The sequence below is a fragment of the Microbacterium sp. CBA3102 genome (assembly GCF_007954505.1).
Taxonomy (GTDB): domain Bacteria; phylum Actinomycetota; class Actinomycetes; order Actinomycetales; family Microbacteriaceae; genus Microbacterium; species Microbacterium aurugineum.
This window is the reverse complement of sequence record NZ_CP042412.1, coordinates 3632509-3747851: the sequence shown is the minus strand read 5'-3', so window position 1 is coordinate 3747851 and position 115343 is coordinate 3632509. Positions and strand designations below refer to the sequence as shown.

99 protein-coding genes, 1 tRNA gene and 1 pseudogene (1 of these 101 running past the window's edge) are annotated in these 115343 nt (G+C 68.7%); 57 read left to right on the top strand and 44 right to left on the bottom strand.

Annotated features, from left to right (window positions below):
* Nucleotides 1-273, bottom strand: partial view of a helix-turn-helix domain-containing protein gene (locus tag FGL91_RS18005; RefSeq protein WP_227991725.1) — the 5' portion only. 102 nt of this gene lie to the left of the window's left edge; 273 of the gene's 375 nt are visible here — the first part of the coding sequence; its start codon is at nucleotides 271-273; its stop codon lies beyond the left edge, outside the window.
* Nucleotides 274-403: 130 nt separating this feature from the next.
* On the opposite strand from FGL91_RS18005, the gene FGL91_RS18000 reads away from it, so the two are divergent.
* The 3 genes from FGL91_RS18000 to FGL91_RS17990 all read left to right on the top strand — a co-directional run bounded on the left by FGL91_RS18000 (nucleotide 404) and on the right by FGL91_RS17990 (nucleotide 2017).
* Complete coding sequence (locus FGL91_RS18000) at nucleotides 404-598, top strand: helix-turn-helix domain-containing protein (protein WP_227991723.1); 195 nt, start codon at nucleotides 404-406, stop codon at nucleotides 596-598.
* 29 nt (nucleotides 599-627) lie between these two features.
* A complete protein-coding gene (locus tag FGL91_RS17995) occupies nucleotides 628-1557 on the top strand; it encodes an aldo/keto reductase (RefSeq protein WP_153244538.1) in 930 nt (309 codons plus the stop codon).
* Between the two features lie 70 nt (nucleotides 1558-1627).
* The gene (locus FGL91_RS17990; protein ID WP_047519098.1) at nucleotides 1628-2017 is read left to right on the top strand and encodes a PLDc N-terminal domain-containing protein; all 390 of its coding nucleotides are present in this window, start codon (nucleotides 1628-1630) and stop codon (nucleotides 2015-2017) included.
* Here FGL91_RS17990 and FGL91_RS17985 read toward each other — a convergent pair.
* Genes FGL91_RS17985 through FGL91_RS17975 form a run of 3 tightly spaced genes read right to left on the bottom strand, consistent with a single transcriptional unit; the run spans nucleotide 2014 to nucleotide 4299 of the window.
* Complete coding sequence (locus FGL91_RS17985; RefSeq protein ID WP_153244537.1) at nucleotides 2014-2997, bottom strand: epimerase; 984 nt, start codon at nucleotides 2995-2997, stop codon at nucleotides 2014-2016. The genes FGL91_RS17990 and FGL91_RS17985 overlap by 4 nt on opposite strands.
* Entirely contained in the window at nucleotides 2994-3629 is a 636-nt protein-coding gene (locus tag FGL91_RS17980; protein WP_153244536.1) for a DUF4166 domain-containing protein, read from the bottom strand. Before FGL91_RS17980 ends, FGL91_RS17985 begins: the two co-directional genes overlap by 4 nt.
* Nucleotides 3630-3681: 52 nt before the next feature.
* Nucleotides 3682-4299, bottom strand: coding sequence for a TetR/AcrR family transcriptional regulator (locus FGL91_RS17975; protein ID WP_131491540.1), 618 nt, complete (start codon nucleotides 4297-4299; stop codon nucleotides 3682-3684).
* A gap of 105 nt (nucleotides 4300-4404) precedes the next feature.
* Between FGL91_RS17975 and FGL91_RS17970 the strand changes: the two genes are divergently transcribed.
* Nucleotides 4405-5211: a sugar phosphate isomerase/epimerase family protein gene (locus tag FGL91_RS17970; protein WP_153244535.1), complete on the top strand. Its 807-nt coding sequence runs from the start codon at nucleotides 4405-4407 to the stop codon at nucleotides 5209-5211.
* Nucleotides 5211-6341, top strand: a complete 1131-nt coding sequence (locus FGL91_RS17965) for a Gfo/Idh/MocA family protein (protein ID WP_153244534.1) — start codon at nucleotides 5211-5213, stop codon at nucleotides 6339-6341. Before FGL91_RS17970 ends, FGL91_RS17965 begins: the two co-directional genes overlap by 1 nt.
* Before the next feature lie 31 nt (nucleotides 6342-6372).
* Here the strand turns inward: FGL91_RS17965 and FGL91_RS17960 are convergent, their stop codons facing one another.
* Nucleotides 6373-7569: an ROK family transcriptional regulator gene (locus FGL91_RS17960; protein WP_153244533.1), complete on the bottom strand. Its 1197-nt coding sequence runs from the start codon at nucleotides 7567-7569 to the stop codon at nucleotides 6373-6375.
* Between the two features lie 114 nt (nucleotides 7570-7683).
* Here FGL91_RS17960 and FGL91_RS17955 point away from each other — a divergent pair, with 114 nt between their 5' ends.
* From FGL91_RS17955 to FGL91_RS17925, 7 genes and pseudogenes are all read left to right on the top strand, one after another.
* Nucleotides 7684-8793: a Gfo/Idh/MocA family protein gene (locus FGL91_RS17955; protein WP_153244532.1), complete on the top strand. Its 1110-nt coding sequence runs from the start codon at nucleotides 7684-7686 to the stop codon at nucleotides 8791-8793.
* The gene (locus FGL91_RS17950) at nucleotides 8790-10313 is read left to right on the top strand and encodes a sugar ABC transporter ATP-binding protein (RefSeq protein ID WP_153244531.1); all 1524 of its coding nucleotides are present in this window, start codon (nucleotides 8790-8792) and stop codon (nucleotides 10311-10313) included. The genes FGL91_RS17955 and FGL91_RS17950 overlap by 4 nt, the downstream gene beginning before the upstream one ends.
* Entirely contained in the window at nucleotides 10310-11404 is a 1095-nt protein-coding gene (locus FGL91_RS17945) for an ABC transporter permease (protein WP_131491546.1), read from the top strand. Before FGL91_RS17950 ends, FGL91_RS17945 begins: the two co-directional genes overlap by 4 nt.
* The gene (locus FGL91_RS17940) at nucleotides 11401-12438 is read left to right on the top strand and encodes an ABC transporter permease (protein WP_153244530.1); all 1038 of its coding nucleotides are present in this window, start codon (nucleotides 11401-11403) and stop codon (nucleotides 12436-12438) included. Before FGL91_RS17945 ends, FGL91_RS17940 begins: the two co-directional genes overlap by 4 nt.
* Before the next feature lie 14 nt (nucleotides 12439-12452).
* A complete protein-coding gene (locus tag FGL91_RS17935) occupies nucleotides 12453-13649 on the top strand; it encodes a substrate-binding domain-containing protein (RefSeq protein WP_416202654.1) in 1197 nt (398 codons plus the stop codon).
* An 81-nt stretch (nucleotides 13650-13730) separates the two neighbouring features.
* The gene (locus FGL91_RS17930) at nucleotides 13731-14582 is read left to right on the top strand and encodes a sugar phosphate isomerase/epimerase family protein (protein WP_153244528.1); all 852 of its coding nucleotides are present in this window, start codon (nucleotides 13731-13733) and stop codon (nucleotides 14580-14582) included.
* Between the two features lie 43 nt (nucleotides 14583-14625).
* Nucleotides 14626-15632: pseudogene (locus FGL91_RS17925) on the top strand (sugar phosphate isomerase/epimerase family protein).
* A gap of 25 nt (nucleotides 15633-15657) precedes the next feature.
* Here FGL91_RS17925 and FGL91_RS17920 read toward each other — a convergent pair.
* The 3 genes from FGL91_RS17920 to FGL91_RS17910 all read right to left on the bottom strand — a co-directional run bounded on the left by FGL91_RS17920 (nucleotide 15658) and on the right by FGL91_RS17910 (nucleotide 18645).
* Entirely contained in the window at nucleotides 15658-16635 is a 978-nt protein-coding gene (locus tag FGL91_RS17920) for an NYN domain-containing protein (RefSeq protein ID WP_153244527.1), read from the bottom strand.
* 2 nt (nucleotides 16636-16637) lie between these two features.
* Nucleotides 16638-17624 (bottom strand): Gfo/Idh/MocA family protein, encoded by a 987-nt coding sequence (locus tag FGL91_RS17915; RefSeq protein WP_131491552.1) that lies wholly within the window; start codon nucleotides 17622-17624, stop codon nucleotides 16638-16640.
* A 76-nt stretch (nucleotides 17625-17700) separates the two neighbouring features.
* Nucleotides 17701-18645 carry a quinone oxidoreductase family protein gene (locus FGL91_RS17910; protein ID WP_153244526.1) on the bottom strand — a complete coding sequence of 315 codons (945 nt, stop codon included), beginning with the start codon at nucleotides 18643-18645 and terminating at the stop codon, nucleotides 17701-17703.
* A 175-nt stretch (nucleotides 18646-18820) separates the two neighbouring features.
* Between FGL91_RS17910 and FGL91_RS17905 the strand changes: the two genes are divergently transcribed.
* A complete protein-coding gene (locus tag FGL91_RS17905; RefSeq protein ID WP_194239269.1) occupies nucleotides 18821-26746 on the top strand; it encodes a beta strand repeat-containing protein in 7926 nt (2641 codons plus the stop codon).
* Here the strand turns inward: FGL91_RS17905 and hrpA are convergent.
* On the bottom strand, nucleotides 26721-30638 hold the full coding sequence (hrpA, locus tag FGL91_RS17900) for an ATP-dependent RNA helicase HrpA (RefSeq protein WP_153244524.1): 3918 nt from the start codon (nucleotides 30636-30638) through the stop codon (nucleotides 26721-26723). The two genes, FGL91_RS17905 and hrpA, sit on opposite strands and share 26 nt — an antisense overlap.
* A gap of 43 nt (nucleotides 30639-30681) precedes the next feature.
* On the opposite strand from hrpA, the gene FGL91_RS17895 reads away from it, so the two are divergent.
* The 4 genes from FGL91_RS17895 (at nucleotide 30682) to FGL91_RS17880 (ending at nucleotide 35192) form a co-directional block, all read left to right on the top strand.
* On the top strand, nucleotides 30682-31854 hold the full coding sequence (locus FGL91_RS17895) for a heparan-alpha-glucosaminide N-acetyltransferase domain-containing protein (RefSeq protein WP_227991721.1): 1173 nt from the start codon (nucleotides 30682-30684) through the stop codon (nucleotides 31852-31854).
* A 9-nt stretch (nucleotides 31855-31863) separates the two neighbouring features.
* On the top strand, nucleotides 31864-32700 hold the full coding sequence (locus tag FGL91_RS17890) for an aldo/keto reductase (protein ID WP_131491557.1): 837 nt from the start codon (nucleotides 31864-31866) through the stop codon (nucleotides 32698-32700).
* 86 nt (nucleotides 32701-32786) lie between these two features.
* On the top strand, nucleotides 32787-33356 hold the full coding sequence (gene msuE / locus FGL91_RS17885) for an FMN reductase (RefSeq protein ID WP_131491558.1): 570 nt from the start codon (nucleotides 32787-32789) through the stop codon (nucleotides 33354-33356).
* Between the two features lie 33 nt (nucleotides 33357-33389).
* The gene (locus FGL91_RS17880; RefSeq protein ID WP_131491559.1) at nucleotides 33390-35192 is read left to right on the top strand and encodes a thioredoxin domain-containing protein; all 1803 of its coding nucleotides are present in this window, start codon (nucleotides 33390-33392) and stop codon (nucleotides 35190-35192) included.
* A 3-nt stretch (nucleotides 35193-35195) separates the two neighbouring features.
* Here the strand turns inward: FGL91_RS17880 and FGL91_RS17875 are convergent, their stop codons facing one another.
* Nucleotides 35196-35414 carry a hypothetical protein gene (locus tag FGL91_RS17875; RefSeq protein WP_131491560.1) on the bottom strand — a complete coding sequence of 73 codons (219 nt, stop codon included), beginning with the start codon at nucleotides 35412-35414 and terminating at the stop codon, nucleotides 35196-35198.
* A gap of 47 nt (nucleotides 35415-35461) precedes the next feature.
* On the bottom strand, nucleotides 35462-37015 hold the full coding sequence (locus FGL91_RS17870) for a dolichyl-phosphate-mannose--protein mannosyltransferase (protein WP_153244523.1): 1554 nt from the start codon (nucleotides 37013-37015) through the stop codon (nucleotides 35462-35464).
* 62 nt (nucleotides 37016-37077) lie between these two features.
* Here FGL91_RS17870 and rsmI point away from each other — a divergent pair, with 62 nt between their 5' ends.
* The 4 genes from rsmI to FGL91_RS17850 all read left to right on the top strand — a co-directional run bounded on the left by rsmI (nucleotide 37078) and on the right by FGL91_RS17850 (nucleotide 42051).
* Nucleotides 37078-37908 (top strand): 16S rRNA (cytidine(1402)-2'-O)-methyltransferase, encoded by an 831-nt coding sequence (gene rsmI / locus FGL91_RS17865; RefSeq protein WP_153244522.1) that lies wholly within the window; start codon nucleotides 37078-37080, stop codon nucleotides 37906-37908.
* Nucleotides 37909-37977: 69 nt separating this feature from the next.
* Entirely contained in the window at nucleotides 37978-39519 is a 1542-nt protein-coding gene (locus FGL91_RS17860) for a molybdopterin-dependent oxidoreductase (RefSeq protein ID WP_153244521.1), read from the top strand.
* Between the two features lie 64 nt (nucleotides 39520-39583).
* Nucleotides 39584-41161, top strand: a complete 1578-nt coding sequence (gene metG, locus FGL91_RS17855) for a methionine--tRNA ligase (RefSeq protein ID WP_153244520.1) — start codon at nucleotides 39584-39586, stop codon at nucleotides 41159-41161.
* A 14-nt stretch (nucleotides 41162-41175) separates the two neighbouring features.
* Nucleotides 41176-42051 (top strand): TatD family hydrolase, encoded by an 876-nt coding sequence (locus FGL91_RS17850; protein ID WP_153244519.1) that lies wholly within the window; start codon nucleotides 41176-41178, stop codon nucleotides 42049-42051.
* Nucleotides 42052-42187: 136 nt separating this feature from the next.
* Here FGL91_RS17850 and FGL91_RS17845 read toward each other — a convergent pair whose 3' ends face one another.
* Nucleotides 42188-43447, bottom strand: coding sequence for an MFS transporter (locus tag FGL91_RS17845; RefSeq protein WP_194239268.1), 1260 nt, complete (start codon nucleotides 43445-43447; stop codon nucleotides 42188-42190).
* A gap of 54 nt (nucleotides 43448-43501) precedes the next feature.
* On the opposite strand from FGL91_RS17845, the gene rsmA reads away from it, so the two are divergent.
* The 7 genes from rsmA to FGL91_RS17810 all read left to right on the top strand — a co-directional run bounded on the left by rsmA (nucleotide 43502) and on the right by FGL91_RS17810 (nucleotide 51855).
* Nucleotides 43502-44392 (top strand): 16S rRNA (adenine(1518)-N(6)/adenine(1519)-N(6))-dimethyltransferase RsmA, encoded by an 891-nt coding sequence (gene rsmA, locus FGL91_RS17840; RefSeq protein ID WP_153244518.1) that lies wholly within the window; start codon nucleotides 43502-43504, stop codon nucleotides 44390-44392.
* Nucleotides 44389-45456 carry an L-glyceraldehyde 3-phosphate reductase gene (gene mgrA / locus FGL91_RS17835; RefSeq protein ID WP_153244517.1) on the top strand — a complete coding sequence of 356 codons (1068 nt, stop codon included), beginning with the start codon at nucleotides 44389-44391 and terminating at the stop codon, nucleotides 45454-45456. The genes rsmA and mgrA overlap by 4 nt, the downstream gene beginning before the upstream one ends.
* Before the next feature lie 7 nt (nucleotides 45457-45463).
* On the top strand, nucleotides 45464-46396 hold the full coding sequence (locus FGL91_RS17830) for a 4-(cytidine 5'-diphospho)-2-C-methyl-D-erythritol kinase (RefSeq protein WP_131491566.1): 933 nt from the start codon (nucleotides 45464-45466) through the stop codon (nucleotides 46394-46396).
* A 118-nt stretch (nucleotides 46397-46514) separates the two neighbouring features.
* Complete coding sequence (locus tag FGL91_RS17825) at nucleotides 46515-47528, top strand: LacI family DNA-binding transcriptional regulator (RefSeq protein ID WP_047519167.1); 1014 nt, start codon at nucleotides 46515-46517, stop codon at nucleotides 47526-47528.
* A 157-nt stretch (nucleotides 47529-47685) separates the two neighbouring features.
* A complete protein-coding gene (mmsA, locus tag FGL91_RS17820; protein WP_407665276.1) occupies nucleotides 47686-49311 on the top strand; it encodes a multiple monosaccharide ABC transporter ATP-binding protein in 1626 nt (541 codons plus the stop codon).
* Entirely contained in the window at nucleotides 49308-50678 is a 1371-nt protein-coding gene (gene mmsB / locus FGL91_RS17815; RefSeq protein ID WP_047519171.1) for a multiple monosaccharide ABC transporter permease, read from the top strand. The genes mmsA and mmsB overlap by 4 nt, the downstream gene beginning before the upstream one ends.
* Nucleotides 50679-50739: 61 nt before the next feature.
* A complete protein-coding gene (locus FGL91_RS17810) occupies nucleotides 50740-51855 on the top strand; it encodes a sugar-binding protein (protein WP_131491567.1) in 1116 nt (371 codons plus the stop codon).
* Nucleotides 51856-51950: 95 nt separating this feature from the next.
* On the opposite strand, the gene FGL91_RS17805 is transcribed toward FGL91_RS17810, so the two are convergent.
* Nucleotides 51951-53264 (bottom strand): HNH endonuclease signature motif containing protein, encoded by a 1314-nt coding sequence (locus FGL91_RS17805; protein WP_153244516.1) that lies wholly within the window; start codon nucleotides 53262-53264, stop codon nucleotides 51951-51953.
* Between the two features lie 102 nt (nucleotides 53265-53366).
* Complete coding sequence (locus tag FGL91_RS17800; RefSeq protein WP_153244515.1) at nucleotides 53367-54215, bottom strand: spermidine synthase; 849 nt, start codon at nucleotides 54213-54215, stop codon at nucleotides 53367-53369.
* Between the two features lie 70 nt (nucleotides 54216-54285).
* On the opposite strand from FGL91_RS17800, the gene FGL91_RS17795 reads away from it, so the two are divergent.
* The 5 genes from FGL91_RS17795 (at nucleotide 54286) to FGL91_RS17775 (ending at nucleotide 60640) form a co-directional block, all read left to right on the top strand.
* On the top strand, nucleotides 54286-56109 hold the full coding sequence (locus FGL91_RS17795; RefSeq protein ID WP_153244514.1) for an ABC-F family ATP-binding cassette domain-containing protein: 1824 nt from the start codon (nucleotides 54286-54288) through the stop codon (nucleotides 56107-56109).
* A 40-nt stretch (nucleotides 56110-56149) separates the two neighbouring features.
* Nucleotides 56150-57901 (top strand): Na+/H+ antiporter, encoded by a 1752-nt coding sequence (locus FGL91_RS17790; protein ID WP_153244513.1) that lies wholly within the window; start codon nucleotides 56150-56152, stop codon nucleotides 57899-57901.
* A gap of 104 nt (nucleotides 57902-58005) precedes the next feature.
* On the top strand, nucleotides 58006-58917 hold the full coding sequence (locus FGL91_RS17785; protein ID WP_131491572.1) for a MetQ/NlpA family ABC transporter substrate-binding protein: 912 nt from the start codon (nucleotides 58006-58008) through the stop codon (nucleotides 58915-58917).
* A 20-nt stretch (nucleotides 58918-58937) separates the two neighbouring features.
* On the top strand, nucleotides 58938-59981 hold the full coding sequence (locus FGL91_RS17780; protein WP_153244512.1) for a methionine ABC transporter ATP-binding protein: 1044 nt from the start codon (nucleotides 58938-58940) through the stop codon (nucleotides 59979-59981).
* Nucleotides 59981-60640, top strand: a complete 660-nt coding sequence (locus tag FGL91_RS17775) for a methionine ABC transporter permease (RefSeq protein ID WP_153244511.1) — start codon at nucleotides 59981-59983, stop codon at nucleotides 60638-60640. The genes FGL91_RS17780 and FGL91_RS17775 overlap by 1 nt, the downstream gene beginning before the upstream one ends.
* On the opposite strand, the gene FGL91_RS17770 is transcribed toward FGL91_RS17775, so the two are convergent.
* From FGL91_RS17770 to FGL91_RS17760, 3 genes are all read right to left on the bottom strand, one after another.
* Nucleotides 60627-61475 carry a pseudouridine synthase gene (locus FGL91_RS17770; RefSeq protein WP_153244787.1) on the bottom strand — a complete coding sequence of 283 codons (849 nt, stop codon included), beginning with the start codon at nucleotides 61473-61475 and terminating at the stop codon, nucleotides 60627-60629. The two genes, FGL91_RS17775 and FGL91_RS17770, sit on opposite strands and share 14 nt — an antisense overlap.
* Nucleotides 61476-61583: 108 nt before the next feature.
* Complete coding sequence (locus FGL91_RS17765) at nucleotides 61584-62078, bottom strand: MarR family winged helix-turn-helix transcriptional regulator (protein WP_047519203.1); 495 nt, start codon at nucleotides 62076-62078, stop codon at nucleotides 61584-61586.
* Between the two features lie 7 nt (nucleotides 62079-62085).
* Nucleotides 62086-62583: a GNAT family N-acetyltransferase gene (locus FGL91_RS17760; RefSeq protein ID WP_153244510.1), complete on the bottom strand. Its 498-nt coding sequence runs from the start codon at nucleotides 62581-62583 to the stop codon at nucleotides 62086-62088.
* 109 nt (nucleotides 62584-62692) lie between these two features.
* Here FGL91_RS17760 and FGL91_RS17755 point away from each other — a divergent pair.
* The 7 genes from FGL91_RS17755 (at nucleotide 62693) to FGL91_RS17725 (ending at nucleotide 69342) form a co-directional block, all read left to right on the top strand.
* Nucleotides 62693-62764, top strand: a tRNA-Gln gene (locus FGL91_RS17755).
* A gap of 1 nt (nucleotide 62765) precedes the next feature.
* Entirely contained in the window at nucleotides 62766-64196 is a 1431-nt protein-coding gene (gene glmU, locus FGL91_RS17750; protein ID WP_153244509.1) for a bifunctional UDP-N-acetylglucosamine diphosphorylase/glucosamine-1-phosphate N-acetyltransferase GlmU, read from the top strand.
* A 6-nt stretch (nucleotides 64197-64202) separates the two neighbouring features.
* Entirely contained in the window at nucleotides 64203-65237 is a 1035-nt protein-coding gene (locus FGL91_RS17745; protein ID WP_047519209.1) for a ribose-phosphate diphosphokinase, read from the top strand.
* A 96-nt stretch (nucleotides 65238-65333) separates the two neighbouring features.
* Nucleotides 65334-65804, top strand: coding sequence for a hypothetical protein (locus FGL91_RS17740; protein WP_047519211.1), 471 nt, complete (start codon nucleotides 65334-65336; stop codon nucleotides 65802-65804).
* Between the two features lie 13 nt (nucleotides 65805-65817).
* Complete coding sequence (locus FGL91_RS17735) at nucleotides 65818-66699, top strand: FAD:protein FMN transferase (RefSeq protein WP_153244508.1); 882 nt, start codon at nucleotides 65818-65820, stop codon at nucleotides 66697-66699.
* 15 nt (nucleotides 66700-66714) lie between these two features.
* Entirely contained in the window at nucleotides 66715-68289 is a 1575-nt protein-coding gene (locus tag FGL91_RS17730) for an FAD-dependent oxidoreductase (protein ID WP_153244507.1), read from the top strand.
* Nucleotides 68290-68508: 219 nt separating this feature from the next.
* On the top strand, nucleotides 68509-69342 hold the full coding sequence (locus tag FGL91_RS17725; protein ID WP_153244506.1) for a DUF559 domain-containing protein: 834 nt from the start codon (nucleotides 68509-68511) through the stop codon (nucleotides 69340-69342).
* Nucleotides 69343-69486: 144 nt separating this feature from the next.
* Here the strand turns inward: FGL91_RS17725 and FGL91_RS17720 are convergent, their stop codons facing one another.
* Together FGL91_RS17720 and FGL91_RS17715 are read right to left on the bottom strand one after the other, a co-directional pair.
* Nucleotides 69487-70977 carry a sensor histidine kinase gene (locus FGL91_RS17720; RefSeq protein WP_153244505.1) on the bottom strand — a complete coding sequence of 497 codons (1491 nt, stop codon included), beginning with the start codon at nucleotides 70975-70977 and terminating at the stop codon, nucleotides 69487-69489.
* Nucleotides 70978-71003: 26 nt separating this feature from the next.
* Nucleotides 71004-71732, bottom strand: a complete 729-nt coding sequence (locus FGL91_RS17715) for a response regulator transcription factor (protein ID WP_047523621.1) — start codon at nucleotides 71730-71732, stop codon at nucleotides 71004-71006.
* Nucleotides 71733-71834: 102 nt separating this feature from the next.
* Here FGL91_RS17715 and FGL91_RS17710 point away from each other — a divergent pair, with 102 nt between their 5' ends.
* Nucleotides 71835-73085, top strand: coding sequence for an FAD-binding oxidoreductase (locus FGL91_RS17710; protein ID WP_131492709.1), 1251 nt, complete (start codon nucleotides 71835-71837; stop codon nucleotides 73083-73085).
* Between the two features lie 50 nt (nucleotides 73086-73135).
* Here the strand turns inward: FGL91_RS17710 and gndA are convergent, their stop codons facing one another.
* Nucleotides 73136-74590: an NADP-dependent phosphogluconate dehydrogenase gene (gene gndA, locus FGL91_RS17705; RefSeq protein WP_131492707.1), complete on the bottom strand. Its 1455-nt coding sequence runs from the start codon at nucleotides 74588-74590 to the stop codon at nucleotides 73136-73138.
* Nucleotides 74591-74756: 166 nt separating this feature from the next.
* On the opposite strand from gndA, the gene FGL91_RS17700 reads away from it, so the two are divergent.
* Both FGL91_RS17700 and FGL91_RS17695 read left to right on the top strand, forming a co-directional pair.
* Nucleotides 74757-75815 carry a D-2-hydroxyacid dehydrogenase gene (locus tag FGL91_RS17700; RefSeq protein WP_153244504.1) on the top strand — a complete coding sequence of 353 codons (1059 nt, stop codon included), beginning with the start codon at nucleotides 74757-74759 and terminating at the stop codon, nucleotides 75813-75815.
* A complete protein-coding gene (locus FGL91_RS17695) occupies nucleotides 75812-76342 on the top strand; it encodes a gluconokinase (RefSeq protein ID WP_153244503.1) in 531 nt (176 codons plus the stop codon). The genes FGL91_RS17700 and FGL91_RS17695 overlap by 4 nt, the downstream gene beginning before the upstream one ends.
* On the opposite strand, the gene FGL91_RS19290 is transcribed toward FGL91_RS17695, so the two are convergent.
* Nucleotides 76327-76452 carry a hypothetical protein gene (locus FGL91_RS19290; protein WP_256534750.1) on the bottom strand — a complete coding sequence of 42 codons (126 nt, stop codon included), beginning with the start codon at nucleotides 76450-76452 and terminating at the stop codon, nucleotides 76327-76329. The two genes, FGL91_RS17695 and FGL91_RS19290, sit on opposite strands and share 16 nt — an antisense overlap.
* Before the next feature lie 221 nt (nucleotides 76453-76673).
* Between FGL91_RS19290 and FGL91_RS17690 the strand changes: the two genes are divergently transcribed.
* Nucleotides 76674-77282: a 50S ribosomal protein L25/general stress protein Ctc gene (locus tag FGL91_RS17690; RefSeq protein ID WP_131492701.1), complete on the top strand. Its 609-nt coding sequence runs from the start codon at nucleotides 76674-76676 to the stop codon at nucleotides 77280-77282.
* Nucleotides 77283-77381: 99 nt separating this feature from the next.
* A complete protein-coding gene (pth, locus tag FGL91_RS17685) occupies nucleotides 77382-77963 on the top strand; it encodes an aminoacyl-tRNA hydrolase (RefSeq protein WP_131492699.1) in 582 nt (193 codons plus the stop codon).
* Between the two features lie 27 nt (nucleotides 77964-77990).
* On the opposite strand, the gene FGL91_RS17680 is transcribed toward pth, so the two are convergent.
* Nucleotides 77991-78575: a hypothetical protein gene (locus FGL91_RS17680; protein ID WP_205802336.1), complete on the bottom strand. Its 585-nt coding sequence runs from the start codon at nucleotides 78573-78575 to the stop codon at nucleotides 77991-77993.
* A gap of 20 nt (nucleotides 78576-78595) precedes the next feature.
* Nucleotides 78596-79600 carry a tryptophan--tRNA ligase gene (gene trpS / locus FGL91_RS17675; RefSeq protein WP_081997047.1) on the bottom strand — a complete coding sequence of 335 codons (1005 nt, stop codon included), beginning with the start codon at nucleotides 79598-79600 and terminating at the stop codon, nucleotides 78596-78598.
* 45 nt (nucleotides 79601-79645) lie between these two features.
* Between trpS and FGL91_RS17670 the strand changes: the two genes are divergently transcribed.
* Nucleotides 79646-80347, top strand: a complete 702-nt coding sequence (locus FGL91_RS17670; RefSeq protein WP_153244502.1) for a DUF4166 domain-containing protein — start codon at nucleotides 79646-79648, stop codon at nucleotides 80345-80347.
* Here FGL91_RS17670 and FGL91_RS17665 read toward each other — a convergent pair.
* The 6 genes from FGL91_RS17665 to sdhC form a co-directional block, all read right to left on the bottom strand.
* Complete coding sequence (locus FGL91_RS17665; protein ID WP_131492696.1) at nucleotides 80341-81180, bottom strand: exodeoxyribonuclease III; 840 nt, start codon at nucleotides 81178-81180, stop codon at nucleotides 80341-80343. The genes FGL91_RS17670 and FGL91_RS17665 overlap by 7 nt on opposite strands.
* Nucleotides 81181-81189: 9 nt before the next feature.
* Nucleotides 81190-82404 (bottom strand): YihY/virulence factor BrkB family protein, encoded by a 1215-nt coding sequence (locus FGL91_RS17660; RefSeq protein ID WP_131492694.1) that lies wholly within the window; start codon nucleotides 82402-82404, stop codon nucleotides 81190-81192.
* A 106-nt stretch (nucleotides 82405-82510) separates the two neighbouring features.
* Complete coding sequence (locus FGL91_RS17655) at nucleotides 82511-83278, bottom strand: succinate dehydrogenase iron-sulfur subunit (RefSeq protein WP_047523608.1); 768 nt, start codon at nucleotides 83276-83278, stop codon at nucleotides 82511-82513.
* Between the two features lie 2 nt (nucleotides 83279-83280).
* A complete protein-coding gene (gene sdhA / locus FGL91_RS17650) occupies nucleotides 83281-85107 on the bottom strand; it encodes a succinate dehydrogenase flavoprotein subunit (RefSeq protein ID WP_047523607.1) in 1827 nt (608 codons plus the stop codon).
* An 18-nt stretch (nucleotides 85108-85125) separates the two neighbouring features.
* Nucleotides 85126-85572 carry a succinate dehydrogenase hydrophobic membrane anchor subunit gene (locus FGL91_RS17645; protein WP_047523606.1) on the bottom strand — a complete coding sequence of 149 codons (447 nt, stop codon included), beginning with the start codon at nucleotides 85570-85572 and terminating at the stop codon, nucleotides 85126-85128.
* Nucleotides 85572-86006 (bottom strand): succinate dehydrogenase, cytochrome b556 subunit, encoded by a 435-nt coding sequence (gene sdhC, locus FGL91_RS17640; protein WP_072591539.1) that lies wholly within the window; start codon nucleotides 86004-86006, stop codon nucleotides 85572-85574. Before sdhC ends, FGL91_RS17645 begins: the two co-directional genes overlap by 1 nt.
* A gap of 180 nt (nucleotides 86007-86186) precedes the next feature.
* On the opposite strand from sdhC, the gene FGL91_RS17635 reads away from it, so the two are divergent.
* The 9 genes from FGL91_RS17635 to FGL91_RS17595 all read left to right on the top strand — a co-directional run bounded on the left by FGL91_RS17635 (nucleotide 86187) and on the right by FGL91_RS17595 (nucleotide 96797).
* Nucleotides 86187-87302: a mannose-1-phosphate guanylyltransferase gene (locus tag FGL91_RS17635; protein ID WP_131492692.1), complete on the top strand. Its 1116-nt coding sequence runs from the start codon at nucleotides 86187-86189 to the stop codon at nucleotides 87300-87302.
* Nucleotides 87303-87462: 160 nt separating this feature from the next.
* Nucleotides 87463-88575 (top strand): BMP family lipoprotein, encoded by a 1113-nt coding sequence (locus tag FGL91_RS17630; RefSeq protein ID WP_047523604.1) that lies wholly within the window; start codon nucleotides 87463-87465, stop codon nucleotides 88573-88575.
* 107 nt (nucleotides 88576-88682) lie between these two features.
* A complete protein-coding gene (locus FGL91_RS17625) occupies nucleotides 88683-90197 on the top strand; it encodes an ABC transporter ATP-binding protein (RefSeq protein ID WP_047523603.1) in 1515 nt (504 codons plus the stop codon).
* On the top strand, nucleotides 90194-91513 hold the full coding sequence (locus FGL91_RS17620) for an ABC transporter permease (RefSeq protein ID WP_047523602.1): 1320 nt from the start codon (nucleotides 90194-90196) through the stop codon (nucleotides 91511-91513). The genes FGL91_RS17625 and FGL91_RS17620 overlap by 4 nt, the downstream gene beginning before the upstream one ends.
* Nucleotides 91510-92796 (top strand): ABC transporter permease, encoded by a 1287-nt coding sequence (locus FGL91_RS17615; protein ID WP_047523600.1) that lies wholly within the window; start codon nucleotides 91510-91512, stop codon nucleotides 92794-92796. The genes FGL91_RS17620 and FGL91_RS17615 overlap by 4 nt, the downstream gene beginning before the upstream one ends.
* 28 nt (nucleotides 92797-92824) lie before the next feature.
* Complete coding sequence (locus FGL91_RS17610; RefSeq protein WP_047523598.1) at nucleotides 92825-93223, top strand: cytidine deaminase; 399 nt, start codon at nucleotides 92825-92827, stop codon at nucleotides 93221-93223.
* On the top strand, nucleotides 93220-94515 hold the full coding sequence (locus FGL91_RS17605) for a thymidine phosphorylase (RefSeq protein WP_047523596.1): 1296 nt from the start codon (nucleotides 93220-93222) through the stop codon (nucleotides 94513-94515). Before FGL91_RS17610 ends, FGL91_RS17605 begins: the two co-directional genes overlap by 4 nt.
* A 51-nt stretch (nucleotides 94516-94566) precedes the next feature.
* Nucleotides 94567-95682, top strand: a complete 1116-nt coding sequence (locus FGL91_RS17600) for an adenosine deaminase (RefSeq protein WP_131492691.1) — start codon at nucleotides 94567-94569, stop codon at nucleotides 95680-95682.
* 98 nt (nucleotides 95683-95780) lie between these two features.
* On the top strand, nucleotides 95781-96797 hold the full coding sequence (locus FGL91_RS17595) for a polysaccharide deacetylase family protein (protein WP_227991719.1): 1017 nt from the start codon (nucleotides 95781-95783) through the stop codon (nucleotides 96795-96797).
* Between the two features lie 3 nt (nucleotides 96798-96800).
* Here FGL91_RS17595 and FGL91_RS17590 read toward each other — a convergent pair whose 3' ends face one another.
* From FGL91_RS17590 to FGL91_RS17545, 10 genes are all read right to left on the bottom strand, one after another.
* Entirely contained in the window at nucleotides 96801-97547 is a 747-nt protein-coding gene (locus FGL91_RS17590) for an alpha/beta hydrolase (RefSeq protein ID WP_153244501.1), read from the bottom strand.
* A 9-nt stretch (nucleotides 97548-97556) separates the two neighbouring features.
* Nucleotides 97557-98522 carry an SDR family oxidoreductase gene (locus FGL91_RS17585; RefSeq protein ID WP_153244500.1) on the bottom strand — a complete coding sequence of 322 codons (966 nt, stop codon included), beginning with the start codon at nucleotides 98520-98522 and terminating at the stop codon, nucleotides 97557-97559.
* Entirely contained in the window at nucleotides 98522-99472 is a 951-nt protein-coding gene (locus FGL91_RS17580) for a bile acid:sodium symporter family protein (RefSeq protein ID WP_153244499.1), read from the bottom strand. Before FGL91_RS17580 ends, FGL91_RS17585 begins: the two co-directional genes overlap by 1 nt.
* The gene (locus FGL91_RS17575; RefSeq protein WP_047523589.1) at nucleotides 99469-100761 is read right to left on the bottom strand and encodes a flavin-containing monooxygenase; all 1293 of its coding nucleotides are present in this window, start codon (nucleotides 100759-100761) and stop codon (nucleotides 99469-99471) included. Before FGL91_RS17575 ends, FGL91_RS17580 begins: the two co-directional genes overlap by 4 nt.
* 85 nt (nucleotides 100762-100846) lie before the next feature.
* A complete protein-coding gene (locus FGL91_RS17570) occupies nucleotides 100847-102004 on the bottom strand; it encodes a mannitol-1-phosphate 5-dehydrogenase (protein ID WP_153244498.1) in 1158 nt (385 codons plus the stop codon).
* Nucleotides 102001-102435 (bottom strand): PTS sugar transporter subunit IIA, encoded by a 435-nt coding sequence (locus tag FGL91_RS17565; RefSeq protein ID WP_153244497.1) that lies wholly within the window; start codon nucleotides 102433-102435, stop codon nucleotides 102001-102003. The genes FGL91_RS17570 and FGL91_RS17565 overlap by 4 nt, the downstream gene beginning before the upstream one ends.
* Nucleotides 102432-104060: a PTS mannitol transporter subunit IICB gene (locus tag FGL91_RS17560; protein WP_153244496.1), complete on the bottom strand. Its 1629-nt coding sequence runs from the start codon at nucleotides 104058-104060 to the stop codon at nucleotides 102432-102434. The genes FGL91_RS17565 and FGL91_RS17560 overlap by 4 nt, the downstream gene beginning before the upstream one ends.
* Nucleotides 104057-105742: a phosphoenolpyruvate--protein phosphotransferase gene (ptsP, locus tag FGL91_RS17555; RefSeq protein WP_153244495.1), complete on the bottom strand. Its 1686-nt coding sequence runs from the start codon at nucleotides 105740-105742 to the stop codon at nucleotides 104057-104059. Before ptsP ends, FGL91_RS17560 begins: the two co-directional genes overlap by 4 nt.
* The gene (locus FGL91_RS17550; protein ID WP_153244494.1) at nucleotides 105739-106020 is read right to left on the bottom strand and encodes an HPr family phosphocarrier protein; all 282 of its coding nucleotides are present in this window, start codon (nucleotides 106018-106020) and stop codon (nucleotides 105739-105741) included. The genes ptsP and FGL91_RS17550 overlap by 4 nt, the downstream gene beginning before the upstream one ends.
* Complete coding sequence (locus FGL91_RS17545; RefSeq protein ID WP_047523580.1) at nucleotides 106017-106334, bottom strand: PTS sugar transporter subunit IIB; 318 nt, start codon at nucleotides 106332-106334, stop codon at nucleotides 106017-106019. Before FGL91_RS17545 ends, FGL91_RS17550 begins: the two co-directional genes overlap by 4 nt.
* 165 nt (nucleotides 106335-106499) lie before the next feature.
* Here FGL91_RS17545 and FGL91_RS17540 point away from each other — a divergent pair, with 165 nt between their 5' ends.
* Nucleotides 106500-108422 carry a BglG family transcription antiterminator gene (locus tag FGL91_RS17540; RefSeq protein WP_153244493.1) on the top strand — a complete coding sequence of 641 codons (1923 nt, stop codon included), beginning with the start codon at nucleotides 106500-106502 and terminating at the stop codon, nucleotides 108420-108422.
* Nucleotides 108423-108428: 6 nt separating this feature from the next.
* On the opposite strand, the gene FGL91_RS17535 is transcribed toward FGL91_RS17540, so the two are convergent.
* Genes FGL91_RS17535 through FGL91_RS17525 form a run of 3 tightly spaced genes read right to left on the bottom strand, consistent with a single transcriptional unit; the run spans nucleotide 108429 to nucleotide 111194 of the window.
* Nucleotides 108429-108692 carry an HPr family phosphocarrier protein gene (locus FGL91_RS17535; RefSeq protein ID WP_131492678.1) on the bottom strand — a complete coding sequence of 88 codons (264 nt, stop codon included), beginning with the start codon at nucleotides 108690-108692 and terminating at the stop codon, nucleotides 108429-108431.
* A 1-nt stretch (nucleotide 108693) separates the two neighbouring features.
* Complete coding sequence (locus FGL91_RS17530) at nucleotides 108694-110364, bottom strand: phospho-sugar mutase (protein WP_131492676.1); 1671 nt, start codon at nucleotides 110362-110364, stop codon at nucleotides 108694-108696.
* A complete protein-coding gene (locus FGL91_RS17525) occupies nucleotides 110361-111194 on the bottom strand; it encodes a purine-nucleoside phosphorylase (protein ID WP_131492674.1) in 834 nt (277 codons plus the stop codon). Before FGL91_RS17525 ends, FGL91_RS17530 begins: the two co-directional genes overlap by 4 nt.
* Before the next feature lie 48 nt (nucleotides 111195-111242).
* Between FGL91_RS17525 and FGL91_RS17520 the strand changes: the two genes are divergently transcribed.
* Nucleotides 111243-112691, top strand: coding sequence for an NAD(P)H-quinone dehydrogenase (locus FGL91_RS17520; RefSeq protein ID WP_047523575.1), 1449 nt, complete (start codon nucleotides 111243-111245; stop codon nucleotides 112689-112691).
* A gap of 158 nt (nucleotides 112692-112849) precedes the next feature.
* Here the strand turns inward: FGL91_RS17520 and FGL91_RS17515 are convergent, their stop codons facing one another.
* Nucleotides 112850-114616 (bottom strand): acetyl/propionyl/methylcrotonyl-CoA carboxylase subunit alpha, encoded by a 1767-nt coding sequence (locus FGL91_RS17515; RefSeq protein ID WP_153244492.1) that lies wholly within the window; start codon nucleotides 114614-114616, stop codon nucleotides 112850-112852.
* Between the two features lie 78 nt (nucleotides 114617-114694).
* On the bottom strand, nucleotides 114695-115333 hold the full coding sequence (locus FGL91_RS17510; protein WP_153244785.1) for a Maf family protein: 639 nt from the start codon (nucleotides 115331-115333) through the stop codon (nucleotides 114695-114697).
* Nucleotides 115334-115343 lie beyond the last annotated feature (10 nt).

Sequence of the window (115343 nt, the reverse complement as noted above, 5' to 3'; positions counted from 1 at the left end):
GAGCGGCGTGATGCGGGCGGTGGGTTCGCCGTCCGCGCGGAGTCGCTCCTCCGCACGGGCGAGCAGCACGTGCGGATCGACACCGAGCGTGGCGCAGACGGAGTAGACCACCGGAACGGGGATCGCGCGCTTGCCGGTGACGTAGTTGTCGAGGGCGCTGCGTGCGATCCCGATCCCGCGAGCCATCGCGGCGATGCTGCTCCGGGAGGCGGCGATCTCCGCGCGCATCTGGCGGCCCACGGCTTCGTTGAACTCCTCAGCAGCTGTCTTCACCCGGCTCACGATAGCAGCGCTCCGAAGCCAGAATGCTGCCATTCTGGTTCACTCGGCGGCGGTGAGTGTCCGTGCGGAGCGGTAGCGTAGGCGTATGGGGACAGATCTGCGTCATTTGTTGGCATACGAAGTGGAAGGAGCGCGTCTGCACGCCGGTGTGGCCTTCGCAGACCTCGCACACCGCTCGGGGATCGGCACGAGCAGGTTGGCGAATCTCCTCGACGCGAAGGTGGACTTCACCGTGGTCGATCTGGCGGCCATCGCCGAGGTGCTGGAGGTGACGGTGACCGCGCTTCTGCCGGCGTCGGCCGCCGACGATGGGTGAAGTCGGTCGTGCGGAGTAGCGTGGTCCGCATGAAGACCGTGCCTTTCGGATCCACCACCGCTCCCGCCGTCATCGCCGGCATGATGCGCATCCACGACAAAGACGATGCGCACGTCCGGACGCTGTACGCGGCGGCGCGAGACGCGGGCATCGACTTCTTCGATCACGCGGACATCTACGGCGGGAGCATGCACCACTGCGAGGCGCGCTTCGCAGACGCGTTGAAGCTGAGCGCATCCGAGCGCGACGAGATCGTGCTGCAGACCAAGTGCGGCATCGTGCCGGCGCAGGGCATGTTCGACTTCTCCTACGAGCACATCGTGGGTCAGGTCGAGGGGTCGCTGGCGGCGCTGCGCACCGATCGTCTCGACGTGCTGCTGCTCCACCGCCCCGACATCCTGGTCGAACCCGACGAGGTCGCTCGCGCGTTCGACGACCTCGAAGCCGCGGGCAAGGTGAAGGCGTTCGGCGTCTCGAACCACACGCCGCGGCAGATCGACCTTCTCCGCACGGCAGTCCGGCAACCGCTGGTCGCGAACCAGTTGCAGCTGTCGCTCACCCATGCGCCCCTGCTCGCGCAACCGGTGGCGGCGAACATGGCCGGCCACGAGCAGAGCGTCGTCCGCGACGGCGGAGGTCTCGTGGAGTACTGCCGGATCAACGGCATCACGATCCAGGCGTGGTCGCCGTTCCAGGACGGATTCTCGCACGGTGTCTTCCTCGGCAACCCCGAGTACCCCGAGCTGAACGCCGTGATCGATCGTCTCGCGGCAGCGCACGGCGTGACGCCGATCGCGATCGCGACCGCGTGGATCACCCGGCATCCGGCCGGGATGCAGGTCGTGCTCGGGACCACGACGCCGCAGCGGGTGCAGGAGGCGGCGGCCGGTGCCGATGTCGTGCTCACGCGACCCGAGTGGTACGAACTGTTCCGCGCGGCCGGGCACCTGCTGCCGTAGCCGTTCGAGGCAGGGGATCCGGGCGGTAGCCGGCGAGGCGAGACGGCCCGGCGTCGTCTACCCTGAGTTCATGCCGTTCCTGTTCTCGCTCCTCGTCATCGCCCTGATGATCGGTGCGCTGATCGACATCATCACCCGCGATAACTCTCAGGTGAAGCACCTGCCGAAGATGGTGTGGATCATCATCGTCATCCTGCTGCCGCTCATCGGAAGCGCACTGTGGTTCGCGATCGGCCGCGAGTACGGCGATGCGGGCATTCCGATCCCGCGGATGCGGCGAGCAGAAAGGTCCTCGCCGCAGACCGATGTGCGACCGGCCCCGCCGGTGGATCGGCGGACGACGGAGGAGCAGATCGCCGATCTCGACCGTGAGATCGAGGAATGGCGTCTTCGGCAAGAGATCGAGAAGCGCCGACGCGACGGCGAAGCCCCGTCAGGATCCGTCGGCTCGACCTCCTAGGCGGCGTGCGGGAGGTCGAACGATTCGCGGATCGCTTCCTCCAGCTGCGGGTGACGGAACTCGAACCCGGCGGCGGTGAGCTTCTCGGGGAGCACCCATCGGCTCTTCAGGACCAGCTCGGTCTCGGTCCGGATGCCGATGGCGCCGAGCTCCAGCATCCAGCGGGGCATCGGCGGACCGATCCGAGCGCCCAGCACGCGGCGCACGGTCGCCATGAACTCGACGTTGTCGACGGGATGCGGAGCGGCCGCGTTGACCGGTCCCTCCAGTGCCGGCGTCCGCTCGAGGAAGTCGATGATGCGGGCGACGTCTTCGATGTGCACCCAGCTGAAGCGCTGACGACCTCGGCGGGCCCCGGGGAAATGCCCGGTTCCTGCCGCGCGGCGAGCGGCGCTCACCGGCCAGCGCCCGTCGTACTGCGGACCGCCGAGGCCGAGGCGTGTCAGCGTCTTCAACGGCTCGAGCACGCCGCCGTGGCCGAGGACGATCGTGCTTCGCAGAGCGACCCGACGTGTGGCCGGAAGCTCTTCGGCGAACAGCGCCTGTTCCCACGCCTTCGCGACCTCGACGGAGAAGCCGGTGCCGATCTCGCCCGCGGACTCGGTCATCGGGCGGTCCTCGGCGTGCCGGTAGATCGTGGCGGTCGAGGAGTTCACCCACAGCAGGGGAGGCGTCGTGGCCCGCGCGATCGCGGTGCGCAAAGAGGCCGTGGTGTCGAGTCGTGAACGGAAGATCTCCGCGCGGTTCTCGGGGGTGTAGCGGCAGTTGACGCTCTTGCCGGCGAGGCCGATCACCAGGGTCGCGCCGTCGACCGCGCGATCGATCTCGACCTGGTCGCCCCACCGGATGTCTGCTCCCGAGCGCGAGATCGTCACCACCTCGCGACCCGCAGCGCGGAGGCGCGGAGCCAGATAGGTCCCCATGAACCCCGTGGACCCGCCGATGACGACCCGTCCCGCGCCGATGTCGTCTGTGCTCATGCGTTCTGCTCCTTCGTGGTGGCCGGCTCGACGCGATAGTGGAAGTGGCCCCGGTACTCGTACACGCGGCCGATCAGGGGAACGTGGACGGTGAGGCTCACACGCTGGCGGTCGAGGGCGTCGTCGAAGCGCTCGGTCAGTCGGACGGTCGGCGAGATCAGGCGCGGGATGCGAAGCCGGAGCCGTCCGAGACGCACCCCGACCGCGGTGCTGGTGAGCCGGAGGGCGCCGTCCTTCGTCTCGACGTCGAAGCATGCGGCGATGAGGCCCGGTTCTCCGAGTTCGTCGACCACGCGTCCGCGCTGCGTGAGGGCCACGGCATCGCGCATCACCCACGTTCCTCGGGCGAAACGGAAGGTGCGTTCCCCGATGGCGCGTGAGGCGACCGTGCGGTTCTCGATGTGGAAAGGCACATCGTGCTCCCACCCGGAAGCGACCACGCCGCGGTGTTCGAGGGGGCGCAGCAGGGGCCAGAGCCAGCGACGGGGAGTGCCGACCCGCTGGAACACGCCCTCGCCGATGCCGACCGCGCCGTCGGGGATCGCGGCGAAGTAGGAGCGCAGGCGGGGGTGCAGCTCGTCGATCCGTTCACCGAGCGCCCGGGCGTACGGGGACTGCGGCACGAACGTCACCCCTCGAGCCTAACTCGATGGTCGGCGGGTCCCGTCCGACGGCTCCGGGCGTTCAGTCTGTCGGACGCAGCAGGCGGTCGAGGAGCGCGAGCGCTTCGTGCTGTGGGGCGGACTCGTCCAGCAACCACTGCGTCTGCAGGCCGTCGGACGCGGCGACGACGAGTGCGGCGACGGCGTCCGCGTCGACATCCGCGCGAATCCGCCCTTCCGCCTGCTGCTGTCGGACGGTCTCAGCGAGCCGTGTGCGGAGCCGCGCGAAACGCCCCGTGGCGAACGTGCGAGCAGCGGGGTGTCCTTCTTCGAGCGCCGAGGCGACGAGCGTCGAGTACAGCTGCACGAGTCCCGGGATGGCGCGGTTGATGCGCGCCGACTCGATCATCATCTCGACCGGTGTCGCGTCTTCCGGCGGGGAGCCGGCTTGCCGACCCGGCGCGTTGCTCTCTTCGTAGACGGCGACGAGGAGCTCCTCCAGCGACCCGAAATAGTGCGTGAGGGCGGCGTGCGTGACCCCGACTTCACGGGCTATGGCGCGCAGGCTCGTGCGGTCGGCGCCGCGTTCGGCGAAGACCTCGATGGCGCGATCGAGAATCTCCTGTCGTCGAGCGATCCCCTTGGCGTAGGCGCCGCGAGGGCGGGGAGGCGCAGAGCGCTCGGGCGTATCGGCGGCCATGAGAGGAGTCTAGCGAACCAAAACTTCCGAGTGGAGGTATTTGGTGATAGCGTGCCTGCCAGGGGTTGCGACCCCTCCGTCGCCGAAAACCGAAGGAGCACGACGATGACGATCCAGACCTCCCTCCAGCTGTTCACCATCAAGGACGAGCTGGAGGCCGACCTCGACGGTTCGCTCACGGCCGTCGCCGCTCGCGGCTTCACCGCCGTCGAGCCGTACGACTTCGTCCGGCGTGCCGAGCCCCTCGCCGCGGCGCTCTCGGCCGCGGGCCTGACCGCGCCGTCGGGGCACGCGTTCCTCGCCTCGGAGTCGTTCGTGAATCCGGATGGCAGCGGCACCACGGTGCCGGTCCCGACTCCCGCCGAGGTCTTCGAGGCTGCGAAGGTGCTCGGCATGGGCACGGTCATCGATCCCTACACCGAGCCCGCGCGCTGGGAGTCGGTCGAGCAGATCGAGGAGACCGCACGGCTGCTGAACGCGGCCGCCGAGATCGGTGCAGGTGTCGGCGTCCGCGTCGGATACCACAACCACGCTCACGAGCTGGAGGCGGTCTTCGACGGCGTCACCGGGCTCGAGGTCCTCGCCGGACTCCTCGATGAGCGCGTGGTCCTCGAAGTCGACCTCTACTGGGTTGCGCGCGGTGGCGTCGACCCGGTCGCGCTGCTCGAGCGTCTGGGGGACCGGGTGATCGCGGTGCATGCGAAGGACGGCACCCTCGACCCGGCGCTCGCCGGTGCGTACCCTCCCGCCGACCAGGTGGCTGCGGGGGACGGCGCCGTGCCGCTGGTCGAGGCCATCGCTGCGGCCCCGGCGCTTGAGCTCGCCATCGTCGAGTTCGACCACTACGAGGGGGAACTCTTCGACGCGATCGAGCGCAGCCGGGTCTACCTCGATGAGAAGGTCGCCGGCTGATGGCGGGCCCCGTGGGTGTCGGCATCATCGGTGCCGGCAACATCAGCGATCAGTACCTGTCGAACCTCACCATGTTCCCGGACGTCCGCGTCCTCGCGGTCGCGGATCTCCTCGAGGAGCGGGCGAAGGCGCAGGCCGAGAAGTACGGGGTCCCGCGCTTCGGTGGGGTCGACGTGGTGCTCGACGACCCCGACATCGACATCGTGGTCAATCTCACGATCCCCGCGTCGCACGTCGAGGTCTCCGAGGCGATCATCGCCGCGGGCAAGCACGTCTGGACCGAGAAGCCGATCGGGGTCAGTCGGGAGGAGTCCCGTCGGCTGCTCGAGAGGGCGCAGGCCGCGGGCCTTCGCGTCGGCGTGGCTCCGGACACCGTGCTCGGCCCGGGGGTGCAGACGGCGAAACGGGCGATCGCGCGCGGTGACATCGGGCGGCCGTTGTTCGGTCAGACCACGTTCCAGTGGCAGGGGCCGGAGATCTTCCACCCGAATCCGGCGTTCCTCTATGCCAAGGGCGGCGGGCCCCTGCTCGACATGGGGCCGTACTACGTCTCGACGCTCGTGCATGTCTTCGGCTCGGTGGCCGCGGTCGCGGCTCTCGGGTTGCAGGGATCGCCGACGCGTCGCGTTCAGGTCGGCGAGCTCGCCGGTCAGGAGTTCCCGGTCGAGATCCCCTCGACGCTCAGCGTCCTGATGGACTTCGAGCAGGGCGGTCAGGCGCAGAGCCTGTACAGCACCGATTCGCCGCTGCTGCGGCAGGGGATCGTCGAGATCACCGGCACCGAGGGCACGATCGTGATCCCCGATCCCAATACGTTCGGTGGCGCGATCACGATCACCCGACCGCTCACCCGCCTGTTCGTCCCCCCGGAGCCGGTCCAGCAAGAGGTCATCGACGTCGCGCAGGAAGGCGTGCTCTCCGGGCGCGGCCTCGGGCTGCTCGACATGGCGCGTTCAATCGCCGCTGGTCGCCCGCACGTCGCCACGGGGGAGTTCGGCTACCACGTGCTGGACACGCTCCTGTCGATCGAGGAGGCCGCGGCATCGCGCAGCTTCGTTTCCGTGGAGAGCTCAGCCGGTCAGGTCGGTGCGCTCGCCGCGGACTTCGATCCGTTCGAAGCCACGCTCTGACGGGCACCGCCCGTGGCGGCGACGGTGCGAGTCACCGCGCCTTCGCCGCCACGTAGCGGTCGACGCTCGCCGGCGAGAGGACGTCCCGAGCGACCATGATCGCGGCGCCCAACACAGCCGCGCGATCACCCGCCTGCGATTGCACGATGGCCAGATGCTGGGTCGCGAGGGGGATCGACCGACGATAGACGATCTCTCGGACGCCGGCGAGGAGATGCTCTCCAGCGCGTGCGATGCTGCCACCCAGCACGATGATCGACGGGTTCAGGAGGTTGACGACGGTGGCGAGGACTTCGCCCACATGACGGCCGGCCTGACGCGTCGCCTCGATCGCTGAGGTGTTCCCCGATCGCACGAGGGCGACGACATCCGCGGGGCTGTGGGCATCGAGTCCTTCCGCACGGAGGGCGATCGCCAGGGCGGACCCGCTGGCGAGGGCCTCGAGATCGCGGTCGTCATCCGGCTCGCGGGTCGATCCGGCACCGCTCGGGACCTGGACGTGCCCCATGTCGCCCGCGGAGCCCTGCGCGCCGCGCTGCAGCTGACCACCCGCGATGATGCCGGCGCCGATACCGGTGGACACCTTCACGAAGATCAGATCGTCGACCTGTGGCCAGCTCGTCGCCTGCTCGCCGAGAGCGAGGATGTTCACATCGTTGTCGACCAGCACCGGCACGTCGAAAGTCCGCTGCACGTAGGCCGGAACGTCGAATCGGTCCCATCCGGGCATGATCGGCGGATTGGTCGGTCGACCGGTGGAGTGCTCCACCGGTCCGGGCACCCCGATGCCGACGCCGACCAGGGGGAGTCCCTCGTCGCTCGTGGCCCTGAGGAGCTCGCCGCCATCGGTGAGAATGGTGTCGAGCAACCTCTCGGGCCCGTCGCCGATGTCGATCGTGCGCGTGCGGGAGTCGAGGATGACCCCGGCCAGATCTGCCACGGCCACCGTGGCGTGCGTCGCGCCGAGGTCCACGGCCAGGACGAGACCGGCACGGGGGTTGAATGCGACTCGGGCGGGCGGGCGTCCTCCGGTCGATGCCGCCTCGCCGGCGGGACGCAGGAGCCCGGCAGCGAGGAGCGCATCCACGCGCAGGGCGACCGTGGAGCGGGCGAGTCCGGTGAGCGCGGCGAGTTCGGCTTTGGTTCTGGCATGGCCGTCCCGAAGGATCTGGAAGATCTCGCCCGCACCGGAGGAGATCGCCGGAGCCGGCCTCAGAACGTCAACCATGGCGTCAGTAAACCACAGCACTTCGGCCTTTCGACGATCGGCTTCTGATGTGGGGTTCACGACTTTTGCCGATGAGGTAGCAAAAGTTGGAAGCTCTGTGTCAGAATCGGCGACATGACAACGGATGTCACTGACACCGGTCTCGGGACGATCCGAACCGGGATCCTCGGCGGAGGGTTCATGGCCCGCGTGCATCGCACCGCGGCCCGCGACGCCGGAGGAGAACTGCGCGCGGTCGCCACCCGATCCGCGGCCGGAGGGCGCGATGCGGCGAACGCCCTCGGCGCGGAGAGGGCGGAGAGCGATGCGGCCGGCGTGCTCGAGGCCACAGACATCGACGTCGTCCACATCTGCACCCCGAACGCCACACATGCCGACCTCGCGCTCCGGGCACTCCGCGCTGGGAAGCACGTCGTGTGCGAGAAGCCGCTCGCCACGACCGCGCAGGACGCCAGGATTCTCGCCGAGACCGCCCAGGCTCGGGGTCGAGTGGCCGCTGTGCCCTTCATCTACCGCTACCACCCGATGGTGCGCGAGGCGAGAGCGCGGATCGCCCGCGGTGACGCCGGTGACCTGCTCACCCTCGACTGCTCGTATCTTCAAGACTGGATGCTCCTGCCGAGCGACGACGACTGGCGGGTGCGCTCCGAGTCCGGGGGTGCGTCCCGAGCCTTCGCAGACATCGGCTCGCACCTGTGTGATCTCGTCGAGTTCGTGGCCGGCGAGCGAATCCGCACGCTGAGCGCCCGCACCCGACGCGTGTTCTCCGAGCGATCGGGGCAGACGGTCGACACCGAGGACATCGTCGCCCTTCTCGTCGAGACCGAGTCCGGTGCCCTGGGCACGCTCCTCATCTCGCAGATGGCGGCGGGCCGCAAGAACGCCCTCACCCTCGAACTCCACGGCTCGCAGCAGACCCTCCGCTTCGAGCAGGAAAGACCCGAGGAGCTCTGGATCGGCATGCGTGAGGAATCCCGGTCGCTGTTGCGCGACCCCGCGTCATCCGTCGCCGACTCGGCGCGACTCCAGCGGGTCCCCGCCGGCCATGCGATGGGCTATCAGGACGCCTTCAACGGTTTCGTCGCCGACGTCTATGCGGCCATCGCCGGTGCACAGCCCGATGGACTCCCCACATTCGCTGACGGATTCCGGTCGGCGGTGCTGACGGAAGCGGTGCTCGACTCGGCGGCGCAGGGCGGACGATGGGTGGAGGTGACGGCATGATCGCGACCACGACCGACCCCGTGCTGCGGGTGGAGGGTATCCGCAAGTCGTTCTACGGCGTCGAAGTGCTCAGCGGTATCGACTTCGATGTGCGGCCCGGAGAGGTACACGGCCTCGTCGGTGAGAACGGCGCGGGGAAGTCGACCCTCATGAAGATCATCGCGGGGGTGCAGCCGGCCGACGGGGGGACGATCTCGTATCGCGGAGAAGAGGTGCACCACGCACACCCCCGACAGGCGATGGATGCCGGCATCGTGACGGTCTTCCAGGAGTTCACGCTCCTGCCCGAGCGCACCGTCGCGCAGAACGTCTACCTCGGGCGTGAGCCCCGCCGCGGCGGCTTCGTCGACCAGCGGGAGATGCACACGCGGACCGAGGCCTTGCTGACCGACCTGGGCGTCTCGTTCATCGAGCCGACCGCGCGCGTCGGTTCCCTCACCGTCGCCGAACAGCAGATCGTCGAGATCGTCAAGGCGCTCTCCTTCGACGCCCGGGTCATCTCGATGGATGAACCGACCGCCGCGCTGAGCGACCGCGAAGTCGAGCTGTTGTACGCGATCATCCGCCGGCTCACCTCTCGCGGGGTCGCCGTGATCTACGTGTCGCACCGGCTCAAGGAGATCTTCGATCTCTGCGACCGCATCACGATCCTCAAGGACGGTGCTCTCGTCTCGACCGACGACACCGCGGCGCTCACGACCGATGAACTGGTCCGGCGCATGGTCGGGAGGTCGATCCAGTCGTACTTCCCCGATGCGCTCGAGGGAACGGTCGTGGGCCGGCCACGGCTCGAGTTGGACGGCTGCGGCAACGCCTACGTCGACGGGGTGTCGCTCACGCTGCGTGCCGGGGAGATCGTCGGCATCGCCGGTCTCCAGGGATCCGGTCGCACCGAACTCGTGGAAGGGATCTTCGGCATCCAGGCGTTCACCCGGGGCTCGATGCGGATCGACGGGGAACCTGCACGCATCACCGGTGCGCGGGCTGCGGTCCGCGCCGGACTCGCCCTCGTGTCCGAGGATCGCAAGGCGCAGGGGCTCGCGCTCGGCCAATCGGTCCTCGACAACGCCCTTCTGGTCGTGCGCAGCGTCTTCGCGGGCCGGACGACGGCATCCCGTCGCGAGGTGCCCGGTGTCCTCACCTCGCTCGAAGTCAGTTCTCGGGGCGTCGATCAGGAAGTGCGCTTCCTGTCGGGCGGCAACCAGCAGAAGGTCGTGCTGGCGAAGTGGCTGCTCACCCAACCGCAGATCGTCCTCTTCGACGAACCGACCCGCGGCATCGATGTGGGGGCGAAATACGCCGTGTACCAGCTCATGCGCGAACTCGCAGCGCAGGGGAAGGCCGTGCTGATGGTGTCGAGCGAACTGCCGGAGGTCATCGGGATGAGCGATCGGATCCTCGTGATGCACGACGGCGAGCTCGTCGCCGAACTCCCTGCGGGCTCTGCGGAGCACGAGATCCTCGGGGCGGCGACGGGTGCGAGTGATTCCGACAGCGCAGGGGACGGGGGTACGCGATGAAGCGTCTCCGGGTCGACTCGACCGTCATCGTCCTCGCCATCCTCCTGCTCGTGCTCATCGTCGGTGCGATCCTCGTCGCGACGGTGGGGCGAAACTTCTTCAGTCCCGGCAACATCCGGGACATCCTGACCGGGATGAGCGTCCTCGGGCTCGTGGCCATCGGGCAGACGCTGGTCGTGATCGGTGCATCGCTCGATCTCTCCGTCACCTACGTGATCAGCCTGTCGAGCCTGCTGGCGGCCACGACGATGAACGGCAACCCGGGGAACATCCCTCTCGCTGTGGTCGTCACGCTCCTCGTGTGCGCCGGCATCGGGCTCGCGAACGGTCTCATCGTCACCGTCCTCAAGGTGAACGGCTTCATCGCCACTCTCGGCGTCGGTCTCATCCTGCAGGGCATCCTGAACACGAACTTCGAGGGCTCGGCAGGCGACGTCCCGTGGGCCTTCCAGCTCATCGGCGCCACCGGACTCGGCCCGATCCCGGTTTCGACGCTCATCATGATCGCGTTGGCCGTGGTGGTGTGGATCCTGCTCAATCGCACCCGCACCGGCGCCCACCTCTTCGCCGTCGGCGGCGACCCCGAGATCGCCCGACTTTCGGGAGTCCGCACGCGGATGCCGCTCATCTGGGCCCACGTCCTGTGCTCGGTCTTCGCGGGGCTCGCGGGTCTGCTCCTCGCCAGCCGGCTCGGCGTCGGCAGCCCCACGGTGGGCCAGCAGGGTGGCTACGCGCTCCTCTCGATCGCGGCGGTCGTCCTCGGCGGCACGCTCCTGCTCGGCGGGCGCGGCTCGGTCTGGGGCACGATCGGCGGCGTCGCGATCCTGGCAGTCGTCGACAACGTGATGAGCGTGATGCAGGTCAATCCGTTCTTCAAGGATGTCGTCCGCGGCATCGTGATCGTGGCCGCCGTCGCCGTGTACAGCCGTCGTTCGATCATCCGACGGCGCCCGCGATTCGGCGCCGGTGGTACACGGACCGGCGGTGATGACGCCGCGAAGGCTGCGGACGCGGAGATGGCCGCGGCCGCATCGCAGCTCGTCGAGACCACTCCCGATGCCGGCTCCGCGTCGCAAGGAGGGCGCGCATGAACACGCTGCGCACACTCGTCAGCCCTCGTGGGGCGGTGTTCCTGCTGCTGGCGATCCTGCTCGTGGCGGTCACGGTCCTCAACCCGAGCTTCGCCGAACCGGGGCAGTTCATGCGGTTCCTCCAGCGGGTCGCACCGATCGCCATCGTCGCGATCGGCCAGTACTTCGTGATCATCGCCGGCGAGTTCGATCTGTCGCAGGGATCGCTCATCACGGCACAGGTCATCATCGCCGGGAATCTGGTCGGGCAGGACGACGCCCGCACGATTCCGGTGCTGCTGCTCATGATCGTGTTCGCCGTGGCCGTCGGGATCGTCAACGGGCTGATCACCACCCGGCTCAAGGTGCCTTCGTTCATCGTCACCCTCGGAATGATGCTCGCCCTCCTCGGCGGGGTCATGTGGTGGACGGGAGGCGCGGCCACGGGCAATCCCGCCGACAGCTTCCGGGAGATCGGTCGTGGCGGGATCCGCGACGTGCCGTTCCTCGATTTCATCCCGTGGGCGGTGCTGCTGCTGATCGTCTGGTTGGCGCTGGGCATCTGGATCACGAAGCGTCCGCTGGGAAAGACGCTCATCGCCGTCGGCGACAACGCGGTCGCGGTCGACTACGCCGGAGCGCGTCGGGCCTGGGCGACGACGCGTGCCTTCATCATCTCGTCGCTGTCGGCATCGCTGTCGGCGGTACTCCTCGTCGGCTACGCCGGTGTGCACCCGTCGGTCGGTCGCGGCTACGAATTCACGGCGATCACGGCGGTCGTGCTCGGCGGAGTGGTCCTCGGCGGCGGTCGCGGCTGGATCGTCGGTGCCGTCGCCGGAGCTTTCGCCCTCGAGGCCCTGTTCATGCTGCTCAACATCGCAGGGGTCCCGTCCACGCTCCGAGACGCTGTCCAGGGCGTCATCATCATCGCCGCCGTCGCCTACTCCGCCGTCGCGTTCCGTGCCCGCCGGCGACGAAGTCCGCAGTCTTCCGATGTCCCTCCCGCAGACCCCCTTTCCACCAGCACCATCCACACAGAAACCAGAGGAGATTAGCAATGCGACGATCAATGAAGATCGCCACCGCAGGGGTGGCTCTCTTCGGCCTCATCGCGCTCGCCGGGTGCACGACCGACCCGTCCGTGGCGCCGGCCGACTCGGAGAACCCTGATGCGGCAGCGGAGACGACGGAGTGGTTCGATCAGGAGCTCTTCGACAAGCAGGACGAGGAGCGCGGCGTCGATCCGCAGGGACCCGCCGACGAACCCTATCTGCAGTACATCAACGCCGAGATGGTCGACACCTCCGAGTTCGCCGCCGAGGGGGCCAAGAAGGCCTGCTTCGCCAACGCGTCGATCTCGAACCCGTGGCGCCAGACCGGCTGGATCACGATGAACGAACAGCTGAAGGCGCTGCAGGCCGACGGAGCGATCAGCGAGATGGAGACGCGCGACGCGCAGGACTCCGATGACACGCAGATCGCCGACATCGACTACTTCATCTCCGAGGGCAACTGCGACGTGTTCCTGATCTCGCCCAACAGCACGGCGGCCATGACCCCGGCCGTGGAGCGGGCGTGTGAGACGGGCAAGCCGGTCGTGGTCTTCGACCGCGGCGTCAACACCGACTGCCCTGTCACCTTCATCCACCCGATCGGCGGCTTCGCCTGGGGTATCGACACCGCCGAGTTCCTGATCGATAACCTCGAAGAGGGCGACAAGGTCGTGGCACTGCGCATCCTCCCGGGTGTGGACGTGCTCGAGCACCGCTGGGCTGGTGCGAAGAAGCTCTTCGACGAGGCGGGGATCGAGGCCGTGGACCACTTCACGGGCGCGGACCCGGCCGAGATCAAGAGCATCATCAGTGACGAGCTGGCCAAGGGAGACGTCGACGGCATCTGGATGGACGCCGGTGACGGAGCGGTCGCGGCCATCGAGGCGTTCGAAGATGCCGGTGCGGACTACCCCGTCATGACGGGTGAGGACGAGATGAGCTTCCTGCGCAAGTGGAAGGACACGGGTCTCACGGGCTTGGCCCCGGTGTACTCGAACTTCCAGTGGCGTACCCCGCTCCTCGCCGCGCAGATGATCTTCGCCGGCGAAGAGGTCCCGAAGGAGTGGGTGCTCCCGCAGAAGCCGATCACGGCGCCCGAGCTCGACGACTACCTCGAAGCCAACGAGGGCATGCCCGACGGCCACTACGCCAAGTTCGGCGGGGAGAACCTTCCCGGCTACCCCACCGTCTGGCAGGAACGGCAGATCCCGTAACCGATGTGCTCTCCCGCCCTTCCGCTCCGCACCCGCGGAATGGGAGGGTGGGAGAGCACGGTCATGAGCAAGAGGACAACGATGCCCCGCACGATCGCCGTCAACACCTGGGTGTGGACGTCTCCGCTGACGGATGCGACTCTCGAACCACTCGCCCGCAAAGCCGCGAACCTCGGCTATGACGCTCTGGAGCTGCCGCTCGAGAACGTCGGCGATTGGGACCCTGAGCGGACTCGCGATGTGCTCGACGCGGGGGGACTCGGTGCGATCGTGGTCGGCGCAATGGGGCCCGGTCGCTCGCTGGTCGCCCGCGTCGGCGATGTCGGGGCCACTCAGGACTATCTTCGTGCGTGTATCGCGGCGGCGACGACGGTCGGCGCCGACGTGGTGGCCGGACCGTTCTACGCGCCGACCGGAGTCGCCTGGCGGATGGACGCCGATGAGCGCCGCGCGGTGGTCGCCGAGGTGCGCGAGAACCTCGCGGTGGTCGCTGACGAGGCATCCGACAGGGGAGTGACGCTGGCCGTCGAACCTCTGAACCGCTACGAGACGAGTGTGCTCAACACGGTCGAGCAGAGCCTCGACGCGCTCAGCCCGCTCCTCGGCGCCGGTGTCGGTCTCGCGCTCGACACCTACCATCTCCACATCGAGGAGAAGCAGCCGGCCGATGCGATCCGCGCTGCGGGGTCGGCGATCGCGCACGTGCAGGTCTGCGGCACCGACCGCGGCGCCGTCGGTGACGACCACGCCGACTGGCCGGGCATTCTTCAGGCGCTCGACGACGCCGACTATCGAGGTCCGCTCGGACTGGAGAGCTTCACCGGCGAGAACGCCACGATCGCGGTCGCCGCCTCCGTCTGGCGCCCACTCGCCCCGAGCCAGGACGAACTCGCGTCCCGCAGTATCGCCGCGCTCCGAGCCTTCGGAGCCTGACCACCGACACGCGACACGCCCGCAACGATACGAAGGAGTATCCATGACGAGCCACCCGGTCACCCTGTTCACCGGCCAATGGGCTGATCTGCCCTTCGAGGAGGTCGTGCGTCTCGCGGCGGGTGGGGCTACGACGGTCTCGAGGTCGCCGCCTCCGGGGACCACCTCGATCTGCGCCGAGCCGACGAGGACGACGCCTACCTGGCCTCGCGCAAGGAGATCCTCGATCGCCACGGACTCGAGGTCTTCGCGATCTCGAATCATCTCGCCGGACAGGCGGTGTGCGATGCGCCGATCGACTTCCGTCACCAGGCGATCCTGCGCGATCACGTGTGGGGCGACGGTGATGCGGAGGGGGTGCGGCAACGCGCGGCCGAGGACATGAAGCGCGCGGCCCGGGTCGCACGCAAGCTCGGCGTCGATACGGTGGTCGGGTTCACCGGCTCATCGATCTGGCCCTACGTGGCGATGTTCCCGCCGGTGCCGGCCTCCGTGATCGAGAGCGGATTCGAGGATTTCGCGCAACGGTGGAATCCGATCCTCGACGTCTTCGACGGTGAGGGCGTGCGGTTCGCGCACGAGGTGCACCCCGGGGAGATCGCCTACGACTACTGGTCGAGTGTGCGTGCTCTCGAGGCGATCGATCACCGTGAGGCGTTCGGATTCAACTGGGATCCGTCGCACATGATGTGGCAGAACATCGATCCGGTCGGGTTCATCGTCGACTTCGCGGACCGCATCTACCACGTGGACTGCAAGGACACCCGGATGAGACCGCACAACGGTCGGGCCGGGGTGCTCGGCTCGCATCTCCCGTGGGGAGACCCGCGACGGGGATGGGACTTCGTCTCCACCGGGCACGGGGATGTGCCCTGGGAGGACGCCTTCCGCGCCCTCGACGCCATCGGTTACGGCGGTCCGATCTCGATCGAGTGGGAGGACGCCGGGATGGATCGTCTGCACGGAGCGGCCGAAGCGCTCGGCTTCGTGCGCTCCCTGCTGTGGCCGCCTCCTGCGGCGTCTTTCGACGCGGCGTTTCGCAACCAGTGACGAACCCGGCGGAGCCCGCGCGCTGTCAGACGGCGGGCTCGCGGAGGCGGACCAGACGCTCGTGTCCGGTCTCCTCCAGCTCGGCGATGTCGTCGCGCGACTTCAGGAAGTCGGAGAACGACCGGTAGCCGAGCGCCTTCTCGCTGAACGACGGGTCCATGCGGCGCATATGCGTCTTCACTGCGGAGCTGTGCAGCCATTCGTCGGCGTCCGCCTTGTCGTGACCGAGTCGGAGGGCGCGCTCGAGCAGTTGCGTCGCCTCGCCCTGCTCATCGATCTTCGTCGGAGCAGGGGCCGCCGCCTTGGACTTGGCTCGGCGCGGGGTCTTGGCCTTGGCCGTATCGGTGCTCGCCTCGGCGGTGTCGGCGGCATCGGCGGTGGCCTCGACCACGGCTTCTGCCTTCGCCGCGACAGGCGGGGGAGTGGTCTTGACGGGGCGCACGACTCCGGGCAGCGAGTCGTAGGACTCGAACTCGTCGCAGGCCGCCGCGAGCGACTTCGCGGTCGAGCCAGACACGCCGACCCCGATCACGTAGCGACCGAGCCGCTTGCAGCGCTGCGCGAGCGGCACGTAGTCGCTGTCACCCGCCACGATCACGACGTGCGTGAGGTCGGGCAGCCGGAACATGTCTTCGACCGCATCGACGGCGAGCCGGATGTCGGCGCCGTTCTTGGCGTAGGCGGCGGCAGGGAAGAGCTGTACGAGGTCGACCGCGCGGGCCACGAGCTGAGAGCGGTATTCGGCGTTCACCGGCGACGACCAGTCGGCGTATGCCCGCGTCAACACCAGGGTGCCGAAAGACGCGGCGTAGTCGATGATCGCCCCGACCTCGATCATCGCGCGGCCGAGACGGTCGGCGACCTCCGGATCGTTCGGGTTCTCGGTGATGCGCTGCCGGTCCTTGCCGTAGGCGTTGCGCCCGTGCACGCGGTCGTACCAGGAGATGACGATGTTGTCGAAGTCGAGATAGACGGCGACGCGGGCATCGGTGGTCTCGGCCATGATCAGGCCTCCTCACGGGGGTAGCGGACGCCGATCTGCGCACGGATCTCGTCGAGCGCGCCCATGATCGCGACGCTCTCGGCGATCGGTAGGATGTCGCCTTCGAGGATCCCGTCGCGCACCAGTCGCTCGGCGGCATGAGCCTGATACTGCATGCCGCGGCCCGTGACCGAGGAGACGTACTCTTCCTGCACGGTGCCGTCCGGGAGGATCACGCGGAACGTGGTAGGGCTGTACCAGACCGTGTCGATGTCGATGCGGGCCGCGGTGCCGAGGATGCTCGCGACGTTGGGGCCCGCCGCCCGGGACGACGAGAGGCTGGTGGAGACCGCGCCGCCCTCATGTGTCATCACGGTCGCGACCTCGGAATCGGCGCCGGTGTCGATGAGCCTGCCCACGGCGCGGATGCTGGTCGGAGCGCCGAGGATGTCCCAGATGAAGGAGATCGGATAGATGCCGAGATCGAGCAGGGCACCGCCGCCGAGCTCGAGGGCGTTGAGCCGGTGCGCCGGGTCGGTGGGCAGCAGCTGGGTGTGATCCGCGCTGACCGCGCGGATGTCGCCCAGGGCGCCCTCGGCGATGAGCTCGCGGATGCGCACCATGTGCGGCAGATAGCGCGTCCACATGGCCTCCATGACGAGCAGTCCCCGCTCGGCCGCGAGCGCCTGCAGATCCTCGGCCTCGGCGCGGTTCAGGGTGAACGCCTTCTCGACCAGCACGTGCTTGCCGGCCTCGAGTGCGAGCCGGGCGTTCTCGTGGTGCATCGGGTGCGGCGTCGAGACGTAGATGATGTCGACGTCGGGGTCGGCGACGAGAGCGTCGTACGAGGGGTGGGCGTGGGGGATGTCGAAGCGCGAGGCGAAGGCGTCAGCCGACTCCTGCGAGCGGGATCCGACGGCCACGAGGTCGAGCCCCGCGGTTCGCAGATCGGACGCGAATGCGCCGGCGATACCGCCGGTCGCGAGGATTCCCCACCGAAGACCTGTCATGGTCTCAGCGTACGGGGTGCCGCGGACGCGACGCCGCATTCTTCACCGGCATGCGCCCCGATCGACAGAGGCCCGCCTACGGCACCAGGATGATCTTTCCGGAGGCGGCGCCGGACTCCAGGAGCTCATGGGCCCGCACCGCCTCGGCAAGCGGCAACTGTTGTCCGAGCTCGGCCGTGAAGTCCCCGGTCTCCAGGAGCGCGATCGTCTGAGGCAGCGCTTCGGCGCGCCATGCGAGCTCCTGGTCGGTGAGCGGCACCGGTGAGCCCCCGGAGAAGGCGCGGATGCCGAACGACGCGGCATCCGGTCCTCGAACGATCGTCGCGATACGGTCGCGGTCGGACACCAGCGCGAGGGACGTCTCGATCGCCTCGTCGGTGCCGGCACAGTCGAGCACCACCGTGACGGCGGAGGGAGCGGCGTCGCGGATCCGGTCGATCAGCCCGTCGCCGTATGCCACGGGGAGGGCGCCGAGTTCGCGCAGCTGGTCGTGGCGGGCAGGGCTTCCGGTTGCGATCACGGTCGCGCCCCAGGCGACGGCGAACTGCACGGCGGCCTGCCCGACCGCCCCTGAGCCTCCGTGCACGAGAAGCACGTCGCCGTCGACGACATCGAGAGAGCGAAGGGCCTGGTAGGCGGTTCCTGCCGGAATGCCGATCGCGGCGCCCTCGGCCATCGTGACCGCGTCCGGAAGAGGTGCGAGGTGCTCCGCGGGGACGGCGAGCGCGGAGGCGTACGTGCCGTGCCCGTCTCGGATCGCCACCCGGTCGCCGACCCGGAGATCGTCGACGCCCTCGCCGAGCACCTCGATCACCCCGGCGCCGTCGAAGCCGACCGGACGCGGCTCGGTGATCGGCGGAGAGGGCCGCTTGCCGCCGCGGAGCTTCGCGTCGATCGGATTCACACCCGCCGCCTCGATCCGCACGACGACCTCACCGCGGGCCGCGACCGGGTCGGGGATCTCGATCAGGTGCAGGACGTCCGGGGAGCCGATTTCGGTGTACACGATCGCGCGAGCCATGTCCCCAGGCTATGCCCGTTTCCAAGTTCCCGGCGTGCGCCAAAGATGGGCTTGTGCCCGGTCGATGCCCTGGGCATCCTGACATTACGGGGGTTGGGCCGGGAGGCTCACGATGGCTCACAGACACAGCGCAGGTAGGCCAGAATCTCAACGACGGAGATTCCGCCTGCGAGCGATGGTGGTCGTCGGTGCGCTTCTGACGGTGATCGTCGCCGCAGTCGTGGGCCCCACGCAACCCGCCGTCGCCGCTGACAGAGTCTTCCTCATCGACTCGCTCAGCCATCAGGGCGACGACCTGAGCCCGGGCGACGGGGTGTGTCTGACCTCCACCGGAGTGTGCACGCTCCGCGCGGCGCTGCAGGAGTCCAACGCCAGCGCCGTCGACGACACCATCGTGATCGCACCGGCAGAAGACGTCGATGCCTCCACACCCGGTGTGCAGCCCAGCGGCACGATCGTGGTCTCGGGATCCGGCGCGGCAAACTGGATGCACGTCGGAGCATTGTCGCCCTTCGGAGACGGCGGAGCGGCGTTCCTGGCGACCCGAAGCGTGGTCATCGACTTCCAGAGCCGGTTGGGAGTGGCGTCGCTCAATGACGGCAACGGCGTGGCCGCGTTCTACCTCAACGGTCCCGGTGTGACCGTGCGCAACTTCGAGAACGTCCGCTCCAATGAGACCGCCTTCGTGTTCGGCCCCAGCGGTGACGATGTCACCGTGGAGAACGGCAGCTGCGTCGATTCCGGCAGCATCGCCCTCGAACGGTGCTTCTGGTTCGCCGGCGGCTCGGATCGAGTGACCCTGCGCAACGTGGAGGTCGGCTCCCCGTGGGGTGGCGGTGGAGGAGCGATCGGCATCGCGAACGGTGCGACCCTCAACGATCTGACCCTCGACGCGATGCGGTTCATCAACCCCGACACGGATGCCTATGACGCTGTGGTCGTCCAAGGCGCGGCTGCGCTCACCCGTCTGACGATCACGGGGTCGATCTTCGACGGATTCCAACCCGGTCGTTTCCCGCTCGATCTGCGGGGGGCGACCCTCACCGAGGCTCGGATCGTCGGCAATCGGTTCATCAACATCAACAACACCTCCGGATACACGTCGGTCTGGATCAACCGGGCAGGCAGCGACAACCTGATCTCCCGCAACTCCTTCGAGCACACGCCCGGAAGGACGACCGGATTCGGCGTCTTCTTCAGCGATATGGGGCGCACCGCGTTGCAACCGAGCGGGTGGACGGTCGACTCGAACTCCTTCGACGGTCGGGTGCAGAACTCCGTGTACGTGGGCCCGGGGTCGGGGATCCTCACCGTGCAGCGCAACACCTTCGGTCCGGCATCGTTCGGAGGGGGGACGGCGACGAACGAGACGAATTCGATCGCGCTCGTCCACAACGCGTCGCTGACGGCCAATCAAGGGATCACGACCTGGTTCCCCACCTCCGTGAGTTATGACACGCTGCAGTGCACTCTCGATGTCGTCGTCGCGCCGCCGACCGTGGGCTCGATCCCGCTCGTTCCGGTCGACCTCGACCTCTACTACACGGCCGCCACGCAGGCGGAGGTCTACCTCGGTCGAGCAGAAGCCGTGTCGACGCCGACGACCGTGACCGTTCCCTACACACTCGGCCCCGGCAACATCCGGATCCAGACGATAGCGGCCACCGGGGCGAGCTCGCAGTACTCGCGCATCGTGGCTCAGACCGAGCCGGATGGCTGCGGGCCGCGCGTCACCGTCGACCAGGCGGCCAGTCAAGCCGACCCCACCTCCGAACGTGACATCCGCTTCTCGGTCCAGTTCTCGGAGCCGATCGCCGGTGCGCTCGAAGCCGGCGCGATCGACGTGTCGAACTCGACGGCGCCGGGTGCCCGCGTGGTCGATGTCGTCGCGATCACATCGACGACGTTCGAAGTCGTCGTGCGCGCCGATGCCTCCGGGTCGGTGGAAGCAGGCTTGGCGGCGGGCGCCGTGGTCGATCTCGACGGCAACCCGTCCGTCGCTTCCACGTCCACCGACAACGTCGTCACGTATGTGTCTCCCCTCTCGCTCGCACCGACCTCGCTCACGGTGACCGAGGGGGAGGCGGGCGAAGACTATGTCGTCACCACGAGCCTCGCCGCCACCGCCCCGATCACCATCGACCAGGTGATCGCCGATCCGTCGTGGGTGTCCGTCACACCGACGCCGCTGGTCATCGGCACCACCGCGGTTTCGGGGTCGGTGACGATCGAGGCCGTCGATGACTTGCTGGTCAACGGCGATCGACCGACCTCGATCGAACATGCCGTCAGTTCCCCCGACCCCAACTTCGACGGCCTGCTCCTCGACCCGGTCGCGGTGACAGTGCTCGATGATGACGAACCGAGCGCGACCGAGTCGCTGTTGGAGACGACCGCAGGATCACGCATCGCCGATGGAACCGACGAGCACTCGGCCATCGTCACCGTCCGCAACGCCGCGGGTGAAGACCTCGCCGGCATCCTCGTCACCTTCCAGGTCTCCGACGACGCCGACCTCGGCGCGACCTCGTGTGTGACCGATGGAGCGGGCATGTGCTCGGTTCCTGTGACCTCGGTGGTCTCCGGCTTCTTCTCGGTTCAAGCATTCATCGGTGGCGCGATCGAGATCGTCGGGCCTCCGGCGACAGTCGAATTCGTCGCCGGACCGGTCTCCCTGACCACCTCGACGATCGTGTCCTCTGTTCTCTCCTTGCCGGCCGACGGCGAATCCGGCGCGGTCGTCACCGTGACGTTGCGCGATGCGCTCGGCAACCTCGTATCGACGGGCGGGGCGGTCGATATCCTCACCGACGCAGGCCAGATCGTCGGGGTGACCGACAACGGTGACGGAACCTGGACCGGGACGCTCGTGGCGCCCACGACGACGGGCATCGCGACGATCGGCTTCACCTACGAGGGCCAGCCAGGAGAGCAGACGGTGGCGGTCAACTTCACCGCCGGTGAACCGTCCGCATCGACGACGACGATAGCCGTGGACCCGGACTCTCTGGTGGCAGATGGTGTCTCGTCGTCCACCGTCACCGTCACGGTGGTCGATGGCTACGGCAATCTTGTCGGCGTCGGCGGAGCGGACATCAGCATCGCGATCGACACCGGCTCAGTCTCGACCGCGACCGACAACGGTGACGGCACGTACACGGCGACCTTCGTCGCTCCGACCACGGCAGGCGCGGCCACGCTGCGACCTGTCATCGACAGCACGATCGGCACGAATTCCGCACAGATCCAGCTCGTGCCTGGCGCGGCATCGGTGTCGGAATCCACCATCAGCGCCTCGCCGTCGGCAGTCACGGCCGACGGCGTGAGCCAATCGGCGATCACCGTGACGCTGATCGACGCCAACGGCAACCCCCTCGGCGTCGGGGGCGCTGACGTCGAGATCACCAGTGACCTCGGTAGCCTTTCCACGCCCGTGGACTACGGCGACGGCACGTACACCGCGATACTCACCGCGCCTCCCTCACCGGGCATCGCGACACTGGGCTTCGTCGTCGACGGTGCGACGGGCGACAACACCACGCAGGTGCAGTTCCTCGCGGGCGCACCCGATGCGGTGACCTCCGGCATCGTCGCCGATCCGACGGTGATCGTCGCCGACGGTGTCTCGACGGCGACGGTCACCGTCTCTGTGCGCGACGCGCAGGGCACGCTTCTGGTCGAAGGCGGTGCGGACGTCGACATCTTCACGGACGCCGGTGCAGTCACCACCACGACCGACAACGGCGACGGGACCTACGCGGCCATACTCACCGCGTCGACCACCGCCTCGGTGGCAACACTGGGCTTCCGCGTGGGCGGAGTGCTGAGTCCGAACACGACGACAGTAGAGTTCGTCGCAGGCGAGGCGGACCCGGGCAACGCTGTCATCGTGGCAGCCCCCACGACGGTGACGGCTGACGGCGTTTCGGCATCGACCGTGGAAGTGACCCTCTTCGACTCGTTCGGCAACGCGGTCGTCCCGTCCCCAGGGCAGGCGGAGTTCTCGATCACGGTGGGGACGATCACTGCCCCGACCATCTCTGCCGGCGCGGTCGTCGCCTACGCCACGTCGACGGTCAGCGGTACCGCCGAGGTGTCCTTCACGGTCGACGGGGTTCCCGCATCGGCGACGGCGGAGATCGAGTTCGTCGCCGGCAGCGCCAGTCCAGACGACTCGACGATCACGGCTGTCCCGGACACGGTTGTCGCCGACGGTGTCGCCGCCGCGGAGGTGACCGTGTCGGTCCGCGATGAGTTCGACAATCCAGTGACCACGGGCGTCGTCGTCACCCTCGAGACCACGTCGGGCTCGCTCTCGGTGCCGGTCGATCAGGGCGACGGCACCTGGACGGCGCAGGTGACCTCCGCCGTCGCCGGTGAGGCGGGCGTGTCCTTCCGGGTGGATGGGGTGCTCTCCACGCAGACGGCGTCGGTGGAGTTCGTGGCGGGTGCCCCGGATCTGGATTCGTCGACGATCGAGGCTGACCCGGTGTCGATCGAGGCGGATGGTGTGTCGAGTTCGGCTGTGACGGTGCGGCTGGTCGATGGGCAGGGGAATCCGTTGGCGGTCGGCGGTGCTGTCGTCGAGATTCTGAGTGATGTCGGTTCGGTGTCGGCGACGGTGGACAACGGTGAGGGGACGTATGGGGCGACTTTGACGTCGGACACGACGGCGGGGACGGCGACGGTGTCGTTCACGATCGATGGTGCGGCTGCTGCTGCGACGGTTGAGGTGGACTTCACGCCGGGTGCTGCTGATCTGACGCAGTCGTTGATCGACGCTGCTCCTACCGAGCTTGTTGCGGATGGTGTGTCGTCGTCGCAGGTCACGGTGACGTTGGTCGATGCCAACGGCAATCCGCTGGGCGTCGGCGGGGACGATGTGGAGATCGTGACCGACGCGGGGATGGTTTCCGGGACGGTCGACAACGGGGACGGCACGTATACGGCGACGTTGCAGGCACCGACGGCGGTGGGGGCGGCCACGGTGGGCTTCACTATCGGCGGGGTGGCTGCGGTGGCGACGGTCGAGGTCGCGTTCGTCGCCGGTGATGCGTCGGCGGACACGTCCACGATCGAGGCGGATCCGACGTCGATCACTGCGGATGGTGTGTCGACGTCGACGGTCACGGTGACGCTGAGGGATGCCGAGGGCAACCCGCTGACGTCGGGTGGTGTCGCGGTGACGATGGATACGACTGCCGGTTCGCTCAGTGCTCCCGTGGACAACGCGGATGGCACGTATACGTCGACGTTGACGTCGTCGACGGCGGCGGGGCAGGCGACTGTGACTTTCGCGATCGGCGGCGCGGTGGGCACTGATGATGCGGTGGTGACGTTCGTGGCCGGGGTGGCGGATCCGGCGACCTCGTCGATCGCGGCAGCTCCGGGTGTCATCGTCGCCGACGGCGTCTCGACGGCGCAGATCACGGTGACGCTTCGTGATGCGCAGTCGAACCCGGTCACCGATGCCGGCGACATCGTGGAGATCCTCTCCGACATCGGCACCGTCGGGGCGGTGACGGACAATGCCGACGGCACCTATACGGCGGCGTTGACGTCGACCACGCAGGCGGCGACCGCGGTGGTGAGCTTCACGGTCGATGGCGTCGATGGTGTCGCGACGACGGTGGTGCAGTTCGTGGCGGGGCAGGCGGATGCCTCCACTTCGCAGATCGACGCGCAACCGGCGGTCCTCACCGCGGATGGTGGGTCGGAGTCGATCGTCACGGTCACGCTGTATGACGCGTTCGACAACGTCCTGAACGTCTCGGGAGGGGCGGTGGTGATCGAGACGACCGCGGGAACGGTGAGTGTGACCTCCGACAACGGCGACGGGACCTATGACGCCGTGCTGACCTCGGACACGATGACCGGCACGGCCATCCTGACCTTCACCCTCGAAGGAGTCGCCGGGACGCAGACGGCGTCGGTGGAGTTCGTGGCGGGTGCTCCTGATCCCGGCACGTCCACGATCGAGGCCGACCCCGGATTCCTCGAAGCCGACGGCGTCAGCACGTCGACAATCACCGTGCGTCTGCTCGATGCTTCGGGCAACCCCGTAGGGGGAGGCGGGGACGACGTGGAGATGGCGACGACCGCGGGCAGCATCACGACCGCGGTGGACAACGGCGACGGTACCTACACCTCGATCCTCACCGCGCCCACGAGTACGGAGCCCCCGTCGGCGTCGGTGACCTTCACCGTGGATGGAGCGCCCGCGACGCGCTCGGTGGTCGTGGCGTTCGTGGCGGGGGTGCCGGATGCGGGATCGTCGACGATCTCCGTGTCCGAGGACTCGATCGTCGCGGATGGGGTGTCGACGTCGACGGTGAGCGTGGTGGTGCGGGATGCACTCGGCAACCCCGTTCCGGGACTCGGGGATGTCGTGGGGATCAGCTCGTCTGCGGGAGTGGTCGGGTCCGTCGCTGATGAGGGCGACGGGACGTATCGTGCGGTGTTGACGTCGTCGACCACGGCGGGCACCGCGACCGTGTCGTTCACCGTCGAGGATGTGCCGGGCACGGACACCGCCACAGTGGCGTTCGTGGCAGGTTCACCGGATGCGAACTCCTCGACGATTTCCGTGTCCGAGGACTCGATCGTCGCGGATGGGGTGTCGACGTCGACGGTGACCGTGGTGGTGCGGGACGCATTCGGCAACCCCGTTCCAGGGCTCGGGGATGTCGTGGGTATCAGCTCGTCCGCGGGAACGATCGGGTCGGTGTCGGATGAGGGCGATGGCACGTATCGTGCGGTGTTGACGTCGTCGACATCGGCGGGCAGCGCGACGATCACATTCACCGTCGACGGTGTGGCCGGTACGGACACGGCGACCGTGGCATTCGTGGCGGGTCCGCCGGATGCGGGGTCATCGACGATCTCCGCATCGCCTCCGCAGTTCGAAGCGGGAGCAGGCAGCTCGACGATCACCGTTCATCTCGCGGATCGCTACGGCAATCCCACGGTTGAGTCTGTCGGAGTGTCGATGATGACGACTCTCGGAAGCCTCTCCACGCCCGTCGACAACGGCGACGGTACTCACACAGCCACTCTCACGTCGGATGAGCCGGGAACGGCGATCGTCTCCTTTGCGATCAGCGGCGTGTCCGGGACCGATGTCGCGGAGGTGGAAGTGCTCGACACCACGCCTCCCGATCCGGTGGTCATCGACACCCCCGTCGACGGTTCGACGGTGGGAGCGCGTCCGGCGATAGAGGGTGACGGAGAGCCGGGTGCGACCGTGACGGTGGCTGCCAACGGTACCGACACCTGCACGACCATCGTCGGTACGGACGGACGGTGGCAGTGCTTCCCCGCGACGCCATTCGAGTCCGGCTCCGTGACACTGGTCGCCGTGCAGACGGACGCGGGAGGGAACACCTCTCCGGACTCCGACCCCGTCACCGTGACGGTCGTGGCTTCGCCGCCGCCCGCGCCGGTGCTCGACCCCACGAACGGAAGCCGTGTTTCCGGCACCTCTCTCCCCGGTCTCACCGTGACGGTGCGGGACAGTGGCGGGACCGTGATCTGTGTCAGCACCGTGGGCGCGGACTCCCGATTCGAGTGCGTACCGGACGAACCGCTCGCGCTGGGCGCGCTCGTGTCGGCGACCGCCGCCGATGAGTTCGGGAACGTCTCCGACGCGACGCTCGTTCGCGTGGGCGGCGCTCGCGTCTCTCTCGCCTTCGACTCGCGCATCGCCGGCGAAATACAAGGAGTCGTGGGGCTGGGGTTCCTCCCCGGGGAGAGCATCATCGCGACTCTGGAATCGACGCCGATCGAGCTCGGTCGTTTCACCGCTTCGGTCGGCGGGGACATCGCGTTCGAGTTCACGGTGCCGCTGGACCTCGAACCGGGAACTCACAGCGTCATCCTCGAGGGCGAGGACAGCGGTGCCGTGCGTGCGACGTTCGAGGTACGGCCACCGGCAGCGGGCGGTGGCGGCACACTTCCCACGACGGGCGGCACCGCGGTCCAGCCGTTGCTTCCGCTGGGAGTCGTCCTGTTGCTCGTCGGCCTGCTGCTGGTGGCGGGAAGAGGACCTGCGGGACCCGACCGGTTCTCGCCGCGGGTCAGCGACCCGAGAGCGCCTTCATGATGCGCTGCGGCGACACCGGCTGGGCGGTACCCAGGCGCTGCGCGAACACACTCACGCGGTACTCCTCCAGCAGCCAGCGCACCTCGACGAGCGAAGGCGTCGCGTCGCGGCGGAGGGGAATCGTGCCCCCGGCGTCCTCGAACGCGTTCGCCATGCGCTCGTACTCGGTCATGCGGGCGCGGTCCTTGCCCGGCTCGCTGGCGAGGGTCTTCAGGCGGTCGAGCATCCCCTCCAGGTAGCGGGGGAACTGTGCGAGACGGTCGACACCGGCGGCGGAGACGAAGCCGGCATGCAGAAGGCCGCTCAGCTGGGTGCGGATGTCGTTGAGCGGTCCGAGCAGCGCGAGCGAATTCTGGGACTTGATGCCGCGTTCGACGTCGCGGGATCGGGTGAGGATGCGTGCGACCAGCGAGACGCACGCGAAGAGATCATCGACGAGCGTGGCCGAGACCGCGTCGCGCACCGTCGCGAAGTCCGCCTCGTTGCGCACGATCCCTTCCGGCACGACACGCTCGATGGCCTTGCGGGCGACGGCCGCCCGGCAGTCCTCGATGAGAGCGGCGGCGGACGGGTACGGCGAGGCGGCGAGTGCCAGCTTCTCCTGACTCGTGAGGTGCTCCTGCACATACGAGGAGGGGGAGGGCACACCGAGCAGCACCAGGCGCAGCACGCCGTCGCGGGTGGAGGCGGCAGCGGCCTCCGGGGTCGACTCGACCCGCACCGACACGCTCTTGCCCTGGTCCACGATGGCGGGATAGCCGCGCACGACACCGCCGGCGACCCGGGTGTCGAGCACCTCGGGCAGGTCTCCGAAGGTCCACCCCGTGAGGCCGGTCTGCTCGACCGGAGCCGCGGCGACGCGTTCGGGCCCGCGACCTCCACCGGAGCTCCCGGATCGGGGAGGGGCGGCGATCGAGCGGGCGACGCTGCTGCGCGCACGGTCGGAGAGTCGCGTCTGCAGCGCCCGCAGATCGCGGCCGGAGCCGACGATCCTGCCGCGCTCGTCCACGGCGCGGAAGTTCATGCGCAGGTGCGGAGGGACCCGCTCGTCGTCGAAGTCGGTCGCGGACACGAGCTGGTTCGCGAGCGGCTGGATCCGTCGGGCGAGCGCTTCCTTGAGCGTGCGCGGAGGGAGTCCGCCGTGCGACTCCGGGCCTTCCTCGATGAGCTCGGCGCCGAACTTCTCGGCCCAGTCGGCGGCGGGGACGACATGGCGCCGGATCGCCTTGGGGAGCGCGCGCAGCAGCCCCGTCACGAGTTCGGCGCGCAGCCCCGGAACCTGCCAGTCGAAACCGCGGTCCTCGATCTGCGCGAGCAGCGGCAGCGGCACGACCACGCTGACGCCGTCGTCGTCGGCGCCGGGCTCGAACCGGTACGCGAGACCGAGCACCTGGTCGCCCTGCGTCCACCGCGTCGGGAACTCGCGCTGATCCGCGCGTTCCTCGTCGTCGATCAGGTCGCTCTCGCGCATCACGAGCAGCTTCGGCGTGGTGGCCATGGCTTCGCGCCACCGGCTCTCGAAGGAGCGCACATCGAACACCTCGGCGGGGATGCGTTCGTCGTAGAACCGGAACACGGCCTCGTCGCCGGCGAGGATGTCGCGACGGCGCTCACGCTCCTCGAGCTTCTCGAGGCGTTTGCGCAGTTCGGCGTTGCTGCGCCAGAACGCACTCACCCGCTTGTCGATGCGCGCCGGATCCCACTCGCCCTCGACGAGCGCATGCCGTACGAAGAGTTCGCGCGACGCCGCCCGGTCGATGCGCGCGAACTGCACGCGCCGTCGCGGGATGATCTCGAGCCCGAACAGCGTCACCTTCTCGAAGGCGACCGCGGCCCCGGCATCCTTCGACCAGTGGGGCTCGGTGACCTGCCGCTTGGCGAGGTCGCCCGCCAGGGGTTCGGCCCAGGCCGGGTCGATCGCGGCGACCGTGCGGGCGAACGTGCGCGAGGTCTCGACGATCTCGGCGGCGATCACCGCGCGAGGACTCTTCTTGCGCAGCCCTGACCCGGGGAAGATCGAGAAGCGGATGCCGCGGGCGCCCCGATACTCCGCGATGCGGCGGCCTTTCGGCTCCTTCGCGGGGGAGTGCGACTTGCCGGCGGGTGCCGTGCGTTCGTCCAGGATGCCGATCTGCGAGAGCAGGCCGGACAGCAGGGCGCGATGGATGGCGTCGGGGTCGCTCGTCCCGGTCTCGTCGCGCGGGCGGTCGGGGGTCTTCACGAGGGTGCGGAGTTGACGGTGCACGTCGAACCACTCCCGCACCCGCACGTAGTTGAGGTGCTCGGAGCGGCAGAGTCGGCGGAACGCACTCGAGCCGAGCTCGCGCTGCTGCTCGCGCAGGTGATTCCAGAGGTTCAGCAAGGTCAGGAAGTCGCTCGTCGGGTCGACGAAGCGTGCGTGCTGCCGGTCGGCCTCCTCGCGGCGCTCCTCCGGCCGCTCGCGCACGTCCTGGATCGTCATTCCCGAGACGATCGCGAGCACGTCGCGAGTGACCGAGCCGCCCGATCCCGTGCGTCCCGCCTCGATGAGCATCCGTGCGAACCGCGGGTCGATCGGCATGCGCGAGATCTCACGCCCCGTGCGCGTGAGGTGCGGGGAGCCGTCACGGCGGGAGGGCTCGACCGCGCCGAGCTCGGTGAGCAGGTCGAATGCCGCCTTCACGCCGCGGGAGTCGGGCGGGGTCAGGAACGGGAAGGCGCTGATGTCGCCGAAGCCGAGCGAGAGCATCTGCAGGATGACCGATGCGAGTGACGTCCGCAGGATCTCGGGCTCGGTGAATTCCGGCCTCCGGTCGAAGTCCTCCTCCGAGTAGAGGCGGATCGCGATGCCGTCGCTGGTGCGGCCCGCGCGGCCCGAGCGCTGGTTCGCCGAGGCCTGCGAGATCGCCTCGATCGGCAGGCGCTGCACCTTGGATCGGTTGCTGTAGCGCGAGATCCGGGCGGTACCGGTGTCGATCACGTACTTGATGCCGGGAACGGTGAGACTCGTCTCGGCGACGTTGGTCGCGAGGATCACCCGGCGGCGCACGCCAGGCACCCGACTGCGCTCGAACACCCGGTGCTGATCTGCGGCGGAGAGGCGTCCGAACAGCGGAAGCACCTCGGTAGGGGCACGGTCGTTCGCGTAGGCGCCGCGCACAGCGTCGGCCGCGTCGCGGATCTCGGCTTCGCCGGGCAGGAACACCAGCACATCGCCCGGCGCCTCCCGGTCGAGCTCGCGCAGCGCGGAGACGATCGCCGAGACCTCGTCCTCCGGGTCGCCGGCCTGATCGTCCTCTTCGGGGTCCTCCGACGGTCCGCGGTAGCGGATCTCCACGGGATAGGTGCGCCCGGACACCTCGATGATCGGAGCCGGGGTGCCGTCGGCCGCCGCGAAGTGCTTCGCGAAGCTCTCCGGATCGATCGTCGCCGAGGTGATGACGACCTTGAGGTCGGGGCGCTCGGGCAGGATGCGTGAGAGGTAGCCGAGGAGGAAATCGACGTTGAGGGAGCGCTCGTGCGCCTCGTCGATGATGATCGTGTCGTAGCGCGTGAGCAGTCGGTCGCGGTGGATCTCGTTGAGGAGGATGCCGTCGGTCATCAGCGCGATGCGGGTGGCATCGGAGACCTTGTCGGTGAAACGCACCTTGTAGCCGACCAGGGTGCCGAGCTCGACCTGGAGCTCTTCGGCGACACGCTCTGCGATGGTGCGGGCCGCGAGGCGGCGTGGCTGCGTGTGGGCGATGCGCTCCCGCCCGAGTTCGAGGGCGATCTTCGGCAGCTGTGTCGTCTTGCCGGATCCGGTGGCCCCCGCGACGATCACGACCTGGTGGTCGCGGATGGCGTCGGCGATCTCGGCCCTGGCTGCGCTGACGGGCAGCTCCGGCGGATAGGAGATCACAGGGGAGGACATAGCCCTCCATCGTATGACGGGTTCGGCCCCCTACGATCAACGGGTGATCAACGCACTGCCTCCCGTCCGGTGGTTCCGCGAATTCGGGCGACCTCCGCGCATCCTCGGCCTCGATGTCGCCCGGGCCCTGGCCATCCTCGGCATGGTCGGAGCGCACATCGGCGAGACCGAGTCGTTCGACTGGTTCGAACCGTCGACGTGGACCTCTCTGGTGAACGGGCGTTCGTCGATCCTGTTCGCGGTGCTCGCCGGAGTCTCGATCGCGCTGATGACCGGGCGCAGCACGCTGCCTGAGCGCGAGCGCATCCCCGGCCTCCGACTGAATCTCATCGGCCGTGGTGCGGTGATCTTCGTGATCGGCCTGGCGCTCGAGATGCTGAACACCCCGATCGCGATCATCCTCACCCTTTACGGGCTCCTGTACGTCGCGGTGATCCCGTTCCTGCGCTGGCGGCCCTGGCAGTTGCTGCTCGCCGCCGCCGTGCTCGCGCTGCTCGGGCCCGCGCTGCTCGCGTTCCTGAACGCGGTGATGCTGCACCCCTTCGGGTCGGGCATCGGCTTCGTCCTGTACGGCACCTATCCGATCACGGTCTGGCTGGCGCTCGTCCTCGGCGGTATGGCCCTGGGGCGGATGCACGTGGAGCAGGTGCGCACCGCCGTGGTCGCGCTCGGCGTCGGTTTCGTATTGGCGGTCGCCGGGTACGGCCTCGGTGCCCTCGGACAGGCCGCGGGGATCACCGGCGCCGTCAGCGGGAGCTCGTCGTTCAGCGGGAGCTCGTCGTTCGAGGGGAGCTCGTCCGGGTGGGCGGAGTACCCGCAGGCGCTCGCCGAAGCGGATCCCGGGGGAGCGGTGCTCCTGGCCGTCTTCTCGGTCGATCCGCACAGCGGGGGAACGGCCGAGGTACTCGGCTCCGGGGGCTTCGCACTCGTCGTGATCGCGCTGTGTCTGCTGGCGAGTCGACCCTTGCGGGGGGTGCTGCTGCCGTTGGGAGCACTCGGATCCATGCCGTTGACGGCATACAGCGCGCATGTGCTCTCGATCGTCCTGGTGAGCGGACCCGGTGGGTTCTTCTCGAGCAACGATTTCTGGGCGGCGACCACGCTGGGGCTGCTGGTGCTCACGACGCTCTGGTCGATGTTCTTCGGGCGCGGTCCGCTGGAACGCCTGGTCGGGCGCGGCGCCGCGGCGATGGCGGCTGTCCCACACCGGTCCTAGGCTGGGGCGATGAGCATTCCTGCACTCGAACTGAACGACGGCAACTCCATCCCGCAACTCGGCTACGGCGTCTTCAAGGTGCCGCCGGCAGACACCGAGCGTGCGGTGAGCGAGGCGCTCGAAATCGGCTACCGCCACATCGACACCGCGGCGATCTACGGCAATGAAGAGGGCGTGGGCGCCGCCATCGCCTCCTCGGGCATCGCACGCGACGACCTGTTCATCACGACCAAGCTCTGGAACGACCGCCACCACGACGAGGAGCCGCGCGCGGCCATCGCCGAGAGTCTCGAGAAGCTCGGTCTGGAGAAGGTCGATCTGTACCTCGTGCACTGGCCCACGCCGGCCAAGGACGACTATGTGCACGCGTTCGCGAAGCTGGTCGAGCTGCGCGACGCAGGCCTCACCCGCAGCATCGGCGTCTCGAACTTCCTCGTGCCCCACCTGGAGCGCACGGTGAAGGAGACGGGCGTGGTTCCCGCAGTGAACCAGATCGAGCTGCACCCGGCCTACCAGCAGCGCGACGTGGTCGCCTGGGCCGACGCGAACGGCGTGCGCATCGAGGCATGGGGTCCGCTCGGGCAGGGCAAGTACGACTTGTTCGGGACGCCCGCGGTCGCGGATGCCGCCGCGGCGCACGGTGTCACCCCGGCACAGGCCGTGCTGCGCTGGCACCTGCAGAAGGGCATCATCGTGTTCCCGAAGTCGGTGCGCGCCGAGCGTCTGCGCGAGAACCTCGATGTGTTCGGCTTCGAACTGACCGACGCCGAGGTCGCGGCGATCGACGCCCTCGACCCGCTCGACGGCTCGGGCCGCGTGGGGTCGCACCCGGACGAGGTCAACTGACCCCGTGATACCGGGGCTCTCGGGCCCAGATGACGCCCCGTGTCGCCGTGCGCGACAGGGGGCGTCGTCGTGAGTACCGTCGAGGCATGACAGCTCCGTTCCGCGTCGTCGCCGTGTCGGGATCCCTGCACGAGCCCAGCAAGACCACCGCCCTGGTCCGCGCGATCACGGCCGCCGTTGCCGAGCGCGCCGACGTCGAGGCGCAGCTCATCGAGCTGACGCAGATCGGTCCCGGGCTGGCGGGTGCGCTGCACCGTGACCAGCTGGCGCCGGAGGTCGAAGCGCAGTTGCAGGCGATCGAATCCGCCGACCTGCTCATCGTGGGCAGCCCCGTCTACCGAGCCTCGTTCACCGGGCTCTTCAAGCACCTGTTCGACTTCGTCGGTCAATACGACCTCGTGGGAAAGCCCGTGCTGCTCGCCGCGACCGGCGGCGGGGAGAAGCACGCCCTGATCATCGAGCACCAGCTGCGGCCGTTGTTCGCGTTCTTCCAGGCGCTCACCCTTCCGCTCGGGGTGTACGCGAGCAACACGGACTTCGACGGCTACGAGATCGCTTCCGACGTGCTGCGCGCCCGCATCGCGCTGGCCGCGGATCGTGCCCTGCCTCTGGTCGGCTACGCGGCCTCCCGTCCGGTGGAGCTGCTGGTCGGCTGAGCGCGTCACCGTCGCGCGGCGTAGCGTGAAGGCATGACCAACCGGCTCGCCGACACCCTCAGTCCGTACCTCCGTGCGCATGCCGACAACCCCGTCGACTGGTATCCGTGGGGCGAGGAAGCGTTCGCGGAGGCGAGGCGACGCGATGTGCCGCTGTTGATCTCGATCGGCTACTCGACCTGTCACTGGTGTCACGTGATGGCACGCGAATCGTTCGCGGACCCGGAGACCGCCGCGCGGATCAACGAGGGCTTCGTCGCGGTCAAGGTCGATCGCGAGGAGCATCCGCAGGTCGACGGTGCCTACATGGCCGCGGCTTCGGCGTTCACCCAGAACCTCGGTTGGCCGCTCACGGTCTTCGCCACCCCGCGCGGGCGCACCTTCTTCGCCGGCACCTACTGGCCGCCGGAGGCTCGGCCGCCGATGCCGGCGTTCCGTGACGTCCTCGCCGCGGTCGGGGAGGCGTGGACGCTACGGCGGGTGCAGGCAGAGGAGTCGGCGGATGCCGTGACCGATGCGCTCACCCGTGCGGCGGAGGCCACGCCGTCCGAACTCCCGGACGTGGTCGCGATCGCGACGGCTGCGGAGTCGATCGCCCAGCGGGAAGATCAGCAGTTCGGTGGCTTCGGCGGCGCCCCGAAGTTCCCCGTCGCCACCACCTTGCGATTCCTGCAGCATCCGCTCGTGCGGGAGGGTGCTCCGGAGGCGGGGGCGTCAGCGGGGCGCGCGCTCGCCGCGATGACCCGATCGGACCTGCGCGATGCCGACGGCGGGTTCTTCCGCTACGCCACCCAGCGCGACTGGACGGTGCCGCACTACGAGCGGATGCTGACCGACAACGCGCAGATGCTCGACGTCGCGCGCGACGCGGGGGAGGAGGACCTCGTCCGCGGGATCGTGTCATTCCTGACCGGGGTCCTGCAGCGAGACGGCGGCGGGTTCGGTGCCGCCCAGGATTCGGAGTCGTGGGTCGAGGGCGCTCGCAGCGAGGGCGGGTACTACCGGCGTGCGCTGCCCGAACGTGCGGGCCTTGCGCCGCCCGCTGTCGACGGCAAGGTGATCACCGGGTGGAACGGCCTCGCGATCGGTGCGCTCGCCCGGGCCGGGGCGACCTTCGGAGAGCGGAGCTGGATCGATGCCGCCGCGTCCGCCGCCGACGAGGTGCTGCGGGTCAACCGCGATGCCGACGGCGCTCTCGTGCGCGCGTCCTTCGAGGGGCGGGCCTCTGCCGCGGTCGCGACCGCGGCAGATCGTGGCCTTCTCGCCGACGGTCTGTTCGCTCTGGCCCTGGCCACCGGCGAGGCGACCTGGGCGGTGGCGGCCCGCGGGATCCTCGACGACGCACTGGAGGGCACAGCGGGTGAGGATCCGTTGCTGTCGGCCCAAGGGATCGCGACCTCGCCCGACCAGACCGACGGCGACCTGCCCTCGGATGCCGCGGCCGTCGCCGGCGCCGCACTGACTGCCTGGTGGCTGGGAGCGGGGGACCGGTATCGCGCCGCTGCCGTGTCGACGGTGAGCATGCTGGCCGCGCGGGCGCTGGAGCAGCCCTTCGCCCACGGCACCCTGCTGCGGGTGGCTGCGGGCCTCGCGATCCCGCCGCGCCAACTCGTCGTGGTCACCGGCGCGCGCGACAGTGCGCTCGGCCTCGCGGGCAGGGGTGCGGATGCCGAAGTCGTCGCCGTGGTCGCGCCCGATCAGGCGCGGGCGTTCACGGATGCCGGATTCAGCCTGTTCGAGGGCAAGGACGCGGTGGCGGAACGCGCCTATGACTGCCGCGCGTTCGTGTGCCGGTTGCCCGTGAGTGACCCGGCCGAGGTGTCGATCGGGCGGTGACGGTCAGTTCTGGTTGCGCGGATGCCGGCGGGCGGTGCGCTCGTTGCCGCGGCGGTAGTTCCCGGTCACGCGCGCCATCAGCAGCTGCGCGTCGCCGCTCGCGGCCTGCGCGAGGAACTCCTGGGCCCGTGCGCCGCGCAGCACGGTCGCGGTGACGCCGCGATGGCGGATGACGACGTCGTCACCGCGCACCGCGAACTCGAATCCGGAGGGGCTGCCCATGCGGCGAGCCTAGCGCCCGGTGATTCGGTGGCTCGACGGCGCGGTGCTCACACCCAGCCGGGCAGCCAGTTGTGCAGCAGCCAGAACTGGTACGGCACGCTCATCCCGGTCCACAGCGGCAGGAAGAACACCGACACGAGAACGACGAACGCGAGGAAGATCAGCACCGTGCGCTCGCCGGACTGCCGACGGTACAAGGGGTCTTCGCGTCGTCCGGCGATGATCCGCAGCGTCATGGCGAGCGCGAGCACGAGGAACGGCATCATCACCACCGTGTAGAACTGGAAGATCGTGCGCTCGGGGAACATCAGCCACGGGAGGTAGGTCACCGCCAAGCCGACCAGGGGGACGGTCAGCGCGGGCGCGATCGGCTGCCGGGTGATCCAGCTCCGCACCAGCCGGTAGAGCAGGTACACCGCTGCCGCCACCCCGCCGTACCAGATGAGCGGATTCGGGACGGCGGAGATCACGCCGATGCAATGGTCCGTGCCGCAGCCGGTGGGATCGGAATCCACCCAGACCGCCGTCGGGCGCAGCAGGAACGGCCACTCCCAGGCGGGACTCGCGTAGGGGTGTCCGCGGCTCAGGCCGACGTGGAAGCCGAGCATCGACTCGTGGTACTTCCACAGCGCGAGCAGCGGGTTCGGGTCGCTCTGCCGGTCGTAGCCCCCCGAGGTCAGGAGCCACCCCGTCCAGCTGACCAGGTACACGGCCAGCGCGGGGAAGACGAAAAGGACGAACGAGACCGGCCCCTGCCGGAACGCGGCGGCGGTCGGCCACAGCACCACGCCGGCCCGACGCCTCGCCAACGCGTCGGTCACCACGACGTAGAGGCCGAAACCGGCGAGGACGTACAAGCCCGACCACTTCACGGCAGAAGCCGCACCCAGGGCGGCACCGGCGGCGATCAGCCACGGCCGGCGCCACAGCACCGGCCCCCAGAACGGGTCGGGCGCCTCGGGATCGCGTCGCTCGAGCTGCGGGATCGTGCGCTGCCGATCGATGAGGACGAACAGCACGCCGAGCAGGACGAAGAACGTCAGGATGCCGTCGAGCAGCGCGATCCGGCTCATCACGATGCTCAGGCCGTCGATCGCCAGCAGCGTTCCGGCGACGGATGCCACGACCACAGATCCGCTCAGACGCCGGGCGATCAGATACACCAGGAGGACCGAGCCCGCTCCGAGGATCGCGGTGGCCAGACGCCATCCGCCGCTGTTCTCGGGCCCGCCGACCGCCATGCCCAGCGCGATGAGCCACTTGCCGAGCGGGGGATGCACGATGAACGAGCCCGCATCCGAGAGCGGGAGGCTCTGCCCGGTCGCGAACGCCTCGTTCGCCTCGCCACCCCAGGTGCCCTCGTAGCCGAGCGTCCACAGGGACCAGGCGTCCTTGACGTAGTAGGTCTCATCGAAGGCGAGCTCATGCGGGTGGGACACGCCGACCAGGCGCAGCACCGCGGCCACTGCGGTGATCACCAGCGGCGCGAGCCACCGGATCGCGCGGCCCCAGTCCGGGTCCTGCAGCAGCCGGTCCCGCAACCGTCCGTAGTGCGTCAGCCGCGCCTCGGGGGCGGGCAGGAGCGGGTCAGGCGCGGTCACCGCTCCAGCCTAGACAACGCCCCTTCCGGGGGAGCTGCATCCGGCGCGCCTAAGCTGGGCGGGTGATCATCCTCGCCGCCACCCCGATCGGAAACCTGGGCGACGCGTCGCGACGCCTCGTGGAGGTGCTGGAGAACGCGGAGGTCGTCGTCGCGGAAGACACCCGCACCACGCAGCGTCTGCTCAAGGCACTGCAGATCGACAACCGTCCTCGTCTGATCGCACTGCACGACCACAACGAGAAGCAGAAGGCCGCCGAACTGGCTGCGCTCGCGGCGGAGACCGACATCGTGGTGATGAGCGACGCAGGAATGCCGACCGTCAGCGACCCCGGCTACGGGCTGGTGGCGGAGGCCGTGGCGCAGGGGGTCACCGTCACCGCGATCCCCGGTCCGAGCGCTGTGCTGATGGCGCTCGCGATCTCGGGACTTCCGACCGATCGCTTCACGTTCGAGGGGTTTCTCCCGCGCAAGCCGGGGGAGCGGCGATCGAGCCTTCGCGCCCTGGCCGCCGAGCCGCGCACCATGGTCTTCTTCGAGTCTCCGGCCCGGCTCGCGAGCGCTCTCGCCGACATGGGCGCTGCGTTCGGCGACGAGCGGCGGATCGCGGTGTGCCGTGAGCTCACGAAGCTGTACGAGGAGGTCCGCCGTGGCACCGCGGCCGAGCTCCAGGAGTGGGCCGAGAACGGCGTGAAGGGCGAGATCGTCGTCGTCGTCGAAGGAGCCGCGCACCGGGATGCCTCCCCGAAAGATGCTCTGGCGCAGGTGCAGAGGCTGGTCGCGGAAGGCGTCCGCTTGAAGGACGCGTCCTCCGAGGTCGCCGCGCTGACCGGTCTCTCCTCCCGCGACCTCTACCAGGCCGCCCTCGCCGCCCGCTCCGGGGCCGGTGCCTGAGATCGCCACGACTGCGGTTCGTAAGAATTGCGGGGAATCCGGGAACGTCCGCCGCGTTACCCTCAGGTCATGACGAACCCGACGCGTGCGACGAGGGAGGACACGTTCCGCGCCGCCGCAGCGGGGTTGAGCGCATCGTTCCTCGCCGTCGGCCTGGCGGAACTCGTCGCCGCGGTGGTGGAGCCGAGCGCGAGCCCGTTCGCCGTGATCGGGAGCGGGCTCATCGACCTCGCTCCGAGCTGGGCGAAGGACACCGCCATCGCGCTGTTCGGCACCGGTGACAAGGCGGCCCTGATCGGGGGCATCGCCGTGGTGCTCGTGGTCGTCGCCGCTGTCGCGGGAATCCTGGAGCGACGACGGTCCGGTGTCGGTGCCGTGGTCCTGGGAGCGCTCGGCGCTCTCGCCGTCGTCGCGGCGATGGTTCGCCCCGGCGCGGGGCCGTTCGCCTGGCTGCCCGGGCTGGTCGCCGGTCTCGTCGCCGTGGTCGTCCTGCGCCTCCTGATCGCCCGACTGCGTCCGGTCGCAGGGCTCGGACCCGACGACGAGGACCGGAGACGATTCCTGCGGTGGACCGCGGGTGTCGCCGCGGCGGGTGCCGTCGCGCTCATCGTCGGCAACGTCGCGCGCGGCGCGAGCCGATCGATCGAAGCGGTCCGCGACGCGCTGCGGCTGCCCTCGGCGGCACGCGCAGCAGCGGCGGTTCCCGCCGGTGCCGAGCTGGGTATCCCCGGCCTCGCCCCTGTCGTCACTCCGAACGCGGACTTCTACCGCATCGACACCGCGCTCATCGTGCCGCGGGTGGACCCGGCCGACTGGTCGCTGCGCATCCACGGGATGGTCGAGCGCGAGATGGAGATCACCTGGGGCGAGTTGCTCGCGATGCCGATGCAGGAGTCCGACGTCACGCTCGCGTGCGTGTCGAACGAGGTCGGCGGATCCCTGATCGGCAATGCGCGCTGGCTCGGGCTCCCCGTGCGGGATCTGCTCGCGCGCGCGGGCGTCGACGCCGATGCGGACATGGTGCTCTCGACCTCGGCCGACGGGTTCACGGCGTCCACACCGATCGAGGCCCTCACCGACGACCGCGATGCGCTGCTCGCGATCGGGATGAACGGCGAGCCGCTGCCGATCGAACACGGCTTCCCGGTGCGGATGGTGGTGCCGGGGCTCTACGGCTACGTGTCCGCCACGAAGTGGGTCACGCAACTGGAGGTGACGCGGTTCGACCGCGCCACCGCCTATTGGACGACACGCGGATGGTCCGAGCGCGGACCCATCAAGCTGCAGTCGCGCATCGACGTCCCTCGCCGGGGGCAGCAGGTCACCGCGGGGGATGCGGTCATCGCGGGGATGGCCTGGCAGCAGCACGTCGGCATCGCGGGAGTGGAGGTGCGTATCGACGACGGGCCGTGGCGCGCGGCCGAGCTCGCGACCGCGATCTCGGCCGACACGTGGGTGCAGTGGAGCCTCGACTGGGTCGCGGAGAGCGGCACGCACACCATCGAGTGCCGGGCGCTCAACGTCGACGGCGAGACGCAGACATCCGATCCTGCGGCTCCCGCCCCCGACGGCGCACAGGGTTGGCATCGCATCGACGTCTCGGTGGCCTGAGCGCGGGATGCGACCGCCGCCCACACGGCGTAACCACGCCCCGCATCCCACCTAGAATTGCTCCATGCCCGCAGGCGAATCGTTCTACATCACCACACCCATCTACTACCCGTCCGACGTGCCCCACATCGGCCACGGGTACACGACGGTGGCCGTCGACACGCTCGCACGGTGGCACCGCCAGGCGGGCGACGACACCTGGATGCTCACGGGCACCGACGAGCACGGCCAGAAGATGCTGCGGGCGGCCGCGGCGAACAACGTCACGCCGCAGGAGTGGGTCGACAAGCTCGTCAGCGAGAGCTGGTTCCCGCTGCTGACGACGCTCGACGTCGCCAACGACGACTTCATCCGCACCACCCAGGAGCGCCACGAGACGAACGTGCAGACGTTCTTCCAGCGCCTGTACGACCGCGGCTACATCTATGCGGGCGAGTACGAGGCTCTCTACTGCGTGGGCTGCGAGGAGTTCAAGCCCGAGTCGGAGATCGTCGACGGCACCGGTCCCTTCGAGGGCCTGAAGGTGTGCGCCATCCACTCGAAGCCGCTGGAGCTGCTGCAGGAGAAGAACTACTTCTTCAAGCTCAGCGAGTTCCAGGACCGGCTGCTCGAGCTCTACAAGACGCGACCCGACTTCGTGCGCCCGGACTCGGCGCGCAACGAGGTGGTGTCGTTCGTGAGCCAGGGCCTCAAAGACCTGTCGATCTCGCGGTCGACCTTCGACTGGGGCATCCCGCTCCCGTGGGACGAGTCGCACGTCATCTACGTGTGGGTCGATGCGCTCCTGAACTACGCCACGGCCGTCGGCTACGGCTCCGATGAAGAGACCTTCGAGCGTCGCTGGCCCGCCTACCACGTGGTCGGCAAGGACATCCTGCGCTTCCACGCCGTCATCTGGCCGGCTCTGCTGATGGCGGCCGGTCTCGAGGTGCCGCAGGGCGTCTTCGCGCACGGCTGGCTGCTGGTCGGCGGCGAGAAGATGTCGAAGTCGAAGCTGACCGGCATCGCGCCGACCGAGATCACCGATGTCTTCGGGTCCGACGCCTACCGCTTCTACTTCCTCTCCGCGATCGCCTTCGGACAGGACGGGTCCTTCTCGTGGGAAGACCTGTCCGCCCGCTACCAGGCTGAGCTCGCCAACGGCTTCGGCAACCTGGCTTCGCGTACGACGGCGATGATCGAGAAGTACTTCGAGGGCATCGTGCCGCCGGCGGCCGACTACACCGAGAAGGACCTCGCCATCCAGAAGATCGTCGCGGAGGCGGCGGCGAACGCGGATGCGGCGGTCACGCAGTTCCGCATCGACGAGGCCATCGCCGCGATCTGGACGATCGTCGACGCCCTCAACGGCTACATCACCGAGAACGAGCCGTGGGCGCTGGCCCGCGACGAGGACCAGCGCGCGCGCCTGGGCACGGTGCTCTACACCTGCGCGGAGGGGCTGCGCGCACTCGCCGTGCTGCTGTCGCCCGTGATGCCGCAGTCGACCGAGAAGCTCTGGATCGCGCTCGGTGCTGCGGAGACCCTGGGCCGTCTGCAGGATCAGCCGATCCGCGAGGCCGGAGCCTGGGGCGTGCTGCGCCCCGGGACCAGCGTCAACGGCCTCGCACCGCTGTTCCCGCGGGTGGAGTCCACGGCCTGAGCCGGTCGGACGAGATGGCGGACACCTATGTGCGCGAGCGCTCGGGCGACGGACGCAAGGATCTGAAGTACCCGGCCGCCCCCGAGCCGCTGACGGTTCCGGTGTACGACAACCATGCGCACCTGGAGATTGTCGACGGCGACGAGCCGCTGTCGCTGACCGAGCAGCTCGATCGGGCGGCGGCGGTGGGCATCGCCGGTGTCGTGCAGGCCTCCGGCGACATCGAGTCCTCGCGGTGGGCCGTCGAGGCCGCGGCCGCCGATCCGCGAGTCCTGGCTGCGGTCGCGATCCATCCGAACGACGCGCCGACGTATGCGGAGGAGGGGCGTCTCGACGAGGCGATCGCGGTGATCGACGAACTCGCCGCGCATCCGCGCACCCGCGCGATCGGCGAGACCGGGCTCGATTTCTTCCGCACGGAGCCGGAGCGACGGGCTCCGCAGTTCGAGTCGTTCGAGGCGCACATCGATCTCGCGAAGAAGCACGGCATCGCCATGCAGATCCACGATCGGGATGCGCACGACGCGGTGCTGGAGACCCTCGCCCGTGTCGGTGCTCCGGAGCGGACGGTCTTCCACTGCTTCTCGGGAGATGACGCGATGGCGCGCATCTGCGCGGACGCCGGCTACCACCTGTCGTTCGCGGGCAACGTCACGTTCAAGAACGCCCAGAACCTGCGCGACGCGCTGAAGGTCACGCCCCTCGATCGCCTCCTGGTCGAGACGGATGCGCCGTTCCTCACCCCCGTGCCACTGCGGGGCCGACCGAACGCGCCCTACCTCGTCCCGATCACGGTGCGTTTCATGGCGGCCGAGCTCGGTGTGGACGTGGATGAGCTGTGTGCCCAGCTCGCCGAGAACACGCTCAGGATCTACGGTTCGTTCGTCTGAAGCTGTTCCACCGGCTTCGCAGTACACGTGTCGGGAGTTTGCTCATATGTCGGAGCAAAAGGGCGATTCCTCCCGACAAGCGCCCATCCTCCCGACAAGTGCGCAGCGGATACCCGGTCGGCGAGGGGCGGAAGGATCAGGCGGCGTCGATCGGATCGGGATCGGCAACCGGCTTCGCGCTCACGATGTGCGAGATCGGCTTCCACACCAGCAGCAGTGTGAGTGCCGCGCCGCCGAACGCGAACCACCACGGGGCGGTCAGGCCCCAGACCTGGGCGATCACGCCGCCGAGCGCCTGCCCGACGATCATGCCGCCGAAGACTCCGACCATGTTCACGGAGGCCACGCGACCCTGAAGCTCAGCCGGGACCAGCCGCTGCCGGACGGTGGTCGAGATCGTCGCCCACACGAACGCGTACGCGCCGAAGAAGAACATGATGACCAGCGCGACCCAGCCGGTGGTGGTCAGCGCGAACGACAGATGCATGAGCACTTCGAGCGAGAGCACGATGCGCATCAGGGTGGCGAAGGACACGTGCCGTTCGAGCCACCCGAAGCTGAGGGTCGCGAGGATCCCGCCCGCCGCCGATGCGGTCGTGAGTGCCCCGTACCCGACCGCGCCCATCTGCAGGTGTTCCGTCGCGTAGAGCACGAGCACACCCCAGGGGGCTGCCCACGTGATGTTGAAAACGAGGATGATCAGCACGAGCATCCGCACCGGGGGATTGCGCCACAGCCACCGCAGCCCCTCGGCGATGTCGGTGTGCACGGGCGAGTGGGCCTCGGCGTCTCGGGGCGGCACGGGCGTCTTCGCCATGCGGGAGATGAGGACGACCGCGAGTGCCACGCACACCGCTTCGAGCAGGAACGGCCAGGCCATGCCCGCGGCGAACAGGAACGCGCCCAGCGGGGGACCGGCGAACTGATTCGCGACCAGATAGCCGGCCTGCAGGCGGGCATTGCCGATGCCGAGGTCGGCGGGCTTCACGAGCATCGGCAGGAGGGTGCTCCCCGTCGTGTCGACGAACACCTCGGCGGTGCCGTACAGGAAGGCGACGGCGAGCACGATCCAGATGTTCGCGACGCCCGTGACGAGGAACACGCACAGCGCGACGAGGACCACCGCGCGTGCGGCGTTCGCGAGCATGACCAGGCGGCGACGGTCGAAGCGGTCGGCGATCGCCCCCGCGTGCAGGCCGAAGAGCAGCCACGGGAGGAACTGCAGGATCGCCCCCGTCGCCACCAGCATGGGCGATGACGTCATGGATGCGATCAGCAGGGGAGCGGCGGCGAGGGCCACTCCGTCACCGACGTTGCTGGTCCACGACGACGCGAGCAGCCAGCGGAAATCCCGGCCCATGCGACGTGGGGCGACGATCTCTCCGAGTGATGGCACCAGAGAAGACTACTGACGGCGGGGGACATCTGCCGCGTGGGGGACAATGGGAGGATGACCGTCACCCTGCTCGGCGCCACCGAGATCCGCCGCCTCGCCGCTGAGCTCGATGTCACTCCGACGAAGAAGCTCGGCCAGAACTTCGTCACGGACGCCAACACCGTCCGCAAGATCGTGCAGGCGGCCCGCGTGCAGCCGAGCGAGCGCGTGGTCGAGGTCGGCCCCGGACTCGGCTCGCTCACGCTGGCGATCCTGGAGACCGGGGCTTCGGTCACCGCAGTCGAGATCGATCATCGCCTCGCCGCGCGACTCGCCGAGACCGCCGCCGCGCACGGCGTGGAGGCCGAGCGGCTCACGGTCGTGGACGCCGACGCCCTGCGCATCACCGAACTGCCCGGAGAGCCGACCGTGCTGGTCGCGAACCTCCCGTACAACGTGTCGGTGCCGGTGCTGCTGCACTTCCTCGAGAGTTTCCCCTACCTGCAACGCGGCGTGGTGATGGTCCAGGCCGAGGTCGCCGAGAGGCTCGCCGCCGAGCCGGGCTCCAAGATCTACGGGTCGCCCAGCGTCAAGGCCGCCTGGTACGGCGAGTGGAAGCTCTCCGGCACCGTCTCCCGCCAGGTGTTCTGGCCGGTGCCGAACGTCGACAGTCTGCTCGTCGGCTTCGACCGTTCCGAAGGGGAGCGGGGGACCGAGGAGGAGCGTCGCCGCACGTTCCGGATCGTCGATGCGGCATTCAATCAGCGCCGCAAGATGCTCCGCCAGGCTCTGTCGGGGATCTTCGGCAGCTCCGCAGCGGCGTCCGACGTGTTGATCGCCGCCGGTGTCGCACCGACGGCGCGGGGCGAAGACCTCACCGTCGAGGACTACCACCGGATCGCGCAGCAGGCGGCGTCCGATGTCCTCGACGACGACGTCGCCTCACCCAGTAATCTGGCACCGTGACCGACTCCCCCCGCTTCCGCCCCGATGTCCCCGAGCTGCACCGTCCGTATGCCGCGGACGAGAGCCGCTATCAGCAGTTCGCCTACCGCCAGGTCGGCACGTCCGGCCTGTATCTGCCCCCGATCTCGCTCGGGCTGTGGTGGAACTTCGGTGACAACATCCCGCTCGACAACCAACGCGCACTGCTGCGCCACGCGTTCGACCGCGGCATCACGCACTTCGATCTGGCGAACAACTACGGCCCGCCCTACGGCTCGGCCGAGAAGAACTTCGGTCGCATCTTCGCGGAGGACTTCCGTCCGTACCGCGACGAGCTGATCATCTCGTCGAAGGCCGGCTGGGATATGTGGCCCGGCCCCTACGGCGACTTCGCGAGCCGCAAGTACATCCTCGCCAGCGCCGAGCAGTCGCTGACCCGCATGGGCCTCGACTACGTCGACATCTTCTACTCGCACCGGGTCGACCCGGTCACCCCGATCGCCGAGACGATCGGGGCGCTCGACACCCTCGTGCGTCAGGGCAAGGCGCTCTACGTGGGCATTTCGTCCTACAGTGCTGAGCGCACGGCCGAGGCCGTCGCGGTCGCGAAGGACCTCGGCACGCCGCTGGTCATCCACCAGCCCGCGTACTCGATCCTCAACCGCTGGGTGGAAGACGGCCTGACCGACACCCTCGAGCAGTCGGGCCTGGGTGCGATCGCCTTCACGCCGCTGGCACAGGGGCTGTTGACCGACAAGTACCTGGGGGACGGCACGGCGGAGCGTGCGCAGAAGCGCGGTTCGCTGCCGGACGGGCACCTCACCGACGAGGCCGTGCAGACGCTGCGAGCGCTGAACGAGGTCGCGCAGGGGCGTGGTCAGTCCCTCGCCCAGCTCGCGCTGCAGTGGACGCTGCGCAACCCCGTCGTGGCTTCCGCCCTGATCGGCGCCTCGCGTCCCGAACAGCTCGACGAGAACATCGCCGCGGTGAACGGACCCGCCTTCCAGACGGAGGAGCTCGCCCGCATCGACGAGCTGGCCGGCGCGATCGACGTGAATCTGTGGGCGAAGTCCTCGGAACTGTGATCCGCTCATGAGCCTCGCCGCGTCCACCGACTCCGTGCACGTACGCGCACCGGGCAAGATCAATGTCTTCCTCGGGGTCGGCGGTCGGCACGACGACGGGTATCACGCGCTGGCGACGGTCTTCCAGGCGGTGTCCCTCTACGAAGACGTCATCGCGCGCCCCGCTGACGAGTTCTCGGTCACCGTCTCCGGGGTGGAGGATGTCGACTCGGTTCCGCTGGACGACCGCAACTTGGCGATGCGCGCGGCCAAGCTCCTCGCCGTCGCCGTGGATCATCGAGGCGGCGTCGCCCTCGAGATCCGCAAGAGCGTGCCGGTCGCCGGCGGCATGGGCGGAGGCTCGGCGGATGCCGCTGCCGCCCTAGTCGCCTGCGATGCGCTGTGGGGAACGGGGTTGTCACAGGCACGGCTGCACGACCTCGCCGCCCGTCTCGGCGCGGATGTGCCGTTCGCCCTGCACGGCGGCACCGCGGTCGGAACCGGGCGCGGCGACCAGTTGAACCCGGCACTCGCCCGCGGACGCTTCGACTGGATCCTGGTGCCCAGTGAGGAGGGCTTGTCGACGCCCGTCGTCTACGGGCGCCTCGACCAGTTGCGCGAGGAGGAGGGCGCGCTCGCCGATGATCCGCCGCTGTCGCTCGACGTGCCGATCCCGGTCCTGCAGGCGCTCCGGTCGGGCGACCCGGGGCAGCTCGCCGCCTGTCTCGAGAACGATCTGCAGCCCGCAGCCCTCTCCGAGCGTCCCGATCTCGCCGACACGATCGCGCAGGGGGTCGCCGCCGGAGCATTGCAAGGCATCGTGTCCGGCTCGGGGCCGACCGTGGCGCTCCTGTGCCCCGATCCGGAGACGGCCCAAGACGTGCAGTCCGCTCTGCGGGCGTCCGGATTCGATCCCCTGCACGTGCACGGCCCGGTTCCGGGCGCCCGCATCATCGGCTGACCGACGGTGCCCGCGGACGACCGTCCTGCGCAGCGACCGTGCTCGAAAGATGCACCTGCGCGCCCCGGCAGACATAATGAAGTGACGATGTGACCGTGCACACGCGAGGAGGCACCTGATGTCCAGTGCAGCCGAGCGTGCGCGGCAGCCGAGCATCCGCGATGTCGCCCGCCTCGCCGGGGTGTCTCATCAGACGGTCTCCCGCGTCCTGAACGACCACCCGAGCATCCGCCCCGAGACGAAGGCCAAGGTCCTCGACGCGATCTCCGTGCTCGACTATCGGCCGAACCTCGCCGCCCGCGCTTTGGTGACCAGCAAGTCGAATGTGCTCGGGATCCTGTCCGCGACGATCGGGGAGTTCGGGCCGACCTCCTCGATCGCGGGCATCGAGGATGCGGCGCGCGAGGAAGGCTACGCGGTCTCGACCCTCAACCTCCCGGCGACGACGCCGGAGGCGATCGGCAATGCGGTGCGCCAGCTGGCGCGCGAGCAGGTGGACGGCATCGTGGTGCTCGCCCCGCAGGTGCGTGTGTTCCATGTCCTCCGCGGTATGTCGGTGGACATGCCTTTCGTCACGCTGCAGACCGCGTCGGGATCCGACGGGGTGAGCCTGTCGGCGGATCAGGTGGCGGGGGCCCGGGCGGCCACGGAGCATCTGATCTCCCTCGGCCACAGCGACATCCTGCACCTCGCGGGCCCGCAGGACTGGATCGAGGCGGAGTCGCGCATGCGCGGCTACCTCGACGGTCTGCGTGAGGCGGATCTGCCGACGTTCCCGCCGATCCGTGGGGACTGGACCGCCGACTTCGGGTACTTCGCGGGCAAGGAGCTCTCGCGACGGCGGGACTTCACGGCGGTGTTCGCTGCCAACGACCTGATGGCGATCGGGCTCATGCACGGCTTCCGCGACGCCGGACTCCGTGTGCCGCACGACGTGAGCGTGATCGGGTTCGACGACATCCCGGTCGCCGCGCATGTGGCTCCCACACTGAGCACGGTTCATCAGGACTTCCCCGAGCTGGGCCGGCGCGCCGTGCGGATCCTCCTCGCACAGATCCGCGGCGAGGAAGCCCCGGCGTTCGGCCCCTTGCAGACGGTCCTGCGCGCGCGCGAGTCCGCCGCCGCTCGCTGACGGGTTCGTACCGCGCTCCGCGCGACGTTCGAGATCATCGAATCCTTTCGATCCCTGGCCTCGCCTGGAGACGTGGGATCGCGTGGGTCGCGGTGGGGTCACGGTCGGTATCCGAAATGCCGGAGCGGACTTGACAGCGCTTCGTCGTGAGTGGACGATGTATTTCAATGTGAACGGTCACATCGAAGGTGACCGCACGTCGCAAGGAAGATCCGTGAGCACCACAGCAACGTTGCCTACCGTGTCAGGCCCCATCCTGGAGATGCGCAGCATCACCAAGGAGTTCCCGGGCGTCAAGGCGCTCGCCGACGTCTCGATCACCGTCCGCGCCGGCGAGATCCACGCCATCTGCGGCGAGAACGGCGCGGGGAAGTCGACTCTGATGAAGGTCCTCTCCGGGGTCTACCCCTACGGGACCTACGAGGGGGAGATCCTGCTCTACGGCCAGGAGCAGAGGTTCAAGGACATCGTCGCCAGCGAGCAGGCGGGCATCGCGATCATCCACCAGGAACTCGCGCTGATCCCCGAGCTGTCCGTCACCGAGAACATCTTCCTCGGCAACGAGATCCAGCGCGGCGGACGCATCGACTGGCAGGCCCAGAAAGAGCGCACGATCGAGCTGCTCGCCCGCGTGGGCCTGAATGAGGACCCGGATGCGCAGATCAAGACGCTCGGTGTCGGCAAGCAGCAGCTGATCGAGATCGCGAAGGCGCTCAACAAGGACGTCAAGCTGCTGATCCTCGACGAGCCGACCGCCGCCCTGAACGAGAACGACTCGCAGCACCTGCTCGACCTGATCCTCGGGCTCAAGGCCAAGGGCATCGCGTCGATCATGATCAGCCACAAGCTCAATGAGATCGAGCAGATCGCCGACGAGATCACGATCATCCGCGACGGTCGCACGGTCGAGACGCTCGACATCTCCCGTGGCGAGATCAACGAGGACCGGATCATCCGCGGCATGGTCGGTCGGTCGTTGGAGAGCCGCTACCCGGATCGCACGCCCGAGATCGGCGAGGTGTTCTTCGAGGTCAAGGACTGGTGGGTGCAGCACCCGACCGTCCCGGAGCGCATGGTCGTGAAGGGGTCGAACATCACCGTCCGGCGCGGCGAGGTCGTCGGCATCGCGGGACTCATGGGCGCGGGGCGCACCGAGTTCGCGATGAGCCTGTTCGGCCGCTCCTACGGCACGTTCCTCTCGGGCACACTGATCAAGGACGGCCAGGAAGTCGTGCTGCCCGACGTGGCGTCGGCGATCAAGCACGGCCTCGCCTACGTGAGCGAGGACCGCAAGGTGCTCGGGCTCAACCTGCTCGACACGATCAAGAGGTCGGTGGTCGCCGCGAAGCTCTCGAAGATCGCCAAGCGCGGCGTCGTCGATGCGCGCGCCGAGTTCGCCGTGGCCGAGGACTATCGCAAGGCCCTTCGCATCAAGACCCCGTCGGTCGAAGAGGGCGTCGGCAAACTCTCCGGCGGCAATCAGCAGAAGGTCGTCCTGGCGAAGTGGATGTTCACCGACCCCGACCTGCTGATCCTCGACGAGCCCACCCGCGGTATCGACGTCGGTGCGAAGTACGAGATCTACGCGATCATCAACGAGCTCGCGGCGCAGGGCAAGGGCGTCATCGTCATCTCGAGCGAGCTTCCTGAGCTCCTGGGCATCTCCGACCGCATCTACACCGTCTTCGAAGGTCGGGTCACCGACTGCATCCCGGCCGATCAGGCGACACCTGAGGACCTCATGCGCAGCATGACCTCCGCGACCCAGAAAGCAACCGCATGACCACCGACACCACCGCAACGAAGCGCGGCTTCCACTTCAAGGACATCACGAAGATGTTCGGAGGCGGTCAGTCGACCCTCCGCCAGTTCGGCATCCTCGGCAGCCTCGTCGTCATCCTCGTCGTCTTCCAGGTGCTGACCTGGATCGTCAAGGGCACGGGTCTCACGCTGTCCTCGGGCAACCTGATCAACGTCGTCAACCAGTACTCGTACATCCTGATCCTCGCGATCGGCATGGTGATGGTCATCATCATGGGCCACATCGACCTCTCGGTGGGGTCGGTGGCCGCGTTCACCGGCATCGTGGTCGCGAAGGCCATGGCCGACTGGAACCTCCCCTGGCCGCTCGGTGTGCTGCTGGGCCTCGGGGTCGGCGTGCTGGTCGGTGCGTGGCAGGGGTTCTGGGTCGCCTATGTCGGGGTGCCGGCGTTCATCGTGACGCTGGCGGGCATGCTGTTCTTCCGCGGTGCGAACCAGTGGGTCGGTGACTCGCAGTCCGTTCCCGTGCCGCAGGGCTTCAAGGTCATCGGTGCCGGGTACCTCCCCGAGCTGCCGTTCATCCCCGTGCCGTTCAACGTGTTCACCATGCTGCTCGCGCTGCTGGGCGTCGCATGGATCGTGTTCTGGGAGATCCGCACCCGGCGCGTGCAGCACAAGATGGGGGCCGAGACGGCGCCGCTGTGGGTGAGTGTCACCAAGGTCGTGCTCATCTCGGCCGTGATCCTGATCGCGGGCTGGCTGTTCGCCACCGGGCGTGAGGGGACCAGCTTCCCGATCTCGGGCATCATCCTGCTCGCCCTGGTGATCCTCTACTCGTTCATCACGAACAACACGGTCTTCGGTCGTCACATCTACGCGGTCGGTGGCAACCGGCAGGCCGCGCGCCTGTCGGGTGTGAAGGACCGCTGGGTCGACTTCTTCGTGATGATGAACATGTCGGTGCTCGCGTCGCTGGCCGGCATGATCTACGTCGCCAGGGCGACGGCCTCCGGCCCGCAGGACGGCAACGGCTGGGAGCTGGATGCGATCGCCTCGGTCTTCATCGGTGGCGCGGCCGTCTCGGGCGGTATCGGAACCGTGATCGGGTCGATCATCGGTGGTCTCGTCATGGCGTTCCTGAACAACGGCCTCGCCCTGCTCGGCGCCGGCGCCGACGTGGTGTCGATGATCAAGGGTCTGGTGCTCCTGTTCGCCGTCGGTGTCGACGTGTGGAACAAGCAGCAGGGTCGCCCGTCGATCATCGGCTTCCTGACGCGTCGATTCGGACGCAAGCAGGATCCGGCCACCGACACGTTCGATCCGACCAAGACGAACTATCCCACCAGCCAGAAGTACGAAGCCCCCGCCGTCGACGAGACGCGCGGTTAGGAGAGGTCGCTTCGCGCGCGCTCGCGTGACACGACCTTCACACACCAGAGAAAGAGATCACATGAAGAAGATTCTTCTGTCGGCGACAGCGCTTGTCGTCGCGGGCGCCTTCGCCCTCACCGGCTGCTCCTCGGAGCGCGGCGGTGGCACGGACTCGGGATCGGGGGACGAGGCCAAGGGTTTCGCCGCTGACGCCACGATCGGTGTCGCCCTTCCGGACAAGACCTCGGAGAACTGGGTCCTCGCCGGTCAGCTGTTCACGGACGGTCTCAAGAAGGCCGGCTTCAAGGCGGACGTGCAGTACGCGCCCGCCAGCAACACGGTCGCGGAGCAGCAGAACCAGATCCAGGCGATGGTCACCGGTGGCGCCAAGGTCATCATCATCGGTGCGAAGGACGGCAAGCAGCTCGCCACGCAGGTCGAGGCCGCTCGTGACGCGGGCGTGACCGTCATCGCCTATGACCGTCTGATCGAGAACACGGAGGCCGTCGACTACTACGTCGCGTTCGACAACTTCAAGGTCGGTCAGCTGCAGGGCCAGGCTCTGCTCGATGGACTCGCCGAGCGTGCGGGACACGAGGCTCCGTACAACATCGAGCTGTTCTCGGGCTCGCCGGATGACGCGAACTCCGCTGTGTTCTTCAACGGCGCGATGGACGTGCTCCAGCCGAAGATCGACGACGGCACGCTCAACGTCGTCTCCGGCCAGACCGAGATCGCCCAGACGGCGACCGAGGGCTGGAAGGCCGAGAACGCCCAGCGTCGCATGGACTCGATCCTCACCTCGACGTACAGCTCCGAGACGCTCGACGGCGTCCTCTCGCCGAACGACACGCTCGCTCGCGCCATCATCACCTCGGTGCAGCAAGCCGGAAAGCCGGTCCCGGTGGTCACGGGTCAGGACTCCGAGGTCGAGTCGGTGAAGTCGATCATGGAGGGCATCCAGTACTCCACGATCAACAAGGACACCACGCTCCTCGTCGAGCAGTCGATCAAGATGGTCGGCCAGCTCCAGAAGGGTGAAGAGGTCGACGTCAACGACACCGAGCAGTACGACAACGGCGTGAAGGTCGTTCCGGCTTACCTGCTCGACCCGATCATCGTGACCAAGGAGAACGCGGCAGAGGCATACGCCAACGTCCCGAGCCTCCTCGAGATCGTGAAGTCGTACCAGTAACTCGCACGGCACACATCCTCACGGATACGCGAACCGTCCGGGCCCTCGGGTCCGGGCGGTTCGTCGTTCAACCGGTGCACATGCCCGGGAGGCGCTCAGAACGGTGCGGTCACCGGATCGGCACTCGTGAAGGTCACCGTGTTCTGCGGAGGCGGCCGGTCGATGTACGTGCGACCGGTCGGGCTCGTCCACTCCAGCACGCCGCCCGAGGTCTGGTCGACGTGCCAGGGGGAGTGGTGTGTGAGCATGTGATGTCGTCGGCAGAAGGCGGCAAGGTTTCCGTGGGCGGTCGCCCCTCCGGTCGAGGCCGCATGATTGTGGTCGAGGTCGCACTTGCGCGCCGTGATCCCGCATCCGGGAAACCGGCACCGCTGGTCCCGCGCGCGGAGATGCCGCCGGAGATGCTCACTCGGGCGGTAGCGGTCGACAGCGAGCATTTCGCCAGAGATCGGATGCGTCAGCACGCGGTCCCAGCCGGTCGCGGAACCTGCCAGCGTGCGAGCGGTCGTGACGTCGATGGGGATCGTTCCGTCGAGCTCGGCCGGTGATGAGGTCGTCGGAGCGTCATCGTCCATCAGAGTGAGCACCGGCACCGTGACCTCGACGCGGGCGCGGACCTCGCCCAGCAGGCTGTCCGCCGTGTCATGGCCCGCGGGGGATCCTGTGAGAACGAGGTCGGCGAGCAGATCGGCGCGCAACTGATCGACCGTGCGGTCGTCGGCGGGGAGTCCGGCGGCCGAAGCGTCCTGTGCCGCTCGCGCGTTCTCCTCTTTCACCGCATGCGCCATCTGCGACAGCCGGTCGAGCATGCCGTGCAGGAGGACCGCGGGTCCGCGCGCCCCCAGCTCGGCCATCCCGTCGTCAAGGTCCTTCACCCACACGCGGCGCAGCTCGTGGGCATCGCGATGCCGCTCGGTGAGACTGCGCTCCTGGAACCGCTCGGCAAGACGCCGCACGATGCGCCGAAGCCGATTCGGGGATTCCGTCACGGCGACCTCCACGGCCTCCGCGGCGTAGGCGGCGCGATCCGCAGCCTCGTCGAGATGCGCGCCCGCCTCGACGATGACCCGGGAGTGCGCGGCACTGATGCGCCCTTCGCCCTGCGCCTCCCATACCGCCGGGAATCGGTCGACGAGCCACGAGGCCTCGGCCATCTTGCGCTCGATCGTGCGGTCGCCCAGGTGCTGCGCCGCGCCGATCTCGGCAGCGACCGTGCGGATCGCCATGTCGCCGTGATCGGGGTGGGCGGCGCCGCGGGCGATGTCGACGGCCAGGCGTCCGGCCATCGCGAGCATGCCGTCGCGGGCCGCCTGCATGCTGCTCAGGGTCGACTCGGCCGCTTCCAACGAGGCCACCAGATCGGCGAGCATCGCCATCTGGGAATCGGTCGCGTCGAGCAGTGCGGTCATGACTTCAGTCCATCACCGACCACCGACATTCGAAGATGGACTCGATCGAAATTCACGTCTCCGGGGTCACGAAACGGTGACGAACGCGATCAACGGGTGGCGCTAGTCCCAGATCGGATCGTCGGGATCGGGGGAGTCGGTGCCGTCCGCATCGGTCATGATGCGCGCGCCGGCGATCCACGAGGTCAGTGCGTCGCCGTGGAGCGTATGAGGGTGCGGCACGCCGAGGAGGTCGGGGTTCGTCGCGACGGCGAGCGGCTCATCGCTTGCGAAGACGACGACGTTGCCGAGCGGGCCTTCGTCATCGTTCGGTTCTGCGTCGAGGACGACGGCGACATGGTCGAACACCGTGCGCAGGGTGGCTGACTGTCGCCGTGAGTACTCGAAGGGATGTCCGTCGAGCAGGTTGACCGCCACGACTCCCTCCGCGGCGGAGCGCGCGGCGACGCGGCGATAGAACTCCTGGCTGGCCACGCGATGCCGGATGACGGCGGCATCCCAGAGATCGACGACCGTGAACCGCGCACCCATCCACTCGCCGGCAAGCTTCGCGTCCGCGACCGCGCGCGCATCACCGAAGATGACGCGCAGATCGGTGCCCGGAGACAGCGGCAGCGCGGCGATCACCGCCTCGTAGAGGGTGGGCTCGAACTCGACCACGAGCTGCGGCGATCCGGCGCGCGTGGCCTCGACGTAGCGTGCCAGCGTGAGGGCACCGGCTCCCAGGTGCACGGTGAACAGCGGCGCACCGGGCTCAGCGGCAGCATCCATCACTCTGGCGATGTGCTGCGTGTAGTCGTATTCGAGATCGGTGGGGTCGGTCATCGAGACGACGGACTGCGGGATTCCGTCGACGCTGAGTTCGTAGCGACCGGGCCGCCTTCTCGACTGCACCAGCTTCGCCTTGCGATCCTCGAGCAGAAGGGAGAACACCCGGCGACTCTTCGGCACCCGTCGATCTTAGAGCGCGGGGAGCCGGTCGGAGAACACGCCGACCGCGCGCGACTACCCTGGAAGGAACATGGCACATCTTCTCGGGGCTGAAGCCCTGCATCTCGAATACCCGACCAGGGTCGTCTTCGACTCCGTGACCCTCGGCATCGAAGAGGGTGATCGCATCGGCATCGTCGGCCGCAACGGCGACGGCAAGTCGAGTCTTCTCGGCATGCTCGCGGGGATCAAGGAACCGAACTCGGGCCGCGTCACCGTGCGCGGCGGCACGCGCATCGGTGTGCTCGATCAGGCGGACACCCTCCCCGACGACCTGACCATCAGCGCCGCAGTGGTCGGGGACACCCCGGAGTACGAGTGGGCCGGCGACGCGCGGATCCGCGACGTCATCGAAGGACTGCTCACCGACCTGCCCTGGGATGCGGAGATCGGCTCCCTCAGCGGTGGTCAGCGGCGCCGGGTGTCGCTCGCCAAGCTCCTCACCGGAGACTGGGACGTCATCGCGCTGGATGAGCCGACCAACCACCTCGACGTCGAGGCCATCACCTGGCTCGCGGGGCATCTCAAGAAGCGCTGGTCGCCGAACGCCGGGGCCCTCATGGTCGTGACGCACGACCGGTGGTTCCTCGACGAGATCAGCACCGAGACCTGGGAAGTGCACGACCGGATCGTCGAGCCCTTCGAGGGCGGCTACGCGGCATACATTCTGCAGCGCGTCGAACGCGACCGCATGGCGGCGGCAACCGAGGCGAAGCGCCAGAACCTCGCCAAGAAGGAGCTCGCCTGGCTCCGTCGCGGCGCTCCCGCCCGCACGGCCAAGCCGAAGTTCCGCATCGACGCGGCCAACGAGCTGATCGCCGATGTGCCCGAGATCCGCGACAAGGTGTCGCTGCAGTCGCTCGCGGTCTCGCGCCTCGGCAAGGACGTGGTCGACCTGCTGGACGTCGGGGTGACCTACCCGACGGCGGACGGCGGCGAGAAGGTCGTGCTGCGCGACGTCGAGTGGCGCATCGCACCGGGGGAGCGCACGGGCATCCTCGGTGTCAACGGCGCCGGCAAGTCGACGCTCCTCGGGCTCATCTCCGGCACGGTCGAACCGACCGTCGGTCGGGTCAAGCGCGGCAAGACCGTGAAGGTGCAGACGCTCACCCAGCGCCTCGACGAGCTCACCCAGCACTGGAACGACCCGGTGCGCGTGATCATCTCCGGGCTGCGCACCTCCTACACGATGGGAGCGGGCTCCAAGGCGCAGGACCTCACTCCCGGTCAGCTGCTCGAGCGGCTCGGCTTCGATTCGGCCCAGCTCTCCACTCCGGTCAAAGACCTCTCGGGTGGGCAGCAGCGTCGCCTGCAGCTCCTGCTCGTGCTGCTCGACCAGCCGAACGTGCTGATCCTCGACGAGCCGACCAACGACCTCGACACCGACATGCTCGCCGCGATCGAGGACCTCCTCGACTCCTGGTCGGGAACGCTCCTGGTCGTCAGCCACGACCGCTACTTCCTGGAACGCGTCACCGACCAGCAGTACGCGATCCTGGACGGGCATCTGCGGCACCTGCCCGGCGGGGTCGACGAGTACCTGCGGCTGCGCCACCTGCAGTCTTCGACCGGACCGAAGCAGACCGCCACGGCCGCGACGACCGCGACGGCCGCCGCCACCTCCAAAGGTCTCGACGGCGCGGCCCTGCGCACGGCGCAGAAGGAGGTGTCGGCCCTCGAGCGGCGCATCCAGAAGCTCACGCAGCAGGTCAACGCCGCCAAGACCGCGCTGGCCGACCACGACCAGTCCGACTACGAGGGCCTCGGCGAGCGGATGAAGAAGATCAGCGAGCAGCAGGCCGAGATCGAGGAGCTGGAGCTGCGCTGGTTCGAACTCACCGAGGAGATCGGCTGACGGAGGAATATCCTTCTCTCACCGCTGTTGGGAGGTAGGGATGGAAGGCCTCGAAGTAACGGTCCTGCTCGGACTCACGATTCTCGTCGGAACCCTGATCGCCCCGCGCGTGCGTCTCGCGCTGCCCCTCGTCCTGGTCATCTTCGGGCTGCTCCTCGGCTTCGTGCCACCGCTGCGCGAGGTCCAGCTGCCGCCGGAGACGGTGCTCCTGCTGTTCCTCCCGGTGATGCTGTTCTGGGAGAGTCTGACGACCTCATTGCGGTCGATCCGCCGCGACTTCCGCTACATCCTGCCGATGAGCACCGTGCTGGTCGTCGCCTCGGCCTTCGCCGTGGCCGGCATCGGTGTGCTGTTCGGGATGCCGTGGGAGATCGCGCTCATCCTGGGTGCCGCCGTCGCGCCGCCCGACGCCACGGCCGTCGCCGCCCTCGGGCGCCTCCTCCCGCGACGCATGTTCATGAAGCTCAAGGCCGAGAGCCTGACCAATGACGGCACGGCTCTGGTGCTCTACGCGATCGCGGTGTCGCTCGCTCTCGGCGGTCAGATCACGCCGCTGTCGGTGACCGTCGATCTGCTCATCTCGTATGTCGGGGGGATCGCGGCCGGTGCCGTGGTCGCCGCTCTCGGCTACCTGTTGCTGCGCCGCACAGCCTCGACGATCGTGATCAACGTCGCGCTGCTGCTTATCCCTTTCACGGCGTTCCTCCTCGCCGAGACGGTGCACGCCTCGGGTGTGCTCGCGGTCGTCGTCGCCGGACTCATCGTCGCCTACGTGTCGCCGCGGGTGACGACCGCCTCCTCCCGCCGCCAGGCTGATGCGGCCTGGCCGTTCGGAGTCTTCCTGCTCAACGGTGCGCTGTTCGTCCTGATCGGACTCGAGGTGCAATACGTCGTGCATGAGATCTCGGCTGCGGCGATCGGCCGCCTCGTGCTCATCACGCTCGCGGTCTGGGCGACGCTCCTGGTCGTGCGATACCTCTTCCAGCTGCTGAACGTGCCGTTCCAGCGGCGGACCGATCCTCGACCCGCGAGGGGCGCACGATCTCGGGCGCGGGTCGTGTCCACTCTGGCGGGGATGCGCGGGGCGGTGTCTCTCGCCATCGCCTTGTCCGTGCCGGCGAGCATCACCGAAGGCGGCGCTCTGAACGGACGCGATGAGATCGTGTTCGTCACCGCTGGTGTCATCCTGCTGAGCCTTCTCGTCCAGGGCCCGTTCCTGCCCGCGATCGTGCGCTGGGCCCGCTTCCCGGCCGACCACGTCGAGGACGAGGAGTACGAGCTCGCCGAGCGCGCGATCTCCGGGGCCGCCCTGGCCGCTCTCGACGACCTCGCCGCCGAACACGGCGTGGGGCAGGAGGTGCGCGACCGCGTGCGCTCCGAGGGGTATCAGATGCTCGAGTTCGCGAATGCGCGCGCCCTGGCACGAGAACAGGCGCTGGTGGATGCGGAAGCCGACGCCCTCGACGAGATGCTGGGGGAGCCGGACCCGCTGGGTGCCGGCACCGCCACACCTCCGAGCGTCACCGATACCGGGGTGGATCAGGCCGACCCGCCCGACGGCACGGTCCTGCAGATGATCGCGACCTCGACCGACGTCGACATCGCACAGCGCTCGCCGCTGGTCCGGCACGAGGAGCACACGCGGCTCAAGCTCGCCCTCCTCGACCGGAAGCGGGAGGTGCTGCTGGGGCTTCGCGGTGCCGGCACCGTCGATGACGTCGTGGTGCGCCGGATCTCCGCCCGCCTCGACCTCGAGCAGGTGCGGCTGCAGGGCATCGAGGAGTTCGACTGAGCCGGGCGGCACCCGCTCGTGACGCCGTGTGACAGACCGATTCCGCGCGCGGCGGGAGGCCTGTCTAACGTAGGCGAGTCCCACCAGGAAGGAACTCCTCTCGCATGTCTCGCCGCACCACCACCATCCTCGCCGCGCTCGCCGCCGTTCCGCTCTTCGTCGCGCTCTCCGGCTGCGCCACGGCGTCTTCCGACGCCGGTTCCGGGGGCGAGGGATCGTCCGGGAACGAGGTCGTCAAGATCGGTGTCGTCGGCAAGAGCGACGAGCAGTGGCCGGCGTTCGTCGACGCCGCGGCTGAAGAGGGGATCACAGTCGAGCTGGTCGACTTCGGTTCCTACGAGCAGCCGAACCCCGCGCTGACCGAGGGGGAGATCGACCTCAACCAGTTCCAGCACATCGTCTACCTCGCCGAGTACAACAACGCCTCGGGCTCCGACCTCACCCCGATCGGCTCGACCGCGATCTACCCGCTCGGCCTGTACTCAACGAAGTACGACGACGTCGACAGCATCCCCGAGGGGGAGACGGTCGCGGTTCCGAACGACGCCTCCAACCAGGCCCGTGCGCTGAACGTGCTGCAGCAAGCCGGCCTCGTCGAGCTCAAGAGCGGTGGAACACCGTACTCGGACCTCGCCGACGTCGACACCGGCAAGTCCAAGGTCGAGGTCACGGCGCTCGAGGCCGCGCTCATCCCGACCTCGCTCCCGGACGTGGCCGCCGCGATCATCAACAACGACTTCGTGCAGGACGCGGGTCTCACGTTCGATGACGCGATCGCGCAGGATGACCCCGAAGACGCCAGCGCCCTTCCGTACGTGAACGTCTTCGCGGCCCGCGCCGAAGACGCCGACAACGAGACGTACCGCACGCTGGTCGAGATCTTCCAGACGAACGAGGCCGTGCAGAAGGGTCTGCTCGACTCCTCCGGTGGCACCGCGGTGGCGCTGCAGACGCCGGTGGAGGATCTGGTCGCCTCACTGAAGAAGGTTCAGCAGGACGCCGCGGACAAGAAGTAGGACCGGGACCGGAGCAGCACATGTCGATCGTCACTCTGACGAACGTCTCCAAGACCTATCCGCCGCGCAGCCGTGAGGGCGCCGAAGTGGTCGCCGTGGACGACGTCTCCCTCTCCATCGAGAAGGGCGACGTCTTCGGCATCATCGGCTATTCCGGGGCGGGCAAGTCCACGCTCGTGCGTCTGATCAACGCGCTCGAGCCGGCCACGAGTGGCACCATCACGGTGGACGGCGTCGACATCACCGCGCTCACCGAGCGCCAGCTGCGCACGGTCCGCGGCGGGATCGGCATGATCTTCCAGCAGTTCAACCTGTTCTCCTCGCGCACGGTCAAGGCCAACATCGCCTACCCGCTCACGCTCGCCGGGTGGTCGAAGCCCGACATCGAGAAGCGCGTCGCCGAACTGCTCCGCTTCGTGGGCCTCGCCGACAAGGCCAAGGCCTACCCCGAGCAGCTCTCCGGCGGGCAGAAGCAGCGCGTCGGCATCGCCCGCGCTCTCGCCACGGGCCCCGCGATCCTGCTCGCCGACGAGGCCACCAGCGCCCTCGACCCCCAGACCACTCACGAGGTGCTCGACCTGCTCCAACGGGTCAACAGGGAGCAGGGCGTCACGATCATCGTCATCACGCACGAGATGGATGTGATCCAGACGATCGCGACGAAGGTGGCCGTGATGGAGAACGGCCGCGTGATCGAACAGGGCGACGTGTTCGACGTCTTCTCCTCGCCGCAGAACCCGGCGTCGCAACGGTTCGTCGGGACGGTGGTGAAGGGCGTGCCCTCGCCGTCCGAGCGCGCCGTCCTGCGCGAGCGGCATCAGGGGCGCCTGGTCACGTTCTCGTTCCGTGACGGCGACTCCTCACAGGCTCAGGTCTTCCTCGATCTCGCCGGTGCCGGGCTCGACTTCGAGCTCGTGTACGGAGGGATCAACGACATCCGCGGGCGCGCGTTCGGACACCTCACGCTCGCGATCCGCGGCGACGACGCCGTGATCGATCGCACGCTCGCCGAGATCGCGCAGCGCGTCGAAGTCACCGAGATCGCCGGAGAGGAGACCCGCTGATGGATCGCTTGAACGAACTGTGGCCCGAGCTGTGGAAGGCCGCGCTCGAAACGCTCTACATGACGACGTTCGCGCTCGTCCTCGGTGGCATCCTCGGCCTGGCGATCGGCGTCATCCTCTACGTCACCCGCCCCGGCGGACTCGCGCAGAACAAGCCGGTCGCGCTCATCGCCAACCTCGGGGTGAACTTCTTCCGCCCGATCCCGTTCGTCCTCTTCGTGGCCGTCGCCCAGCCGTTCGCGCGTGCGGTCGTCGGCACGGGGATCGGCACCACCGCCGGCGCGTTCATGATCGCTCTCGCCGCCGCCTTCGCGATCGGCCGCATCGTCGAGCAGCACCTCGTCTCGGTCTCGCCCGGCGTGATCGAAGCCGCCCGCTCGATGGGCGCCGGTCCCTGGCGCATCCTCTTCACCGTGGCGATCCCCGAGTCGCTCGGCCCGCTGATCCTCGGCTACACGTTCATCGTGGTCGCGCTCATCGACATGACGGCGATGGCTGGACTGATCGGCGGCGGCGGTCTCGGCGCGTTCGCCCAGATCTACGGGTTCCGGCAGTTCGAACCGGTCGTGATGTGGGTGGCGATCGTCCTGATCGTGGTGTTCGTGCACCTCGTGCAGATGCTCGGCACGCGGCTCGCGCGCAAGGTCATGCGTCGCTGACGGGAGCGCCGGTGCGAGGCGCGTGCTGCAGCGTGCGGCGTGTGCGGAAGACCCGCTCCGTGCCGGTGAGCGGATCGACGAAGCGCAGTTCGCGCGCGAGCAGCTGCAGCGGACGCTCGAAGTCGTCCGGCAGATCGTCGAGAAGGTCGGGGTAGAACCGATCGTTCAGGATGCCGATGCCGAGGGCGGCGAGATGCACACGCAGTTGGTGCATCTTGCCGCTGTGCGGGCGGAGGAGGGTGTGCACGACGCGCTCGTCGCTGTCGATGAGCTCGACGAGCGTTTCGGAGTTCGGCTCCTTCGTGTCGTCGACCTGCACGCGCACCTGACCGCGCGCCTTCACGATGTTGTTGCGGTAGACCACGGGGAATGAGGGGAGCGTCCCGCTCGCGGGGCGTGCGGACACGGCTTCGTACACCTTCTGCACCTGCCGGTTCTCGAACAGCAGCTGGTACGCGCCGCGCGTCGCCGGACGTGTCGCGAACATCAGCAGCCCGGCTGTGGCCCGATCGAGTCGATGGATGGGGGCCAGGTCGGGGTTGTCGAGCAGGTTGCGCAGTCGGACCAGCGCGGAATTCTGCAGGAACTTCCCGCCGGGGGTCGTGGGCAGGAAATGCGGCTTGTCGACGACGACGAGATGGTCGTCCTGATGCAGGATCTCGATCTCGAACGGGATCCGTGTCTCGACGGCGGGCTCGCGGTAGTACCAGACGAACTCGACGCTGCCCAGCGGCGCATCACGCGGGACGGGAGAGCCGTCGGCACGCACGATGTCGCCGCGGTCGAAACGCTCGAGCAGTCGCTCCGGGTCGAGGTGGAAGAAGCGCTCGACCATATAGGCGGCAGCCGTCGGCCACGGGCCGGTGCGCGGCACGTGCAGCCGCGTCGCGCCCACGCCGTCGCGGACGGGAGGGGAGAGGGCATGCCCATCAGCGGCCTCCGGTCACGAGTCGAAGCTCAGGCTCAGTTTGCGCAGGAGTCCGGCGAGGCGCTCGCGGTCCGACCGGGAGAGAGCCTGCAGGAGATCGGCCTCCACATCGACGAGACGCGTGATGGCGGCATCCACGCGGATCCGGCCGTCGTCGGTGAGGGTCACCAGCACGCTGCGTCCGTCCCCGGGGTCGGCCTCCCGGCGAACGAAGCGACGCCCGACCAGGCGGTCGATCCGGTTCGTCATCGTGCCGCTCGACACCAGCGTCTGCTGCAGGAGCTGCTTGGGGGAGAGCTGGAACGGGGCACCAGCCCGGCGCAGTGCGGACAGCACGTCCCATTCCCAGTGCTCGAGGTCGCTGCGGCGGAAGACCTCACGCCGCGCGCGGTCCAGGTGCTTCGACAGCCGGTCCATCCGCGACAGGACCTCGAGGGGGGAGAAGTCGAGGTCCGGCCGTTGCGTGTTCCACGCGCCGACGATCCGGTCGACCTCATCCACCTCGCTCATCCGCCCATTATCGCGCGTGCGGAGAGGTGAGCCCGGACGCTGCGGTCAGGTCGACCGCCATGAAGGTGCTGTGCGGGTCGAGCACGTAGGTTCCGAACGGCCCGCACACGCGGAAGCCGGCCGCGGCGTACAGCGCGCGCGCCGGCACGAAGAACTCCGCACTCCCGGTTTCGAGCGAGACCCGGCGGATGCCGCGGGCCTCGGCGTCAGCCAGGAGGAACGCGAGCATGGTGCGACCGAGACCGCGTCCGCGCAGAGCGGGGTCGGTGCGCATCGACTTGATCTCCTCATGCCCGTCGTCGACGGACGCCAGAGCACCGGTGGCGACAGGGCGGCCGTCGAGGCGCCCGGCGAACAAGCGCACGCCCGGGGCGAGCAGACGCTCGAACGCCAGTGCATGGCGGCTCTCCGCCGGTGCGGTGTGCTCCAGTTCTGCGTGATGGGCGACCAGGAATTCGGCGAGGTCGGGGCGTGCACCCACCACCCGTTCGATCGACATGCTCATGATGCCAGCATCCCAGAGCGGTGTTTCGGACGGATGACGGGGGGCGTGTCAGCGGATCCGGGGCCGGAGCATGGCAGACTTGACCGGTGGCGTCCTCGGGACGGCGCGGTCCGCCGTGGTGTAATGGCAGCACGACAGCCTTTGGAGCTGTGAGGTCTAGGTTCGAGTCCTGGCGGCGGAGCATGACTGGGAACAACCTCGCCATCATCGTCCTGGCCGCGGGCCAGGGCACCCGAATGAAGTCGCGCCTCCCGAAGGTGTTGCATCCGATCAGCGGACGCCCGCTCGTCGGGCACGTGCTCACCACCGCCGGACGGCTGCAGGCCGCGCACGTCGAGGTCGTCGTGCGGCACGAGCGCGACCAGGTCGTCGCCGCCTTGACCGAGGACTACCCCGGTGTGGTGTTCGTCGACCAGGACGACATCCCCGGTACCGGACGCGCTGTGCAGGTGGCCGTCGACGCTCTCCCCGCCGACTTCGACGGCGATGTGCTCGTCCTCTCCGGCGACTGCCCGCTGGCGGATGCGGAGACGCTCTCCGCCTTCCTGGCGGAGCACCGGGCCTCCGGTGCGCCGGCCACGCTGATGACCGCACTGGTCGACGACCCGACCGGCTACGGCCGCGTCGTGCGCGATGCCGACGGGGGAGTCGACCGCATCGTGGAGCAGAAGGACGCGAACGCCGAAGAGGCCGCCGTCCGCGAGATCAACGCCGGGATGTACGTGTTCCGCGCTGCGACGCTGCGGGACTACCTCCCTCGGGTCGGGGTCGACAACGCCCAGGGCGAGATGTACCTGACCGATGTCCCCGGACTGCTCCGCCGCGACGGCGATCGGGTGGCGGCCTCGGTCGTCTCCGACATCTCCGTCACCTTCGGGGTCAACGATCGTGCTCAGCTCGCGGAGGTCGGCCGTCTGCTCAATCAGCGCATCGTGCGCCGCTGGCAGCTCGAAGGCGTCACCGTGATCGACCCGGCCACGACCTGGATCGATGACGATGCGACGCTCTCGCCCGAGGTCACGATCCTCCCCAACACCCAGATCCTGCGGGCTACGGCGATCGCCTCCGGCGCGGTCATCGGTCCAGACACGACTCTGGTCGACTGCGAGGTCGGCGAGGATGCGGTCGTCCGCCGCACGGACGCCACGCTCGCGGTGATCGGCGCCGAAGCGACGGTGGGCCCGTTCTCCTTCCTCCGCCCCGGCACGGTCCTGGGCGCCAAGGGCAAGATCGGCGCGTACGTCGAGACCAAGAACGCCGAGATCGGCGAAGGCAGCAAGGTGCCCCATCTCTCCTACGTGGGCGACGCCACGATCGGACGCGGCGTGAACCTCGGTGCGAGCACGATCACCGCCAACTACGACGACGTCAACAAGCACCGGACCGAGATCGGCGACGAGGTGCACACCGGGTCGCACACGGTGCTCGTGGCGCCCGTTAGGCTGGGAGCCGGTGCGAAGACCGGTGCAGGCGCCGTCGTCCGCAAGGACGTCCCCGCCGGCGCTCTGGCCATGAGCGTCGCCCCCCAGCGCAACATCGAGGGCTGGGTCGAGAAGAACAGAGCAGGCACGGGCGCGGCGGATGCTGCGTCCCGCGAGAATTCAGCGGAATAGGCGGACATGGCGCGCAAGAAGAAGACGGTCGATCTGGATCGCGACAACGGCGTGGCACCGGGGATCATCGCCAAGACCAAGAAGCGGCTCGTCGTCGCCGGTGGCCGCTCGCACCCCGAGCTCACCGCAGCCGTCGCCGAGGCGCTCGGCACCGAGATCGCGCCGGTCGAGCACCGCACGTTCGCATCGGGTGAGATCTACGCCCGCTTCGAGGTGTCGATCCGTGGAGTGGATCTCTTCCTCATCCAGACGTTCGGCGAGCCGGTCAACGAGTGGCTCATGGAGACGCTGATCATGATCGACGCGGCCAAGCGTGCGTCGGCCAAGCGCATCACCGTCGTCGCTCCGTACTATCCGTATTCGCGTCAGGACAAGAAGGGCCGCGGCCGCGAGCCGATCAGCGCCCGACTCGTCGCCGACCTGCTGAAGACCGCGGGCGCTGACCGTGTCATGAGCGTCGACCTGCACGCGGCGCAGATCCAGGGCTTCTTCGACGGTCCCGTCGACCACCTGTTCGCCAAGCCCGTGCTCCTCGACTACTTCGAGCGCACGCTGTCGCCGGCGGACCGTGAGATCCTCACCGTCGTCTCCCCGGACATGGGGCGCGTGCGCGTGGCAGACACCTGGTCCGACAGTCTCGGTGCCCCGCTCGCGATCATCCACAAGCGTCGTGACCCCAAGGTCGCCAACCAGGTCTCGGTGCATGAGATCGTCGGTGCCGTCGAGGGGCGCACGTGCCTCCTGGTCGACGACATGATCGACACCGGCGGCACGATCGTCAAGGCCGCACAGGCGCTCAAGGCGAACGGCGCTCACCGCGTCATCGTCGCTGCGACCCACGCGATCTTCAGCGACCCGGCATCCGAGCGCTTGCAGGACTCGTCCATCGACGAGGTCGTCATCACCGACACGATCCCGCTCACGGAGTCGCGCCGGTGGGAGAAGCTGACGATCCTCCCGATCGCGCCGCTGCTCGCCCGCGCGATCCACGAGGTCTTCGAAGACGGCTCGGTGACGAGCATGTTCGGCGGCGACGCGTAACGCATCGTCGTGGCACAGCCCGCGCATAGCCACGGTGCTTACGGTCGAAGGGTCGACCACCGGGGTCGACCGACGCCGAGCCGGGAGGACCACACCATGATCCGCACGACCGTACCGACCTCTGTCCGCAAGGGATCCGCGATCCTCGGGATCGCGGGGCTCTTCGTCCTCGCCGGATGCTCCGGCACTGCCGACGCCGAGCCGCCGGCAGACGGTGGGGCGACGGCCGACACCGGTTCGTCATCGTCCTCCGGCGGCGATTCCACGGGGGACTACGCCGATGGCACCTACACGGCCGACGGTTCGTACCAGACCCCCGAGACGGTCGAGCAGATCTCCGTCACCCTGACCCTCGCGGACGGCGTCGTGACCGACGTCGAGGTCACGGGTGACCCGAAGGCACCCGAGACCGAGCAGTATCAGGGCCAGTTCATCGCCGGAATCGCGGACGAGGTCGAGGGCGTCGCGCTCGACGAGTTGAACGTGAGTCGCGTCGCCGGTTCCTCGCTCACCAGTGGCGGGTTCAACGAGGCCGTCGCGTCGATCAAGGAGCAGGCGGCCGCCTAGGCGCCTGACGCCCATGGCGACCTGGCGCTTCGAGGCGATCGGAACGCACTGGGAGATCGAGACCGGCGATCCGCTCCCGGACGCCGAGCGCGTCGAGGTCTCGGCCGTGATCGCACGATTCGACCGCGAGTGGTCCCGCTTCCGCGACGACTCGGAGGTCATGCGGCTGGGGCGCGAGGGGGGAACGCTCGTCTCGGCCGATGCCGGTCCGATGCTCGAGGCGTACGGGGAGCTCTCCCGGGCGACCGGGGGAGCGGTGAACCCGCTCGTGGCCGACAGCCTCAGCGCGCTCGGGTACGACGCCGGGTATTCGCTCGTGGCCGGCGATCCGGTGCGCGCTCCGGGTGACTGGCAGCGACACGTGACCTGGACGCCAGGCGCGGCCACCGCATCCGTCCCCGCCCTCCTCGACGTCGGGGCACTCGGCAAGGGGCGCCTGGTCGATCTCGTGATGGGCACCCTGTCGACCGTGCCCGGCGATGTGGTGGTCGACGCCGGCGGCGACATCCGGGTCCGCGGTGCGGGGGTGCGGATCGGTCTGGAGCATCCCTACGACGCACGGAAGGCGATCGGGGTCGTCGAGGTGAAGGACCAGGCGCTGTGTGCCTCGGCCGTGAACCGGCGGGCGTGGGGGAGCGGGCTGCACCATGTCCTCGATGCCCGGACGGGCCTCCCGGTGCGCACCTGGGCGGCGACCTGGGCGCTGGCTGCGGAAGCGATGACGGCGGATGCGGTCGCCACCGCGCTCTTCTTCGACGGCGGCCCGGAACTCGCCGCGGGCTGGGGTGTGGAATGGGTCCGCATGAGCACCGACGGCACGGTGCAGCGCTCGCCCGGATGCCCGGCGGAGCTGTTCCTCGTCACCGCGAAGAAGCGCCCTGCGGCGACGAATTAGGGAAGAGTGGACACCGTGATCACGTCATTCGCCGCCGCACGCCAACGGGTCCTCGCGGTGCTGGGTTCCCTGTCGATGTACCGCCTCGTGCTCTTCGCGCTCATCGCGCTCGCGGTCACGGCCTTCGTGCTGTCGCTGCTCGGGGTCATCGTCTCACCGACACCGGGGGAGATGGTGGCGTCCTTCCTGGTGCTGGCGGTCGTCATCTCCGCGGTCGACGCCGTAGCTCAGCGCATCCTCCGCCTCCCGTGGCGTATCGAATCGTCGCTCGTCACCGCCCTGATCCTGCTGTTCGTGCTCCGCCCCGGCCTCGCGCCGGGCGCCCTGCTGGGGCTCGCCCTCGCCGGCGCCGTGGCGAGCGTGTCGAAGTACCTCATCGCGTGGCGCGGCCGACACATCTTCAACCCCGCTGCCTTCGGTGCGGCCGTGGTCTCGATCCTGGGAGCCTTCGGAGCCTTCGAGTGGTTGGGCACCTCCTCGTCGTGGTGGGTGGGGACGCCGGTGCTGACCATCCCCGTGGCGGTGCTGGGCCTCGCGGTGCTGTGGCGCACCGAGAAGGTGCGTGTGGTGCTGGTCTTCCTGTTCGTCGCGGTGGCGACCTCGGTGGTGCGCCAGGCGGTGCAAGCCACGCAGTTCGACATCGGATTCGAACTGTCGACCGCACTGCAGTTCGCCGTGCTGCAGTCGCCCTTCCTGTTCCTCGGTGCGTTCATGCTCTCCGAGCCGCTGACCCTCCCGCCTCGGCGTCGCCAGCAGCTCGTCGTGGCCGTCGTCGTGGGCGTGCTCGCCGGCTGGCCGATCTCGGTGGCTGGTCTCTTCACGCTCGGGCAGGAGCGCGCGCTGCTCATCGGCAACCTCGTGGCGTTCGTCTTCGCCCTCCGCGGTTCGGTGCGGCTGGTGCTCGAGCGTCGTGCGTTCGTCACCCCGACCGCTCAGGAGCTCACCTTCCGGGCGAAGGGGCGCGTGCGGTTCCTCCCCGGCCAGTATCTCGAGCTCGACGTCCCGCACCGCCGTCCCGATGCCCGCGGAACCCGGCGGGAGTTCAGCATCGTGTCCGCCCCGGCTGATCTGCCGACGCTGCGCATCGCGTACAAGAACGGTGACCAGAAGCATCCCTCGAGCTACAAGCGCGCCTTGGCCGAGGCAGAGCCCGGAGCGACCTTCGCGGTCACCGGCACCTGGGGCGACTTCATCCTGCCGCGCGGAGACAGTCCGGTGCTGATGGTGGCGGCGGGCATCGGGGTGACGCCGTTCGTGTCGCAGTTGCGTCAGCTGCGGGCCACGGGGCAGCAACGCGATGTGGTGCTCGTCTACGTGGCGTCCCAGGCCTCCGAACTCGCGTTCCGCGACGAGCTCGCCGCGACCGGCGTGCGCACGGTCGTGTTCACCCGCGACGAGCCCACGGATCTGCCCGCGCATTGGGCCTGGGCGCAGGGAGCGCGCCTGGATGCGGAGATCCTGGAGCGCACGGTCGCCGACCTCGGCACGCGCCACGCCTTCATCTCGGGCCCGCCGCGGCTGATCGCCGACCTCGCCCCCGCGTTGCAGAAGGCTCGCAGCCTCACGACCGACGCCTTCGCGGGCTACTGACCCCCGGCCCCGCCCCGGCCCGCCCCGCCCCCGCGTGGTGCATCCGTCGGGAGTTTGAACGGATGTCGGGCAATCTCCCGGTTTCGACCCGACGTCCGTGAAACCTCCCGGCAGGCGTGCGAGGCGTGTCTTCCTGCAGAACGCGAACGTGGTCGCCGTGTGTCCACAAACGGGCATTCCGGGCGTCGGAGGCGGCCGCAGCGAAGGCAGGATCGTCGAATGCTCAGAGCCGCAGCAGTGACCGCCCAGCACGGCGGAGTCGTCCGGGGAACCCTTCTTCAGCGCTACGGGATCACCCGTCGGATGCGGGCCGACGAGGTGCGGGCGGGCGCGCTCGTGCGGGTGAGACCGGGCGTGTTCGCCGTGCCGACCGCTGACCTGAGTCTGCAGGAGGCCGCGGCTCACGGCGGGGCGCTGACCTGCACGCACGCCCTGCGGTTGCACGGCATCTGGGTGCTGTCCGCGGACGGTCCCCCGCACGTGTGGCTCGGAGGGAACGGGCGTGTTCATCACGCGGACTGCGAGTGCGTCGGGCACTACGACGCCGGGCGGGCGGGAGTCGGCCTCGCACCGTTGGAGGAGGTGCTCATCCACGTGTACCGCTGCGCTGGCGATGAGGTGTTCTTCGCCGCGCTCGAGTCCGCGTTGACGCAGCGCAAGATCTCTTCCGCCGCGCGTCACCGCATCCGCCGCCGCCTGCCCGCTCGCGCCCACTGGCTCGTCGATCTGGCGCGGTCCGACGCCGACAGCGGCCTCGAGTCGCTCCTGAGGCTCCGACTGCATCTGAGCGGCATCACGCTGGAGTGCCAGGTGTGCATCCCCACCGTCGGCAAGGTCGACTTCGTCCTCGACGGCCTTCTGATCCTCGAGGCGGATGGGAAGGGCAATCATGAGGCCCCCGGGCACCGGCATCGGGATCTGGTGAGGGATGCTGCCGCCTCGGTCCTCGGCTACGAGACACTGCGGTTCGACTACGCGCAGATCGTGCACGCGTGGCCGACCGTCGAAGCAGCGGTGATCGCGGCCATCCTCCGTCTCCGGGCGCGTGACTGACCTGCGGACCATCCTTGTGCGTGTTCGTCGGGAGATCGGACGGATGTCGGGAGGAACGGTCCGCCCCGACCTGCAACCGTTCGATCTCCCGACAAACGCACGGGCAGGACGGGACGGGACGGGAGCCGCGCGGTCCGATGCGCCTCAGGCCTCGGAGGCCGCGCTCGCCGGCGTGGCCGGGATGCGGACCGTGAAGGTCGTGTCGCCCGGTTCGCTGGTGACGTCGATGGTGCCGTGGTGGCCTTCGACGATGGCCTTGACGATCGCGAGGCCGAGCCCGGTCCCGCCGGTCTGACGGGCTCGTGAGCTGTCACCGCGGGCGAAGCGAGCGAACAGCTCGTCGCGGATGGCGGGGTCGATGCCGGGGCCGTCGTCGTGGACCCGCAGCACCGCGTCCTCGCCGTCCTGCATGACGCTGAGCGTGACGGTCGTCCCTGCGGGGGTATGCGTGCGCGCATTCGCCAGGAGGTTGGCGACCACCTGGTGCATCCGCCCCGCGTCGCCCACGATGGTGACGGGCTCTTCGGGGACCTCGATCTGCCAGTGGTGGTCCACGGCCGTGGGACGCGCATCGGAGAGGCCTTCGAGGGCCAGCTGCGTGAGGTCCACCGTGCTGTAGACGAGCTCGCGTCCCTCATCGAGGCGCGCCAGCAGGAGCAGGTCCTCGACGAGTCGTGTCATCCGCAGCGACTGCGCCTGGATGCGCTCGAGGGAGGTCGTGGTGCTCTCGATCACCTCGGGGCGCTCAGCGCTCCGATCGGACTGATGCAGCGCGCGCAGCGACAGCTCCGAGTAGCCGCGGATGGAGGCGAGCGGGGTGCGCAGCTCATGACTGGCGTCGGCGACGAAGCGTCGCATCCGCTCTTCGTTCTTCTGCCTCGAGGCGAGCGAGCTGTTCACATGATCGAGGAGCTTGTTCAGCGATGCCCCGACGAGTCCGGTCTCGGTGCGCGGATCGGCCTCGTATGAAGGAACACGTTCCGTGATGGTCACCTCACCGCGATCGAGCTGCTGGTTCGCGACCCGGGTCGCCGTCATCGCGACGGCACGGAGTGGTCTCAGTCCCACGCGGATGGTGACCGCTGTGGTCAACGCGAGCAGGATGAGACCGCCGATCGTCGCGAGGGCGATGACGGTGAGCAGCTGGGCGAGCTGATTCTGGATCTCGTCGCGGGGGAGACCCGTGACGACGCCGACGCCGCTCGCGGTGTTCAGTGCCATGACCCGGTAGGAGCCGAGATCGGAGATCGAGACCGTGGCCACCGAGGTGCCGTGCAGCGCCGCGGCGATCTCGGCTATCTGCGTCGCGTCGAGCGGCTGCAGTGTGCCCGTGAGCTCGTCGCCGGGAGTGTTCGTCACGACGACTCCGGAGGCGCCGGTGAGGGGGCTGACCACGGCCAGCAGGAGCCCCGAATACCGCACGTTCTGCCCCGACAGGATGTTGGACGCGGTCGCGTCGCTCGGGGAGAAATTCTGCGCCCATCCCGCGACCTGGCGCGCGGAGGTGCTCAGCTTCTGATCGAGCTGATCCTCCATGGTCTTCCCCAGGGTCGCGCTCGTGATGATGGCGACGATGATGAGGATCAGCGACACGAACCCGATCACGGCCGTCATCAGCCGTGTCTGCAGGCTCATCGGCCTCCTCCGCACCGCCGCAGAGCTCACTGCGGAGCCTTGATCATGTACCCCACGCCGCGGACGGTGTGCAGCAGGGGCGTGCGTCCGGCGTCGATCTTCTTGCGCAGGTACGAGATGTACAGCTCCACCACGGAGGACTTGCCCCCGAAGTCGTAGCTCCAGACCCGGTCGAGGATCTGGGCCTTCGACAGCACACGGCGCTCGTTGCGCATCAGGTACCGCAGCAGCTCGAACTCGGTCGCGGTGAGCTCGATCTCGGTGCCGTCGCGGACGACCTCATGGCTGTCCTCGTTGAGGGTGAGGTCTGCGACGCGCAGGATCGACTGCCCGTCATCGGCGGTGGCGTGACCGGTGCGGCGGATGATCGCGCGGAGACGCGCGATGACCTCCTCGAGGCTGAACGGCTTGGTGACGTAGTCGTCGCCGCCCGCGGTGAGCCCCGCGACGCGGTCGCCCACGGCATCCTTCGCGGTGAGGAACAGGACGGGGACGAGGTTCCCGGATTCGCGGAGCCGTCTCAGCACGGACATGCCGTCGAGATCCGGCATCATGATGTCGAGCACGAGCGCGTCGGGCTCGAACTCCCTGGCCACCTGCAGCGCCTCCATGCCGGAGGACGCGGTGCGCACCTCCCACCCCTCCATCCGCAGGGCCATCGCGAGCAGGTCGGTGAGCATCTGCTCGTCGTCGACGGCGAGGATCCGCAGGGGGGAGCCGTCGGGACGGCGCAGTTCGGGCAGGTCGCTGGTCATATCCCTATTCTGCGGAATCTCCTATGTGATTTCTATGGAGAGAGCTATGTGTTGCCTGAGAGCGGGAGATGCGATGTCGGCGGCGCTGACTACAGTGTCGGCATGGCCGACGACTCTGTTGCTCCTGTCCCTTCCGTCCACCGCCCCCGTACCGTCACCGAGGTCGCCGAGGTCGTGCGCCTGGCGTCCCGCGAGGCCGTACCTTTGACCGTCGTCTCGGGCGGGCACGGCCCGTGGTCGCACGGCCCTGCCGCGGGTGTCCGTCTCGAGCTCGGCGAACTGTCACAGGTCGAGGTCGACGGCTCCACCGTCCGCATCGGTGGCGGCGCGGTCTGGGGTGACGTCGCGACGGCTCTGGCCGCGCACGGTCTCGCCCTCAGCTCCGGCGACACCGCGTCGGTGGGAGTCGGCGGACTCACGCTCGGCGGAGGCATCGGATGGATGGCGCGCGCCTGGGGCCTCGCGGTCGATCAGCTCATCGGGGCTCAGGTCGTCACGGCGACGGGGGAGGTCGTCGAGGCTTCGGCGGATGCGCACCCCGATCTGTTCTGGGCTCTGCGCGGCGGCGGAGGGAACTTCGGCATCGTCACCCGCTTCGATTTCGCAGCCCACCCGCTGCCCGGCATCGCCTTCTCGGAGAGTCGCATCGATGGCGACGAGGCCGCCGTGCTGAAGGCCACCCGAGACCTGCTCCGTGACGCGCCTCGAGAACTCACGGTCACGTACATGGACGTCCCGCCGATGGATCCGAGCGCGCCGGCGGGTGCTCGTCTGAGCGCGGTGTGGGCCGCGCCGGAGCCCGACCGGCTGCGCGCCGTGATGGAACCGATCTCCGCCCTCGACGGAGTGCAGACCGAAGTCACGACGCCGGCATATCGGGAGGTGCTGCTGGAGATGCCGGCCCCCGAGGGCGAGGAGCCCGCCTCGCCTCCCGGATTCATCGGGGGCAACGGTCTCTACGCCGAACTCGACGACGCGCTCATCGCGCAGCTGGTGGCCTTCCGCCGTTCGTATCCGGCATCGGTCCTGTTCCTGCGGTCCCTGGGTGGGGCCATCCGCGACGTCGCGCAGGAAGACACGGCGTTCCCCGCCCGCGCGGCGAACTGGTTCGTCCTCGCCGGCGCTTTCGACATCCCCGGCCTGATCGATGACGAGACCCGTGCCGCGATCGACGCGGACTGGAGCGTGATCGAGCGGGGGCGTCTGGCCGAGTACGGCAACTTCGCCGACACCGAGAGGCCGCAGGCCGTCTCCGGCATGTTCTCGGAAGACGCCCTCGCTCGGTTGCGGGCCACGAAGGCCGCGTGGGACCCGCAGAACCTGTTCCACCGCAACCACAACATCACGGTGTGACGCACGAAGGGCCGGATACCTTGCGGTACCCGGCCCTTCGACGGCGAGCCTCAGTGCGTGTCTTCGGCTTCGATCTCGGTGCGGTCGCCCGACCACAGGGTGTGGAAGGTGCCCGGCTTGTCGATGCGCTTGTAGGTGTGCGCGCCGAAGAAGTCGCGCTGGCCCTGCACGAGGGCCGCGGGGAGGCGGTCGGCGCGGATGCCGTCGTAGTACGACAGCGACGACGAGAAGGCCGGTGCGGGGATGCCCGCCTGGGCAGCGGTCACGACGACACGGCGCCATGACGCCTGGCCGCGCGCGAGCGCCTCGGCGAAGTACGGTGCGGTCATCAGCACCGGCAGATCGGGAGTCGCGGCGTAGGCATCGGCGATGCGGTTGAGGAACTGGGCGCGGATGATGCAGCCGCCACGCCAGATCTTCGAGATCGCGCCGAGGTCGATGTTCCAGCCGTACTCGGCCGCACCTGCGCGGATCTCGTCGAAGCCCTGCGAGTAGGCGACGATCTTCGACGCGTAGAGCGCCAGGCGCACGTCTTCGATGAACTGCTCGGTGTCCTCATCCGAGACCGTGAACTCCTCGTCGGGGCCGGGGAGTCCACCGGCGACGGCGCGCTGCTCGGGGTGTGAGGAGAGGGAGCGGGCGAACGTCGCTTCGGCGATGCCCGACACGGGAACGCCCAGGGACAGTGCGGTCTGCACGGTCCAGGCTCCGGTGCCCTTGGCCCCGGCCTGGTCGAGGATCACGTCGACGAGCGGCTTGCCGGTGGAAGCGTCGACCTGACGGAGCACCTCGGCGGTGATCTCGATCAGGTACGACTCCAGCTCGCCCTTGTTCCATTCGGCGAAGATCTCGGCGATCTCGGCGGGCGACTTGCCGGTGCCGCGACGGATGAGGTCGTAGGCCTCGGCGATGAGCTGCATATCGGCGTACTCGATGCCGTTGTGCACCATCTTGACGAAGTGGCCGGCACCGTCGTGTCCGATGTGCGTGACGCAGGGCTCACCCTCGGCGATCGCGGCGATCGACTTCAGGATCGGTCCGAGCGTGACCCAGGACTCGTCCGAGCCGCCGGGCATGATCGAGGGGCCGGTGAGTGCCCCTTCCTCGCCACCGGAGATGCCGGCGCCGACGAAGTTGATGCCGGTCTCGCGGACCGCCTTCTCCCGGCGGATGGTGTCGGGGAAGTAGGCGTTGCCGCCGTCGACGATGATGTCGCCGGGCTCGAAGACCTCGACCAGCGCGTCGATCACGGCATCGGTGGGGCCACCGGCCTTGACCATGATGATCGCGGTGCGCGGCTTCTGCAGTGAATCGGCGAACTCCTGGTAGGTGCGGGCCGGGACGAAGCCGGCCTCCGGGTGCTCGTCGAGGAGGGTCTGGGTCTTCTCGTAGCTGCGGTTGAAGATCGCCACGGTGTTGCCCTCGCGACTGGCGAGGTTGCGGGCGAGGTTCGATCCCATGACGGCGAGTCCGACGACTCCGATGTTCGCTGATGCTTCGGGCACAGAAGGCTCCTCGATCGTGAAGAAGGGGTGGATTCAGCGTATCGCTGTACGGGCGCTCTGCGCTCACCTGTGTCACGGTGCGAGACGTCTACGCTGGAGGCGAGATCGTGGTGCGTGCGCGGGAGGCTCTCACCTGGCCGCCGACGCCGCCGAGGAAAGGACCAGCGTGACGGGGATCGAGAAAGAGCTGCGCGCGGTCGTGGCGGTGCCGCTGCCGGAGGACCTGTGCCGACTGATCGAGGAGATCGAGCCCCGCGTCGAAGTGATCAGCGATCACGCACTCCTGCCGCCGATGCGCGGTCCCGCCGACTGGTCCGGAGATCCGGAGTACACGCGCACGCCGAGCCAGCAGCAGGCGTTCGACGAGCTGGTCGATTCCGCCGATGCGCTCTTCGGAATCCCCGACGTCGACGCGGAGGCACTGGCGAGGACCGTGACGGCGAACACGCGCCTGCGCTGGGTCATGACGACTGCCGCGGGCGGCGGTGCCACCGTGAAGGCCGCCGGTCTCGACCGGGACGCGCTCGATCGCGTCGTCTTCACCACGAGCGCCGGCGTGCACGGTGGCCCGCTCGCGGAGTTCGCGGTGTTCGGCGTGATGGCCGGAGCGAAGAATCTCCCGCGCCTTCTCGCCGACCAGGGGACGCGCACCTGGCCGGACCGCTGGGAGATGCGTCAGCTCGACGAGATGATCGTGCTGGTGGTCGGGCTCGGCGGCATCGGTACGGAGTGCGCGCGGCGCTTCCACGGGCTCGGTGCGCGGGTCTGGGGGACGACACGGTCCGGTGAGCCGGTGGCGGGCGTGGATCGCCTGGTGCGGATGGAGGAACTGACCGAAGCGGTGGCCCAGGTGGACGCGATCGTCGTCACGCTCCCGGGAACCGCTCAGACCCACCATCTGATCGGTGCCGAGGTGCTCGCCGCCGTGAAGCCGGGGGCGATCATCGCCAACGTCGGGCGCGGCTCCGTCATCGACGAGGACGCACTGCTCGGAGCCCTCGACGACGGTCGCATCGCCTTCGCCGCCCTCGACGTCTTCGAGCAGGAGCCGCTGGACCAGACGTCTGCGCTGTGGACGCACCCGAACGTGCTCGTGAGCCCGCACACCGCGGCCCTCAGCGCGAAAGAAGAGGAGCGGATCGCGCGACGCTTCGCGGAGAACGCCGGGCGCCTGCTCGACGGCCGACCGCTGAGGTCGGTGGTCGACACGGAGGAGTTCTATTGAGCGGGAGCCTGCGCATCGTCGTGATGGGCCCCAGTGGCTCGGGGAAGTCGACGGTGGGCGCGTTCCTCGCTCAGACGGTCGGCGCACGGTTCGTCGATGGCGACGATCTGCATCCGGAGGCGAACGTCCGCAAGATGGCGGCGGGAATCGCGCTGGATGACAATGACCGTCTGCCGTGGCTTCGCCTCGTCGGCGAGACACTGCGTGGCGAGGAGCGGATCGTCGTCGCGTGCTCGGCCCTCCGGCGCACCTATCGAGACCTCATCAGAGACGAGGCGCCCGATGCTTTCTTCGCGGAGCTCACGATCGCACGCGCGGTGCTCGAGGAGCGCATGCGCCTGCGTACCGACCACTTCATGCCCGCGGCGCTCCTGGACTCCCAGCTCGAGGCGCTCGAATCCCTTGAAGCCGATGAGGGTGGCATCCGCGTCGATGAGTCTGCGGATGTGCGTACGGCTTCCGCCGCCATCGCCGCAGCCGTGCAGAGGGAAGAAGGGCCTGCGCCCCGCGATCAGTCCTTGCGGTAGCTCGAACGTCCCATGGCGAAGAGGGCGCCGAAGCTGCCCACGACGGCGCACACGGTCATGGCGCCGATCAGCCAGAGGAGTGCGTGCGAAAGGAAGGCGCCGTCGAGCATGGGGTTCTCCGTGTTCTGCAGAAAAGGACCGGTGTCCTCAGCCTATCGGGTCATCCGGTACCATTGAGGCTGTACCTCGGCGAGGGATGCTTCTGCGCGTGCGCGATCATCCGTTATCGACGCGGCGAAGCAAGCCCGGTGGCTTTCCTCCTGCGTCAGCGAGTTCGAATATCCAAGACCACCGCGCGGCGCCTTCGCTGCGTGTCCCGAAGGAGAACCCCATGTCTGAAGACACCAAGGTCCAGGCCGAGCTCCGCGAGAGCTTCGGCAAGGGCTTCGCCCGCCGCCTCCGCGCCGCCGGCAAGATCCCCGCCGTCATCTACGGTCACGGCACCGAGCCCGTGCACGTCGCCCTTCCCGGCCACCAGGTCTCGCTCATCATCCGTCGCGCCAACGCGCTGCTGGAGCTCGACATCGAGGGCAAGAGCCAGCTCACCTTGGTCAAGGACGTCCAGCGCGACCCGGTGCACCAGATCATCGAGCACATCGACCTGCTCGTCGTGAAGAAGGGCGAGAAGGTCGCGATCGACGTTCCGATCATCGTCACGGGTGAGTCGGCTGCCGGCACCATCGTCAACCTCGACGCGACCACGCTGTCGATCGAGGCCGAGGCCACGCACATCCCGCAGAACATCGAGGTCTCGGTCGAGGGCCTGGAAGAGGGCGCGCACATCACCGCCGCCGACGTGAAGCTCCCCAAGGGCTCCACGCTGCTCTCCGACCCCGAGGTCCTCGTGGTCGCCGTCTCCGTTCCCGCGGCTCCGTCCGAGGACGAGTCCGCGGAGGAGACCGACGCTGCCGAGGAGACCGAAGAGGCCGCCGCGGAGTGATCTCCGACTGATTCATCACAGAGGGGACGCGATCCGATCGCGTCCCCTCTGTCGTATCCTGACCCGGGGCCCGCACCCGGGTATCGAGAGGACGAGGACATGGCATCCACCTGGCTCGTGGTCGGACTCGGCAATCCCGGGCCGCGATACGAGACGACCCGGCACAACATCGGCCAGATGGTCGTGGACGAGCTCGCGGCGCGGCGCGGCGAGACCTTCCGCGAGCACAAGGGCGGAGCGCGGGTCGTCGAGACCTGGCTGCGCCCCGGTGCGGACAAGCTGGTGCTCGCCAAGCCGAACACCTTCATGAACGTCTCGGGCACGCCCGTGGCCGCGTTGGTGCGGTTCTACTCCGTTCCCCCCGAGCAGGTCGTCGTGGTGCACGATGAACTCGACATCCCCTTCGACACGGTGAAGCTCAAGACCGGGGGCGGGCATGGCGGACACAACGGCGTTCGCGATGTGGCGCGCGCTCTGGGCACCGCCGACTTCCCGCGCGTGCGAGTGGGCATCGGGCGCCCGGTCGGGCGTCAGGATCCCGCGGACTGGGTGCTGGCGCCGTTCGGGAAGGACGAGCGGCCGAACCTGCCGATCCTCATCGCGGACGCCGCTGACGCGGTCGAACTGCTCGTGGGCGAAGGTCTGCTCGCGGCGCAGCAGAAGCACCACGCGCCGCGCTGACACCTTCAGACCGCGCGGAGGTCCGGGTCAGGACGTATACGTGGTGAAGCCTGCAGCGCTCCCGGCCGCGAGGGCCGTGACCAGCACGATGAAGAACAGGACCACGCCCACCACGGCGACCACGAGGGCCGCGATTCCGGCGCCCCTGCCCTTCTTCTTGGCGATCGCGATGATGCCGAGCACGATCGCGGCGATGCCCAGGATCGTTCCGAGCCAGAAGGACAGCTCGGCCCACAGCACCTGATCCCGGGCGGGGGACAGCAGGCTGAGATCGTCGGACGTCGTGGTCGTGACGCCTTGCGGAAGGACGCGTCCGATCTCGAAGGCGCTGATCCCCACCAGGATCGCGGGCACGACCGCGGCGACGAGCGAGAGGACCAGGGCGACGACGCCGAGGACGGCGGACGGGCGCGGCGCGGTCGCGGGGACGGCGTACGTCCCCGCGGGTGCGGCATAGCCTCCGACGGGCACCTGGTAGGCCCCAGGAGGCGCTGCCGGATACCCGGAAGGCGCCGGATACCCGGAAGGCGCCGGATATGCGGACGGTGCCGGGGACGCGGCGGGAGCCGGGTACGCGGGCGGTACCGGAGGTGGCAGCTGTGGATCAGTCACGACCCCATCCTAGGCGCGGCTCAGACGCGGCGGAGCAGCCCCACGCGGTCGTAGACGTCCGACAGGGTGGCATCGGCGACGGCATCGGCGCGGCTGGCGTTCTCCGCCAGGATGCGGTCGAGTTCCGCCGGATCGTCGAGCAGCTCGAGTGCACGCGCGCGCACCGGCTCGAACTCCTCGACGACGACGTCGGCGAGGCCCTTCTTGAAGTCTCCGTAGCCGCGACCGGCGTACTCGTCTTCGATCGATGCGACCTGACGCCCGCTGAGTGCGGCATAGATCGTGAGCAGGTTCGAGACGCCCGGCTTGTTCTCCCGGTCGAAGCGCACGGAGCCCTCGTTGTCGGTGACCGCACGCATGATCTTCTTCGCCGATTTCGCGGGGTCGTCGAGCATCCACAGCACACCGGCATCGCTCTCCGCCGACTTCGACATCTTCGCCGTCGGATTCTGCAGATCGTAGATGCGGGCGGTCTCCTTCTGGATGACCGGCATCGGCACGGTGAACGTCGCGCCGAAGCGGGAGTTGAAGCGCTCGGCCAGATCGCGCGTGAGCTCGACGTGCTGCTTCTGGTCGTCGCCGACCGGAACGACGTCGGTCTGGTAGAGCAGGATGTCGGCTGCCATCAGCACCGGGTAGGTGAAGAGCCCGACGCTCGTCGCATCGGCGCCGTAGCGGGTCGACTTGTCCTTGAACTGGGTCATCCGGCCGGCCTCGCCGAAACCGGTGATCGTGCTGAGGATCCAGGCGAGCTCGGCGTGGGCGCGCACGTGCGACTGCACATACAGGGTGGACAGCGAGGGCTCGATGCCTGCCGCGATGTACTGCGCAGCGGTGCGGCGCGTCTTCTCGCGGAGCTCGGCCGGGTCCTGGGCGACCGTGAGGGCGTGCAGGTCGACCACCGAGAAGTAGGCGTCGTAGGAGTTCTGCAGATCTCGCCACTGGAGCAGCGCGCCGATGTAGTTGCCGATCTGGAGGGAGTCGGCGGAGGGCTGCATTCCGGAGTAAAGGCGAGGTTTCGTCACAGGATCAATCCTATGGGGTGCGTGCCCTGCGCCTACGATGGCCGCATGGCCTCTCCTTCTCCTCCCGCGCGGTCGACAGGAAGAGGTGCCGTGCCCTTCGCAGGGGCGAACGCGCGAGGCGCGGCGTTTCTCGAGGCGTTGGGGGAGGACGCGCAGCGGCTCCATCCCGAGCTCCTCGCGCAGATGAGGGTCGAAGCGACTCACGACAGCGCGGAGGGCCTGTTCGAAGTCGCCGGCAGCAGGATCGGACGCCTTGCCGGTCTCGCCTCTCCGGTGGTCGGGCCGGGGTTGCTCGTGACACGGTTCGCCCGCGACGTGCCGTTCCGCATCGAGACGGTGTCAGGGCGGTCGCACGGCGGACGCGCAACGCTCGACACCGTCCGCGAGTTCCGTTTCCCCGGCGCGACACAGCACGTTGTGGATCGGCTCTTCGCGACCGGGCGTCCCGGCATCGTGCAGAACGCCTTGGGGGACCGCGGCCGCGTGCAGATGCTCGAGCAGTGCTCGGTCACGGGCGATGGCGCACTGCGCATGAACACGCGCGCCGTCGCACTGCGGGTGGGAGGACACCGGATCGCACTTCGTGGAATCCTGCGGATCGATGTCGAACTCGTCGACGGGTGGGACGAGATTCACCGTCGACGCACGATCGACATGCGCGCGACGAGCCCCGTTCTCGGTACGGTCCTGGAGTATCACGGGTGGTACCGCTACGCAGGCGGTACCGCGTCAGGCTCGGATCAGTAGCGGTAGTCGACCACGACGGGCGCATGGTCGCTCCACCGCTGGTCGTAGGCTGCGGCGCGCGCGACATGGTAGGTCTCGACCCGCTCCGCGAGCGCCGGCGTCGCCAGGTGGTAGTCGATGCGCCACCCGGAGTCGTTGTCGAACGCCTGTCCGCGCATGGACCACCAGGTGTACGGGCCGTCGACCTCGCCGTGGAACTTCCGTCCGACGTCGACCCAGCCGAGACCCGTGCCCACGGTGCCGTCGACGCCGGTGACCTCGGTTCCCGCCTCACCGAGGAATCGGTCGAAGTAGGCGCGCTCCCGGGGGAGGAATCCGGCCTTCTTGCGGTTGCCGCGCCAGTTCTTGATGTCGAGCTCACGGTGTCCGACGTTGAGGTCTCCCGTCACGAGCGCGAGTGCTCCGTCGGTGCCGAGCTCACCGAGCCGGGTGCCGAAGGCATCGAGGAACTTCCACTTCTCCTCCTGCTTGGGGGTGTCGGCCTCGCCCGAATGGACGTACGCGCTGACCACCGTGAGCGGACGGTCGCCGATCAGGAAGTCGGCTTCGATCCAGCGGCCCTTGGAGTCGAAATCCTCCGGGCCGAACGCGGTGCGCGAAGCCACAGCCGGAACGCGGCTCGCGATCGCGACCCCGGCACGGCCCTTCGCCGTCGCCTCGTCGTGCACGAACGACCAGCCGGGGAGAGCGGCTTCGATGTGCTCGTCTTGTCCGCGGACCTCCTGGAGCGTGAGGATGTCGACACCGGCGTCGTCCAGCCACCCGCTCATCCCGTTGCGAGCCGCCGCTCGGATCCCGTTGACATTGACCGTGGCGATACGCAGATGAGGCATGCTCCCAGCCTAACGAGAGCCGCCGACATCCCTTCCCGACCGGTTCAGCTCCGCCAGCAGACGCTGCGCGAGCGGCGTCGTCGCTGCCGCGGGTGGGGGAGGGGACGCTTCGAGGTCGGCGAGTTCCTCCTCGGCGTCGCGCACGGCCCGATTCGCCACCCAGGCGCGGTACCAGGGCGCCTGGGTGCGGGCCGCGTGCGCTTCCCGCACCCGGATGCGCGCCGCCGTCAGCAGGGTCTGATACTCCGCGATCCGACGTTCGGCCTCGGTCTCCTGCAGGAGCGGGAGATCGTGGTCCTGCGCGGAGACCGCGATCCAGGAGGAGGCCACCAGCATGACGACCCCGTTCACGCGGAACCACAGCAGCAGACCGATGAAGATGGCGAACGTGGCCAGCAGCGGATTGGAGGGCGTGTAGCTCAGCAGGAATCCCGCCCCGTACTGGAGGATGGTCATCGCGCCACCGCCGAGGAGCGCGCCCGGCCAGATCGTGCGCCAGCGCAGCGACGTTCCGGTCAGGAAACGCACCATCGCCGCCAGCGCGGATGACATGAGCGCGAAGGACACGATGACCGTGCCGATGCGGATGCCGAGGTTGAGGCCGTCCGATCCGGAGTCCCAGCCGAGGAGGCTGAGCAGCCAGCTCAGCACCGCGGCGCTGGCCGAGCTGAGGAGCGAGCCGACGATCAGGGAGATGCCGAAGATCAGCGCAGCCAGCAGGTCGCGCGCCTTCAGGATCACGTAGCTGCGGCGGTCCGGTGGTAGCCCGAAGATGTCCCTGGTCGCGCGGCGGGAGAAGGTCACCCAGCCGATCGCCGTCCAGATCACGGTGCCGAGGGCGATCAGACCCGTGATGCTCAGCACTCCGGTGGTGCTCGCCGCGATCTCCTGCACCTGCTCGGGGGTGACGACACCGCCCTGTCCCTCGGGGAGGATCAGGTTCGGGATGTAGCTGTTGATCATGGCGATCAGGCCGTTGACCGCGTCCTCGCTGCCGCCGAGCCAGAGGCCGGCGATCGCGAAGGCGAGATAGATCGCCGCGAAGATGGCGAACAGCGCCTGGTAGCTCACGCCCGCCGCGAGGAGGAAGCCGTTGTGCTGCAGGAAGTGGCGCCAGACCCGCACGGGGAACAGCGCGAGCGTGCGCTGGGTCAGTGCAGTGGCGCGTTCGACGGCCGCATCGAGGCGACCGGGCTCGGACGCGGCGTCAACGGGTTCAGACACATCCCCACCCTATCCAAGCGTGTGGGGCGGGAGAGAGGCGCTGACGCGAGAACAGGCGGTCCCCGGAAGGGAACCGCCTGTTCTCGAAGGAGTCTGAATCAGCGCGTCAGGGCTGCCCGCGGAGGATCGCCTGCTTGACCTCGGCGATCGCCTTGGTGACCTCGATGCCGCGGGGGCATGCCTCGGAGCAGTTGAAGGTCGTGCGGCAGCGCCAGACGCCCTCCTTGTCGTTGAGGATGTCGAGGCGCACAGCGGCGTTGTCATCGCGCGAGTCGAAGATGAACCGGTGGGCGTTCACGATCGCTGCGGGGCCGAAGTACTGTCCGTCGGTCCAGAACACGGGGCACGACGAGGTGCACGCGGCGCACAGGATGCACTTGGTGGTGTCGTCGAAGATCTCGCGATCGGCGATGGACTGGACGCGCTCCTTGCCCTTCTCCGGCACCGAGCTGGCGACCAGGAACGGCTGGACCTCGCGGTACGACGCGAAGAACGGCTCCATGTCGACGACGAGGTCCTTCTCCAGCGGCAGACCCTTGATGGCCTCGACGTAGATCGGCTTCGAGATGTCGAGGTCCTTGATCAGCGTCTTGCAGGCGAGGCGGTTGCGGCCGTTGATGCGCATGGCATCGGAGCCGCAGATGCCGTGCGCGCAGGAGCGGCGGAAGGTCAGCGAGCCGTCGACCTCCCACTTGATCTTGTGCAGGGCGTCGAGCACGCGGTCGGTGGAGTACAGCTCCACGTCGTAGTCGACCCAGTGCGGCTCGGCGTCGACCTCGGGGTCGAACCTGCGGATGTTGAAGGTGACGATGAAGGACTGGATGGCCGTCTCTTCGGTCGTGTCGGCAGGTGCTTCTGCGATGGCAGTCGACATGCTCAGTACTTCCTCTCCATCGGCGGGTAGTTGAACTCGCCCTGCTCGTTCTTCGTGAACACCACCGGCTTCCAGTCGAGCTTGATGTGATCGCTCGGCGTGGAGGAGTGCGGGTCGCCGGTCAGGTACGCCATGGTGTGCTTCATGTACTTGTCGTCGTTGCGCTTCGGGAAGTCGTCGCGCATGTGGCCGCCGCGGCTCTCCTCGCGGTTCTGCGCGGCGTAGACGACGACCTCGGCGATGTCGAGCAGGAAGCCGAGCTCCACGGCCTCGAGGAGGTCGGTGTTGAAGCGCTTGCCCTTGTCGTCGACGTGCACGTTCTTGTACCGCTCGCGCAGCTCGGCGATGACGCCGAGCACGTGCTGGAGGGACTCGTGCGTGCGGAAGACCTGCGCGCCCTTGTCCATCTCGTCCTGGAGCGTCTTGCGGAGCACGGCGATGCGCTCGGTGCCCTGGTTGTTGCGCAGATCCTCGAGCATGCCCGAGACGAATCCCGCGGGGTTCTCGGGGAGCGGCACGAACTCGGCGGTCTTGACGTACTCGACCGCGTTGCGACCCGCACGCTTGCCGAACACGTTGATGTCGAGCAGCGAGTTGGTACCGAGGCGGTTGGCGCCGTGCACCGAGACGCACGCGCATTCGCCGGCCGCGTAGAGACCGGGGACGACGGTGGTGTTGTCCGCGAGGACCTCGCCGTCGTTGTTCGTCGGGATGCCGCCCATGGCGTAGTGCGCGGTCGGCATGACGGGCACGGGCTCGACGACCGGGTCGACGCCCAGATAGGTGCGCGCGAACTCGGTGATGTCGGGCAGCTTGGTCTCGAGGACCTCGGCGCCCAGGTGCGTGCAGTCGAGCAGCACGTAGTCCTTGTGGGGGCCGGCGCCACGGCCGTCGAGGACCTCCTGCACCATGCAGCGCGCGACGATGTCACGAGGAGCGAGGTCCTTGATGGTGGGGGCGTAGCGCTCCATGAAGCGCTCGCCCGAGGCGTTGCGCAGGATCGCGCCCTCTCCTCGTGCGCCCTCGGTGAGGAGGATGCCGAGGCCGGCGAGACCGGTCGGGTGGAACTGGAAGAACTCGAGGTCCTCGAGGGGGAGGCCCTTGCGCCAGACGATGCCGACGCCGTCGCCCGTGAGGGTGTGCGCGTTGGACGTCGTCTTGAAGATCTTGCCGAACCCGCCGGTCGCGAAGATGACGGCCTTGGCCTGGAACACGTGCAGTTCGCCGGTCGCGAGGTCGTAGGAGACGACTCCCGCGACCTGGGTGTTCCCGTCGGCGTCCTTCACCGTCAGCAGGTCGAGGACATAGAACTCGTTGAAGAAGTTGATGCCGAGCTTGACGCAGTTCTGGAACAGCGTCTGCAGGATCATGTGGCCCGTGCGGTCTGCGGCGTAGCAGGCGCGGCGGACCGGGGTCTTGCCGTGCTCGGCCGTGTGTCCGCCGAAGCGTCGCTGGTCGATCTTGCCCTCGGGCGTGCGGTTGAAGGGGAGACCCATGTTCTCGAGGTCGATGACCGCGTCGATGGCCTCCTTCGCGAGGATCTCCGCGGCATCCTGGTCGACGAGGTAGTCGCCGCCCTTGACGGTGTCGAAGGTGTGCCACTCCCAGGAGTCCTCTTCGACGTTGGCGAGCGCCGCGGCCATACCGCCCTGCGCCGCACCGGTGTGCGAACGCGTGGGGTACAGCTTGGAGATCACCGCGGTCTTCGCGCCGGGTCCGGCCTCGATGGCCGCACGCATCCCGGCGCCGCCGGCGCCGACGATCACGATGTCGAACTGGTGGTAGTGCACGCCGTCACGGACGACGGAATCCTGCGTCTCGGTAGTCACTTCTTCTTAGCCTTCTTCTCAGTTCCCGACCAGTGCGGCGCACTCGGACCACAGGACGCTGTCCTCGGTCACTCCCAGGCACGGGTCGAACGTGAAGACCACGAGCGTGCCGAGGATGATGAGCAGACCGGCGGCGAGGCCGAGCGCCCAGGTGAGCGCCTTACGAGCGGTGGTGTTCGTGACGTAGTCGTTCACGATCGTGCGCATGCCGTTCGCGCCGTGGATGAGCGCGAGCCACAGCATCAGGACGTCCCACCACTGCCAGAACGGCGTGGCGAACTTGCCGGCGATGAACGCGAAATCGAGGGCGTGGATGCCCTCGCCGAGCATGAGGTTGACGAAGAGGTGGCCGAAGATCAGGACGACGAGCACGATGCCCGACGCGCGCATGAAGACCCAGCCCCACTTCTCGAGGTTCACTCCGCGGCGACGGCGCACCGGGGCGGCGACGGTCTGTGCAGACATCAGTGTCCTCCTCCGAACCCGGCGAATGCGAGCATCAGGTGGCGGGGCACGAAGCCGGCCATGATGATGCCCCACACCAGCAGCACGCCCCAGAAGAGCTGGCGCTGGTACTTCGCACCCTTCGACCAGAAGTCGACGGCGATGATGCGCAGCCCGTTCATGGCGTGGAAGACGATGCCCGCGACGAGCACGACCTCACCGAGCGCCATGATGGGGTTCTTGTACGTGCCGATGACGGCGTTGTACGCCTCCGGCGACACCCTGATGAGTGCCGTGTCGAGCACGTGCACCAAAAGGAAGAAGAAGATGGCGACTCCGGTGATGCGGTGAAGCACCCACGACCACATGCCTTCGCGTCCCCGATAGAGGGTGCCGCGGGGGGTCTTTGACGTGGTTTCCGAAATCGACGGTGTCAAGCGCGCGCTCGTGGACACGGTCGTCCTCCCTGATCGATGTGCGTCGGTCGCGTGCGCTGCTCTCGTTCAAGTGTGTGCTCGTCGAAGTGGCAGGCACGCCCGATCGCTGTCCATCCTATTCCTGTCCGAACACGGGGAGCGACGAAGGCGAGCCTAAGTGTCCGCAACGGCTCAGGAGGCCGCGGGTACCCTGGCAGGGTGAGCGAGACCATCGAGGATTTCTATGCGGTCATTCCCGCCGGCGGCATCGGCAGTCGGCTGTGGCCGCTTTCCCGCGCGGATGCGCCGAAGTTCCTGCACGACCTGACAGGATCCGGGCACTCCCTGCTCCGCGACACCTGGGATCGCCTGGAGCCGCTCACCGGGCCGGACCGGATCGCCGTCGTCACCGGACGCGCCCATCGCGCCGCGGTCGAGGCGGAGCTGCCGGGCATCGCCGATCTGAACGTGTTCCTGGAGTCGGAGCCGCGGGAGTCGGCGGCGGCGATCGGACTGGCTGCCGCGATCCTGCATCGCCGCGAGCCCGACGTGATCGTCGGGTCGTTCAGCGCGGATCATGTGATCCGCAGCACCCGGGTGTTCGAGTTCGCCGTCCGCGACGCCGTCGAGGTCGCCCGCGAAGGCTACATCTGCACGATCGGCATCACCCCGACGGAACCCGCGATCGGCTTCGGCTACATCAAGAAGGGCCCGGAACTCGTGGTCGAGGGTGCCAGGGAGGCCGCGCTCGTGGAGAGCTTCGTCGAGAAGCCCGACCTGGACACGGCGAAGGCGTACCTCGCGGACAGGGGCTACCTCTGGAACGCCGGCATGTTCATCGCGAAGGCGAGCGTGCTGCTCGACGAGATCGCGGCGAACGAGCCGGAACTGCATGCCGGCCTGCTCGAACTCGCCGAAGCCTGGGACGATCGCGATCGGCGCGGACCCGCGGTGGATCGAATCTGGCCGCGCCTCAAGAAGATCGCGATCGATTACGCCGTCGCCGAGCCGGCCGCTCGCCGAGGACACCTCGCGGTCGTCCCCGGGCACTTCGACTGGGACGACGTCGGCGACTTCGCCTCGCTGACCAAGCTCATCAACAACGGACGCAAGAACGACCTCGCCGTCCTGGGGCCGAACGCACGTGTGCTCACGGACGGGGCGAGCGGGATCCTGGTCAGTCAGACGTCGCGGGTGATCAGCCTGGTGGGTGTCCAGGACATCGTCGTGGTCGACACCCCCGACGCCTTGCTCGTCACCACGGTCGAGCATGCCCAGCGGGTGAAGGGCGTCGTCGAGTCACTCAAGCTCACCGGCCGGGGGGACGTGCTCTGAGGCGTGCGCCGATGAGCACGATCCCACGCTCATCCGGTGGGTTGATTTCAGCTTTGTAACCTTTGGCCAGCACATGCGGGGCGAGCGTGTGCAAAAGCTGAAACAGTAGGTAACTTTGATCGATCCGCGATGGCCGCGGGTTCGTTGAGGGAGGCATCAGTTGACCATCTCCACCACCAAGAAGCTGCTCGGCGCGACGGTCGCCGCGGGCGTCATCTTCGCACTCGCCGGCTGCGGCCAGGCCCCGACCGACAGCGGGTCGGGTTCCGAGAAGCCGGTTGACTCCGACTTCCTCCCGTGCCTCATCTCCGACGCCGGCGGATGGAACGACAAGTCGTTCAACCAGTCCGCGAAGGAAGGCATGGACGCCGCCGCCGAAGAGCTGGACATCAAGCCGCTCGAGTTCGAGTCGGCGAACGACAACGACTACGCGCCCAACCTCGAGACCGCGGTCTCCGAGGGCTGCTCGCTCATCGTCTCGGTCGGCTTCAAGCTGTCGGCTGCGACCGTCGAGTCCGCCCTCGCGAACCCCGAGATCGACTACGCGATCATCGACGACTGGGCCGACAACGACTTCGACGGCAACGTCGACGCCCCGAACATCAAGCCGCTGGTCTTCGACACGGCTCAGGCCGCCTACCTCGGTGGCTACGCCTCGGCCGCCTGGTCGGCGCAGAGCGGCGTGAACAAGGTCGGCACCTTCGGCGGGATGCAGATCCCGTCCGTCGCCGTGTTCATGGACGGCTACCAGCTCGGTGTCGAGAAGTACAACGAGGACAAGTCCGCTTCGGTCCAGGTCTTCGGTTGGGACGCCGCGACGCAGAAGGGCTCGTTCACGGGCGGCTTCGACGCGAACGACACGGCCAAGCAGACCGCGCAGGGCGTGCTCGACCAGGGCGTCGACGTGATCCTGCCCGTCGGTGGCCCGGTCTACCAGAGCGCGGCAGCGGCGATCGCCGACAGCGGCAAGGACACGCTGATGCTCGGTGTCGACAGCGACCTGGCCGTGGCTGACCCGAGCGTCGCCGACATCACGCTGGTCTCGATCATGAAGGCGATCGACGTCGCCGTGAAGGACGCGACCATCGCGGCCGCCGCCGGCGACTTCGACCCGGCCCCGTACGTGGGAACGCTCGAGAACGAGGGCGTGAAGCTCTCCGGCTTCGGTGACTTCGAGTCCCAGCTGCCCGACGGGCTCCTCGACGAGCTCGCCGAGCTGCAGAAGCAGATCATCGCGGGCGACATCACGGTGGAGTCCGAGAACTCCCCGTAAGTCGTCGCAGGTCCAGCACGGGGCGAGTGGTGAGCAGGCTGCCACTCGCCCCGTGCCGTGGACGGACGATGATTCTCCTGGATGACTCTTCTGGATAAGGTGCAGATATGAAGCTCGAACTTCGCGGCATCACCAAGCGATTCGGCAGCCTCGTGGCGAACGACCACATCGACCTGGTGGTCGAACCGGGCGAGATCCACGCGCTGCTCGGCGAGAACGGCGCGGGCAAGTCCACGCTCATGAACGTCCTCTACGGCCTGTATCAGGCGGATGAGGGCGAGATCCTCCTCGATGACGAGGTGCAGCGCTTCCGAGGACCCGGTGACGCGATGGCGGCGGGGATCGGCATGGTCCACCAGCACTTCATGCTCGTTCCCGTCTTCACGGTCGCCGAGAACGTCATGCTCGGCCACGAGCAGACCAAAGCCCTCGGCACGCTCGACATCGCGAAGGCGCGAGAGCACGTGCGGTCGGTCGCGGCCCGCTTCGGATTCGACATCGACCCGGATGCGCTCGTGGGTGACCTCCCCGTCGGAGTGCAGCAGCGCGTCGAGATCATCAAGGCGCTCTCGCGCGATGCGAAGGTGCTCGTGTTCGACGAGCCGACCGCCGTGCTGACGCCGCAGGAGACCGACGAGCTGATGAACATCATGCGTCAGCTGCGCGACGAGGGCACGGCGATCGTGTTCATCACGCACAAGCTGCGCGAGGTGCGCGAGGTCGCCGACAAGATCACCATCGTCCGGCTCGGACGCGTCGTGGGTGAGGCATCGCCCACCGCGACGAACGCCGAACTCGCCTCCCTCATGGTGGGCAGGGCCGTCGAGCTCACGGTCCAGAAGGATCCGCCGCGCCTCGGCGAAGGAGGTCTCGAGGTCTCGGGACTGCGCATCCTCACGCCCACCGGCGCGATCGTCGTCGACGGCATCGATTTCTCCGTCCGCCCGGGCGAGGTCCTCGCGATCGCGGGTGTCCAGGGCAACGGCCAGACGGAACTGGTGGAGGCCATCGTCGGCCTCGCCGCCCGCGTGGAAGGCAGCATCTCCCTCGACGGCAAGGAACTCGTCGGCCGGAGCGTGCGTGCGATCCTCGACGCGGGGGTCGGGTTCGTGCCGGAGGACCGCACGGAGGACGGCCTGGTCGCCGGCTTCTCCGTCGCCGAGAACCTCATCCTGGACCGCTCGGACGATCCGGCGTTCAGTCGCGCGGGCACACTCCGCCGCGCCGCGCTCGACGAGTTCGCCCGTGCGCGCATCACCGAGTACGACATCCGCACCCAGGGGCCCGAGACGGCGGCAGGCACGTTGTCGGGCGGAAACCAGCAGAAGGTCGTCATCGCCCGTGAGATGAGCCGCGACCTGCGGCTGCTCGTCGCCGCGCAGCCGACCCGCGGCGTCGACGTCGGGTCGATCGAGTTCATCCACAAACGGATCATCGAGACGCGGGATGCCGGCATTCCGGTGATCGTCGTCTCCACGGAGCTCGACGAGGTCGCGGCTCTGGCCGACCGGATCGCGGTCATGTACCGCGGCACGATCGTCGGCATCGTCCCCGGCGACACGCCCCGGGAGACGCTCGGACTCATGATGGCCGGAGCGGCCGAAGGGGAGGTGGCCGCGTGAGCGGAGCGACACCCGGCGCAGGAGATGTGACCAAGGGTATCCCGCCGCAGGAGCTCGCGACGAGCACCGGCACGGTTCCGCGCGACCCGTCCGACGTGCCCCCGCCTCCGCGCGGCAACGTCATCCTCAAGGAGATCCTCCGCGGCAACGCCGTGACGACGATCCTCGCGATCGTGCTGGCGCTCATCGTCGGCGGCATCCTCATCGCCGTCACCAACGAAGACGTGCAGGCGGCCTCGGTCTACTTCTTCGCCCAGCCCGGTGACACCTTCGTCGCCGCCTGGAACGCCGTGTACAACGGCTACGAGGCGCTGTTCCGCGGAGCGATCTTCAACGCGAGGGGTGCCGACTTCGCGGCGCAGATCCGGCCGCTGACGAACACCCTCGGCTTCGCTGCCCCGCTCATCGCCGCAGGTCTCGGCGTCGCTCTGGCGTTCCGCGTCGGGCTGTTCAACATCGGTGCCCGCGGTCAGATGCTCATCGGTGTCGCCGTCGCGGCGCTGTTCACGTTCTCGCTCGACCTGCCGATCTGGCTGCACATCCCGGTCACCCTCATCGCCGGTATCGCGGGCGGAGCGCTCTGGGGTGCGATCGCAGGACTCATCAAGGCGCGCACCGGTGCGCACGAGGTGATCCTGACGATCATGCTCAACTACATCGCGTACTACCTGCTGCTGTGGATGATCCGCACGCCGGGCCTGCTGCAGAAGCCGGGCACGAACCAGGCGCTCGGCTCGGCGACGCCCGAGAGCGCGCAGTTCCCGACGTTGCTGGGGCCGCAGTTCCCGCTGCTCGACCTCGGCTTCGTGATCGTGATCGTGGCGACGCTCTTCGTCTGGTGGCTGATCGAGCGCTCCTCACTCGGCATGCGCATGCGCGCCGTGGGGGAGAACCCGCATGCCGCGCGCGCCGCGGGTATCAGCGTGCAGCGCGTCTACGTGTACGCGATGCTGTTCGCCGGGGGGCTCGCGGGCCTCGCCGGGATGAACCAGATCCAGGGGGCGGTCACGACGGGCGTTACCGAGACCATCGACGCCGGCATCGGGTTCGACGCGATCACGGTCGCGCTCCTGGGCCGCAGTCGCGCGTGGGGCACGTTCGCGGCCGGCATCCTGTTCGGCGCGCTCAAGGCGGGCTCGTTCTCTATGCAGGCGCAGGATATCCCGGTCGACATCGTCCTCGTCGTGCAGTCGCTCGTGGTGCTGTTCATCGCTGCGCCGCCGCTGCTGCGCTCGGTGTTCTTCCTGCCGAAGACCGATGCGGAGAAGGCCGCCAAGGCGAGAGCCAAGGCCGCGAAGAAGGCGGTGGCCGCATGATGTCGCTCACACAGACCGTGTCCGCAGGCGGCGCCGTCCAGCTCGAGACCGTCAAGGAGCGGCACCTCAAGGCGCCGATCGTCCTCGCCGTCGCCACCGCGCTGCTGGCCCTGCTTTTCCTCACCGTGCCACGCGACGGCATCAGCACGTTCCGGCTCTCGGACCCTTCGGCGGCGCTCGGGCTCCCGGATGTCGCCTTGCCCACGGCATCGACCTTCTGGGTCGTGTTCGGCATCCTGGTGGTTCTGACGGTCGGGGCGTTCCTCCGAGCCTGGATCTACCGTCCGCCGTCCCTCTGGCTGGTCATCGCCTACAGCGTGCTCGCCGTGTTCGCGTTCCTCGTCTGGGCGTCCGCCGGGGGACTGGTCCCCGTCACGAGTCTGCTGTTCGGAGCGGTGTCCCTGTCGGTGCCGCTCGTGTTCGGTGCGTTGGGCGGGGTGATCGGCGAACGTGCCGGCGTCGTCAACGTGGCGATCGAAGGACAGCTGCTCCTCGGGGCGTTCTCCGCCGCGCTGCTCTCCAGCATCACCGGCAACCCGTTCGTCGGGCTGATCGGCGCGATGGTCGGTGGCGTCCTGGTGGCCAGCGTGCTCGCCGCGTTCGCCATCAAGTACCTCGTCGAGCAGGTCATCGTCGGTGTGGTGCTGAACGTGCTCGTCACGGGTCTCACCGGATTCCTCTACGGCGCGCTCCTCGCGCCGAACGAGGAGGCGCTGAACACCCCGGTGCGGTTCCCCCGGGTGGAGATCCCACTGCTGAGCGACATCCCGATCATCGGACCCGTGCTGTTCAACCAGACGTTCATCGGATACCTGATGTTCGTGACCGTCGCCGTCGTCGCGTGGGGTCTGTACCGCACGCGGTGGGGCCTGCGCGTCCGCGCCGTGGGAGAGCACCCGCAGGCGGCTGACACCGTCGGCATCAAGGTGAACCCGACCCGCTTCTGGAACGTGCTGCTGGCCGGCGCGATCGCCGGCATGGGTGGCGCGTACTTCACCCTCGTCTCGGTGCCGCAGTTCGGCAAGGAGATGACGGCGGGTCTCGGCTTCATCGCCCTCGCGGCCGTGATCTTCGGGCGCTGGGATCCCATCCGTGCGACGCTCGCGGCCCTGCTGTTCGGTTTCGCCACGAACCTGCAGAACCTGCTCTCGATCCTGAAGACGCCGATCCCCGGCGAGTTCATGCTCATGCTGCCGTACGTCGTGACTCTGCTCGCGGTCGCCGGGTTCGCCGGACAGATCAAGGCCCCTGCCGCCGACGGCAAGCCGTACATCAAGTCCTAGCCCTGCCGGGAAAGAGAGAAGTATCGCAATGACCGACATCGACTGGGATGAGTTGCGCCAGGTCGCCACGGAAGCCATGACGAAGGCGTACGCGCCGTACTCGCGCTATCGCGTGGGGGCGGCCGCTCTCGTCGGGGACGGGCGGATCGTGGCCGGGTGCAACGTCGAGAACGCCTCCTACGGGGTGACGCTGTGCGCGGAGTGCGCGCTCGTCGGAGACCTGCACATGTCGGGTGGCGGCCAGCTCGTCGCCTTCGTGTGCGTGAACAACGAAGGGCAGACGATCATGCCGTGCGGCCGCTGCCGTCAGCTGCTGTTCGAGCACGCGATGCCCGGGATGCTGCTCGAGACCGTCTCCGGCATCCGCACGATCGACGAGGTGCTGCCCGACGCGTTCGGGCCGCGCGACCTGGAGGACGCACGATGACGACGGTGGAGCCTTTCGACGCGGTGGATGTCATCCGCGCCAAGCGCGACGGGGGCGCGGTCCCCGAGGCCGCGCTGCGCTGGATGGTGGACGCGTACACGCGCGGCTACGTCTCGGACGCGCAGATGGCCTCGTTCGCGATGGCCGTCTTCCAGCGGGGGATGGAGCGTGACGAGATCCGCGTGCTCACCGACGCGATGATCGCCTCGGGGGAGCGGATGAGCTTCGCCTCCCTCGGCAAGAAGACCGTCGACAAGCACTCCACCGGCGGTGTCGGGGACAAGATCACGCTTCCGCTCGCGCCGCTCGTCGCGGCCTTCGGCGTCGCCGTCCCGCAGCTCAGCGGCCGCGGACTCGGTCACACCGGTGGCACGCTCGACAAGCTCGAGTCGATCCCCGGCTGGCGCGCGGCGCTCAGCAACGAGGAGATGTTCGCCCAGATGCAGGGCGACGTCGGCGCGGTCATCTGCGCCGCCGGTTCGGGGCTCGCCCCCGCCGACAAGAAGCTGTACGCGCTCCGCGACGTCACCGGAACCGTCGAAGCCATTCCGCTGATCGCCTCGAGCATCATGTCGAAGAAGATCGCGGAGGGAACGGACGCGCTGGTCCTGGACGTGAAGTTCGGCTCCGGCGCCTTCATGCAGGACATCGATCGTGCCCGCGAGCTCGCCCGCACGATGGTCGCGCTCGGCACCGATTCGGGCGTGGCGACCACCGCGCTCCTGACCGACATGAACGTCCCGCTCGGACTCGCGATCGGCAATGCCAACGAGGTCCGCGAGTCGGTGGAGATCCTCGCCGGCGGTGGTCCCGCCGACGTGCGGGAGCTGACGCTCGCCCTGGCGAGGGAGATGCTCGCACTTGCCGGACAGCCGGACGCCGACGTGGAGGCCGCCCTCGACGACGGGCGCGCGATGGACACCTGGAAGGCGATGATCCGCGCGCAGGATGGAGACCCCGACGCCCCGCTGCCCACGGCACGCGAGACGCACGTCGTCACCGCCCCGGAAGACGGTGTGCTCACGCGTCTGGACGCGCTCCCGTTCGGCGTCGCCGCCTGGCGACTGGGTGCGGGCCGTGCCAGGGCTGAGGACCCCGTGATCTTCGAGGCAGGAATCGACCTGCACGCGAAGCCGGGGGACCGCGTCACCGCCGGGCAGCCGCTCTTCACACTGTCCGCGGCGGACGAGGCCCGCTTCCCCCGCGCGATCGAAGCGCTCGAGGGCGCCTGGGCGATCGGTGGCGAGGTGCCGGAGGCCGGTCCCATCGTGCGCGAGCGCATCACGGCGTGACCGCGGACCGCTAGCCTGAACTGAGCACATCCGCGACGGAGGAGGATCACCATGTCGATCGACGCGAACGGCGATGTCACGCTGCAGGGCGTCTCCCTGCGGAGCCTCCCCAAGGTGTCGCTGCACGATCATCTCGACGGTGCCCTGCGCCCCGCGACGATCATCGAGCTCGCGGACGCGATCGGCCTCGAGGTCCCGAAGTCCGACCCCGCGGCGCTCGGTGCCTGGTTCGCGAAGCAGAGCGACTCGGGGTCGCTGGTGGAGTACCTCAAGACCTTCGATCTGACGACCGCCGTCATGCAGACCCCGGAAGGGCTCACCCGCGTCGCGCGCGAGTTCGTCCAGGATCTCGCGGCCGATGGTGTGGTCTACGGCGAGGTGCGCTGGGCTCCGGAGCAGCACCAGGCCCGTGGACTCACGCTCGAGCAGACCGTCGAAGCGGTGCAGCAGGGCATCGAAGAGGGCGAGGACGCCGCCGACCGCGATGGTCGGAGCATCCGCGTCGGCCAGTTGATCACGGCCATGCGCCACACCGATCGGGCGAGGGAGATCGCCGAGCTGGCGGTCGACTTCCGCGGTCGCGGCGCCGTCGGGTTCGACATCGCGGGGCCGGAGGACGGCTTCCCGCCGTCGAATCATCGCGCCGCGTTCGACTATCTCGCCGGCAAGTTCTTCCCGGTGACCGTACATGCGGGAGAGGCCGCGGGGCTCGCGTCGATCCGTTCGGCTCTGCTGGACGGGCGTGCGCTGCGACTGGGCCACGGCGTCCGCATCGCCGAGGATCTCCAGGTGGTGACGCAGGAAGGCGATGAGGTGCAGGTGCAGTTCGGCGACCTCGCCCGGTGGGTCCGCGACCGCGAGATCCCGCTCGAACTGTCGCCGTCCTCGAACCTGCAGACCGGGGCGATCGCGGCCTGGGGCAACACGCTGGCAGACCACCCGTTCGACCTGCTGTACCAGCTCGGGTTCTCCGTGACCGTGAACGTCGACAACCGCACCATGAGCGCCACGTCGCTCACGCGCGAGCTCGCGCTGCTCGTCGAGACTTTCGAGTACGACCTCGACGACCTCGAGACGTTCCAGTTCAACGCCGCCGCAGCTGCCTTCCTCCCGGTCGAGGAGCGGGAAGAGCTCGTCGAGTTGATCGCCGAGGGCTTCGACATCTGATTGTGGCTTCCGGGGGGAGGCGACGCTGGCGTGTAGCGGCGATCATCATCGCAGCCGCAGTCGTCGCGAGCGGAGGCGGGCTCGCAGCGTATCTGTGGATGAGCCGCGCTCCGGCGGAGGCGGCGACGCCCACCCCCACTCCTCGTGCGTCGGTGACGGTTCCGCCGCTGACTCCGGCGGAGCAACTCCTGGCGGACATCGACGATCCGCTCGCCTGCGCGGTGACGTTCACCGGCGAGGGTGCACCGGTCGATCCCCAACTGCAGTGGCAGGGCGGCCTGTACCAGACGCTTCCGATCCCGGCCCTCGACGGCCGTGTCTTCGCCGGCTGGTACGGAACTGCGGCGGATGCGGCGGCCTTCACGGTCGCGGCTCGGGTGAACGGCGCGGACCAGGTCGTGTGCGAAGAGCAGCGGATCGAGCTCTTCGCCGCGTGGAAGACACCGGAGCAGAACGCGGCTGAGGGCGTTCAGGTACCGATCCTGATGTACCACCAGTTCACGGCGAACCGCGAGGGCGAGTCGGGATGGCTGCGAGGTAACTATGCCTACATCGGTGATTTCGACGCGCACCTGAACCACATCTCCACCACGGGCTTCTACCTGCCGACCTGGGATGAACTCAGTGCGTTCATCGACGGTCGGCTCTCCCTTCCGGCACGGAGCGTGATCATCACCGACGATGATGCCGATCAGACGTGGTTCGACCTCGCGGCACCCGTTGTCGAGAAGCACAAGCTGCTCGCGACCTCGTTCATGGTCACCGCCTACCGCTCCGATCCGCCGCCTTCGATCCACGTGCTGCGTCGTTCGCATACGCACGACATGCATCAGGCCGGCGCGAACGGCGACGGACTGATGGTCAACTGGACGGCGGATCAGATCGCGGCAGACCTGAACCTCTCGGGAGACACGCTCGGGGTTCGCGAGGTCATCGCGTATCCGTTCGGTGACTACAACGACACCGCGAAAGAAGGTGTCCTGAAGGCCGGTTACGAGATGGCGCGGACCATCGAGCCCGGCACGGTCCGGATCGGCACCGACAAGCTCGCCCTTCCCGTCGTGCGAATCGACTACGGAATGGGAGTGGACGCGTTGATCTCGCGCATCGGCTGAGGCTCAGGGGGCGAGCGGTGCGAGGAATTCGTCGACCAGGCGCGTGACCTCCGCATGCATCTCCTCGGAGGAGATCGTCGGGGTGCCGTCGCCGTCCTGCGGCCCGTAGTCGCCGAACGAGGCATGAGAGGCGCCGTCGATCTCGACCATCTCGGCATCCGCAGGCAGCTCATCGCGTGCATCGGCGATCTTGTCGGCCGTCGAGAGGCCGTCCTCACTTCCCGAGATGCTCAGGACCGGGAGCCCGCTCTGCGAGAGGTCGTTGGCGCAGTAGGAACCGAACAGCACCAGCGCATCGGCGTCCGGGGCGAGCTGGCAGGCGCGCACACCACCGAGCGAGTGTCCTCCGACGGCCCACACCCCGACTTCCGGAGCGGCGGACGTGAAGGCATCGAGGCCCCGAGGGTCGAAGAAGGCCAGATTCAGCCAGGGGCGGGTGATCACGACCGTGACACCGTCTTCCGCGAGGCCCTGGAGGATGGCGGCATAGGCCCAGGGGTCGACCTTGGCCCCGGGGATGAAGACCAGCCCGACGTTGGACTCGCCCTCCACCGGCTCGAGCACGATCCCCTGATCGGCATCCGTCACCGTGATCTGCGGGTTCTCCTGCACCGTCGCGAGCGGCTCGGGTTCCGCGGCCATGACACCGATCTGGCTCCACGCCACGACGCCGCCGACGACGAGCACCACTACGATCGCCAGGCTCCACAGAACGCGCTTCAGGATGCGGCGGCCACGAGTCTTCTCCACGCGTCAACGTTACTCCGCGGCGCGGCCCTCACTGGCGACGGCAGGGTGCGTGCGGAGGTACTCCTCGAAAGCCTCAGCGGTCGTGCGTCGCGGTGTGTATCCGAACTCGCGCTTCAGACGTCCGTTCGCCAGCACCGGCCGATAGCGGAGGAAAGGCAGCTTCTCCGGTCCGTGCTCCGTGAGGCGGAGCGTCCGCCCGATCCGGAGACCAGCGGCCAGCACCCCGGCGGGGACCACGAGCTCGGGCTTGCGCAGTCGAGCCGCGATCTCCGGCACGGTCATGCGTCCGTCCCCGGCGACGTTGAAGATCCCGGGCGGGCCGTCCGTCGCCGCACGGACCATCGCTGCGGCGACGTCGTCCACCCAGACGAAGACGAACGGGGAATCCGAACCGGCGATGCGAAGGATCCGCCTTCCGTCCCAGAGCGCGGTGATCTGATTCCGCACGGACGGACCGAGGATCGTGCCGATGCGGAAGACCACCTGCTCGAGCTCCGGGTGGGCCGTACGGTACTCGGCGAGCATCTCCTCCACCAGCCGCTTGTGCCGTGCGTACGGGAAGGCGTCGTTGCCCCGCAGCGGCTGGTCCTCCTCGATCCAGTCCGGGTTGTCGGCGTGATAGCCGTAGGCGGCGCCGGAGCTGGAGACGACGATGCGGCGGACGTCGGCCTCCACGCAGGCGGCGAGGACGTTCGCCGAGCCGGTCACGTCGACGCGGTACTCGAGGGCGACGTCGCGACCCGGATTGACGATCGCCGCCAGATGCACGACGGTGTCGATCCGATGCTTCCGGAGCATCGGCGCGATGGCGGCGGGATCGGTCACATCCAGTGTCTCGTCGATGATGCCGTCGCGCGGCGTGCCCGGGCGCAGGTCCGCGGCGACGACGAGTTCGACATCGTCGCGCGCGGCGAGGGCCTCGGCGACGTGCGACCCGAGGAAGCCTCCGCCGCCGGTGATGAGCACCCGCGACATCAGGCGGCCTCGATGGGTGCGCGGCCGCTGCTGTCTCCGGTCGCGGTCCCCGTGCGGCGTCGCGTGTGGCGGGCCCAGAGCCCGGCGAGCACGAGACCCGCGATGATGTCCCAGATGCCCCACCAGCCCGCGACGACGGCCATGCCTCCGAGCCCGTCGAAGAACAGGAACACCAGGCCCAGACCGAGGCCGGCGTTGCGGATGCCGACCTCGAACGTCATCGCCTTGCGCTCACGGGTGCCGAGGCCGCCCACGACGGCGGTGCCGTAGCCGAGTGCGAGCGCGACGGCGTCGTGGACGGCGACGACCAGCAGGATGACACCCAGGACCTGCATGAAGATCGCCCAGTTGCCGATGAGCGCCGCCACGATGAACCCGAGCAGGGCGATCAGGCTGAACCACTTCACGAACGGCTGCACCCGCGCGCTCATCCCCGGCACTTTCGCGCGGAGGAGCAGACCCACCGCGAAGGGGAGACCGATGATGAGGAAGATCTCCAGCAGCATCCGCCAGGGGTCGAGCGAGACATCGCGCAACAGGGCACTGGCGGTGGGATGCAGGGAAGCCCAGAACGTGATGCTGAGCGGCATCGCGAAGATGTAGATGAGGTTCCCGACCGCGGTGAGTGAGACCGAGAGCGCGACGTTGCCGCCGGCACGATGTGTCAGCACCTGCGAGATGTTGCCGGGCGGGCAGCACGCGACCAGGATCATCCCCAACGCCATCGACGGGGGGATGGGCAGCACGAGGGTCAGCAGGAACGTCGCGACGGGCAGCAGGAGCAGCTGCGCGAGGATCGCGATCACGAACGGCTTCGGGTGCTTCGCCACCACACGGAAGTCGCGTGGCGAGGTGTCCAGGGCGATGCCGAACATGATCAGCCCCAACACTACGTTCAGGATCGTCAGCGTGCCGGGCGTGAACGACAGGACGACGTCGTCGATGTTCATGCCGAGGCCTCCAGTGCGCTCTTCTCGCGTCGCACCGCGCTGCGATAGGCGTCCTTGTTGACGTAGTACGCCATCCGGTCGAGGCCGAGGTAGTGATAGCCGCCGGAGGTGTCCGGCCACGCCGTGCCGGTCACGCGGTCGCGGAAGCGTGCGGCCCGCGCCGGGTCGTGCTCTGCGGCGTCGAGGTAGGTCGCGAGCAGATCGGCCTGTTCGTACCGGCCCTGCCAGCCGATCCCGGAGGCCTCGATCATGCCCATCACGTACAACCCGTTGAAGGAGGCGGGGAAGACGTTGAGGAACAGCCGAGGCGACGCGCCGCGCCAGTGGAGGTGTTCGCGATCCACGAACGGATAGTCCAGGGTGTAGCCGGTCGCCAGCAGCACGAGGTCGTACTCGTCCGAACCCCCGTCGCGGAAGTGCACGGTCTTCCCGTCGAAGCGATCGATGTCCGCACGGATGCGCAGATCGCCCTGCCCGAGGTGGTTGAGGATGAGGGTGTTCACGATCGGGTGAGATTCGTAGATGCGGTAGTCGGGACGGGGGAATCCGAACCGCACGGGGTCTCCCGTGAACGCACGCAGCACGCGGCTGTCGACAGCCTGCTTGATCCGCGCCGGCAGGGGGCGCCCCTGGTTGAGGGTGTCGCTCGGCTTGCCGAACAGGTAGCGCGGCACGAAGTAGTACCCGCGGCGGACACTCATGTCGATCGAGTCGGCATGATGCACGGCGTCCACCGCGATGTCGCAGCCGGAGTTGCCCGCGCCGATGAGCAGCACCCGCTTGCCCCGGAGCATCTCCGGGGATTTGTACGCGCTGGTGTGCAGCAGCTCGCCGGTGAACTCGCCGCGGAACGAGGGCACGTTCGGTTCCGCGAGGGTGCCGTTCGCCAGCACGACCCCGGCATACCAACGGGTCTCCTCGCCGTCGGGGCCGCTGCTCGTGAGGTCCCACCCGCCGTCGCGCGGTTCGAGACGCGTGACCGTGGTCTCGAACCGGAACAGGTCGGTCAGCCCGAAGCGGTCGGCGTACTCCTGGAAGTACTCCTTCAGCACGCGGTGGCCGGGGTAGTCGACCCGGGTGCGCATCGGGAACTCCGAGAACTCGGTCGTGGTGCGGGAGGAGATGAGGTGCGCCGACTCATACATCGTGCTGCGCGGGTTCGTGATGTCCCACAGCCCGCCGACGCCGTGGGACGCCTCGTACCCGTCGACCCCGATACCGCGCCGGTGGAGCGCACGCGCTGCGGCCAACCCCGATGGTCCCGCCCCGATGACGGCATATCTGTTCATGATGCTCCCCGCACGTCGCTGTGCTCGAAAAAACGCCCCCGTCCACCGATCGTATCCGGTGGGCGGGGGCGTCGAGATCCGTGGATCAGTCGGGCCGGAGGTGCTGCTGCCGGTCCACCACGGCGTCGCGCACGCGAGGGAACAGCGGGTGCTCGGGATCGAGTCCCGTCGTGCGTGTCGTGAACGCGGTGGCGTCCTCGGTGCGCAGCAGCGCCTGCAGTTCGACCGACTGCTCATCGGCGGGGTCATCGAACTCGAGCGCGGCGGCGACGGCGGCGACGAGCGCATCCGCCGGCAGGTCGCGTTCCGCAGCCATCGCGGCGGGTCCGATGAAGCGCTCGTGTCGCGAGATCTTGCGCAACGGCTGACGGCCGACGCGCTGCACGGTGTCGACGAGCGCGGGATTGCGGAAGCGGTCCAGGATGGTGGCCCGATAGGCCGCCAGGTCAGCGGGGTCGAGCCCGTGTTCGGCCACCAGGACTGCCGAGGTCTCCTCCAGCGCGGCCGAGACGCTCGAGGCGATCGTCGGGTCGGCCAGGGCATCCGAGATGCGCTCGATACCCGCGCGTGCGCCGAAGTATGCGGTGGCGGCGTGCCCCGTGTTCACGGTGAAGAGCTTGCGCTCGATGTACGGCGCCAGGTCGTCGACGAAGTGGGCACCGGGGATGTTCGGCAGCGCGCCGCCGAACGGGCCGGCCTCGATGGCCCACTCGTAGTACGGCTCCACCGTGACGTCGACGCCGCCGTCCGCCGGCTGTGCCGGGACGATGCGGTCGACCGCGGTGTTCGCGAAGACGGCGCGCGCGAGCAGCAGGTCGGCATCAGCCCCGGCCGCGGCCACGACCTCGCGGCGCAGCAGGTCGGTGGCCCCGATGGCGTTCTCGCAGGCCATGACCTGCAGCGGCGCGGCATCGGGGGAGCGGAGAGCCAACCCCGCCACGATCGACGGTGCCACGAACCGCAGCACGGTCGGACCCACTGCGGTCGTGACGACATCGGCCGAGGCGACCTCTTCCGCCACGGCGGCCGGATCGGTGCGGCTGTTGACGGCGCGGAAGCCGGTGACGACGTGATCGGTCCCTCCGGGGCCGGCCTCGTGCACGGTGTACTCGGCGGTCGCATTGATCGCGTCGACCAGGGCATCGGCGACGTCGGAGAACACGACCTCGTAGCCTCCCTGGCGCAGCAGCAGACCGACGAAACCGCGACCGATGTTGCCGGCCCCGAAGTGGACCGCCTTCATCCCTCGTTCACCTCCGAGAGGAGGGCGTAGAGCGCCTCCGGTGTCTGAGCGGCGGAGAGCCGAGCCACGTCATCCTCCTCGGAGAACAGGATCGCGATGCGCGAGAGCATCTCCAGATGCTCGTCGCCGACGCCGGCGATGCCGATCACGAATGTCGTGGGATCGCCTGACCAGTCGACCCCGCCGTCGTAGCGGACGACCGACAGCGCGGAGGCGAGGATCGCGTCCTTCGCGTCGTTGGTGCCGTGCGGGATCGCCAGTCCGTTGCCCATGAAGGTCGAGACCGTCTCCTCGCGCTGTCGCATCGCGTCGACATAGGCCGGGGTGACGGCTCCGGCGGCCACGAGGATGTCCGTCGCCTCCTGCAGGGCCTCGTCCCTGGTCGCGCTTCCGGGATGGATGCGCACCTGTTCGGGGGTGAGAACGCTCATTCTGCTTCCTTTCGCTGCTCGCGCACCATGTCCACGACCTCGTCGTACTTGGGCGAGTTCATGAAGTTGTCGACCGACACGTGGACCGAGTCGGGCGACTTGGCCGTGGCGCGCTCGGTGAGCTGCTGCTGGGTGATCACCACGTCGGCCGTGCCGTCGAGGTTGGCGATCGCCTGGTTGGTGACCGTGATGTCCTCGATGCCCGCCTTCTTGAGCTTGTTCCGCAAGACGCTCGCGCCCATGGCGGAGGAGCCCATACCGGCGTCGCAGGCGAAGACGATGCGCTCGATCGGAGTGGTCGCGACCGCAGTGGTGCTCGGGGCTGCCGCGGAGGCCGTGGTCGCCGTCGACGTGCGCAGCGCGTCCATCGCGGCGGACGACTTGCCCTTGTTCGCCTCGGTCTGTGCGATCGCGGCACCGAAGGAGTCACCCTCGGCTTCGAGGTCGCGCTTGCGCGAGGCCCGCAGGATGACGCCGGTGATGAGGAACGTCACCGTCGCGGCGATGATGACCGACAGGTACACGACGAGGAGGTTGCCGACACCGGGTCCGATGGCCGCGGCGGTCACCGCGATGATGCTGCCGGGGGCCGCGGGGAAGGCCAGGCCGCCGCCGAGGACCATGTTCGTGGTGACACCGGCCGCGCCACCCGCGATGAGTGCGAGGATCGTGGTCGGCTTGCTCAGCGCGTACGGGAAGTAGATCTCGTGGATACCGCCGAAGAACTGGATGATCGCCGCTCCGGGGGCCGAGGCCTTCGCAGCGCCCACGCCGAAGAAGGTGAATGCCAGCAGCAGGCCGAGCCCGGGCCCGGGGTTCGCCTCGATGAGGAAGAGGATCGACTTGCCGGTCTCCGCGGCCTGCTCGATGCCCAGCGGGGTGAACACACCGTGGTTGATGGCGTTGTTCAGGAACAGGACCTTTGCCGGCTCGACGATGATCGACACCAGCGGCAGCAGGTTGAGCGTGACGAGCCAGTCGACGGCTGTCCCCAGCACGGCACTGATGCCGAGCATGACGGGCCCGAAGGCGAAGAACCCGACGATCGCGAGGATCATGCCCAGGATGCCCGCCGAGAAGTTGTTGACCAGCATCTCGAAGCCGGGGCGGATCTTGCCGTCCCACAGGCGGTCCACCTGCTTCATGATCCAGGCGGCGATCGGACCCATGATCATGGCGCCGAGGAACATCGGGATGTTCGTGCCGACGATGACGCCGACGGTCGCGATCGTGGCGACCACTCCGCCGCGCTCGCCGTAGACCATGCGGCCGGCGGTGTTCGCGATCAGCAGCGGCAGCAGGTAGGTGACCATCGGGCCGACGAGGCCGACGTAGGCCAGGACGTTGCCGTCGGCGCTCTCGGTGACGGCCGTCATCGCGCCCTGCCAGCCGAGGACGGCGGAGTCGCCGCCACCGCCGATGATCTCGGCGACGCCGGCCCAGTGCCAGCGGGAGGGACTCTCGGCCCCGAAGAAGCCCTTCGGGATGAAGAGCATCGTGATGAAGCCCCAGGCGATGAAGGCCGCGATGTTGGGCATGATCATGCCCGAGAGGAACGTGCCGAAGCGTTGCACTCCTACGCGGACGCCGCCGGTTCTCGTGGCGGCAGGTGACGTCGTCGTCATGATGTCGTCTCTTTCTTGTGGAGGGTGATTTCCGCGGCGAGCGTCGCCACGGCGGTTCGGGCGGAGGAGGCATCGTCAGCGGCCAGGGCGGCTTCGGCGAGGCTCCGCGCCTCGGACGGGGTGTGTTCGGAGAGTGCGTGTCGCACGTCGGCCAGCGCGGACGGGGCCATCGAGAGGCTCGTGGCGCCGAGCCCGACGAGCACGACCGCCAGCAGGGGGTCCGCCGCCGCTTCGCCGCAGATGCCGACGGGCTTCCCGAGACGCGCTCCCGCCTCGCCGACCTCGCGCACGAGGCGCAGGACGGCAGGATGCCAGGGGTCTTGGAAGCCGGCGACGGAGCCGAGCATGCGGTCCGCCGCCATCGTGTACTGGGTCAGATCGTTGGTGCCGATCGAGGCGAAATCGGCGTGCGCGAGCACGCGGTCGGCGAGCAGAGCACTCGCCGGGATCTCGACCATGACGCCGGCCGTCGTGAGCCCGTACTCGCGGGCGAGATCCGTGAAGTACCTGGTCTCCTCGACGGTGGCGACCATGGGGGCCATCACCCAGAGGTCGGCCTCGGTCTCGGCGTCCGCCTCGGCGAGGGCCGTCAGCTGCTCACGGAGGATGTCCTCGCTCGCTCGCAGGGCACGAAGGCCCCGGAGCCCCAGCGCAGGATTCTCCTCGTGGGCGTCGTTGAGGAAGGCGAGGGGCTTGTCCGCGCCGGCGTCCAGCATCCGCACCACGACCTTCTTGCCGGGGAACGCGGCCAGCAGCTCGCGGTAGGACTCGCGCTGCTGGGCGACCGTCGGCGCCTGAGCCGAGGAGAGGAACAGGAACTCGGTGCGGAAGAGCCCGACGCCCTCGGCCCCCCGAGCGACCGCATCCGCGGCGTCTGCGGGCTTCCCCAGATTCGCGAGCAGCGCGACAGGCGTGCCGTCGGCGAGGGCGCCGGGAGTCAGCGGAGCGGCGTCGGCTGCACGACGGGCGGCCGCGCGCTCCGTGGCGCGGCTCTTCTGCGCATCGGTGGGCTCGCGGGTCACGACGCCCGCGGCCGCATCCACGATCACCGTCTCACCCGTCACCAGCTGCGCGCCGTCCGCGACGCCCACGATCGCGACGATGCCCTTCTCCCGGGCGAGGATCGCGGTGTGCGAGGTGGGCCCGCCGTCGGTCGTGATCAGTGCGAGCACCTGATCCAGGTCGAGCAGGGCGGTGTCGGCCGGGGCGAGATCGCGTGCGACCAGGACGAACGGGTGCCCGGGGTTCGGGACACCGGGCGCCTCGACGCCGCGGAGGTGCGCGAGCACACGCTGAGCGATGTCATCGAGATCGGCGGCGCGCTCGCCGAGGTAGCCGCCGACGGCCTCGAGCGTCGCGCGGAAGCCGGCGAAGGCGTCGTGCACGGCCCACTCGGCGGTCGCGCCGGCATCGATGCGGGCGTCGACCTCGTCCTGGAGTGTCGGATCTTCGGCGATCATCGCCTGGGCCTCGAGCACCTCCTGAGCGGAGCCTCCTGCGGTCCGGCCGCGCTCGTTCAACTCCCGGGCGACGGTCGCGACGGCCTCGTGCACACGGGTGCGCTCGGCGTCTGCTCCGGCGGTGCTCGGCGTGTTCTCCGGAGCGGGCATCGCTTCGGACATGCGGATGACCGGTCCCTGTGCCACCCCGAGACCGATCCCCACACCCCGCAGCTCGCTCATCCGGCGGCCTCCTGATCATGGTCTGTGGTGAGGAGCTCGGTGAGGGTGTCGAGCACGCCCTCGGCACCGTCCCCCTCGGCGGCGAGCGTCACGTAGTCGCCGTACTCGACCGCCAGGGCGATGACACCGAGGATGCTCGCCGCATTGACCGGCTTGCCCGAATCCTTGGCGATCGTGACGGCGACGCCGGAGTCCTTCGCCGCCTGCGCGAAGAGTTTCGCCGGGCGGGCGTGCAATCCGTGGGAGGAGCCGATCCGGACGGTGCGGGTGGCGGTCATGATGTTCCTTTCGGGGTGTCGCCGGCGGCGGCGAGGATCGATCGGGCGTAGACGAGGGTGCGGGAGCCGTCCCGGTCCGTGAAGACGTCCCCGGGGAGCACCGCGACGGGTGCGTGCGCACGGGCGCGGATGGCTTCCAGCCGGTCGCCCAGGTGAGGGCCGACGAGGACGAGGTCGACATCGGAGTCCGACACGGAGCTCTCCATCCCCGCCGTCGCCTCCCAGCCGAGGCCGGCCGTCGCCGCCGCACTCCGGAGCCGCTGTGCGACGAACGTGCTCGACGCGCCGGCGCCGCACACCACGAGGATCCTCATCGATTCCCACCTTCCTGAGAACAGTCTGTGAACCGGAAGGATCCTGCGCCAACACGTTCCTTTCCGCCCCCGCGGAACAGCGCCTTCCGCCCGAGCGCGTCGGCAAGCTGACATCATGGAGACCACGTCGAGACAGTGCGGTCAGCACGCGGGAAGGGAAGGCTCATGTCGCGCCAGCGTCAGGACCAGCTCCTCGCCGTGCTGCTGCGACAAGAGGGCTGGGCGACGGCGGGCAGCCTCGCCGATCTGCTCGGAGTCACCCCGCGCAGCATCCGCTCCTACGTCGCCGCTCTGAACGCGCGGTCGCCCGGTGCCGACGTGATCGAGTCCTCTCCGGCGGGCTACCGCGCGGGACCCGGGGCTCGTGGAGCACTCCGGAGGCGACAGGCCGGGGAATCCGCACCCCGTGACCGTCTGCACACGCTCGTGCGGCGGCTTCTGGATGTGCCGGCGGGAATCGACGTATTCGACACCGCAGACGAACTCCACGTCAGCGAGGCCACCCTCGAAGCGGACCTGGTCCGCGTGCGGGGTCTGCTCGACGGCACCGAGCTCGTGCTCGAGCGCGACCGGGAGAACGTGCGACTCCGCGGCGACGAGGCCGCGCAACGACGTCTTCTCAGCCGACTCGCCCACGACGAGATGGACGACGCCTCCTTCCACCCCGAGACCTTCCGTCGTGCCCTCTCGGGGTCCGCGGTCGCCGCCAGCGCTGTGGGTCCCTTCAAGTCCGCGCTGGTCCGGGAGCTGGGCGAGCTCGGCTACTACGTGAACGAGCTCGCGATCGCCGACGTCCTCCTTCACATCGCCATCGCGGCGGAGCGTGTCGCCGCCGGACACGCGCTCGACTCCTCACCGGCCGGTGCGCGGGAGGAGATCCCCCGGGTGGGTACGGTCATCGCCCGACTGGCGTCCGAGCACTTCTCGGTCGTGCTCGGTGAGGGCGACAGCGGTCACCTCGCCTCCCTCGTCCTGACCCGCATCGTCGCGCCGGGGGAGGCCGCGACCCGCGAGGTGGCACGCAGCGGGGTGGACCCCGCGGTCGAGGCCGCCGTCCGTGCGGAGATCAGCAGAGCCGCCGAGGACTTCCAGGTGGACCTCGTCGACGAGACGTTCGTGCTCCGGCTCGCGCTGCACGTGCAGAACCTGTTGCGACGAGCGGAGGAGAGCGCGTTGACGCGCAACCCGCTCACCCGCTCGCTCAAGACCACCTATCCGATGATCTTCGAAGTGGCGGTGTCGATCGCGAGCGGCCTTCACGACCGCGTCGGGACGCCCATCCACGACGACGAGATCGCGTACATCGCGATGCACGTGGGCGGGAGGCTGGAGCGCAGCCGCAAGGCCGAGTCGATCCTCACGGCCACGATCGTCTGCCCCGGATATCACGAGCTGCACGAGCTGCTCCGCTCGAGTGTCGACCGCTCGCTGGGGTCGGCGATCGAGGTCACCACCGTCGTGACCAACGTCGACCCCGATTGGGCGTCCTTCGACACCGACCTCGTGCTCAGCACGATCGAGCCGGGTCAGGCGGGTGACCGTTTCGTCCGGATCCAGCCGTTCCTGACCGATGCCGACGTCGACCGGATCCAACAGGCCGCCGCCCGGGTGCGCCGCGGACGACGGCTCACCCGCCTCCGCGGCGAGCTCGCCCGCTACTTCCTGGCGGACGCCTATGTGTTCCCGTTGCCGGACGAGGGGGAAGAGGCGATCATCCGCCGCCTCGGGGGGTTGCTGGTGCAGGCCGGGCTCATCGGTGAGGACTACATCGAGAACACGATCGTGCGCGAGCGGATGTCATCGACCGCGTTCACCGATGCGCTCGCCGTCCCGCATGCGCTGCAGATGACCGCGACCCGCACGGCCATCGCGATCGGGGTGGCGGACGGCTCGGCCGCCTGGGGGGACGGCCGGGTGCAGGTCGTCGCGCTCGCCGCGTTCAGCGAGAGCGACCGTGCGGCGTTCCAGACGGTGTTCGAGCAGCTGGTCGAGGTGTTCAGCGAACGCGAGAGCGTGCAGCGGATCGTCCGTCGGGGGTCGACGTTCGAGGCGTTCCTCGATGAGCTCGTCGCCGTGATCGACGGCTGACCGCCGTCACCCCCGCGGGGCGAGCACCTCGGCGAGCTGATCGAGGACGGCCTCCGCGGTGTCGGAGGCCGTCGTCTCGAGCACCACGGCATCCCCGGACGAGATGCCGAGGTCCATCACGGCCAGCACGCTGCTCAGGTCGACGGTGGTGCCGTCCTCCGTCCGCAGGGTCACGGGGGCGCCGTGCGACTGCGCGAGGCGCACCAGCTCCGCCACCGGACGGGCGTGCACGCCGTTGTGGGCGCTGACGATGAGGCGTCGGACCGGCATGTCAGGTGCGCTCGTCGAGCAGGTTCCGCACTCCGGCCTCGAGCTCCACGACGGCCGCGGCAGCGGCTTCGGGGGAGTCGGCCCGGGCGTCGATGTAGACCTTGAGCTTGGGTTCGGTTCCGCTCGGGCGCACGATCACGCGCGAGCCGTCGCCGAGGCGGTACCGCAGCACATCCCCGGAGGGTGCGCCCGGCGCGGCGTGCATCAGGTCCTCGGCCGAGGTGATCGAACGTCCGGCGATCTGCGTCGGCGGCAGCGTGCGCAGGGCGAGCATGACGTTGCCGATGACCGCGAGGTCCTCGACGCGCACCGACACCTGTCCGCTGGCGAAGTGCCCGTAGGTCTCGCCCAACTCGGCGAGCAGGTCGACGAGCGTCGCTCCGCGGTCACGGGCCTCGGCGGCGAGCCCGAGGATCGCGACGGCCGCCGACACTCCGTCCTTGTCGCGAACCGTCTCCGGGTTCACGAGGTAGCCCAGGGCCTCCTCGAAACCGAAGACGATCCCCGGGGCGCGCGAGATCCACTTGAAACCGGTGAGCGTCTCGTGGAAGTCGAGTCCGTGGTGGGCGGCGACGGCGCCGAGACCGGGGGAGGAGACGAGGGAGCATGCGAGGGAGGCGCCCGGTGTGCCGGCGGCCGCGCGGGCGGCACGTGCCCCGAGCAGCAGCCCGACCTCGTTGCCGGTGAGTCGACGCCACCCGTCCGCGGCCGTCTCGTCCGGAACCGCGACGGCCAGGCGATCGGCGTCGGGGTCGTTGGCCAGGATGAAGTCCGCCTTCACCCGCCGAGCCCGCGCGAAGGCGAGATCCATCGCTCCCGGCTCCTCCGGGTTCGGGAAGGAGACCGTGCGGAAGGTGGCGTCGGGCGTGAGCTGCTCATCCACGACGAAAGGCTGCGGGTAGCCCGCTTCGCGCACGATGCGCGACACCGTCTCCCACCCCACTCCGTGCATCGCGGTGTAGACCCATCGCATCCCGGTGGCACCGGCGGGTGCGGGGGCCACGGCGGCGGTGGCCGCGACATACGCGTCGACGACGTCCTCGCCGGCGGTCTCGTAGTCCGTCGAGCGCGGCAGCGCGGCGATCGAGCCGGCATCGGCCGTGCGCTGGATGTGCGCGGCGATCTCGGCATCCGCCGGGGCGACGATCTGCGAACCCTGGTCGGCGCCGCCGAGATAGACCTTGTAGCCGTTGTCGTTCGGCGGGTTGTGGCTCGCGGTCACCATCACACCGGCGTCGGCGCCGAAGTGCCGCACGGCGAAGGCGAGCACGGGCGTCGGCAGCAGGCGCGGCAGGAGGATCGCTCGCAGACCCGCGCCGGCGAACAGCTCCGCCGAGTCGGTCGCGAACACGCGCGAGTTGCGTCGCCCGTCGTAGCCGATCACGACGGTCGGGGTGGTTCCGTGCGTCTTCTCCCGCAGATACGCGGCGAAGCCCGCCGCGGCCTGGGCGACGAGCACCCGGTTCATCCGGTTGCTTCCGGCGCCGAGCTCGCCGCGGAGCCCCGCGGTGCCGAACTCCAGGCGTCCGCGGAACCGGTCGTCGAGTTCTGCGGCCGCTGCCGCCTCACCGGCGGACGCCCGCGTGATCAGGCCCGCGAGCTCGTCGCGTGTCTGGTGATCCGGGTCCTGACGCAGCCAGGCGCGCGCCTGCGCGAGTCTCTCCTCGTTCACAGGGCCTCGACCACCCTCGCCAGGAGAGCGGAGATCACCGGCTCCGCCTCACGACCGGCTTCGATCACCTCGGCGTGGCTCAGCGGGGTCTGCTGGATGCCTGCGGCCAGATTCGTGATGAGCGAGAACCCGAGGATCTCCATGCCGGCCTCGCGGGCGGCGATCGCTTCGAGCGCGGTCGACATGCCGACGATGTGTCCGCCGATGTGCTTCGCCATCTGCACCTCCGCCGGGGTCTCGTAGTGCGGACCGCGGAACTGGGTGTACACGCCCTCATCGAGCATCGGATCGATCGTGCGCGCGAGGTCGCGCAGTCGCTTCGAATACAGGTCGGTGAGGTCGATGAACGTGGCGCCCTCGAGCGGCGAATCGGCGGTGAGGTTGATGTGATCGCTGATGAGCACCGGCTGACCGGGTCGCCAGGTCTCACGGATGCCACCGGCGCCGTTGGTGAGCACCATGATCTTGGCGCCCGTGGCCGCGGCGGTGCGGACGCTGTGCACGACGCGCCGGACGCCGTGGTCTTCGTAGTAGTGCGTGCGTGCGCCGATCACCAGGACGTTCTTGCCGCCGGGCGTGCGGATGCTGCGCAGCGTGCCGACGTGGCCCTCCAGCGCGGGCTTCGAGAAGCCGGTGACCTCGGTGGCGGGGATCGTGGCGACCGTCTCGCCGATGATGTCGGCGGCCTTGCCCCAGCCGCTGCCGAGGGTGAGGGCGATGTCATGGTTCTCGACACCGGACAGTCGCGCGATGTCGGCGGCGGCCTGCGCGGCGACCTCGAAGGGGTTCGCGGTCGGGTCGTCGAGGGGGTTGCTGTGCGTTTCGGGCATGGATCCACTCTAGGAAGGTGCAGGCTCGGGGGCCAGGATTGGGGAAGAATGGATTCCATGTCTTCCACCACTTTCGAGCGCACTCAGCGCGTCGCCGTCCTCGGCGGCGGTCCCGGCGGTTACGAGGCGGCCCTCGCGGCAGCTCAGCTCGGGGCCGAGGTCACCCTGGTCGAGCGGGTGGGGGTCGGCGGATCGGCCGTCCTCACCGACGTGGTCCCCTCCAAGAGCCTGATCGCGACCGCGGATGCCGCCGTCGCCATCTCCGAGGCGAGCGACCTCGGAGTCAACTTCTACGCCAAGGGCGAGAACGGCAAGCCCCTCAAGCCCGAGATCGCGATCAATCTCGCGGCCGTCAACAAGCGCCTCCTGGCCCTCGCCGGTCAGCAGTCGGAGGACATGCGTGCCACGCTCCTCGAGGCCGGGGTGCGCATCCTCTCCGGGCACGGACGACTCGAGGGGCCGACGGCGATCGTCGTGTCGACCGGTCAGGGCGGCACCGACTTCGACCGGGTCGAGGCCGACACGATCGTCGTGGCCGTGGGGGCATCGCCGCGTGAGCTCGACTCCGCCAAACCCGACGGCAAGCGCATCCTCACATGGACCCAGCTCTACGACATGAAGGCGCTGCCCGAGCACCTCATCGTGGTCGGGTCGGGGGTGACCGGAGCGGAGTTCGCCTCGGCTTACATGAACCTCGGTGCGAAGGTCACGCTCATCTCCAGCCGCGAGCAGGTGCTCCCGGGGGAGGACCAGGACGCCGCACGCGTTCTGGAGAAGGTGTTCAAGCGCGGCGGGATGCAGGTGCTCTCGAAGTCCCGCGCCGACCGGGTCGAGGTCACCGACGACGGGGTGACCGTGACGCTGTCCGACGGCCGCACGGTCGACGGGAGCCACTGCTTGATGGCCGTCGGCTCCATCCCCAACACCGCGGGCATCGGTCTGGAGGAGGCGGGCGTCGAGCTCGATGATTCAGGTCATGTGCGCGTGAACCGCGTCGCCCGCACCTCGGTGCCCAACATCTACGCGGTCGGCGACTGCACGAACTTCTTCCCGCTGGCCTCCGTCGCCTCCATGCAGGGACGCACGGCGGTGTTCCACGCACTCGGCGACATCGTGATCCCGCTCGAACTGATCAAGATCACCTCGAACATCTTCACGGCACCCGAGATCGCGACCGTGGGTTTCTCGCAGAAGGACGCTGAGGACGGGGTGACCGACGGTCTCGTCTACAAGCTTCCCCTCGCCGCCAACCCCCGCGCCAAGATGATGGGCATCAAGGACGGCTTCGTCAAGATCATCGCCCGCAAGGGTTCCGGCACGGTGATCGGTGGCGTGATCGTGGCCCCGAAGGCGTCGGAACTGATCTACCCGATCGCCGTGGCCGTCGAACGTCGTCTCACGGTGGACCAGGTCTCGCGGGTGTTCGCCGCGTACCCCTCGCTGTCGAGCAGTATCACCGACGCGAGCAGGGCGATGCACCTCGTCAACATCTCCTGAGCTCTGCGGCGGAGTTCTGCGGCTGAGTTCTGAGGCGCGACGGATCGCCGAGACCCCCGCCTGACGCCGAAACCCCGTGTGGCAGACATCTGCACCACGGGGTTTCGGCGTTCACCGGGGGTCTCGGCGAACAACGCGACGAGACCGGACCGTGGAGGTCAGCTGATGGTGAGCAGCTGATGTCCCGCGGAGACCGTCGTTCCGGCGTCCGCGTTGATGTTGCCGATGACGCCGTCCTTGTGCGCCTGGAGCGGCTGCTCCATCTTCATCGCCTCGAGCACGACGACGAGGTCGCCCTTGACGACCTGCTGACCGTCCTCGACCGCGATCTTGACGACGGTCGCCTGCATGGGGGACTTCACCGCATCGCCGGAGGCTCCGGCATTGGCGGTGGTCGCGTGGCTGCGACGGGACGGCGGCACGGCAGCCGGGCGACCCGCGGTGCCCGGGGCGACGGCGACGCGATCGGGGAGGCTCACCTCGAGGCGCTTGCCGGAGACCTCGACGACGACCGTGTGGCGCGAATCGGCCGGTGCCGGGGCTTCGAGCTCACCGTCCCAGGCCGGGATGTCGTTGACGAACTCCGTCTCGATCCACCGGGTGAAGACTCCGAAGTCGCCGTTCTCCGCGGTGAACGCGGGGTCGCGGACGACCTTGCGGTGGAACGGGATGACCGTGGGGAGTCCGGCCACCTCGAACTCGTCGAGTGCGCGGCGCGAACGCTCGAGCGCCTCGGCGCGGTCCTTCCCCGTGACGATGATCTTCGCGAGGAGCGAATCGAAAGCCCCCGAGACCGCGTCCCCGGCGGTGACGCCCGAGTCGAGGCGGATGCCGGGACCGCCGAACGTCTTGAACACGTGGATCGGCCCGGGCTGGGGGAGGAATCCGCGACCGGGGTCCTCGCCGTTGATCCGGAACTCGAACGAGTGTCCCTGGGGCTCGGGGTCGTCGTAGTCGATGGTGCCGCCGGCCGCGATGCGGAACTGCTCGCGGACCAGGTCGATGCCGGTGACCTCTTCGGAGACCGGGTGCTCGACCTGCAGTCGGGTGTTCACTTCGAGGAACGACACCGTGCCGTCGGCACCGATGAGGAACTCGCAGGTGCCGGCACCGACGTAGCCGACCTCCTTCAGGATGGCCTTCGAGGCGGAGTACAGCTGCGCGTTCTGCTCGTCTGTCAGGAACGGGGCCGGAGCCTCTTCGACGAGCTTCTGGTGACGGCGCTGCAACGAGCAGTCGCGCGTCGAGATCACGACGACGTTGCCCGCGGCATCGGCCAGGCACTGGGTCTCGACGTGGCGCGGCTTGTCGAGGTACTTCTCCACGAAGCACTCGCCGCGGCCGAACGCGGCAACGGCTTCGCGGGTGGCCGACTCGAAGAGCTCGGCGACCTCGTCGAGCTCGCGGGCGACCTTGAGGCCGCGGCCGCCGCCGCCATAGGCGGCCTTGATGGCGATGGGGAGGCCGAATTCCTTCGCGAAGGCGATGACCTCGTCGGCACCGTCGACGGGGCCGGGTGTGCCGGGCGCGAGGGGCGCGCCGACCTTCTCGGCCACGTGGCGCGCGGTCACCTTGTCGCCGAGTGCCTCGATGGCCTCGGGGGACGGGCCGATCCAGGTCATCCCCGCATCGATGATCGCGCGTGCGAACTCGGCGTTCTCGGCCAGGAAGCCGTAGCCGGGGTGCACGGCGTCGGCACCGGCACGGCGGGCGATCGACAGGATCTTCTCGATCTGGAGGTACGTCTCCGCGCTGGTCGAGCCGCCGAGAGCGTAGGCCTCGTCGGCCAGACGCGTGTGCAGGGCGTCCCGATCCTGGTCGGCGTAGACGGCGACCGAGGCGATCCCGGAGTCACGAGCGGCGCGGATGATGCGTACGGCGATCTCGCCGCGGTTGGCGATGAGCACCTTGGCGATAGCAGGCATGCTTGCCAGCCTAGCGAGAAGGATCCCGATCCCTTTGACGACTCCCCACAAGAAAGTGGCAGAAACGTGGAGGGGAGTCTACGACCACAGGTCCGTCCACGGCACGCCCAGCTCGGTGGCCAGGCGCCGCACGGTCGACAGGGACATTCCCACGACGGTGGACGGGTCGCCGTCCACGCGGGTGATGAAGGCCCCGCCCAGGCTGTCGACCGTGAACGCCCCTGCCACATGCAGGGGTTCGCCCGACGCCACATACGCGGCGATCTCGGCATCGCTGACATCGTCGGCGAAGGTCACTGCAGCCTCGGCGACCGCGGTCGCCTCGACGGGTGTCTGGCCGGGCGCGACACGGAAGACGGAGTGCCCGGAATGCAGGATGCCCGTGGCACCGCGCATCTCCTGCCAGCGTCGCGTGGCCTCCTCGGGGGTGTAGGGCTTGCCGTAGACGCGCCCGCCGAGGGCGAACATCGAATCCCCGCCGATCACGAGGCCGTCGAAGACCCCCTCCTCGGCGAGACCCTGCGCGACCGCGGCCGCCTTCGCCCGGGCGAGCAGCAGCACGAGCTCCGCAGGGGCCAGCGGGGTGCCGCGCTCTTCCTCCGCGGCGGCGGCGACGGCGTCTTCGTCGACGTCCGGGGAGACGGTGAGCGGTTCGATGCCCGCCTGCCGCAGCAGCATGAGTCGGGCCGGTGAGGTCGAGGCGAGGCAGACGCGCATGTCCACCACC

Coding starts and splice junctions, on each gene's coding strand:
- FGL91_RS17995 (WP_153244538.1), top strand. CDS start 628: ATGAAGACCGTGCCTTTCGGATCCACCACCGCTCCCGCCGTCATCGCC.
- FGL91_RS17990 (WP_047519098.1), top strand. CDS start 1,628: ATGCCGTTCCTGTTCTCGCTCCTCGTCATCGCCCTGATGATCGGTGCG.
- FGL91_RS17985 (WP_153244537.1), bottom strand. CDS start 2,997: ATGAGCACAGACGACATCGGCGCGGGACGGGTCGTCATCGGCGGGTCC.
- FGL91_RS17975 (WP_131491540.1), bottom strand. CDS start 4,299: ATGGCCGCCGATACGCCCGAGCGCTCTGCGCCTCCCCGCCCTCGCGGC.
- FGL91_RS17970 (WP_153244535.1), top strand. CDS start 4,405: ATGACGATCCAGACCTCCCTCCAGCTGTTCACCATCAAGGACGAGCTG.
- FGL91_RS17965 (WP_153244534.1), top strand. CDS start 5,211: ATGGCGGGCCCCGTGGGTGTCGGCATCATCGGTGCCGGCAACATCAGC.
- FGL91_RS17960 (WP_153244533.1), bottom strand. CDS start 7,569: ATGGTTGACGTTCTGAGGCCGGCTCCGGCGATCTCCTCCGGTGCGGGC.
- FGL91_RS17955 (WP_153244532.1), top strand. CDS start 7,684: ATGACAACGGATGTCACTGACACCGGTCTCGGGACGATCCGAACCGGG.
- FGL91_RS17950 (WP_153244531.1), top strand. CDS start 8,790: ATGATCGCGACCACGACCGACCCCGTGCTGCGGGTGGAGGGTATCCGC.
- FGL91_RS17945 (WP_131491546.1), top strand. CDS start 10,310: ATGAAGCGTCTCCGGGTCGACTCGACCGTCATCGTCCTCGCCATCCTC.
- FGL91_RS17940 (WP_153244530.1), top strand. CDS start 11,401: ATGAACACGCTGCGCACACTCGTCAGCCCTCGTGGGGCGGTGTTCCTG.
- FGL91_RS17935 (WP_416202654.1), top strand. CDS start 12,453: ATGAAGATCGCCACCGCAGGGGTGGCTCTCTTCGGCCTCATCGCGCTC.
- FGL91_RS17930 (WP_153244528.1), top strand. CDS start 13,731: ATGCCCCGCACGATCGCCGTCAACACCTGGGTGTGGACGTCTCCGCTG.
- FGL91_RS17920 (WP_153244527.1), bottom strand. CDS start 16,635: ATGGCCGAGACCACCGATGCCCGCGTCGCCGTCTATCTCGACTTCGAC.
- FGL91_RS17915 (WP_131491552.1), bottom strand. CDS start 17,624: ATGACAGGTCTTCGGTGGGGAATCCTCGCGACCGGCGGTATCGCCGGC.
- FGL91_RS17910 (WP_153244526.1), bottom strand. CDS start 18,645: ATGGCTCGCGCGATCGTGTACACCGAAATCGGCTCCCCGGACGTCCTG.
- FGL91_RS17905 (WP_194239269.1), top strand. CDS start 18,821: ATGGTGGTCGTCGGTGCGCTTCTGACGGTGATCGTCGCCGCAGTCGTG.
- hrpA (WP_153244524.1), bottom strand. CDS start 30,638: ATGTCCTCCCCTGTGATCTCCTATCCGCCGGAGCTGCCCGTCAGCGCA.
- FGL91_RS17890 (WP_131491557.1), top strand. CDS start 31,864: ATGAGCATTCCTGCACTCGAACTGAACGACGGCAACTCCATCCCGCAA.
- msuE (WP_131491558.1), top strand. CDS start 32,787: ATGACAGCTCCGTTCCGCGTCGTCGCCGTGTCGGGATCCCTGCACGAG.
- FGL91_RS17880 (WP_131491559.1), top strand. CDS start 33,390: ATGACCAACCGGCTCGCCGACACCCTCAGTCCGTACCTCCGTGCGCAT.
- FGL91_RS17875 (WP_131491560.1), bottom strand. CDS start 35,414: ATGGGCAGCCCCTCCGGATTCGAGTTCGCGGTGCGCGGTGACGACGTC.
- FGL91_RS17860 (WP_153244521.1), top strand. CDS start 37,978: ATGACGAACCCGACGCGTGCGACGAGGGAGGACACGTTCCGCGCCGCC.
- metG (WP_153244520.1), top strand. CDS start 39,584: ATGCCCGCAGGCGAATCGTTCTACATCACCACACCCATCTACTACCCG.
- FGL91_RS17850 (WP_153244519.1), top strand. CDS start 41,176: ATGGCGGACACCTATGTGCGCGAGCGCTCGGGCGACGGACGCAAGGAT.
- rsmA (WP_153244518.1), top strand. CDS start 43,502: ATGACCGTCACCCTGCTCGGCGCCACCGAGATCCGCCGCCTCGCCGCT.
- FGL91_RS17830 (WP_131491566.1), top strand. CDS start 45,464: ATGAGCCTCGCCGCGTCCACCGACTCCGTGCACGTACGCGCACCGGGC.
- FGL91_RS17825 (WP_047519167.1), top strand. CDS start 46,515: ATGTCCAGTGCAGCCGAGCGTGCGCGGCAGCCGAGCATCCGCGATGTC.
- mmsA (WP_407665276.1), top strand. CDS start 47,686: ATGTATTTCAATGTGAACGGTCACATCGAAGGTGACCGCACGTCGCAA.
- mmsB (WP_047519171.1), top strand. CDS start 49,308: ATGACCACCGACACCACCGCAACGAAGCGCGGCTTCCACTTCAAGGAC.
- FGL91_RS17810 (WP_131491567.1), top strand. CDS start 50,740: ATGAAGAAGATTCTTCTGTCGGCGACAGCGCTTGTCGTCGCGGGCGCC.
- FGL91_RS17805 (WP_153244516.1), bottom strand. CDS start 53,264: ATGACCGCACTGCTCGACGCGACCGATTCCCAGATGGCGATGCTCGCC.
- FGL91_RS17795 (WP_153244514.1), top strand. CDS start 54,286: ATGGCACATCTTCTCGGGGCTGAAGCCCTGCATCTCGAATACCCGACC.
- FGL91_RS17790 (WP_153244513.1), top strand. CDS start 56,150: ATGGAAGGCCTCGAAGTAACGGTCCTGCTCGGACTCACGATTCTCGTC.
- FGL91_RS17785 (WP_131491572.1), top strand. CDS start 58,006: ATGTCTCGCCGCACCACCACCATCCTCGCCGCGCTCGCCGCCGTTCCG.
- FGL91_RS17780 (WP_153244512.1), top strand. CDS start 58,938: ATGTCGATCGTCACTCTGACGAACGTCTCCAAGACCTATCCGCCGCGC.
- FGL91_RS17775 (WP_153244511.1), top strand. CDS start 59,981: ATGGATCGCTTGAACGAACTGTGGCCCGAGCTGTGGAAGGCCGCGCTC.
- FGL91_RS17770 (WP_153244787.1), bottom strand. CDS start 61,475: ATGGTCGAGCGCTTCTTCCACCTCGACCCGGAGCGACTGCTCGAGCGT.
- FGL91_RS17765 (WP_047519203.1), bottom strand. CDS start 62,078: ATGAGCGAGGTGGATGAGGTCGACCGGATCGTCGGCGCGTGGAACACG.
- FGL91_RS17760 (WP_153244510.1), bottom strand. CDS start 62,583: ATGAGCATGTCGATCGAACGGGTGGTGGGTGCACGCCCCGACCTCGCC.
- glmU (WP_153244509.1), top strand. CDS start 62,766: ATGACTGGGAACAACCTCGCCATCATCGTCCTGGCCGCGGGCCAGGGC.
- FGL91_RS17745 (WP_047519209.1), top strand. CDS start 64,203: ATGGCGCGCAAGAAGAAGACGGTCGATCTGGATCGCGACAACGGCGTG.
- FGL91_RS17740 (WP_047519211.1), top strand. CDS start 65,334: ATGATCCGCACGACCGTACCGACCTCTGTCCGCAAGGGATCCGCGATC.
- FGL91_RS17735 (WP_153244508.1), top strand. CDS start 65,818: ATGGCGACCTGGCGCTTCGAGGCGATCGGAACGCACTGGGAGATCGAG.
- FGL91_RS17725 (WP_153244506.1), top strand. CDS start 68,509: ATGCTCAGAGCCGCAGCAGTGACCGCCCAGCACGGCGGAGTCGTCCGG.
- FGL91_RS17720 (WP_153244505.1), bottom strand. CDS start 70,977: ATGAGCCTGCAGACACGGCTGATGACGGCCGTGATCGGGTTCGTGTCG.
- FGL91_RS17715 (WP_047523621.1), bottom strand. CDS start 71,732: ATGACCAGCGACCTGCCCGAACTGCGCCGTCCCGACGGCTCCCCCCTG.
- FGL91_RS17710 (WP_131492709.1), top strand. CDS start 71,835: ATGGCCGACGACTCTGTTGCTCCTGTCCCTTCCGTCCACCGCCCCCGT.
- FGL91_RS19290 (WP_256534750.1), bottom strand. CDS start 76,452: ATGCTCGACGGCGCCTTCCTTTCGCACGCACTCCTCTGGCTGATCGGC.
- FGL91_RS17690 (WP_131492701.1), top strand. CDS start 76,674: ATGTCTGAAGACACCAAGGTCCAGGCCGAGCTCCGCGAGAGCTTCGGC.
- pth (WP_131492699.1), top strand. CDS start 77,382: ATGGCATCCACCTGGCTCGTGGTCGGACTCGGCAATCCCGGGCCGCGA.
- FGL91_RS17670 (WP_153244502.1), top strand. CDS start 79,646: ATGGCCTCTCCTTCTCCTCCCGCGCGGTCGACAGGAAGAGGTGCCGTG.
- FGL91_RS17665 (WP_131492696.1), bottom strand. CDS start 81,180: ATGCCTCATCTGCGTATCGCCACGGTCAATGTCAACGGGATCCGAGCG.
- FGL91_RS17655 (WP_047523608.1), bottom strand. CDS start 83,278: ATGTCGACTGCCATCGCAGAAGCACCTGCCGACACGACCGAAGAGACG.
- FGL91_RS17645 (WP_047523606.1), bottom strand. CDS start 85,572: ATGTCTGCACAGACCGTCGCCGCCCCGGTGCGCCGTCGCCGCGGAGTG.
- FGL91_RS17625 (WP_047523603.1), top strand. CDS start 88,683: ATGAAGCTCGAACTTCGCGGCATCACCAAGCGATTCGGCAGCCTCGTG.
- FGL91_RS17615 (WP_047523600.1), top strand. CDS start 91,510: ATGATGTCGCTCACACAGACCGTGTCCGCAGGCGGCGCCGTCCAGCTC.
- FGL91_RS17610 (WP_047523598.1), top strand. CDS start 92,825: ATGACCGACATCGACTGGGATGAGTTGCGCCAGGTCGCCACGGAAGCC.
- FGL91_RS17605 (WP_047523596.1), top strand. CDS start 93,220: ATGACGACGGTGGAGCCTTTCGACGCGGTGGATGTCATCCGCGCCAAG.
- FGL91_RS17600 (WP_131492691.1), top strand. CDS start 94,567: ATGTCGATCGACGCGAACGGCGATGTCACGCTGCAGGGCGTCTCCCTG.
- FGL91_RS17595 (WP_227991719.1), top strand. CDS start 95,781: ATGAGCCGCGCTCCGGCGGAGGCGGCGACGCCCACCCCCACTCCTCGT.
- FGL91_RS17585 (WP_153244500.1), bottom strand. CDS start 98,522: ATGTCGCGGGTGCTCATCACCGGCGGCGGAGGCTTCCTCGGGTCGCAC.
- FGL91_RS17580 (WP_153244499.1), bottom strand. CDS start 99,472: ATGAACATCGACGACGTCGTCCTGTCGTTCACGCCCGGCACGCTGACG.
- FGL91_RS17575 (WP_047523589.1), bottom strand. CDS start 100,761: ATGAACAGATATGCCGTCATCGGGGCGGGACCATCGGGGTTGGCCGCA.
- FGL91_RS17570 (WP_153244498.1), bottom strand. CDS start 102,004: ATGAAGGCGGTCCACTTCGGGGCCGGCAACATCGGTCGCGGTTTCGTC.
- FGL91_RS17565 (WP_153244497.1), bottom strand. CDS start 102,435: ATGAGCGTTCTCACCCCCGAACAGGTGCGCATCCATCCCGGAAGCGCG.
- FGL91_RS17560 (WP_153244496.1), bottom strand. CDS start 104,060: ATGACGACGACGTCACCTGCCGCCACGAGAACCGGCGGCGTCCGCGTA.
- ptsP (WP_153244495.1), bottom strand. CDS start 105,742: ATGAGCGAGCTGCGGGGTGTGGGGATCGGTCTCGGGGTGGCACAGGGA.
- FGL91_RS17550 (WP_153244494.1), bottom strand. CDS start 106,020: ATGACCGCCACCCGCACCGTCCGGATCGGCTCCTCCCACGGATTGCAC.
- FGL91_RS17545 (WP_047523580.1), bottom strand. CDS start 106,334: ATGAGGATCCTCGTGGTGTGCGGCGCCGGCGCGTCGAGCACGTTCGTC.
- FGL91_RS17540 (WP_153244493.1), top strand. CDS start 106,500: ATGTCGCGCCAGCGTCAGGACCAGCTCCTCGCCGTGCTGCTGCGACAA.
- FGL91_RS17535 (WP_131492678.1), bottom strand. CDS start 108,692: ATGCCGGTCCGACGCCTCATCGTCAGCGCCCACAACGGCGTGCACGCC.
- FGL91_RS17525 (WP_131492674.1), bottom strand. CDS start 111,194: ATGCCCGAAACGCACAGCAACCCCCTCGACGACCCGACCGCGAACCCC.
- FGL91_RS17520 (WP_047523575.1), top strand. CDS start 111,243: ATGGATTCCATGTCTTCCACCACTTTCGAGCGCACTCAGCGCGTCGCC.
- FGL91_RS17515 (WP_153244492.1), bottom strand. CDS start 114,616: ATGCCTGCTATCGCCAAGGTGCTCATCGCCAACCGCGGCGAGATCGCC.
- FGL91_RS17510 (WP_153244785.1), bottom strand. CDS start 115,333: ATGCGCGTCTGCCTCGCCTCGACCTCACCGGCCCGACTCATGCTGCTG.